The sequence below is a fragment of the Pseudomonas sp. HS-18 genome (assembly GCF_020401845.1).
Lineage (GTDB): Bacteria > Pseudomonadota > Gammaproteobacteria > Pseudomonadales > Pseudomonadaceae > Pseudomonas > Pseudomonas nitroreducens.
This window is the reverse complement of record NZ_CP084413.1, coordinates 3,349,712-3,461,506: the sequence shown is the minus strand read 5'-3', so window position 1 is coordinate 3,461,506 and position 111,795 is coordinate 3,349,712. Positions and strand designations below refer to the sequence as shown.

Sequence of the window (111,795 nt, the reverse complement as noted above, 5' to 3'; positions counted from 1 at the left end):
TACTGGCTCATGTGCTGGCCTAGTAGGCGCGGTGATTCCAGCGGGCTCTGCTGCGCAGGACGCCAATGGCTATATCTATTTCAGCTTGGCGGATGCCACGATTCCTGCCAGTGGCTCTGTGGATGTTGATTTCCAGAACTCCACCATGGGGCCGATTGCCTGTCCGATCGGGAACCTGTCAAAGATCTACACCGCCGTCCCTGGCTGGGATCGCGTGACCAATTCCGCGGCCGGAACCCTTGGAACTGATGTTGAGTCCCGCGCCGACTTCGAATACCGACGCCGTCTGTCTGTTGCTGCCAACGGAGTGAACTCGGTCCAATCCATTCTGGGCCGTCTTCTCTCGGTGGCAGATGTTCTCGACGCCTATGTCATCGACAATCCCAAGGGGGTTGTCGTGAACACTGGGGCGACCAACTACCCGCTTGCTGCGCACTCAATGTATGCCGCCGTCGTCGGAGGCGCAGCAGCAGATGTGGCGGCTGCGATCTGGGGGAAAAAGTCCCTTGGCTGTAACTACAACGGCGATACCAGTTACGTCATCGAGGACTCAGAGGGCTATGAAAAGCCCTATCCGCAGTACACCGTCACTTGGCAAACCCCAGATGCCAAGCCGACATTCTTCAAGATCCAGATTGCCAATGATCCTCTTCTGCCATCGAACATTGTCGACCTGGTGCGCGCCGCCGTATTGAATGCGTTCAATGGTGCAGATGGAGGTAGCCGGGCCCGCATCGGTTCGACGATTTACGCCGGCCGCTACTATGCCGGCGTCGCAGCGGTAAATGGCAACGTCAACATCGAGTCGATCACGATGGGGTTCACGTCTACTGCCGCGGCAGTGTCCCTGGCATTCGGTATTGATCAGAGGCCAACTCTCGACGCCTCCAATATTCAGGTGCTCCTGGTATGAACAACTATCGGGACACCTTGCTGGCGCAGTACGCCAACAGCCCGACGATCACCGCGCTGCTTGATAGCTTCAACGGCGCCATTGATCCATCAGCGGACATTGATGCGTTCTACGAAGTTGTCTGGAACGTGGCCACTGCCCAAGGCTTCGGCCTCGACATTTGGGGGAAGATCGTCAACGTCTCCCGCCTGCTGCAGGTAGACCAGGCTGTCACCTACTTTGGCTTCGACGAGGCCTTCACCAGTCCTACCGCAAACACCGGGGTGCAGCCGTTTGACCAGGCGCCGTTCTACGACGGCCCGTTGCCGACGCAAACCTACGAGCTTTCGGATACGGCCTATCGCCAACTGATCCTGCTCAAGGCGATGTCCAACATCACGGACTGCACTGCGCCGTCCATGAACCGGATGCTCAGGTTCATCTTCGGCAACAAGGGCCGCTGCTACGTCCAGGACACCGGCGGCATGGGCATGCGCTTTGTGTTCGAGTTCGACCTATCAGCAGTGGATGCCGCGATCATCCTGCGCTCTGGCGCCATCGCAAGACCTGCCGGCGTGTCACTCAGCATCATCCTTCAGCTAGACCCATCGACCACCTTCGGCTTCGCAGAGGCCGGCGGCCAACCATTCGACCAAGGCGTTTTCCTCGGAGAGGGCGGAGTCATTTATGCAAGCTAGCAACGCACCCGGAAAGATCCAGAAGCCATTCGCCGATAACGGTGACAAGCAGGCCATCCCCGTTGCCTCCCAGATCGGCGTGGCTGATGGCCGTGCGTCCTATACCGATGGATTCCCTCCGCTAACTCGAACCCCGATTGTGGCGGGTGGCGTGCCTCCGTTCGGAACGGACATGAACGGTGTCCTCAATGCCATCACTGCGATCTTGCAGTGGCAGTCGGCGGGCGGCACGTTCAAATTCGATGCAGCATTTGCTACCGCAATTGGCGGGTATCCAAAAGGTGCAAACCTCCAGAAAGCTGATGGCTCTGGCACCTGGCTGTGTACTGTCGAGAACAACACGGCTAACCCGGATACCGGGGGTGCTGGTTGGCAGGACTTCTCCGCCGGCCGCCTGATCGGCGTTCAGAACTTCGCGGCTTCAGGTTCCTACACTTACACCCCGACTGCAGGAACCAAGTCGGTTGTTGTTGAGGTCCAGGGTGCTGGCGGAAGCGGAGGAGGAACTGCCGCAACGTCTGCTGGGCAGGCGGCTATTGGCGGTGGAGGCGGTGCCGGCGCATATGCCAAGGGGCGGTTCACATCCGGGTTTTCTGGCGTGACCATCACTGTTGGGCTGGGTGGCGCTCAAACGGCAGCCGGCAACAACAACGGCAACGCAGGGGGAACTTCTTCTTTCGGTTCTCTTATCACAGCTGCTGGTGGTGGCGGCGGTCAAGGTGGCGGAGCTGGAAGCTCATTCCCATTTGCCAGTGGCGGCGGATCAGGCGCAGGCAATCCAACAGGTGGAATTATTAATATCGGGGGGGCTAACGGTATTCAGCCGATAGCGCTTGCCGCCAACGTAGTGATTGCTAGCTATGGTGCCCCTAGCACTATTGGAAAGGGAGGCTTGGCATTCCCAACCAGCGGAAACGGCGGGCCAGGATTGAGTGGAGCTGGAGGTGGCGGTGCCTGTGCAGGCGGTGTCCAGCCGGCGTTCTTCGGCGGCAACGGCGGAAGCGGGCAAGTCACTATCTGGGAGTACGCATGATGAAGCAGTGGGCCTACATCGTGGACGGTGTTCTTTACGAGATCATCGACGACATCATTGAAGTGGATGGGCGAGAAGTTCCCATTGAAGAGCGTTATCGCCCTGACTTCGTGGAGCAACTGGTTCCTTATGTTCCGCCAGTCGAGGGTGGCGAGACATGATGCCTCTCACCGAAGCGCAGCTCCTGCGCATCTACCCCAACGCCAGCCAGAGAGCTGGCGTTTTTGTTCCTGCGCTGAACCGGGCGATGCAGCGCTACCAGATCAATTCTCCGGCTCGGCAGGCTGCGTTTCTGGCGCAGATCGGGCATGAGTCTGGCCAGCTGAAATGGGTGCGCGAGATCTGGGGGCCGACGGCGGCGCAATCGCGCTACGAGGGCCGGCGGGACCTGGGCAATACCGAGCCGGGTGACGGCCGTCGATTCTTGGGCCGCGGCCTGATCCAGATCACCGGGCGCGAGAACTACCGCCGTACCGGTGCGGCGCTGGGGATTCCGCTGCTGGATAAACCCGAACTGCTCGAGCAGGCCGAGTGGGCCGCAGCATCGGCCGCCTGGTGGTGGGCAAACCACGGCCTGAATGAGTTGGCTGATGCCGGTGAGTTCGAGCAGATCACCCGACGCATCAATGGCGGTCTGAACGGTCAGGAAGAGCGGGCAGCTTTGTGGGACCGTGCCAAGAAAGTTTTGGCATGAACGAAACCATAGTTTCGTTTCCGGTGCGCTTTGCCGGTCTGCCGAGAAAAACGAAACCAGAGTTTAGATGGAGGCTGATATGAGCAGCTTTATTCCGCTGTCCCCGATCCTTGAGCGCGCCGATGACCAGCTGTTCTTCCTTTGCCCGGGCTGCCAGATGCTCCACGGCGTCAACGTCAACCGGGACAAGCCGGGTCCGGGATGGGATTGGAATGGCGACGTGAACAAGCCGACCTTCAGCCCTTCGATCCTGGTGACGTACTGGTGGGGTGAACAGCGCGAGGACCGCCGCTGCCACTCCTTCGTTCGCGATGGGCGCATCGAGTTCCTCGGCGACTGCACGCACGCCCTGGCCGGCCAGACGGTCGACCTGCCACCGGTGGACGACTACTGATGGCCTGGCTGCTCAGCAACTGGAGGCCCCTGCTGTGTGCTCTTGTGCTGTTCCTGGCCGCTGCAGGTGGCTGGTTAGCCAATGGCTGGCGACTTGGCCAGCAGATCGAGCAGCAGCGGGCCGCCTTTCAGGCTGACCTGAGCACGATCAACCTCGCCGCAGCCAAGGTCCAGCAGGAAGCCAACGAACAGCGCCAGGCGCTCGCCAAGGCCATCCAGCAGCAGAGCGCCGCTCAATATCAGGAGTACACCGATGCCAAGGCTCAGAACGATCAGCTTCGGACTGATCTGCGCGACGCTAATCGTCGGCTGTCAGTCAAGGTCAGTGGTTGCAGTCCCGCCGCCCAAGTGCCCACTGCCGCCAGCACCGGAAGCGTGGGTGATGCAGGCAGTCGAGCCGACATTGACCCGAGATCTGCTGAACGAATTGTCGCCATCGCCAACCGAGGCGACGACGCCATCCGGCAACTGACTGCCTGCCAGGCCTATGTGAAGCGAATCTTTGGGGAGTAGGTTTCCCAGAACTGGCGAGGCGGGGCGGCGACCGATACCAATTTTGATACCAATCGCCGCTTTCGAGTGCGTTTTAACGCTGTCGTGAGAAATATTTCTTCTGCGAAAGCCCAGCAAAATCAATAGGTTAGATTTCTCCGCAAATCTCCGCAGACTGCATGGTGATATTGGCGGTGGAAATCAACTGACTGACCCTTGGCTGGACATGGTGCGCGCCGGGCGCTGACGGCGCGGGCGGGCAGGGAAGGCGCGGTCGTCGAACGAGACCGACAGGCGCCTGGCAAAGCCGCTCATTATGCCATGACCAGGCACGGGCTGCATGCTTTGCCGCTGCAGCGCCCGATTTGCGGGCGTAGGTCGGCATCCGACAGTTGAAACCCCCCATTGTCCTGCATCAGAATTCGGTGTTCAGAATTCTGGTGGGGGCTGTATGAAAATCCTAAACGCTCAACATTCGCTCAAGCAGTACCTGGAGCAGGTCAGCGGCAAGCTGATCACGGTCGTCTCGGCCTCCGCCAGTGAAACCGAGGCATTGATCGAAACCCTGGTGGAGAAGGGCAATCGCCTGGACCTGCTGGTGGGCACCATCAATTCCTTCACCTCGCCGGACTTCATCGACTTCTGCGTCCGCGACGCCGGCAAGAGCGTGACCCTGCACGTGGATTTTCGTGCACAGAACAGCGTGCACTGGAAGCTGGTGCTCATCGAGCCGGACGTGGTGATCCTCGGCAGTGCCAACTTCACCGAGATCGGCCTGAGCCTGACCCGCGATACCTGCACCGTGATCCAGGATGCGGCACTGTATGCCGATTACCTGGCGCGCGTGGCCGAGATCAAGGGCATGGACGGCGTGGTGCTGGGCGAGGACATTCCTGCGTTCGACGAGCAACTGGAAGAGTACCGCCAGAGCCACCGCCGCGTGCAGGCGAGCCTCGCACGCAGCGCGCAGTACCTGGACGGCGAGAGCTGGCTGGGTGACGAGACCAACCAGAGTATCCCGCTGTTCATCTGGTACAGCGACCACTCCGACGAATCCGAGGAGCAGGCCGAAGCCTTCCTGCACGCCAGCAGCGATGGTGTGGACTGGGACGACGTGCGCGAGTTCTTCACCTACGAATGTGCCGAGGGTGTGCTGCCGTACGAAGAGGGCGACATGGTGTTGACTGCGCGCTGCAATGGCACGCATATCGGTTTCTACACCTTCGACCGCATCCTTTACCGCAACGGCACCTACTTCATCTATTCCTATCGCAAGAAGCGCTATACCCAGCCGTTCAAGCTGGAGGACGCCAAGGAGCGCCTGAAGGACGTGATTCCGGAGTGGTACGAGGAAATGCGCACCTCCCTCAATCGCCACGACATCAACAGCGTGGTGCGCTGACGCCCGGCCATTCATCGGCGCGCAGCCGGCCTGTCGATGGGTCGCACCCTGCGCGCCTTGGCATTTCCCGCCGTGCGGACTAGCATCCTGCCAGTATCTCGACGTCGCATGCTGCTGTTGCGTGAGCCCGTCAGAAACCTGTCAGGAGGCAAAGGATCGTGCCGCAACTTCCCCCCGATGAGGTCCCCGTTCGCCGCCGCATGCACTGGCACTGGCGGCTGTTGACGCTGAAGATCTACATCCTTGCGGTATTCCTGCTCGCCTGCATGCTGGGGGGCAGTGCGATGCTGCTGCTCAATGTGCTCAACGACACGCTCGAACCGGCGCAGCGCCTGGGCTCCTTCGTGGCCGGTGGGTTGATCCTCTTGCTGTGCTTCCACATCCTGCGCATGGCGCTGCCGCCGATGCCGTGGCTACCCAGGCGGCGCACTCTGGAGTAGAAGAGGCCGGAATGAAAAACGCCCCGTGGCATCGCTGCCACGGGGCGTTTTCCTTGGAGCGTGATCAGATCATCAGAAGATGTTGACCGGGTACTCGACGAAGACGCGCACTTCGTTGCCGTCGTCGTTGTAGGAGCGGGCGTCGTTGGACACGCGCAGCCAGGAACCGCGCAGCTTGACCGACAGGTCCTTGGCCGGGCCGCTCGGTACGACGTACTTCACCTGGTTGAAGATTTCACGCTCTTTGCCGTTGCTGGTCTCGGCGGTCTTGATGTTGTCGCCGTAGACGTAGGCCACGGTGTAGCTCAGGCCGGGAACGCCGTACTCGGCGAAGTCCAGGCTGTAGCTGCCCTGCCAGGAACGCTCGTCCTCGCCGTTGAAGTCCGACCAGTAGGAGTTGGCCAGCCAGATGGTGGTGCCGCCATCACCCAGGCCACCTTCGTTCTGGTACCAGCCGTACTGGTAGCCGGAGTCGCCGTTGTTGCGCTGGTGCGCGACCATGAAGGTGTGGGCGCCGATGTTGTAGGCGGCCGACAGGCTCCAGATGGTGTTCTTGGTGCCGTCGTAGCCGTGGTCGGCAGCGAAGTCTTCATTCACGCGAGTGCGATAGCCGTTGAAGTCCAGGGTCAGGGACTGCTTGTCGGCTACCGGGATGACGTAGTTCAGGTTCATGTACTGCTTGCGGGCGACGTCTTCGCTCTCATAGCCGTACAGCGAGCCGCTGAAGTTGTCGGTGAACTTGTAGCTGCCGCCGAACACGTCGATGCGCTTCAGGCCGCCGCTGTCACGCCCTTCGGCGCTCTTGCGGGTTTCCGAGGTGAAGCGGCCGACGTTCAGTTCCAGGCCTTCGATCTCCTTGGAGGTGATCAGGGTGCCGGTAAAGCTTTCCGGCAGCAGGCGGGAGTTGTCGTAGCTCAGCACCGGCAGGGCCGGCATCTGGTCGCCGTACTTGATCACGGTGTTGGAGAAGCGGGCTTTTACTGCACCGCCGGCGCGGGCCAGGTCGTTGGCGGCTTCGCCGCTGTCGCCCTGCTTGAAGAAGTCGATGCCGGCAGCGCCGCTCTTACCTTGGCCGCCATCCAGACGCAGGGCGTACATGCCGAAGGCGTCAACGCCGAAGCCCACGGTGCCCTGGGTGAAGCCGGAGGTGAAGGTCGCGGTAGCGGCCTGGCCCCACTCGGCCTTGTCGTCGCGACCGTGCTTGTAGTCACGATTCATGTAGGCATTGCGGAAGAACAGGTCCAGGTGGCTGTCTTCGACGAAGCCCTTGGCAGTGGACTGGTCTTCGGCCATCGCGGCGGTCGACGCGAGGATCCCCAGTGCGAGCAGACTGATCCGGTGGTTCAGCATCTTGATTTCCTTAATGGTGCAGCGCCAGCGAACAGAAAGAAAAAAGCTCTCCGCCCCGAAGTGCGTGAACGGGGTAGGTGGAGTTCTGTGCTGGCATGTTCTTTTGGTTGTATTCGGGGCGTGGTCGCCCCGGCGCCGCCGGATAATAGCAGAGGATCGAACTTTTTCGTCCAGCCTCTGTCATGCGGATGTCATGATGACCTGATCAACGGCGATGGCTCCCGGATCAGGGGCGCTCGAAGGCAATCAGCGCTGTTGCGGTTCTAAAGCTGCGCCGTGTCAATCAGGGCTGCTGATAGGAATGTTGATAGAGCCACAAACTGAGCATCAGCCCGCTGAATGCTGCGAGCGCGGCGCAGAGGAAGATCGAACCAAAGCCGAAACCGTTGGCGACGGCGCCCATCAGCGGCCCGGTAACCCCCAGCGACACGTCGATGAACAGCGAATAGGCGCCCAGCGCGGCGCCGCGATTGGAGGCAGGCACCAGGCCGACGGCTTCCACGCCCAGCGCGGGGAACACCAGGGAGAAGCCGAAGCCGGTCAGCGCCGCGCCGGCGAGGGCGATCCATGGCGTCGGGGCGCTCCACAGCAGGAGCAGGCCGAGGCTTTCCACCGACAGGCAGGCGATGGCTACGCGGAAACCGCCGTGGCGGTTGATGGCGTTGGCGAACAGCAGTCGCGCGCCGATGAAGCAGCCACCGAAAGCGGTCAGGCAGTAGACGGCGTCTTTCCAGCCGAGGCTGGCGTAATAAAGCGTGACGAACGTGGCGATGGTGCCGAATCCGATACCGCCCAGTGCCAGGCCCATGCCGTGGGGGAATACCCGGCCGAGTACGTGGTGGAAGGGCATACGCTCGCCATGCACCAATGCCGCGGCGCGCTTGGGCCAGGCCAGGGCGAAGCCGAGCGCCGCCAACAGGACTACGCTGCTTCCCAGGCTGGCCAGCCCGAGTTGGCCGACCATCAGCACGCCCAACGGCGCGCCAATGGCCAGGGCGCCGTAGCTGGCGATGCCATTCCAGGAAATCACCTTGGCGGTGTTCGCCGCACCGACGCGGTCGATGCCCCAGGCGATCGAGGCACTGCCGACCAGGCTTTCCGAGGTGCCCAGTACCAGGCGTGCAGCCATCAGCAGGCCGAGGCTGAGCCACGGTAGGCCCTGCATCGCCCAGGAACCGAGCATCAGCGCGCCACTGCCGGCGCAGCCGAGCATGCCGTAGAGCACGGCGCGCTTGGGGCCGAGAGTATCGATGACCTTGCCGGCGTAGGGACGAGTCAGCAGGGTGGCCAGGTACTGGATGCTGATGACCAGGCCCGCCATGACCGAGCCGAAACCCAGGTCGGTGTGCACATAGCCGGGGAGCACGGCCAGCGGGATACCGATGGTCAGGTAGGCGATGAAGGTGAACAGGACGACGGACACCACTTGCAGGGTGGACGCGGTGGAGCGGTTCTGGGCAGGCATGTGCAGCAGTTCGGTACGGCAGGTGGGTGCTACATGATGGACCGCAGTGGCCATGTAGGAAAGCTAGCTAACGAACTACCTGGATATGGTTTTGCGTAGGCGCCAGCCAGGGGTGTCATCCGCAGGGGCGAGCCTGTCACACCCGGCGGAAGAGTGTCGGGTAATCGATCACCAGGCCTTCGGCATCCACTGACAGCAACGCCTGAAAGTCCGTGCCCTCCAGGTTTTCGTACAGGTAGTGAGTGGCGTCGATGCGTGTATAGCCCTGGCGCATCCGCACCGGCATGAGCTTCGGCGCTTCCAGATACACCACCGCCAGTTCGCGGCGATCGCCGTCGGCCAGTTGCAGGCGGCGGATCGGGAAGGTGTTGGTGAAGGGCGACGGCCAGAGGTCGATGTCCAGGCATCCTTCCAGCTCGCTCAGCAACTCGCCGCTGCCGCTTCGCCAATGGCCTTCGCCATCGGTCAGCAGGTGAAGCTGATGCGCACCGCGCTCGCTCTCGACGGAGAAATGCGCCTCGCGCAGGCGCCATTGGCTGTCCCACTCCAGTTGATACTCCAACTGATAGGGCGGCCCGCCCGCCTCGTTGATGGCGCGCAGTTGGCTTTCCGCGCGGCCGTCGCCCAATTGCAGGGACTCCCAGCTGGAGGTCGGCGCGTGCCACAGGCCTTCCCAATTCAGCGTGCGCATCAGGGCGCCTCCAGCACGAGGCCCAGGCGCTGCCGCTTGGGCAGGCGGGCGACCACCAGTTGGTGCGAACGGGTCAGGGCTTCGCGCAGTTCGGCATCGCCCATGGGGTAGGGGCGCTGCATGGAAATCCAGAAGGCCCGCGCCAGGTAGGGCGCAGGGCGGATGCCGGGGCGGTCGACATAGCCCAGGAACAGCTCCGGGCCGACCTTGAACGCCAGGCCGCCATTGCCGCTGTCGAGGAAATCGAGGATGGCGAACATCTTGTTGCCCGCCACCGAAAACACTCGGTTGCTGCCCCACTTGATGTCTTCGCGGGCGCCGGGCAGTTCCAGGCAGAAGCGGGCGATCTGTTGCGGCGTCATGACTCGGTTCCCTCAGTCCCGGAAATAGACCTCGACCAGATGGTAGCCGAACTGGCTTTTCACCGGGCCGTGGACCACGCCGACCGGCTTCTTGAAGATTACCTGGTCGATGGACTTCACCATCTGGCCGGGGCGCACCTCGCCCAGATCACCGCCGCGCTTGCCGGAAGCGCAGGTGGAGTGCTTGCGCGCCAGGGCGGCGAAATCCTCGCCCTTGGCCAGGCGCTGCTTGATCTGCTCGGCTTCGGCGACGGTCTTGACCAGGATGTGGCGGGCCATGGCAACGGGCATTGTTTCGTGTCCTTAGATGAAAGCGTCTGGGCGCGATTGTACGGCAGCAGTGATGCAGGTCGCATTTCGCGATGGGTTGCATTGTCTGGTCTGGGGGCGCTCCATAGAGTCAATAAGCAAATTCTTATTTATGGGGCGCCGCTTACAGACGGCGTCCGCCGCCACCTTGCGTACGGATGCAGTTCAATGGATATCCAAGCGATGCTCAAGATCCTGGCCACCCAGGATGGTTCGGATCTTTACCTCTCCACCGGCGCGCCGCCCTGCGCCAAGTTCAACGGGGTGCTCAAACCCCTGTCCAACGAGCCGATGAAGGCAGGCGATGTCGCCCGCATCGGCTATGGGCTGATGGACGAGGAGCAGCGTGCGGAGTTCGACCGCGAGCTGGAGATGAACCTGGCGATTTCAGTTCCCGGTGTAGGGCGTTTCCGGATCAACCTGTTCAAACAGCGCAATGAAGTGTCCATCGTGGCGCGCAACATCAAGCTGGACATTCCGCTGTTCGACGACTTGAAGCTGCCCGACGTGCTGCTCAAGGTGGTCATGGAGAAGCGCGGCCTGGTGCTCTTCGTCGGCGGCACCGGCTCGGGCAAGTCCACTTCCCTGGCGGCGCTGATCGACCACCGCAACCGCAACAGCGGCGGCCACATCATCACCATCGAAGACCCCATCGAATACGTGCACCGGCACCGCAAGTCGATCATCAACCAGCGCGAAGTGGGCGTGGACACCCGCAGCTTCCATGCCGCACTGAAAAACACCCTGCGCCAGGCGCCGGACGTGATTCTGATCGGCGAGATCCGTGACCGCGAGACCATGGAGCACGCCCTGGCCTTCGCCGACACCGGCCACCTGGCGATCTCCACGCTGCACGCGAACAACGCCAACCAGGCGCTGGACCGCATCATCAACTTCTTCCCCGAGGAGCGCCGGCCGCAGCTGCTCAACGACCTGGGCAACAACCTCAAGGCCTTCGTTTCCCAGCGCCTGGTACGCACCCAGGACGGCAAGCGCCGTGCAGCAGTGGAAGTGCTGCTGGGCACGGCGACCATCAGCGACATCATCAAGCGTGGCGACTTCAGTTCGATCAAGGAGATCATGGACAAGTCCCGTGCCCTGGGCATGCAGACCTTCGACCAGGCGCTGTTCGACCTGGCGGTGGAAGGGGCGATCACCGAGGAAGAGGCGGTGAAGAACGCCGACTCGGCGAACAACCTGCGGCTGAAGCTCAAGCTGTACAAGGACAACCCGGGCAGCGTCGGCAGCACTGCCACACCTGCGGCTGCCAAGCCAGCTGCCCCGGCGCCGGTTGCACCGCCGCCGGCCACCCAGCCTGTCGAGGCTTCGAGTTGGGGGCTGGAACTGGCACTGGAAGAGATCGAGGCGGAAGACGCCGAGAAGCCGGCCGGGCAGTAAACCGCCAGTTGAACGAAGGAAAAGCCCCGGCACGCCGGGGCTTTTTCATGGGAGCGGAATCAGCGCGTTCCTTCGCGCGTCGGTGAGTTCGGCGCCCAAAGCGCATCAGAGTAATGACAGCGGATAGCTGATGATCAGCCGATTCTCGTCGAAGCTGTTGGTGCTGCCCCAGTCCCGGCGCATGGTCGAGTTGCGCCACTTCACGTTCAGCGTCCTGAATGTGCCGCTCTGCACTGTGTACGCCAGTTCACTCTCGCGGCCCCATTCGCTGCCGTCGGTGGTGCTGGCGTTGTGCACGTTGTCGCCGTGGATGTAGCGGTTCATCAGGGTCAGGCCGGGAATGCCGAAGGCGGCGAAGTCGTAGTCATGACGCAGTTGCCAGGAGCGCTCCTTCGCGCTCTCGTAGCTGGCGTTGTAGCTGTCGTTGGCGAGGGTGCCACCACTGGTGCCATTGACGCGGAACCATTCGTCATCGCCCATGACCTTCTGCAGGCCGAGGTAGAAGGTGCTTGCACCGTACTTGGCCGAAAACATCCCTGAAAATGTCCGGTTGTCGAGGTCGCCGGCCTTGGCACTGCCATCCTCCTGGCCCCAGAAGTAGCCGATATTCGCACCGAGTACCCAATTGCCCAGCGGCTGGCTGTGCTGCAGCTGCAGGTATTGCTGCTGGTAGATGTCCTTCAGCTGCGCGTTCCACAGGCCGACCAGCGTGCGGTCGCCGTTGAAGCGGTATTCGCCACCGGCGAAGTTGAAGCGGTCCGAGGTGTAGGCGGGGCGGTTGAACAGTGACATGTCTTGCATGCTGGCGTCGTTGCGCGGGCTGTTCTGGCGGAACTGGCCGCCGTAGAGCGTCAGGCCGTCGATTTCCTTCGAGGTGACCTGGGCGCCCTGGAAGGTCTGCGGCAGCGAGCGGCCGTCGTCCGAGCGCAGGATCGGCAACACCACCATCCATTCACCGGCCTTGAATTCGGTGTTCGACACCTTGGCCTTGCCGGCCACCGCCAGGCGGCCGAAATCGTCGGCTGGGCGACCGTCGTCGTGGGTCGGTAGCAACTGGGTGCCGGCCGTGCCCTTGCCGCCATCGAGCTTCAGGCTGTACAGCCCGAGTACGTCCAGGCCGAGCCCGACGGTGCCCTGGGTGTAGCCGGAGCGGGCGTCGAGAATGAAGCTCTGGGTCCATTCCTCCGCCTTGTCCTGGCGGGCTTCGCCGACGTAATTGCGGTTCATGTAGAAGTTGCGCAGCAGCAGGCTGGCCTTGGCGTCATCGAGAAAGCCGCCTTCGTCGGCACTGGCCAGGACGGGCAGGGTAGGTAACAGGCAGACGCTGATGGTGAGATGCGGCAGGTGGCGGAGCATGGGGTATTCCCTCGGCATTCTTGTCATTGTTGAGGCGAGCGGGGACCTCCGCGCGGCCCTTTCGGAGGGCGGCGGATGGAGGACTAAGGCGGTCAGGACGCGGATCAGCCAGGCGCGACAGGAATGTGCGGAGGGGCGGTACGAGCGATGCACGCGCGCAGGCGTGCCAGGGTGAGCATGAGCATGTGAACGGACCTTTCTTATAGTTGTTGGCGCCGCATCGAGGCGGCGGCTGGGTCCATAGTGGTGTTCCGCAGCGGCGGGCCGCAATTCGCCAGAGGCGTAAGCGTTCGCTGTTCGAACATGAATTAACCAAATGGAACATTCTTCCGCCGGCATTGCGCGTAGGATGCCTGGCACAACGCCGAGCAGGACTCGTATCGCCCGGCCTTTCAGCGGACCCGCGAGGTGCTCGGGTAGCGGCGCGGCGGATTCTTTCTGCAGAGCCTCCTGCTAGGCTGTCCTGCTCTCCATGTTGGCCCCCGTGCCGGCCGCATCTGCCTAGTGAATCCGTGAGTCGATGAGTACCAGCCAATCGCCGTTGTCCGGCGTCCACCAGCCCTTCAAGGGCATCCTGCTCATCGTCCTGGCGACCTTCCTGTTCTCCAGCCACGACGCGCTGTCCAAGTACCTGGCGAGCATCTATCCCATCGTCATGGTGGTGTGGGCGCGCTATGTGGTGCACACGCTGCTGATGGCGGGCATCTTCCTGCCGCGCGCCGGCCTCGCCGTGCTGCGCACCCGCCATCCGTTCCTGCAGACGCTACGGGCGCTGTGCCTGCTGGGTACCAGCTTCCTGTTCACCACGGGGCTGCAGTACATACCGCTGGCCGAGGCGACCTCGGTGAACTTCCTCGCGCCGCTGCTGGTGACGGCATTGTCGGTACCGCTGCTGGGCGAGCGGGTCAGTTTCGGCCAGTGGGCCGCAGTGCTGGTGGGATTCGCCGGCGTGCTGGTCATCGTCCACCCCGGCGGTGACCTGTTTACCCCGGCAGTCCTGCTGCCCTTCGGTTCGGCGCTGTGTTTCAGCTTCTACCAGTTGCTGACCCGCAAGCTCAGCCAGGTGGACAGTCCGACCACCAGCAACTTCTTCGCCGGGTTGTGCAACACCCTGATCGTCAGCGCGCTGGTGCCGTTCTTCTGGCAATGGCCGGGACTGGTCCATGGGCTGATGATGCTGGCCCTGGGCACCTGCGGGATGACCGCGCACCTGTTCCTGACCCAGGCTTTCAAGCATGCCGCGCCGGCTCTGCTGGCACCGTTCAGCTATTGCCAGATCGTCTTCGCCGGGCTGCTGGGGTTCGTGATCTTCGGCCATACGCCGGAGCCGTCGGCGCTGCTGGGGATCGCGGTGATCTGCGGCAGCGGGCTGGCGGCGGCCTGGCTGCAGAGTCGCAAGGGGTAGGGCGACACCGTTGCTGTTGGAGCGAGCTTGCTCGCGAACAGCCCAGCGTCGGAGCAACCGGTGAATCCGTTCGCGAGCAAGCTCGCTCCTACAGAAAGCAATAGCGCCGAGCAGGCTTACTCGATCTCGAACAACCCATGGCGGATCGGCCCGACCTGCAGGCGCTGGCGCACGTCATCGTCGATGCGCGGGTCGTCCGGCTGGTACAGCTTCACCTGGCGATAGGCGCTGATGCGGTTGATCTCCGGCCCCAGGTACTCCCAGACCACGCGAGTGCAGGCCGGGGTGCGCCGGTCGCCGCTGGAGACGCCGGTCTTCAGGCCGTTCAGGCGCGTGATGCGGCTCTTGAAGCTGGGGATGAGGATGGTCTGGCTCATCTCGTTGACCGTGAGCGACTCGTAGTCCATCAGGAACACCCGGTCCTGCAACTGGAACGCTGCGCCCAGGTAGCGGCAACGCACCCAGTCCTCGGCCTGCACGTCGGTGCTGCTGGAACGCTCCTGGCGCTCCTGGCGCTCGAAGAGGAAATTGCCGTCCTCTTCGTACAGGTGGACCAGCGAGAGCAGGATCGAGCCGGGGACCGACATGCAGTTGGAATACTCGAAGTAGTAGCCGCAGTAACGCGACAGGTTGCCCGCGTGGTCGCGCAGCGGGCGGAGCATTTCCAGCAATGGATCGTCGCGTTGCACGTTGGCCTGCGAGGTGCCGCGCGCACCAATCAGCCGGGCGAATTGCTCGGGCGGCAATTGCAGCTCGTAGTCTTCGACGCCGAAGAAGTCGCCAATCCGCTTGAGGTTGTACGCGGTGGGCTGGCTCTGCCCGCCGAGATACTTGTTGAACTGTGCGCGGTTGATCGAAAGCTTGCGGCAAACCTCCGAGATAGAGCGGTAGTGCGCGCAGAGCAGCTTGAGATTGGGGCCGAGGTTTTCGGACATTCGTGCCAGGTCCAGGTGATGCGACTGGCGCAATTATAGCGTCAGGTAGCATCAATTCGTAGCAAGCCGCGAAATTGTTTCGGAAGGCTTCGGGCGCAACCATGCGCCCCCAGTGAGCGGACCAGCCCCAGGTCCGTGCTCCCACAATAACAATCGAGGCCCCAGCACATGCTCGACGCGATCAACGATTTCCTCTCCGGGAAAGTCCTCATCGTCCTCATCGTAGGACTCGGCGCGTACTTCACCATCCGCTCCCGTTTCGTCCAGTTCCGCCACTTCGGCCACATGTTCGGCGTGTTCAAGGAGTCGATCCGTGGCCAATCCGGCCAGCTGAGCTCGTTCCAGGCACTGATGCTGAGCCTCGCCGGCCGCGTGGGTGCCGGCAATATCGCGGGTGTCGGCATCGCCGTGACCCTCGGTGGCCCCGGCGCTGTGTTCTGGATGTGGGTCACCGCGCTGGTGGGCATGTCCAGCAGCTTCTTCGAGTGCACCCTGGCCCAGGTCTACAAGCGTAGCGACGGCAACGGCCTGTACCGCGGCGGCCCGGCCTACTACATCCAGCACGGCTTGAAGCTGCGCTGGATGGCCATGACCTTCGCGGTCCTGCTGCTGGTGACCTACGGTTTCGCCTTCAACGGCCTGCAAGCCTTCACCGTGACCCATTCGCTGCAGAATGCCTTCGACATCCCGGTCCTGTACTCGGGCATCGCCCTGGCCGTGCTGCTGGCCATCGTGTTCTTCGGTGGCATCCAGCGCATCGCCGCGGTCTCCGACCTGCTGGTGCCGGTCAAGACCCTGGCCTACATCGCCGTGACCCTGTACGTGATCGTCACCCAGATCGAGCTGGTGCCGGGCATGCTGACCACCATCGTGAAGAGCGCCTTCGGCCTGGAACCGGCCTTCGCCGGCCTGCTGGGCAGCGCCATCGTGATGGGCGTGAAGCGTGGCGTGTTCGCCAACGAAGCGGGCCTGGGCAGTGCGCCGAACGTGGCCGCAGTCGCCGCCGTGCGCCATCCGGCGTCCCAGGGCGTGGTCCAGGCGTTCAGCGTGTTCCTCGACACCTTCGTCATCTGCACCTGCACCGCGCTGCTGATCCTGCTCTCGGGCTTCTACACCCCGGGCTTCGAAGGCGACGGCATCACCCTGACCCAGAACTCGCTGGCCGCCGTGGTCGGTGACTGGGGCCGGATCTTCGTCAGCGTCGCGCTGTCGTTGTTCGTGTTCACCTGCATCACCTACAACTACTACCTCGGCGAGAACGCCCTGCAGTTCATCGTCGGCCGCAGCCGCACCGCGCTGATCGCCTTCCGCGTACTGGTGCTGGGTCTGATCCTCTGGGGCTCGATGCAGAACCTGGGCACCGTGTTCGCCTTCGCCGACATCACCATGACCTGCCTGGCCTTCGTCAACCTGGTGGCCCTGGCGATGCTGATCAAGACCGGCCTGCGCGTGATGCGCGACTACGACGAGCAGCGCCGCTCCGGTATCGAGCGCCCGGTGTTCGACGCCAGCAAGTTCGCCGACCTGGACATCGACCATGACGCCTGGCGCGACGCGCACAAGATCAATTCGACCGCTCCGGCCCACGGCAGCCTGCCCGCCCAGGGCTGATCCGCTGACTTTGGTCTGATACGCAAGGCCGGGACTTCTCCCGGCCTTGCGGTTTATCCTGTGAACTTTCCTACAAGAGCACTGGCATGCGTCGCGTGAAGAACCTCTTCGTCCTCTATACCGGCGGCACCATCGGCATGCTGCAGACTGCCGAAGGCCTGGCGCCGGCTGGCGGTTTCGAAGCGCGCATGCGCGAACAACTGCAAGGCCACGGCGAGATTCACCTCGACTGGTCCTTCAGCGAACTGCAACCGCTGCTCGACAGTGCCAACATGACCCAGGCCAACTGGCTGGCCATGCGCGACGCCATCGTCGGTGCGGTGGAGGAGTGCGACCATGACGGCGTGCTGGTCCTGCACGGCACCGACACCCTGGCTTACAGCGCTGCGGCGCTGTCCTTCCTGCTCCTGGGGCTGGACGTGCCCGTGGTGTTCACCGGCTCCATGCAGCCGATGGGCGCGCCGGGCAGCGATGCGCCGGCGAACCTGCTGGGCGCGCTGAATGCACTGGATGCCGGTGTCGAGCCGGGTGTCTGGTTGTTTTTCAATGGCGAGATGATGCACGGCGCCCGCGTCACCAAGCTGCGCAGCGAGGCGTTCGATGCCTTTGCCGTGTTGCCGCGTGAGCGCAAAGGTGAACGCGCGGAATCGCTTCCTGCCGAACTGAGCTACCGCCAGCCGCGCCAACCGGTGAACCTCGCCGTGCTGCCGCTGTTCCCCGGCCTGCGTGCCGAGCACCTGCGTGCGCTGCTCGGCAGTGGGGTACAGGCGTTGCTGCTGGAGTGCTACGGGAGCGGCACCGGTCCGTCGGATAACGAGGAGCTGCTGGCGGTATTGCGCGAGGCTCATACTCGCGGCGTGGTGTTGGCTGCGATCAGCCAATGCCCGCAGGGGCACGTGGCGTTCGACGTCTATGCCGCGGGCAGTCGCCTGCGCGATGCGGGGCTGGTTTCCGGCGGAGGCATGACCCGCGAAGCGGCGCTGGGCAAGTTGTTCAGCCTGATCGGCAGCGGCTTGGCGCCGGCCGAGACGGAGCGCCTGTTCGCCCTCGACCTGTGCGGCGAGCGCGTCGAAACGAATTAAGGGAGAGCGCCCCGGTCAGGGGCGCGATTCTTCCAGCGGCACGTTGAGCACTTCGCGTACCAGCATGGCGATGCTGTTCACGCCCATCTTTTCCTTGATCTTGGTGCGGTGCACGTCGACGGTCTTGACGCTGATGTTCAGCTCGCGGGCGATGACCTTGCTGGCCTTGCCGTCCACCACCATCATCAGGATTTCCCGTTCCCGCCCGGTCAGCAGGTCGAGCTTGTGCTGCAGGACCTGCTTCTGCTCCTGCCCGGCGTGTACCTGTACCGCGCTTTTCAGTGCGGCCTGGATGCGATCGAGCATCTGCTGCGGGTTGTAGGGCTTCTCGACGAAATCCAGCGCGCCGTTCTTCATCGCCTTCACCGACATGGGGATGTCGCCGTGGGCGGTGACGAAGATGGTCGGCAGGGCGATGCCCTTGTCGTTGAGCATTTCCTGCAACTGGAACCCACTGGTCTCGGGCATGCGCACGTCGAGCACCAGGCAGGCGGGGAGCTTGGGGTCGTATTCGCGCAGGAACTCCTCGGCGCCGCCGTAGCACAGCGATTCGATGCTGACCGATTCGAGCAGCCAGGCGAGGGAGGTGCGCAGGTCCTTGTCGTCGTCGACGATGTAGACCACGGGTTTTCTAGCATCCATCAGGCGTTGCCACTTTCTTTTTTTATCGTTGTAGAGCTGCACGTAGGCCGCGTACGCCGGGCTTTGGCCCGGTCGCCGCAATGGCATGTCCCGGAGCATACCCATAGTCGCCGAGGCTGACGATAAAGAAACCACCTAGATGACTAGCGGCCACCACCCTCTGGGGTGGTAATCGTCTGAATGTTTCGCGCCCTGGCGCTGCCCTACGCTGGCCCCATACAAGAAAGGCCGGGCGTGCCGGCCACTCCAGCACAAGGGGCGAAGACATGGCCAACACCCTCAGCCAGACCCAGATCGATTTCCGCAACGCCATGGCGCAATTGCCGGCGGCGGTGAACATCATCACCACCAACGGCCCGGAAGGCCGCTGCGGCATCACCGCCAGCGCGGTCTGCTCGGTCACCGACTCGCCGCCCACGGTGCTGGTCTGCGTCAACCGCGGCAGCGCCACTCACGATGTATTCCGCAGCAACGGCCACCTGTGCGTCAACGTGCTCTGTGGCGAGCAGGAGGAACTGGCCAAGCACTTCGCCGGGATGACCAAGGTGTCGATGGAAGAGCGCTTCGCCTGGGACCTCTGGGACGACGGCTACGCCGGCCTGCCGGTGCTGCGCCAGGCGCTGGTCAGCCTCGAGGGTCGCATCAGCGACTGCAAGGAAGTCGGCTCGCACACCGTGATGTTCGTCGAGCTGGAAAAGGTCGCCGTGCGCGAGCGCCAGGACAGCCTGGTGTACTTCAATCGCGTCTTCCACCGCGTCGACCGCGAGGCCGTGCGCTGCGCCAGCTGACTCCCTGCTGACCCCGAAAACAACAAGAACGAGGTGATCAACGTGACCCTGAAAATTTCCCAGACTGCCGACATCCGGACCTTCTTCGAAGAGACCAGCGGCGCCCTGAACGAGGCCGGCAACCCGCGGGTGAAGAACCTCGTCCTGCGCATCCTGCAGGACACCGCGAAGCTCATCGAAGACATGAACGTCACCCCCGACGAGTTCTGGAAAGCCGTGGACTACCTCAACCGCCTCGGCGCGCGCCAGGAGGCCGGCCTGGTCGTCGCCGGCCTGGGCATCGAGCACTACCTCGACCTGCTGCTGGACGCCCAGGACGCGGCGGTCGGCATCGAAGGCGGCACCCCGCGCACCATCGAAGGCCCGTTGTACGTAGCGGGTGCGCCTCTGTCCGAAGGCGAGGCGCGGATGGATGACGGAAAAGACGCCGGCACCGTGATGTTCCTCTCCGGCCGCGTGTTCGACCTCGACGGCAAGCCGCTGGCTGGCGCCGTGGTCGACCTCTGGCACGCCAACACCAACGGCACCTACTCGTACTTCGACAGTACCCAGTCCGAGTACAACCTGCGCCGGCGCATCGTCACCGACGCCGAAGGCCGCTACCAGGCGCGCAGCATCGTACCCAGCGGCTACGGCTGCCCGCCGGACGGCCCGACCCAGGAGCTGCTCAATCAACTGGGCCGCCACGGCCAGCGCCCGGCGCACATCCACTTCTTCATCTCCGCGCCGGGCCATCGCCACCTGACCACACAGATCAATCTCGCCGGCGACCAGTACCTGTGGGACGACTTCGCCTATGCCACCCGCGATGGGCTGATCGGCGAGGTGCGTTTCGTCGAGGACGCAGCCGCCGCCAAAGCGCGCGGAGTAGAAGGGCGCTTCGCCGAGATCGAATTCGATTTCCAGCTGCAGCGGGCCGTCGGTGCCGGAGCCGAAGACCGCAGCAATCGTCCTCGCGCTCTGCAAGGGACCTGACCGTAGGGCGGACAACGGTTCGCGGTTGCACGTCCTGCATGACCTTGGGCGTGCTGCGTTCAGCCCCGCCGTTCCCGATGCATCAGCCAGAGGAAGTACGGGCAACCGATGAACGCCGCCAGCAGGCCCGCAGAGACCGGCCAGGGATAGGCGATGTTCCGCCCCAGCCAGTCCGCCACCACCATGATCACGGCTCCGGCCAGCGCGCTCAGGAGTAATTGCGGCGCGGCGCGGCGGACGCCGAGGTGGCGGGCGATGTGCGGGCCGATCAGGCCGACGAAGCTCAGTGGGCCGACGATGATGGTAGCGGTGGCGGTCAACACCGCAGCGGTCAGCAGGATTGCCAGGTGACTCCCGCGCAACCGCAAGCCCAGCGCAGTCGCGGTGCCGTTGCCCAGGGTCAGCAGGTCCAGCGGGCGAGCCAGCAGCAGGCTGATACCGATCATCAACGCTCCGACGACCAGGCCGGTGCTCGCGGACGTCACATCCACCTGATAGGTCGAGCCGGTCATCCAGCTCATCATCGCGGTCATGCGCGGGTCACCGCTGGCCAGCAGCAACGTGCTCAACGAGTGCAACAAGGTGGTCAGGCACACGCCGGTCAACAGCAGCCGCTCGGCGTTGAACGTCTTGCGCCAGGCGAACCACAGCAGCAGGCCGAGCGTCAGCAGCGCGCCGATGCTGGCGGCTGGCACCATGTAGGCCTGCGGTTGCGGCATCACCAGGAACAGCACCAGCACGGCGATGGCCGCGCCGGACGTGGCGCCGAGGACTTCCGGGCTGGCCATGGGGTTACCGGTCAGGCGCTGCACCAGCAGTCCGGCGACGGCCAGCATGGCGCCGGCGGCGAGCGAGCCGAGTACGCGCGGCAGGCGCCATTGCGCGATGGCGTCGCTCAGACCGGCGTCGCCCCAGTGCCAGCCGTTGGCGTCCACCGCGAAGTGGATCGCCGGCAGCGTCAGCAAGGCGAGCAGGATGGCCATGCCGATGATCAGCCGCCACGGATGCTCCCGCTGCGGCCTGGCCGGCGCCGGGCGCGGGATGATCCCGCCGCTGCGCTGGCGGCTGAGCAGCCACAGCAGCAGCGGAACGCTGAAAATGCCGGTGAGGATGCCGGCGGGAATTTCCCCGGCGAAGCGCGACAGCTCGCGGGCGATCTGGTCCACCACGCAGAGGAGCGCAGCGCCCAGCAGTGGCGCCCAGATCAGCCGTTGCTTCAGCGTGCGGGCACCACACAGCCGGGCAATCGCCGGCGCGGCAAGGCCGACGAAGGCGAGCATACCCACGGCACTGGTCACGAAGGCACTCAGCGCCACGGCCACGGCCAGACCCAATACGCGGGTACGGCGCAGGTTGACGCCGACCGCCGCCGCGCCTTCATCTTCCAGGCCCAGGGCTGCCAGCGGGCGCACCATCAACAGGGCGATGGCCATGGCCACCGCCAGGCGCGGGGCGAGGTACAGCACGCCGTCCCAGCCACTCTGGTTCAGCGAGCCGGCCTGCCAGAGCAGCAGGTCGATCAGGTAGTCGTGGTTGAACAGCACCAGCAGCGCGTTGAGCGACACGCAATAAAGGCTGATGACCATGCCGGCGAGGATGAAACGCAGCGGTGACAGCGTGCGGCCCCAGGCAAAGGCGAACAGCAGGGCGGTGGCGAGCGCGGCGCCGGTCAGGGTGACGGCCTCCAGGCCATGCACCAGCAGCGTCGGGGCGAATATGGTGGCGGCCGACAGTGCCAGGTTGGCGCCGGCGGAAACGCCCAGCGTCACCGGCTCGGCCAGCGGGTTACGGAGGATCTGCTGGAACAGCGTGCCGGCCAGGGCCAGCGCGGCGCCAGCCATCAGGCTCACCGCCAGGCGCGGGAAGAAGCTGAAGTGCAGCAGCACCTGGCGCACGTCGTCCAGGTCCGGCGACCACAAGGCCTGCCACCAGAGTTCGCGGGGCAGGGCGCCTTGCAGGCCATGGAATACCAGCAGTGCGGCGAGGAGCGCCAGCAGCAGCGTACAGAGCGCCGGGCCAATCGGTAGGCCGCGGCATGGTGCGGCGAGTCCGAGGGTCGATTCAGGCATGGGCGACCTCCGTGGCATTGTCCAGGTAAGCGGCGATGCGTTCGGCCAGGTCCAGCACCGAGGCAGCGCCGGCGTAGGGATAGAAGCGCTCCAGCGTCAGCGTGTGCCCCTGGCGCACGGCGGGCAGGTTGGCCCAGAGGTCGTTGGGCTGCCGCAGGCTCTGCAGTCGTGCCGAGGTGGTGGGGATGTCGACGTAGACCAGGTGCGCATCCGGGCGCTCGGCCAGGCGTTCGATGCTGACCATGGCCAGCCCCACCGGGCCGACCGGCCCTTGCCAGGCATTCTCGACGCCGAGGCGGTCGAGCACGTCCTGCACCATGCTGTTCCTGCCGTAGACAGCGGCGTGGCGGCCGTCCTGGTTGAGTACGGCGACGCACACCGGCGGCAGGCTGCGCTTGGCCAGTTCTGCGCGCAGCTCGGCCAGGCGCTGTTCGCCGGCGGCGATGTAGTCGGCAGCCACCTGCTCGACGCCGAGTCGCCGCGCCAGGTCGTTCATGAAGTCGGTAGTGGCTTTCCAGGCACCCTCGGCAGCCGGGTAGATAGCGACCTTTTCGGTCGGCGCAATGCCGTTGAGTCGACGCTGCAAGGTCGGCGTCATCGGGTCGCTGAGGATCAGTTGCGGCTGCAACTGCTGGATCAGTTCGAGGTTCGGTTCCCAGTAGGGGCCCACGTCACGCACGCTTTCCGGCAGAGCCATGGTCGGCATGCGCACCCGGTAATAGCGGTCGTCGGAAATCGCCAGCGGCGGTACGCCCAGGGTCAGCAGCGTCTCGGCGGCGACCCAGTTGAGCGCGACGATCCGCGTCAGGCGCTCACCGGCGAAAACCGGCAGGCCGCAGGCGCAGGCCAGGCCGCCCAGGGCGAGGCCCTGCAGCAGGTGGCGACGGGTGAGGGACATGCACTACTCCTCGCGTGAAACAACAGGCTTCTGAAACAGCAGGCTCTTGAAACAACAAAGGGCCCCCTGCGAACAGGGAGCCCGGAAGCAGCAGGCGGAACCGGCGCGGGGCCGCTTCCGCCCGTGCCTTACCAGCTGTACTTCACGCTGGTCATGACGGTGCGGCGCAGGCCCGGGTAGCAGGAGATCGGGCTGTCGCAGGTGGCGGCATATTCCTCGTCCAGCAGGTTCTGGGCGTTCACCGAGAGGGTCACGTTCTTGTTCAGCGGGTAGCTCACGCCGGCGTCGAACAGGGTGTAGTTGTCGACGTGATAGGTGTTGGCGTTGTTGCCGTAGAGCGAACCGGTGTAGCGCACGCCGCCGCCGATGGAGAGACCGTCGACCGCGCCTTCGTGGAAGGTGTAGTTCAGCCAGCCGTTGGCCATGTGCTCGGGCACGTTGGCCGGGCGATTGCCCTCGTTGCCGTCGTTGCTGCTGGTGATCTTGGCCTTGGTGTAGGTGTAGGAGGCCAGCAGGTCCCAGTTCTGATCCAGCTTGGCCTTCAACTCGGCCTCGATGCCGCGCGAACGCTGCTCGCCGGTCGGCTCGCTGAAGCCGGTCGGCACACCGTTGGCGTTGAGCTGGGTGGTAAGGATGTTTTCCTTGGTCAGCTCGTAGGCGGCCAGGGTGATCAGCAGGGTTTCGTCCGGCTGGAACTTCACGCCCGCTTCGTACTGGTGGGCTTCGCTGGCCTTGAAGGCGCCACCGTCGGCGGTGATGCCGGTGTTGGGTACGAAGGACTCCGAGTAGCTGACGTAGGGCGCCAGGCCGAAATCGGTCAGGTAGGTCAGGCCGACGCGGCCGGTGAAGGCGTTGTCCTTCTGCATGGTGTGCGCGCTGGTATGGCTGTCGAGGTCGTTGCGCACGTAGTCGTAGCGGCCGCCGGCGGTGAGGATCCAGTGGTCGTCGAACTTGACCTGGTCCTGGATGTAGCCGCCCACCTGCTGGATGGTCTGGTCGTAGTTGATGGCCTGGCCGGGGAGGGTGGTGTCCTTGGTCGGGCGCTGCACGCTCTGGCCGTACTGCGGGTTGTCCAGGTTCAGCGACGGGCCCAGGGTGCGCCAGCGAGCGATGTCGGCGTCCTGCCAGCTGTAGTCGACGCCCATCAGCAGCGTGTGTTTGAACGCGCCGGTGTCGAAGTTGGCCTGGAACTGGTTATCCAGGTTGAAGGTGTCCATGTGCTGATCGAAACGGTCAGCGGTACGGATGATGTTGCGGCCGACCTGCAGTTGCGGCAGCAGGTTGGCGAACACCAGGTCGACCTGGCCGTAGCGGGCGTTCTGGCGGAATTCCCAGGTGTCGTTCAGGCGGTGGCGAAACTCGTAGCCCAGGGTGTACTGGTCCTGGCTGAAGTGGTTGTAGCTGTGATCGCCGAGCAGGGTGCCGGTGGGGTGGCCGTTGACGCTGTAGTCGAAGATCGAGCCGGAGTTGCGGTCACGCAGGAAGTCAGTGAGCACGGTCAGGCTGGTGTCTTCGTCCGGCGCCCAGGTGAAGGACGGGGCGATGTAGTAGCGGTCGTCCTCGACCTCGTGGCCGTCGTCGTATTCGGCCTGGGTGTTGGCGTCGCGGGCCAGGCCCACCACGCGGTAGAGGAACTGGTTCTGGTCGTCCAACGCGCCGCCCAGGTCGAACTGGCCCTGCTTGCGGTCATGGTTGCCGCCGGTCAGTTCCACTTCGTTGATGTGATTGGCGGTGGGCTTCTTGCTCACGCGGTTGACGATGCCGCCGGCATCACCCATGCCGAACAGGCTGGAAGACGGGCCACGGACAACGTCGATGCGCTCGAAGGCATAGGGCTCGCTGCGAAAGAACGCGTAGCTGTTGTTCTGCTGACGCAGGCCGTTGAGGTAGTCACTGGTGGCCTGGGCATTGAAGCCGCGGATGTACATCCAGTCGAAGCCCTTGGGGTCCAGGCCATAGGCTTCCACCTTGACGCCGGGCACGTAGCGCAACGCCTCGGTGACGGTCTGGGCGCCCTGGGCGTCCATCTGCTTGCGGGTGATCACCGAGATCGACTGGGGGATTTCCAGCAGCGGGGTGTCGGTCTTGCTGCCGCTGTTGGAGGTGCGCGGCACATAGCTGTCTTCACCTTCGATGGCGCCGGTGATGACCTGGGCGGACAGGTTCAGGGTGTCGCCGCTGGCGGCATCGGCGCCCAGCAGGGTCACGCGGCTGCCTTCGACCTGGTACTTGATGCCGGTGCCTTGCAGCAGGCGCTCCAGCGCCGCGGTGGGCTCCATCTCGCCGCGTACACCGGGGGCGCGCAGGTTCTGCACCTGGGTCTGGTTGAAGACGATCTGCAGGTTCGACTGCGCGCCCAGGCTGGTCAGGGCGGAAGCCAGCGACTGGGCCGGGATATCGATGCGGACCGGCGCAGCCTCTACGGCGGTGGCGGTCAGAACCATGCCCAGGGCGGTGGCGCGGACCAGGCGGGCCAGGGGCTTCACCGGGTGCCGGGATTGCAGCGCATTGCGGGTGCGACTCACTTGTTAGCTCCTATGATCTTGTCAGCGTGATCTTGTAATGCAGTTTCTAATAAGAATGATTCAGCTTTATGTGACGCGCCGGTTGGAAAAAACCGGAAAATTCCGTTCGATCTTTTTTGTTGTTCAACGACGACCGGGTGAAAGGGCGGCCGTCCGGGCCGCCCGACGGTCAGTGCAGCGCCACGCCGGAAGGGCCGGGCGGGGTCGCAGTGCGGTGGTCCTCGATCTCCACGATCTGCCCGGCGCGCATGCGCAGCAGGCGGTCGGCGACGTCGAAATAACGGTCATCGTGGGAGATCACGATCAGCGTCTTGCCCTGGGCGCGCAGCTCGGGCAGCAGCTCGGTGTAGAAGATGCGGCGGAATTCCGGGTCCTGGTCCGCGGCCCATTCGTCGAACACCAGCACCGGGCGCTTCTCCAGCCACGCCTGCACCAGCGCCAGGCGCTTGCGTTGGCCGGTGGACAGGTCGGTCGTCGAGAACGCCTGGCCCTGCAGGCTGACCTTGTGGGCGATTTCCAGGCGCTCCAGGTAGCGGCCGGCCTCTGCCGGGATGTCCTGGCTGCCCCTGAGCAGGTCCTCGAAGAGGAAGTAGTCGGCGAAGATGGTAGTGAACAGCTGGCGGTAGTCGTCGCGGCCGCTATCGCCGACCGCTTCGCCATTGAGCAGCAGTTCGCCGTCACGCGGGGCGTAGAGGCCGAGCAGCAGCTTGATCATCGTCGTCTTGCCGCAGCCGTTCTCGCCGGAGATGAAGAGGATTTCCCCGCGATTCACCTTCAGGTTCAGCGGGCCGACGCCGAAGCCACGGGTGCCGTCGTCGGTGGGGTAGTGGTAGGCCAGGTCGCGCAGCTCGATGGACTGGAACTCCAGCGGCTGTCGGCCGTCGTCGGCCAGCAGCAGGTTCGGCTCCGGCGAGGAAAAGCGCACTGACAGTTCGGCGATGCGGCGGAAGGCGACCTGCGCGCGGGTCACCACCGGCAGTTGGCCGATCAGCCCTTCCAGCGGGCCTTTCATATACAGCAGCACGAGAATGAAGCCGGACAGCGTCGCCTGGTCGGTACTCGGCCACAGCGACTGGTACGCCAGCGCCACGCCAATGACGATGAAGAACAGCGTGGAACCGAAGCCCTTGGCGACGTTGAACAGGTTGATCGAGCGCAGCTGGATGTCGCAGATCTCGTCGGCGGTGCCCTGCAGGCGCTCGCTGTAATGCTGGAAGCGGCGCGGGCGGCTGATGCGCAGCTCCTTGGCGCCCTCGGCGATGGCGCGGTAGTGCTTCTGCAGCTCGTCTTCCTTGTCGCGGGCCTCGAAGAAGCCCTTGATGCCCTTGGCCCGCGCGACGTACTGCACGGCGCTGCCGACGACGATGGCGATGGCGGTGGCGAGGAACATCGGCGGCGACAGCCAGGCCAGGTAGCCCAGGCAGCCGAGTGTGGTGGTCAGGGCGACGGCCAGCGGCGCGAAGGCGAAGGCGAAATCGCTGATGGTGTCGATGTCGTGGGTCAGCACCGGAATCAGGCGGTGGCTGCGGTAGCGCTCGATCTGTTCGATGGGCGCGGAAATGATCTTGCTGCCCAGGTCCTTGCGCAGCCGAGCGATCACGTGCTGGCCGACGTAGTTGGTGCCCATGTCGGAAATGATCGAGCCCAGCAGCGCCAGTACGCACAGCCCGGCGAAACCCAGCAGCAGGCCGGCGGGCATGCCGCCCTGGGAGTGCAGGCTGTAGTTGATGGTGGCGAGCAGCGCGGTGATGGCCGAGCCGCCCAGAATCCCCAGCAGGGTGGCGGCAGTCAGCGGCAGCCAGTGCGGCCGCAGCAGTTTGAGCATTTCGCGCAAGGCGCTTGGAGCGGGTGTTGGCATCGTCTTTTCCTGGCCCCGGCCTGCCACAGGGCAGGCCGCACAACGGGACGAGACGGCGCGCGAATCAGGAGATCATCGGCAAATCCGAATCGTTCCTATCAAGACGAATGAGCCAGGAGAAAACTGAAGAGAATTTGCGAAAGTTTCGCAAGTAGGAAGGGCGCGTATGGGTGGGACGCCTGGTCGCGGCCTCTTTCAGGAGCGGGCACCAGGTGTCGGAGTCTGTCGGCAGCTGCGGATTTCGTCGCATTGGAGTTCGCGAGCAAGCTCGCTCCAACAGTCTGGCCTGGGACTTGGGTGCTTTTTGTAGGAGCGAGCTTGCTCGCGATCCCGCACGGCACGCCGCTACCCGGCATGCCCGCATGGCGACTATCAGAGCTGAACGTAGCGGCTGGCGAGAACCGTACGGCCCTGGTTGTCCTTGCGCAGCTCCAGCGGCAGGACCTTGGGCAGCGAATCCACCAGCGCCTGCAGGTCGTCCGTGCGGTAGATGCCGCCGATGCGCATGGCCGCGACCGTGGCGTCGTCGAGGAATACCGGCTGCTTGAGATAGCGATTGATCAGCGGGATGGCGGCCTGAAGCGTCAGATCGTCGATCACCAGCTTGCCTTCGGTCCAGGCGATGGCTCCGGCCGGGGCTACCTGGGCCAGTTCGATGCGCTCGCTGCCCTTCAGGTAGCGGGCCTGCATGCCGGGTGTGAGTTGCGCACTGTTGCCGTCGACGCTGTCGGGAGGGCTGACCACCACCGAGCCTTCGAGCAGGGTGACCAGCATCTGGCGGGAGTCGGTCCAGACGTTGAAGCGGGTGCCAGTGACCCGCACGCTGCCGTTGTCGGTCCACACCGAGAAGGGCTGCAGCGTGTCGTGGGCGACCTGGAAGTAGGCTTCGCCACCGCTTTTCAGCCAGGCGCTGCGGCGGTCGCGGAAGTTGGCGAAGACCAGTTGCGAATTGCTGTTGAGCTCGACGTTCGAGCCGTCGGCCAGTTCGACCATGCGCGGCGCGGGTTGCGCAGCGTAATAGCCGACCCGCGAGGGCAGCAACCCGGCGGACCAGCCCGCCGACCAGACCGCGCCGATGGCGACCAGCAGGCCAGCGGCCACGGCGGCAATACGCCTGCCGTTACGAGGACGACGCTGGCTGCGTGCGCGATGGGGTGCCGGGCTGACGACAAGGTTCGGCTGGATCTGCGGAGTAGGCGGCAGCAGTTCCGAGAGCTGCCAGATCTCCAGCATCGCCTGGTACTCCTCCTCGTGTCGCGGGTCGACTTCGAGCCACTGCGCAAAATCGGCGCGCTCGGCATCGCTGCACTCGGCATCGTGCAGACGCGCGCACCAGTGCGCGGCTTCGGCGCTGATGCGGTCATCGTCGAACGGGGCGGGGGAGCTGGTCATCAGGGATCTCGGTGAGGCCGTTTGCGGCCGATATCACACTTTCTTTTCGTGTTGATGCGAGTGATTATAAATAAGCCTGACTCGGACTGTCAGCAGGCGCCTGCAGCCTCGACTGTTTTTCATAGGATGCCCGACGGGGTGGAAAGCGCGTTCATCCGGTATTACAAGGAACTGGTCCTGTACCTCAATCGCAGCCTCGGCGACCGCCAGGCGGCTGCCGATGTGACGCAGGAGGCGTTCCTGCGCCTGCTCGACCGCAAGGGTGACGAGCATATCGAACAACCTCGCGCATTTCTCTATCGCACGGCGGTGAACCTCAGTATCGACCTGCACCGGCGCGGGCGCGTGCGCCGCACTGAAGAGCTGGAAACCCTCGATCGCGAAGGCTGCCTCGACGAGCGCTGCCCGCAGGAAGAGGCCAGCCGGCAGCAGCAGTTGCAGTTGCTCCAGCGCGCCCTTGGCGAGCTGCCCGAAAACTGTCGCCGCGCATTCCTGCTGCGCAAGGTCGAGGGCTGCAGCCATATCGAGATCGCCGAAACCATGGGCATTTCCCGCGACATGGTGGAGAAGCACATCGTCAACGCGATGAAGCATTGCCGGCTGCGGCTCAGGGCCTGGGGCGTGCAGGGTTAGTCACACCTCATTCCTCCCCGTCATCTCTGGTTTGCGAGCAAGGACTGGGCGTCCCCCTCGGTCCTACAAAGAGCGCGCGAACCCTGCCTGTAGGAGCGAGCTTGCTCGCGAACCGCACCGCACCAATCGCAATTACATACACAGACGTATGGCCCGCGCCGACAATTAATTTCTGCGGGCCCGCACGCAGATTCCAGGTGCCACTCAGCTCTTCGTCATTCTGAAATTCTCATGACTTAGTGAGAATCATTCTAAATTTCCCGAAGCCTGTCTCGTCTCTCCAGATAACGCGCTATCGACAGCGCAAATCATGGGCGACACGCAGGATCGAGTGCCGGCCGCCAAGCGGCGGGGCGCTCCTGGCAGGGCCGAGCAGTAGGCCACCGGTTCCCGCGCCGTCATGCCCCACGGCCATCGCGACACAGGACATTGGCACCATGACTCAGATGATCACCCCGACCTACGACGTGCTCGGCATCGGTTTCGGCCCCTCCAACCTGGCGCTGGCGATCGCGCTGCAGGAGCAGGCGCGACGCGAGGGCCGCCATTACCATGCCCTGTTCCTCGACAAGCAGGCCGACTACCGCTGGCACGGCAACACCCTGGTGGCGCAGAGCGAGCTGCAGATTTCGTTCCTCAAGGACCTGGTGACCCTGCGTAACCCCACCAGCCCGTACAGTTTCGTCAACTACCTGCATGCGATGGGGCGGCTGGTCGACTTCACCAACCTGGGCACCTTCTACCCGTGCCGCATGGAGTACAACGACTACCTGCGCTGGGTCAGCGACCAGTTCGCCGAGCAGCGCGTCTGCGGCGAGACGGTCAGCCGCGTGGAGCCGGTGCAGGGCCCGGACGGCATCGAACTGGTCAAGGTGCTGTCCACCGATGCCCGCGGCCACGAGCGCTTCCGCTTGGCCCGCAGCGTGGTGGTGAGCACCGGCGGCACGCCGCGCTTCCCGTCCGCCTTCAACCACCTGCGTGACGATCCGCGCGTGTTCCACCACGCCCGTTACCTGGAGTGCATGGCCAAGCAGCGTTGCAACCAGAACGAGCCGATGCGCATCGCGGTGATCGGCGGCGGCCAGAGCGCGGCGGAAGCCTTCATCGACCTGAACGACAGCTTCCCCTCGGTGCAGGTCGACATGGTCCTGCGCGCGGCCGTGCTCAAACCGGCCGACGACAGCCCCTTCGTCAACGAAATCTTCGCCCCGCGCTACACCGACCTGGTGTTCAACGAGCCCAAGGCCGAGCGCGAGAAGCTGATCCAGGAATTCCACAACACCAACTACTCGGTGGTCGACCTGGACCTGATCGAGCGCATCTACGGCATCTTCTACCGCCAGAAGGTGGCGGGCGCGGATCGCCACGCCTTCCTTTGCCGCCGCAACGTCGAAGCCGCCAAGGCCGACACCGATGGTATCGAGCTGACCCTGCGCGACAGCGCCACCGGCGCCGTGGAAACCCATCGCTACGACGCGGTGATCCTCGCCACCGGTTACGAGCGCAAATCGCACCGCGAGTTGCTTGCGCCGCTGCAGGATTACCTGGGCGATTTCGAGGTGGGCCGCGACTACCGCGTGCTGGCCGACGAGCGCCTGCACGCCGGTATCTACCTGCAGGGCTTCACCCAGGACAGCCACGGCCTGAGCGACACCTTGCTGTCGGTGCTGCCGATGCGCGCCGAGGAAATCGCCGCGTCGATGTTCGAGCACCTGCCGCCGCAGGAATCGGCACACAAGCCCTCGCGTCCGCTGGCGGCCGAAAGCGCCTGAAGCCAACGGCCCGGAGATTTCTTCCGGGCCGACTAAATTCCTGCCGACCCTGCTCGTCATACGGGCGGGGTCGTTGCATTCACGAAAGGTTATCCATCATGACGCCCACTTTTTCCCTATCGCTGCCCGATGGCCGCCAACTGTCCGCCGATCGCGGTGCCACAGGCCTGACCTTGCTGCTCGGTGGCGAACCGCTGCTGACTGCGCAACGCGAGGGCGAGTGCTGGCAGCTCAACGGTGCCGTCACCCGCGATGCCCTCTGGGCGTTGGCCTATTGGAGCTTTGCCGGCGACGCGCAGTGTGAGCGCGTGCAGTTCGCTGTCGCCAACGTACCCGCCGCGGCCCTGGCGCAAGGCCTGGTGAGCCGCGATGAAGTCGGCGGGCACCTGCAGATCGAGCGTGCGGCCTTCTGGCAGCTGCCTGCTGCCTGGCACAAGGGCATCGCCAGTGCCGATTACCCGCAGGTCTATCGCATCAGCAGCGGCCGCCGTCATCCGCTGCGCGCGCCCAAGCCGCAGGGTGAGGTCTATCGCCGCTTCGATGCAAAGTTGGGGCAATGGATTTCCTTGCGCACCCTGGACATCGCGCTGGACCTGGAGCGCTTCAACCGCTGGCAGAACAGCCCGCGCGTGCTGGAGTTCTGGCAGGAGGGCGGCACCCTCGAACAGCACCGTGCCTACCTGGAAAAAGCCGCTGCCGACCCGCACACCACCACCCTGATCGGCTGCATCGACGACGAGCCCTTCGCCTACTACGAAGCCTACTGGGCCAAGGAAGACCGCATCGCGCCGTTCTACGACGTGGGTGACTACGACCGCGGCATCCACATGCTGGTGGGCGAGGAATCCCATCGCGGGCCGCACAAGGTGGAAAGCTGGATGACCGCCCTGGTGCATTACCTGCTGCTGGACGACCCGCGCACCCAGCGCATCGTCGCCGAACCGCGCGCCGACAACGCGAAGATGATCGGCCACATGCAGCGCCTGGGCTTCTGGCGCGAGAAGGAATTCAACTTCCCGCACAAGCGCGCCGCGCTGATGGTGCAGAGCCGGGAAACCTTCTTCGAGCGGTGCGCCCTGTGCTGACAGCGCTGCTCTGCCGGATCGAGGGCCGCGCGACCGAGGGCTGCCGGTGATCGCAGCCTTGGCGCCGCTGTATTTCGGCGAGTTCGCCAGTTACCGCGAGGTGCTGGTGACTCGCGACGATCCTCGCCCTTCGATACCGGCCCGCACGCTGCTCGAACGCGAGAGGCTTGACAGCGTGCTGCGCCGCTTCGACCCGTCCCACGCCGATGGCGATCGCCGCGCCCTGGCCTCGCAGTGGTCGAAGTGGTACCTGGTGCGGATCATCCCGCCGGCCGTTGCCGCCGCGCTGGTGCTCGGCCGCACGCTGCCGCTGGACTTCGACGACGTGGAAGTGGTGCTGGATGCCCAGGGCATTCCCGAGGCTTTCAAATTGCCGGGGGAGGGTGGGCCGTTCGCGGCGCTGCCGGGCGATCCGTTCCAGCGCTTCGCCCATCTCCTGGAAGGTCACCTGCAACCCTTCGTGCAGCGCCTCGCCGCCGAGGTGCGCCTGTCGCCCAGGGTGCTGTGGAGCAATGCCGGGAATTACTTCGAGTGGTTCATCGGCGAGATGGGCAAGCTAGCGCCGCTGGCTCCGATGCTGGGGCACGGTCGCGAGCTGCTGGAGACCGAGCGCCGGCCGGATGGCACGCGCAATCCACTGTTCAAACCGATCCAGTATGTCGAGGTGTCCTGCGCGCAGCGCCCCGACGGGCTCTGGCGGCAGCGGCGGACCTGCTGCATTCGCTATCGGCTGGGGGAGATGGGCAATTGCGATAATTGCCCGTTGATCGACGAGCCGCCGGCGGAAACCAGCGATCTGTAATCGAACATTCCTGTCGCAGCCGCCCATGCCCGCGGCCGGCGTTTCCGCTCACCCGAGAATCACGCTGGCGCACGGACGCAGGATGGCGTGGAGCGCGGCGATACCCATCGATATCCACGCCCCCGCAGCATGGGTATCGCGGCAGATGCGCTCGCCGGGGAGGCTGGCAGGGGGCGGTTCGCCCCCAATAGGGGCTTAACGCAGATAACTGATCGGCGAGCCATCCACCGGATTGCTCAGCACCCCCATGGGAATGCCGTAGATGTCTTCCAGCGTGTCCCCGCGCATCAGTTCGGCGGGCGAGCCCTGGGCCAGCAGGCGGCCGCCATGCAGGGCGATCAGGTGGTCGCAGTAACGCGCCGCCATGTTGATGTCGTGCAGCACCACCAGCACGCCCAGGCCCAGCTCGCGGCTCAGTTCGTGGACGCGGGAGAGCACTTCGACCTGGTGGGCGATATCCAGCGCCGACGTCGGTTCGTCCAGCAGCAGGTAGCGGCTGTTCTGCGCCAGCAGCATGGCCAGCCAGACGCGTTGGCGTTCGCCGCCCGAAAGCAGGTCCACCGGGCGGTCGGCGAAGGCCTGGGTGTCGGTCAGCTCCAGCGCGCGGTCGATCTGCTTGCGGTCTTCGCCGGTCACGCGGCCCAGGGCGCCATGCCACGGGTACCGGCCGAAGGCGACCAGTTCGCGCACGGTCAGGCCGTCGGTCTGCGGCAGCTGTTGCGGCAGGTAGGCGACCTGCCGCGCGAAGTCGCGGTTGCCCCAGTCCTGCAGCGGCTTGCCGTCCAGGCGGATGCTGCCGCTGCTGGCCTGCTGCTGGCGGGCCAGCAGCTTGAGCAGCGTGGACTTGCCCGAACCGTTGTGGCCGATCAGGCCGATCATGTTGCCGTCGGCCAGTTGCAGGCTCAGCGGTTGCAGAAGGGTGCGACCGGGGACGCTGAAACTGACATTTTCCAGTTCGAACATGGGGTCATCCATCAGGGCGGCAAGGCCGGAAAAAGCGGGAGCCCGACTCTAATCCAATCGCTAATGGTTATCAATTTTCCAAGACCTTGCGGAACCGCCCGATCACTTGCCTGTCACTGTCCGAAAGCGCTTATGATTCAACGCTGTAATTGATCTGGTAGGGCCCATGGAGTCTGCTGTCGAACGCTACAAACGCCTGCTCGCCGAGGCCCTGGCGCGTTATTTCCCCCGCACCACCGAATACCTGCGGGCCGAACGCGAAGCGGCGCAGCCGCAGCCCCGTGGACGTGGCAAGACCAAGGGCAAAGCCAAGGCACCTGCCAAGCGCGCGGCGAAAACCAAGAAGGATGGCGAGGGGCCCGCGCCCAGGCGCCCGCGAACTCCGGCCGCAGCCGGTATCTACGGCACCGCCAAGGTGCCCGATGAACAGCTCGCCCTGGACATGCGCCAGCGAGTGGCCCAGGCCGCCGCCCACGGCGTGATCAGCCAGCCTTCGGACGAACAGTGGGCGATGATCCTCGCGCCCGAACCGCTGACCCGCATCTTCGCCGGCGCCGGTTCCGGCAAGTCGACGACGCTGGTCCTGCGCGTCGTCTACATGCTGTGCCACCTGGGCATCGAGGCCGAGCGAGTGACGGTGATTTCCTTCACCAACGCCTCCTGCGCCCAGCTGCGCGAGCAACTGGTGAAAGTGCTCGGCTACTGGGGCCATCCCTTCGACGCTGCCCAGGCGCGTCAGTGTGTGCGTACCTTCCATTCGGCCATGGGCACGCTGGCGAAAGTCGCGCTGAAGAATCCTCGCTGGTTCGAGCAACTGGACGAGCGCACTCCAGCAGACGAACTGGACAACCCCTTGCTGGCGGGACGCCTGCGCCCGGCGCAACAGCGGCTGCTGAAGCAGGTCTACCAGCAGTGCTATGCCGACCAGCACGAATTCCGTGTCCTGGCGCATCAGCTGCTGGAGCTGCCGCCACCGCCTGAGGCCGGCGAGGACGGCAAGCCGCCGCGCATCGGCAAGGCGCCATTGGATGCCTTCAAGTTATCTGGAGAGTTCACCGCGCTGCCGCTGTTCGAAGCCTTCTATGCCCAGGCCGGGTTCATCGAGAGCATCGGCTTGCGCATCGCCCAGCTGCAGCCGAAGAAGCTCGGCTGTCCGGCGCGCGAACGGCAGTTCGTCGAAGCGCTGCAACGGTTCTGGGTGGCCTTCGAAAACGCGCTGCAGGAACAGGGCCTGCTGACCTTCAACCTGGCCTTCCAGCGCCTCACCGACCAGCTCGGCGACGGCAAGCTGCCGGCCGCAGCCCTGGCGCCGTTCCAACACCTGCTGATCGACGAGTTCCAGGACGTATCGCCGCAGATCGTGCAGTGGCTGCAGGCTCTGCATCGCGACCTCGCCAAGCGCGGCGAAGCCGTCAGCCTGATGGCCATCGGTGACGACTGGCAGTCCATCTACGCCTGGCGTGGCAGCTCGCCGGAGCTGTTCATGGACTTCGATCGCCACTTCCCCAGCAAGGGCCGGCGCAAGAGCCGCGTGCTGCTGCTGGAAACCAACTACCGCAGCATCGACCCGGTGATCCGCGACGGCGAGCGGGTGCTGGTGGGCGTGGCCAACAAGCATGCCAAGACCTGCCGCGCGTTCAAGTCGGCGGAGGCGGGTGATCATGGGGTGAAGCTGGTGCAGCGCTTCGATGCGCGCAGCAGCTTGCCAATCCTGCTGGAGGAGATCCACAAGCAGTGCGAGCACGTTGCCGCACGAGGATCGCGGGAGAAGACCGCCGTGCTGCTGCTCAGCCGGCGCAATGAAACCCTGCAAACGATCCTCGGCGAGCTGGACCGCAAGCTGCCGGTGAAGGGCATGACCATCCACCGTGCCAAGGGCCTGCAGGCGGAAGTGGCGATCATCGTCGACGACTGCGCGCCACCGGAAAAACATCCGCTGCGCAGCGCGTTGTATGCGGCTTCGGGTTTCTTCGCCAGCAGCTATGACCAGGCCCAGCAGGACGAGCAACTGCGCCTGGCCTACGTGGCGATCACCCGCGGCGTGAGCCGGGTGTTCTGGTTCACCCGCAAGGCGCAGGGACCGACGGCGATCCTGGCCATGCGGCGCAATGTAGAAGCCGCGCCCGCCTGAAGATCAATCGTCGCGGGTAAGGACTTCCAGCAGTTCGATCTCGAACAGCAGGTTTGAGTTGGGCTGGATGTGCGCGCCGACCTGCCGCTCGCCGTAGGCCAGGTGCGCCGGGACGAAGAGCTTGCGCTTGCCGCCGACCTTCATGCCCATCAGGCCCTGGTCCCAGCCCTTGATCACCCGGCCGGTGCCGATCACGCACTGGAAGGGGCGGCCCTTGTCGTAGGACGAATCGAAGACGGTGCCATCTTCCAGGGTGCCCTTGTACTGGGTGGTGATCAGGGCGCCCTTGACCACGGCCTTGCCGTCGCCGACGACGATATCTTCGATCTGCAGTTCGTTGCTCATGGCGTTCTCCAGTGATGCGGTGCGGCGTCAGCGCCGCGAGGGCGTGCGTTTTCGCAGGAAAATCCGGCCTTGGCAAGCGGACCGCCAGGATCAGCCGCTGGCCATTTCCCCGAGAATCCATTCGCGGAAGGCTTTGACGCGCGGGTCGTCCGTGCTCGCCTGCGGATACGCCAGGTTGTAGGCGTAATCCTCAGCGACGCGCACGCCCAGCTCGAACGGTTGCACCAGCAGGCCCTGCTCCAGTTCGCGGGCAACCATGGCCTGATCGGCCAGCCCGACCGCGCCGCCTTCCAGCACGGCCTGCACCACGTGGCTGGTGTCCTCGAAGGTCACGCAGTTGCCGGCGTCGAAGTCTTCCACGCCGGCTGCCGCCATCCAGCGCGACCAGTCCGGCCAGGCGGCGCCTTCGGTCTCGCACACCACATGGCACAAGGTATGGGCCTGCAGGTCGCGCGGCTCGCGCAAGGGTGGGCCTTCGCTGAGCAGGCTCGGGCAGCACACCGGCACTATCTGGGTATCGAACAGGCGCTCCGCGACCAGGCCGGGGTAGTGTCCGCTGCCGAAGCGGATGGCCAGATCGATGTCGTCGACGGCGAAATCCCGCAACTCGTCGCTGACGTCGAAACTGAGCTTCAACCCCGGATGCAGTGCGCGGAATTTCGGCAGACGCGGCAGCAGCCAGTGCGTGGCGAACCGGGCTGTCAACGAGACCCGTAGTTGTTCCGACGTCCGCACCAGCCGTCGGGCACGCACGGTGGCGCGGTGCAGCAGACCGAGGGACTCGACTGCCGCTTCGAGCAGCAACGCGCCCGCCGGGGTCAGCTGGATGCTGCGACTGGTACGCACGAAGAGGCCGAGGCCGAGCTGGTCTTCCAGCTCCTTGATCTGGTGGCTGACCGCGGCCGGCGTCAGGCCGACTTCTTCCGCCGCGCGGGTGAAGTTGAGGTGACGGCCAGCCGCCTCGAAGGTGCGCAGGCTGCGGATACCGGGAAAGGGGCGACTCATCGATCTTCAAATCCTTCTTGATGATCCGTCGAGAAATACTCGTTTCTCCTGGCTTCGTCAAAGGCCGATAGTGATCTCACCTGATGTTTAATTTGAAGATAACCGAGCAGAGGAAGCCACGCCATGTCAGCCGCCATCCATCCCTACATCACCCAGCGCAATGCCCAGCCGGCCAGCGCCGACGACCTCGCGCCCCTGGCTTTCGCCGGCTATGCGCATTTCACCGCCATGCAGGTTCGTGGCGGCGGCATTCGCGGCCTGGACCTGCACCTGGAGCGCCTGCGCAACGCTTCGCAGCGGCTGTTCGGCCAGAGCCACTCCGATGAGGAGATTCGTGCCGCCTTACGTACCGCACTGGAGCAGGCGCCAGCAGACGTATCCCTGATGGCGACGGTCTACTCGCCCGCCGGGGAGTTCACCGTTGCCGGCCCTGAGCATCGCCCCGAGCTGCTGGTGCGCACCGCGCCGCCTTCAGATGGCCCGCAGGGACCGCTGGCGCTCGCTATTGCCGGGCACGAACGGGTGCTGCCGGAGATCAAGCACGTTGGCGAGATCGCCAAGACCTGGTATCTGCGCGAAGCGGTGGTCGCCGGCTTCGACGATGCGGTGTTCACCGACCATCGCGGGCGCTTCAGCGAAGCGACCATCTGGAATCTGGCGTTCTGGGACGGTGAAACCGTGGTCTGGCCGCGGGCGAAAATGCTTACCGGCACCACCATGGGCATTCTCCAGCGGCAACTGGAACGGCAGGGCGTGCGCCAGGTCACCCGCGCCATCGACCAGCAGGACCTGCCGCGCCTGACCGGTGCCGTGGTGATGAACTCCTGGACGCCGGCGGTACCGGTGAGCCGCATCGGTGATGTTGAAATCCCGCCGGCGCCGGAGTTCGTCGAGTTGCTGCGCAGCGCCTTCGAGGCAGAGCCGCGTGTTCAGCCATGAGGAGCCTCGCGGCGAAATTAGCTTCAGAGGGGCAGCGGGTCGCTGCGTTGGCGATGCCGTGCCGGCGCTGGCCGGTCGCAGCACAGGAACCGGCCGCGTCCTGGTTCCAGGCGTGGCTCGCCGTCATAGACCACTTCGCCGCGCGAGAGTGTGAGGGCCGGCCAGGCCCTCAGGGGCATGCCTTCATAAGGCGTGTAGTCGACGTTGTGGTGCAGCATCCGATTGTCCAGGCGCAGGTCCAGGCCGTCGTTCCAGATCACCAGGTCGGCGTCGGCACCCACGGCGATAGTGCCCTTGCGTGGCGCAAGCCCATAGAGCTGCGCCGCATTGCTGGAGGTCAGGGCAACGAACTGCTGCGCAGTGATGCGACCTGTCAGGACACCTTCGGACCAGAGCAGCGGCATGCGCGTTTCCACGCCGGGAATGCCGTTGGCGATGCGTTCGAACGAGACGTCCTCGCCGTGGGCTCGCTTGCCGTCCGGGCCGTCGTAGCAGAAGGGCGCATGATCGGAGGAGAACACCTCGAAAGTGCCATTCTGCAAAGCTGTCCAGATCACCGACTGGTTCGCCGCATCGCGCGGTGGCGGGCTGCAGATGCATCTGGCCCCTTCGAAGCTGTCGTCGCAGCCCAGCGCTTTGGCGGTGAGGAACAGATACTGTGGGCAGGTCTCGGCATACACCCGCAGGCCCTGGCCCTGCGCCCAGCGAATCTGCTCGATGGCTTCGCGTCCGGAGACATGGACGATGAGGATGGGAACGTCCACCAGTTCAGCCAGCGCGATGGCACGGTGCGTGGCTTCGCGCTCCACCAGCATCGGCCGCGAAGTCGCATGGTAGCGAGGCGCCGTGCGTCCGGCCGCAAGCAGGCGCTCGGTCAGCCAGCCGATGCAGTCGCTGTTTTCAGCATGCAGCATGACCATTGCGCCGTGCTCACGCGCGACGCTGAGGGTCTCGAGAATCTGTCGGTCGTCGAGCTTGAGCGCGTCATAGGTCATGTAGATCTTGAAAGAGCTGTAGCCTTCTTCGATCAGCGTGGGTAACTCATCGCGCAGCACCGTTGGCGTGGGATCGGTCACGATCAGGTGGAAGGCGTAGTCGATAACTGCCTTTCCGTTGGCGCGGTGGTGGTAGTCCTCCACCGCGGCTCGCAACGACTGGCCCTTCTGCTGGCAGGCGAAGGGGATCACGCAGGTGGTGCCGCCACAGGCTGCCGAACGCGTGCCACTGAGAAAGTCGTCGGCCATTCGCGAGCCGTCGCCGGTGGGCTGGTCGAAATGCACATGGCTGTCGATACCGCCGGGCGTCACGTAGCGCCCGGCGGCGTCGATCTCGGCTGTCCCAGCGGGCAGCTCCAGGCCGAGCGCGACGATGCTGCCGTCGTGCACGGCGATGTCGCAGAAGAACTCGTCGGCGGCGGTCACCGCCCGTGCATTGCGAATGACCAGGTCGAACGGCGTAGTGCTTCCAGCGCCGGAGCCGGGCATGTCAGGAACGCTCCAGCCAGGCTCGGGCGATCTGCTCGCGGGTGGTGAACCAGACGTCGCTGTGCTGTTGTGCGTACTCGATGAAACGCTTGATCGCCATTACCCGGCCCGGGCGGCCGACCATGCGTGGATGCAAGCCGATGGAGAGCATGCGCAGTCCCTGAGCCGATTCCTCGTAGAGCACATCGAAGCTTTCCTTCATGTATTCGAGGAAGTCGGAGGCCTGATTCAGTCCCGGCGTGTTCCAGTAACGGAAATCGTTGACGTCCGAGGTGTAGGGCACCACGAGGTGACGTTTTCCCTCGACTTCGACGAAGTACGGCACATCGTCGTTGTAGGCGTCCGAGTCATAGAGGAACCCGCCTTCTTCGGCGACCAGGCGACGGGTATGCACACTGGCGCCATAGCGGCAGTACCAACCCACTGGGCGCTTGCCGCAGGTACGCTCGAATGACTTGATGGCCAGGCGGATGTGTTCACGCTCCTGGGCTTCGCTCAGGCGGAAGACTTCTTCCCAGCGATACCCGTGGCTGCATATTTCGTGGCCGAGCTCGACGGCGGCGCGAGCAACGTCGGGGTTCTGCTCAAAGGCGAGGGCACAGGCGTGAAACGTGGCAGGTACATCGGCCGCCTGCAGGATATCCAGGATGCGCCAGATGCCCACCCGCGAGCCGTATTCGTACATCGACTCCATGGCAAGGTTGCGCACGCCGGGCGGGCACTGATAGCTGCCCCATTCGGTCATCGACTCCTGGTCCGGGTCGCCCATGGCCAGGGAACGCTCGGAGCCCTCTTCGTAGTTGATCACCAGGCTGATCGCTAGGCGCGCGCCGTTCGGCCAGCGCCCGGTGGGGCGCTGGCGGCCATAGCCGACAAGATTGCGGGCAGGGTTGCTCATCCAGAGTTACTCCTGGCAGCGGCCACAGGGCCGCACCGTGAAAAGTGAGAAAAAGGGAGGTCAGCAGTCGATGTCTTCGAGTACCTGATGATCGATACTGCCGTCCGGAGCCTGGCGGTCCCTGAAGGCCAGGCCCATCGCCAGTGTCTGCGCCACGCAGAACGACGCAGTCAGTGAGCGGAAGCCGAGCAGTTCGGCATCGCTGACTTCAATCAGCACGCAAGCTCCCTGGGCGATCGGGCTGAGCAGGCTGTCAGTGATTGCCAATACCCTGGCACCGGCGGCAAGGGCCTGCTGACAGGCCTCGACGGTGTCGCTGGCATAGGGTGGGAAGCTGACCGCCACCAGCACGTCGTCGCTGCGAATCGCGGCGACCTGCTCGCGCAGCGTTCCGCCGAAACCGCCGATATGCACCGATGGACGGCCACCGCGGCTGATCGCATAGCTCAGATAGCTGGCTACCGGAAGGGAGCGGCGCATCCCGATCACGAAGGCGGTGCGAGAGCTTTGCAGCAGCTCGATGGCCTCTTCGATGGCGGCTTGCTGCGTGCCTTCGGCCAGGTGTTCGAGCGAGACGATATTGGCGCGACTGAACTCGCGCAGGATGCCGCCGACATCGGTTGGATCCTCCAGCAACTGTTCGCCCTTGTGGTGGCGAATGCGCTCGCTGAAGCTGCCTTGGCCAGCTTGCTGCAAAGGCTCCTTGAAGAGCTTCTGCAGCTCGCTGAAGCCATTGAATCCCAGCGCCTTGGCCAGGCGGATGAAGGCCGTCGACGCAATCCCCGACTGCTCGCTGAGCGCCGCAACGGTATTGAGCGCAACGTCATGGGGATGGTCGGTCAGGTAGCGTGCGGCGTCGCGCATGCGCTGGGTGAGGTCGGCCTGCTGGGAGACGATGGCGGCACGCAGTTCCGTGAGATTCTTCGGGGCAGACATAAGAGGCTCGGTCAGGTGGAGGACGTCGATCAGCGCAGGCGACCGAGCGCGCAGTCGAGATGGTCGACCAGTCGGTCGATCTCCTCGACGGTGTTGTAGTGGGCAATGGAAACCCGCACCACTCCGCCATGCTGCGTCAGCCCGAGATGTTCAATCAGGCGACGGGCGTAGAAGTCGCCGAAGCGGATGCCGATGCGGTGCTCGTCGATGGCGCGCACGATGCTTTCCGAGGATAGGCCGTCGGCAACGAAACTGATGGTAGGTACGCGCCCGCGGTCTTTCACCTGCGCCTTGCCGATAATACGCACCCCAGGCTTTTCGCGGAGGAACTGCAGCAGGCGCTCGGCCAGCAGGTCCTCCTGCTGCTCGAACGCGTCGAAGGCCGCCTGCATGATCTGCCGGGGGCTGCCCTGGGCGCCGAGCCGAGCACCGATATCCAGCAGATAGTCGTTGATGCCGGCACAGCCGAACGACAGCTCGTAGTTGAGGTTGCCCGGTTGCAGCTTGTAGGGCAGCACCTCACGGCCGATGAAGAAGTGATTCAGGCTCGGCAACTCGAGCAATGTGTCCCGCTGGCCCCAGAGCACGGCGAAATGAGGGCCGAACACCTTGTAGAAGCTGAAGACGTAGTAGTCCGCCGCGCTGGCCTGGACATCCACCAGACGGTGCGGCGCATAGGCGACGGCGTCGACACACAGCTTTCCGCCGACCGCATGGACACGTCGCGCGACCTCGGCTACCGGATTGACGCTACCCAGGATATTCGACGCATGGGTCATGCTGACGTAGCGGGTACGCGGGCTGAGCAGGCGGTCCAGGTCGGCCAGTTCCAGCTCCTGGCTGGCGCTGTCCACGCTCCAGAACTTCAGTGTTGCGCCGCGCTCCTCGGCCAGTCGCACCCAGGGGCCGATGTTGGCTTCGTGGTCGCTGTTGGTGACGATGATTTCGTCGCCTGGCCCGATGCTCGGGGCCAGTGCGCGGCAGAGAGTCTGCAGCAGATGGGTGGTCGAGCCACCCATGATCACTTCTTCGTGATGACGAGCGTTTATCAGTTGCGCGATGGCCCGGCGTGCTTCCAGGACCCGCTCGCCAGCCAGCGCCGAGCCACTGTAGGAGGCACCCAGTTGCACGCTGTTATTGAGCAGGTAGTCTCGCACCCGGTCGGCCACGCGGCCGAGCACGGCCGAACCACCGGCGTTGTCGAGATAGGCGAAACCATCGGCCAGCATGGGGAACTGGGCGCGCACGTAATCCATGTCGAGCGCGTTATGACGAGGGGCAGAAGGCAGATTCACATCGGTGCTCCATTGTTCGGTGATGCAAGCTTCAGTGGTGCAGAATGGCTTGCAGGAAGGCTTGGGTGCGCGGCTCACGGGGCTGGGTGAAGAACGCTTCGGGCTCGTTCTCTTCGACGATGCGCCCGCTTTCCATGAAGATCACCCGGTCGGCAACACGCCGCGCAAAGCCCATCTCGTGGGTAACCACGATCATGGTTACACCCGTGCGGGCCAGCGCCTGCATGACATCCAGTACCTCGCCGACCATCTCGGGATCGAGTGCAGAGGTGGGCTCGTCGAACAGGATGACCTTCGGTTCCATCGCCATGGTCCGGGCGATTGCTACGCGCTGTTGCTGTCCGCCGGAAAGTTGCCCCGGCAATTTGTGAGCGTGGCTGGCCATGCCGACCTTCTCCAGCAGCACACGGGCGCGGGCGTGGGCGTCGCGGCGCGACATCCTCCGTACGCGGATCGGCGCCAATGCCACGTTGTCCAGTACGCTCAGGTGCGGGTAGAGATTGAACCCCTGGAACACCATGCCGACTTCGCTACGGATGTGCGTGAGGCGCGGGCCTGCCTCGACGCGTTCGCCGGCGACCAGGATGTCGCCCTGCTGATAGTTCTCCAGCAGGTTGATACAGCGGATCAGGGTGGACTTGCCGGAGCCGGAAGGCCCCAGGATCACCACCACTTCGCCTTCGACGACGTCGAGGTCGATGCCGTACAGCGCCTGGAACTCCCCATAGTGCTTGGACATGCGCTTGACCTGGATGATCGGCTTCATGCTGCTTTGCTCCCGCTGTGATTGCGCTGTTCGACCCAGCTAACCAGTTGCACCAGCGGCAACAGCAGCAGCAGGTACATGACGGCCGCACCGACCAGGGGTGTCGGGTTGGCTGCCAGCGCCTGTGCCTGGGTCGCCTGCTTGAGCAGGTCCGGCATCGCTACCACCGAGGCCAGCGCTGTGTCCTTCATCACGTTGATGCAGTTGCTGGTCATCGGTGGCATGACGATGCGCATTGCCTGCGGCAGGATCACGTCGCGCATGGTGTGGAAGAAGCCCATGCCCTGCGATGCAGCGGCCTCGAATTGGCCACGGGGGATGGCCTCGATGCCCGAGCGGAAGATTTCCGCGGCATAGGCGCAGGAAACCATGGACAAGGCTGCAGTGGCCGCGGCGAAGGACGACAGGCGAATCCCCATGAAGGGCAGTGCGTAGTAGATCAGCACCAGCAGCACCAGTAGCGGGATTGAACGCAGCACATCGATATAGACCCGCGCCAGTGCGCGCAGCGGTGTGAGCGCGTAGAGCCGGATCATCGCCAGAGCCAGGCCGCCGGCCAGGCCCAGCACAATGCTGAGGATACCCAGCATGACCGTCACGCCCAGCCCACGCAGCATCACCGGCAGGGCATCGACGAAGACGCCCCAGTTGAAGAAGGTATGTAGCAGTTCCATCGGGACTTCCTGAGCGAAGCGGCGCCGTTGGTTGCCGCCGCATGGCAGGGATGGTTTCAGCGAGGCGCGTCGACCACTTCCAGGGTGCTGGAGCCGGCAGTCGCATCGGCACCGAACCATTTCTTGTGCAGGTCGGCGATGAAACCGTCCTGCTTCATCGTGCTGATGATGTCGTTGAGCTGCGCGGAGGCCGGCCAGTTCTTCGCATGCATGATCGCGTAACGCTCACCGGTAGGGATGTGCGCGACCACGGCATACTGCGGCTTGTCCTTGATGTAGTAGAGGACTGCGGGGATGTCGCTGATATAGCCGTCGATTCGACCAGAGGCGAGATCGAGCATGGCCGGTGACAGACCCTCGTAGCGCGATACATCGCCAAACTTATACTGCGCGCTGTGCTGGCCGACCCACATGTCCCCCGTGGAACCTGTATCGACGCCGACGACTTTGCCGGGGAGGTCGTCCAGGCTCTTGATGGAGGAGGTCTTGAGCACCGACAGGGATTGGTCGCTGTCGTAGTACGGCTGGGCGAATCCAACCGACTCCAGGCGTTTGGGGGTGATGGTGATCGAGGAAATGGCCAGGTCCGCGCGTTGTGATTGAACGGCGCTGAAAAGGCCATTGAAGGGGATGTTGACGAACTCCACGGACTTGCCGGCGCGCTTCGCGGCTTCGCGTACGACGTCCACTTCGAAACCGACGATCTCACCCTTGGCATCCTGGAACTCCCAAGGCACGTTGCCGACGTTGGCGCCAACCGTCCAGTCAGCGGACCAGGCACAGGTGGCTCCGGTCGTGAAGGCTGCCGCCAGGGCGAAACCCGCTACACACTTTGCTTTCATTGCTGCTCCCCTCGTTCTTGTTTTGAAGAAGCCTGCGATCCCGTCTGAAGGAATCTGCAATCGAGGTTAAGCGTGTAAATCAAATAATTCAATAAGTAATTTTTCTGAATTAAATGGTTCCATGGTGGTGCGTTGTGCCTGTTTGCGGGGCAGCCGCCGCAAGCCTTCAGAGTCAGGCAGGACGTGTCCCGGAAGCCTCCCCCCATCGGGGCTGCACTTGAATGCAGCAGGGTTCTGCAAGCAGTCCGTGTGCCCGTGCGCTCTCACTTCAGGTGCGCGTCGAAGCCGTTCGCCTGCGGGGCGATCTCATCGCGCAAGGTCAGCGCCGGGATTTCATAGTCGCCGCCATTCTGCCGGCGGAAGGGGATGGGAGCCGCGGTCTGGAGCGTGTCCAGGCGCTCGCCGAGCTCCTGTTCGATCTGTCTGTAGCGCTCGCCATCCACCCGGCTGGTGCGGTAGACCAGGTATGGCGGCAGCACGTCGAAGCCGGGGTAATACAGCATGCCGTGGTGGATCGGGAAGAGCAGGTCGTCGATCGGGCCGTTGATGCCGCGCGGGCTGTAGTGCGACTCCCAGCCGCCGGTAGTGACCACCAGCATGGCGCGTTTGCCGGCGAGGTTGCCTTCGCCATAGCGGTCGCCCCAGCGGGCGTCGGAGTGCTCGCCGACGCCGTAGGCGAAGCCATAGGCGTAGACCCGCTCGAACCAGCCCTTGAGGATTGCCGGCATGCTGAACCACCAGAGCGGGAACTGCAGGATCACGGTGTCGGCCCAGCGCAGCTTTTCCTGCTCGGCAGCGATATCCGTGCTCTGCCGGCCAGCGGCGTAGGCGCGCTTGGAGTCCTGCGAGGGGTCGAAACGCGCTTCGGGATCGCGGTCGAGGTTGTCGCAAGCGTCGAGCGGGGCCTTCCAGTTCATCGCATACAGGTCCGAGACCTGCACGGCATGGCCGGCCGCCTGCAGGTGGCGCACGGCGAAGTCTTTCAATGAGCCATTGAGCGAACGTGGTTCGGGGTGGGCGTAGACGATCAGTACGTTCATGATGCCTTCCTGTGAGTCATCCGGTGAGAGGGGATGGGCGCAGGATGCGGATTGCCGGGGTATAGTGGAAATGAATATCCGGAATCCCAGGTATATCAATGAATAATCTACGCAGGCTCGATCTGAATCTGCTGGTGACCCTCGACGTGCTGCTGCGCGAGCACAACGTCACACGCGCCGCCGAGCAGCTGAATTTTTCCCAGCCCTCGGTCAGCGTGCACCTGGCCAAGCTGCGCGACATCTTCGACGACCCGCTGCTCCTGCCCGGCCCCCGCGGCATGCGCCCGACAGCGCGGGCAGAATCCCTGCGCGAGCCCCTGCGCATTGCCCTGGAGGCCCTGGAGCAGGCGGTGGCGCCATCAGCACCCTTTGATCCGACCATGGCGGACAACACCTGGCGCATCGCCGCGACGGACTACGGCGAATCCACCATCCTGTTGCCGGCCCTGAGCGCCATTCGCGGCAGCGCACCAAGCACTCGCCTGGCCCTGCTGGAGCTGTCGCCACCGCGCATCGCCCGGCAGGCGGAGCAGGGCGAGATCGACCTGGCGTTCCACACTACCGAGGGCAGCCCGCCGAACATGCGCCGGCGCACGTTGTTCAGCGAGCGCTACGTGCTGGCCGGGCGTGCCGGGCACTCGAAGTTGAAGCGCAAGCCGAGCCTGGCGCAGTTCTGCCAACTGGAGCATGTGATGGTGTCGCCCGATGGCGGCGGCTTCAGCGGCGTGACCGACGAAGTGCTGGCGGCGGTCGGCCTGAGCCGGCGCGTGGCCTTGTCGGTGCCGCATTTCCTCTTCGTCATCTCGGCGCTGTCCAGCAGCGACCTGGTGGCCATGGTGCCGGCGCGGCTGGTGCGCAATAACCCGGCGCTTCGCGTGGTGGAAGCGCCGGTGGAAGTGCCGGGATACGAGATGTCGATGCTCTGGGACGAACGCTCGCACCGCGACCCGGCACACCGGTGGTTGCGGGAGCAGATTGCCGCGGCAGTCTGAGCGTCGATGGCGCTCCTACAACCTGGCACGGTGCCTCAGGTCACTGCCCAAACCGCGTCTGCAGCAGATAGCGCAGCGAAGCCTCCAGCGTTTGCCCATGACTCATGCCGTCGAAGGCGTGGAACCGCGCCTGCATGCTGGGCACTTTGCCCACGCTTTCTACCAGTTGCTGGGCGGCGCGCGGCGCGCTGGGGGTGATGTCCTCGCGTGGCTTGAAGGGCTCCTTGCCGCCGCGCATCAGCAGCAGCTGCGCAGAATGCCCGGCCATGCGTTGGGCAAAGCCTTCCTGCTCCTGGAGGATGGCGCCATCCCCCCACCACAGCGAAGGACTGGCCGGTGCGTAGAAGCTGAACTGCTGCGGGCGCGTGAGCAGCGCGTGGAGTGTCAGCAGGCCGCCGTAGGAGTGGCCCCAGAGCGTCTGCTGCGAACGGTCGATGGGCGCCTGGGCGGCCACCGCCGGGAGCATGCGGTCGCGCATCAGGTCGAGAAAGGCATCGGCGCCGCCGCTGGGGTCGCCGGTGAGCGGGTCCTTCTGCTCGGCCAGTTGCGGGCGCGGCGGGGTGTAGTCGCGGGTGCGGCCGGCGCGGTCAATGCGCAGGGGCGTCTGGTAACCCACGGCAACCAGCAATGGCGCCTTGCCGTTGTTCAGGTCGTTGAGCAGCTTTTCGTCCAGTGCGCCGACGGCGGCGTTGCCATCGAGCATCCACACCACTGGATAACCAGCGGCCGGAGCAGGGTGGTTCGGCCGGGCAATCCACAGCTGGTAGTGACGCTGGCCATCGGCGGAATCGAGCTTCAGCTCGCTGAAGCGGTAGGCCAGGTCGCTGCGTTGCAGCAGGGTCGTGTCCATTTTCTGGTCGGGGGCAGGCGCGGCGTGCGCTGCCAGCCCCGGCACGGCGAATGCCAGTGCCAGGGCCAGGAGGCGAAATCTCATCAGGCTTTTCTCTAATCAAAACGACGCGGTGAGGCTGGTGTACAGCGTGCGGCCCGGTTCGTTGTAGGTGGCCGCGCCGGCGCCCTCGATGCCATTCACGCCCTGGGCGTTGCCCTCGCGGAACAGGCGCTTGTCGAACACGTTGTCCACCCCGGCGGTGAAGCTCAGGTTCTTGGTGAACACGTAGGTGCCGCTCAGCCCGGCGATGGCGTAGGGCGAGAGCTGGTTGTTGGCGCTGCCGGTGACGCGGTCGCCGTGGTAGTCGTACTTCTTCGGCTTCTGCTTGCCGTACCAGGCGACGCTGGCTTGCAGCGACAGGGCGTCGGTGGCTTGCCAGTCGAGCATGGAGTTCAGGGTGTACTTCGGCGTCACCGAGAGCACGTCACCGGTTTCCTTGTTCTTCGATTGCAGCATGTAGGTGAAGTTGTTGCTCCACTTCAGCTGCTCCATCAGCGGGATGGTCAGGGTGCCTTCCAGGCCCTCGACCAGCGCCTTGGGCACGTTTTCCCACTGGTAGATCGCCGCGTTGGCGTAGCTGCCGGTGCCGCCGCTGGCCTGATCGATGGGCGACAGGCCCGACTCGATCTTGTTCTTGTAGTCGTTACGGAAGTAGGTCAGGCCGGCGATCAGGCCGTCCTGGTTGAACTCGATGCCCAGCTCCTTGTTGACGCTGGTTTCCGCCTTGAGGTCCTCGTTGCCCTGCAGGTAGCAGCTGGTGCTCTGGCCGTAGCAGCCCTGGCCGCGGCTGTAGAGCAGGTAGTCGGAGTTGAGCTGGTACAGGTTCGGCGCCTTGTAGGCGCGGGCGATGCCGGCCTTCAGGGTGACGCTGTCGGTGAGCGCGTGGGACAGGTTCAGCGACGGGCTGAAGTTGTCGCCGACGATGTTGTGGTGGTCCCAGCGCAGGCCCGGAGTCAGCATGGTGCCGGGCAACAGTTCGATGTTGTCCTCGGCGAACAGCGAGAAGATCTGTGCCTGCGAGGTGGTGTCACGGTTGCTGCTGGCCAGGCCCGGCACCGAGCCGCCTTCGCTGGTGGTCTGGGTGTTGGCGCTGGGGTCGTCGAGCTTCTGCTGCACCCATTCGCTGCCCAGGGTCAGGGTCTGGTCGCGCCAGGCGTGCAGCGGCAGGTTCACTTCGCCGTGAGCGGTGAGGTCGCGCAGGGTGGCGGTGTAGAAATCGGTGTTGCTGAAGATACCCTCGGTGCCGCCGGCCAGGCCTTCGTTGATGCGGCTGTTGCGGGTCTTCTCGTACTGCAGGTAGGCCATGGAGCTGCCGAAGTCCCACTCGCCGCGATGGGTGATCGAGTAGTTCTCGCGGTACATGCGGTTGGTCTCGTGACCGAGCATGGACTTCACGTTGGCGTTGCTGTTGGTGTTCTGGGTATCGCCGGTGTAGATGTTGCCCTGGCGGCTGAAGCCGGCCTCGAAGTCGAGGGTCTGCTCGGGCGTCAGGTGCCAGCTGAGCAGGCCGTTGACGTCCTTGTTGCGCACGCCTTCGCGGCCGGCCGGCAGGGTGCCGGCCTGGTTGCCGGTGCGGTTGGATTCGTGGCCGGCGTTGATGTCCCAGTCGTCCGAGTCGGTCTTGGCGACGTTGCCGTAGACGCGGTAGCTCAGGGTGTCGGTCAGCGGGCCGTTGAGGCCGAAGGTCATGCGCTGGGTGGCGCCTTCGTCCTTGTGCTGCGGGAAATTGCTGTAGACGGTGACGTCGCCGTGGGTTTCCTTGCCGGCCTGCTTGGTGATGATGTTCACCACGCCGCCCGCCGCGCCATTGCCGTAGCGCGCCGCCGCCGGGCCGCGCAGCACTTCGATGCGCTCCACCTGGTCGGCCGGCACCCAGTTGGTGTCACCGCGCGAGTCGCGCTCGCCGCGCCAGCCGTAGCGCACGGCATTGCGGCTGGCGACTGGCTTGCCGTCTACCAGGATCAGGGTGTTCTCCGGGCCCATGCCGCGGATGTCGATCTGGCGGTTGTTGCCGCGCTGGCCGCTGGTGGAGTTGCCGGTCAGGTTGACGCCCGGCATGGTGCGGATGATCTGCGACAGGTCGCTGGCCGGCGGGCGCTTCTTGATGTCCTCGGCGGTGATGATCGACACGCCCGGCATCTGCTTGGCTTCCTCCGCGGCGGTGGCGACGATGGTTTCGCTGTCGAACTCGACGACATCGGAATCGGCGCTGGCGGCCTGTACGGCGAAGGACAGCAGGCAGCTGGAAAGCAGCAGGAAGGGCGGAAGGAACTGCATCGGACGAGACGACATCGGTGATCTCCAGAGGAGGACGATTACTGAGAGATCACACATGATAATGACTGCTATTTGCCAGTAAAGCGCATTAACTTTCTAAACACTTGCGATGGACTGTTGGCTCGGCGCTGCGGGCAGCAGCAGGTGCAGGCAGAGCCCGGCCTGGCCATTCTTCGCGCCGTTTTCGGCCCACAGGCGGCCGTCCGCTAGCTCGATACCGCGCCGGGCGATGGCCAGGCCAAGGCCGAAACCGCTGGACTCGGACGGCTGTAGCCGCTGGTAGGGCTGGAAGATGCGCTCAAGGTCAGGTTCGGCGACGCCGGGGCCATCGTCGCTGACACATAGATGCCAGAAACCGCCTTCGCGCCAGCCGTCCAGACGCACCTTGCCGTTGCGCGGGGAGTGGCGGATACCGTTGCGCAGCAGGTTCTCGATGGCCTGGGCGAAGCTGTCCAGGTGCACCTGCACCCTGCAGTCGGTGCCCAGCGAGCAGGGCAGGCGTTCGACTTCCCAGCCACTTTCGAAGCAGGCGTCTTCGCGCAGCGCCTCCCACACCGACAGCACCAGCACCGGCTCTCGTTCGAGCTGCGGGCGCTCGGTATCCATCCACGCCAGGTCGAGTGTGTCTTCCAGCAGGCGCTGCATATCGTTGATCTCACGGTCCAGCCGCTCGCGCAGATGCTCCGCCGGCAGGTCACTGTCGTGGGCGATGCGCAGGCGCGCCAGCGGAGTGCGCAGCTCGTGGGACAGGGTGCGCAGCAGCAGTCGCTGCTGGGCAAGGCTGTGACGTAGCCGCTCGGCCATGTGATCGAAGGCCAGTGCCAGCTCGCCCAGTTCATCGCGGCGATTGGTCAGTGGCGTGCCGGGCATGTCGCTGTCCAGATCGTCGGCGCGCAGGGCGTCGGCACGAGCGCGCAGGCGATTGAGCGGCAGCACCAGGTGGCGGTAGATCAGCAGGCCGAGGAAGGCGGCCAGCAGGGTCGGCACCACGCCGTGGCTGAACAGGTGCGTCCAGGGCGTCAGGCCGCCAGGTAGCAGCCGCTCGGGCAGTTGCATGACCAGCCGGCCGCGTTCGGGATGCTTGGGAAACTCGATGCTGACGTAGGGCAGTTCATCCTGCAGGCGTCGGCTCATCGGCCAGTCGAGCTTGCGCATGAACGTCAGGTGGCTGGATTCCGCCGCCGTCAGCGGCGTGGTGCCCAGGCTCTGCAGGTGGTCGCCGATCACCGCCACCCAGGTGTCTTCGGCGGCGGACAGCTCCCGGCGGAAGTGCTCGACACCTTCGGTGCCGTGCTGCTCGAGGACCATTTCCGCCTGCTCGGCATAGCGCGCGAGGTAGTCGCGATCGGCTTCGCCCAGGAAGTAGGTGCTGCGCTCCAGCGACAGGCCCCAGGTCCAGATCAGCCAGGTCAGCAGCAGGCAGAAGCCGACCTGCAGCGCGGCGATCTTCCATAGCAGGGGATGACGGCGCATCAATGGCGCTCCGCGTCCACCAGGATGTAGCCCTGGCCGCGCACCGCCTGGATCTGCACCTGCTGCGCGCCGATGACGGCCAGCTTGCGGCGCAGGTTGCAGACGTGCACGTCCAGCCCACGGTCGAGGCGCGTGTACGCGCGGTGCAGCACGCTCTGGTAGAGGAAACTCTTGCTCAGTGCCTCGCCGGCGTGGGCGTTCAGCGTGGCCAGCAGGCGATACTCGGAATGCGTCAGCCCTGCGTGCTCACCGTTGCGGGAAACGTCCTGCAGCTCATCGTCGAACTCCAGCGAACCCTGCGGGCGAGGCATCTCGCGGGCACGGTCCAGGTTGGCCCGGCGCAGCAGCGCATCGATGCGGGCGTCCAGTTCCGCCAGGCTGAAGGGCTTGGGCAGGTAGTCGTCGGCGCCACGAGTGAAGCCGGTGATGCGGTCCTGCTCCGCGCCAAGGGCGGACATCAGCATGACCGGCGTAGTGCGATGGCTGCGCAGGGTGTCGAGCAGGGAAAGCCCATCGACGCCGGGCAGCATGATGTCCAGCACAACCAGGTCGAAGTCGTTCTGGTGAACGGCGACGAGGCCCTGGTCACCGTTGGCGCAGGTGGTGACGGCAAAACCGCGCTGACAGAAATGGCGTTCGAGGTCCAGGCGAAGACGGGAATCGTCCTCCACCAGCAGAAGCGAAGGGGACACGATAAACCTTGATGAGAATGTTTAGCATTTGCAAATATCTCATCTCTCCCGGTCACAAGGCAATGGCAATCTGCCGCGAGGCCCTCAGACCCAGCGTCGCACCCGACCGCAGAAAGCCTCGAACTCCGCGCCGAACAGCTCGCGCAACGCCCTTTCCTCGGGGCGGATCTGGAATCGGCCGATGTACAGCACGAAGGCTGCGACACCGAGCACCGCCAGTGCGGACCCAAGGAACACGCACCAGCCCAGCAGGATGATGGCGAAGCCCAGGTACATTGGGTTGCGGGTGTGCCGGTAGATGCCGGCGACCACCAGGGACGAGGCGCTCTCCGGTTTCAGCGGATTGACCGTGGTGCGCGCATGGCGGAAAGACGCCACGCCAGCCAGACATACCGCCGCCCCGGCCAGCACCACCAGCAGCGCCAGCCACAGGCGGCCACCCAGGGGCGCAATCGGGCGTACCGCCAGCCACATCAGCAGGCCGCTGATGATCGCCACCAGGGGCGGGGGAATGCGGTGTTCCAGCCAATCCATGCTCGGTCTCCGGGCCAGTGCGGCCAAATCCAGTGAGCTGCCAACACTAGCCCAGATTGCGTTCGCTGGCGCGCCTCAGCGCGGCCGACGCACCGCGCGGACCTTGCCGCTGTTGCCGCCGCCACAGTAGAAACGCTCGGCGCCGTCGGCTTCCAGGCCAGAAACGTGCACGCCCTCGGGCATGTCCAGCTGCTCCAGAACCTCGCCGGACTGCGGGTCGATGCGGCGTAGCTCGCTGTAGGTCGACTCCGGCTCCCAGGTGCCATGCCAGAGTTGTCCCTCGACCCAGGTCACGCCGGTGACGAAACGATTTGAATCAATCGTACGCAGGACTTCACCGGTTTCCGGGTCGATCTGGTGAATCTTCCTGGCGCGGTACTCGCCGACCCAGAGCGAACCCTCCGCCCAGGCCATGCCGGAGTCGCCGCCCTTGCCGGGTGCCGGAATGCTCGCCAGCACCTTGCCGCTGGCCGGGTCGATCTTCTGGATGATGCTTTCGCCGATCTGGTACAGGTACTTGCCGTCAAAGGCCGTACCGGCGTGGGCAGGAACTGCGATCGACGCTTCCAGCTCGCCGCTGGCGGGGTCCAGCCGTTGCAGATGGTCACCGGTGGCGATCCAGACGCGCTCGCCATCCCAGGTCACGCCGGCGACGGTCTCGACGCCGGGGTATGGGCCGTATTCCTGGAGTACTTCTGCGGGAGATTGCTTGTAGCGAGTCATGGTTTGGCCCTGCACGTTGTGTATGGGAGGCTTGAGCCTATTCAGGCGCCGAAGGGCGCGGGGAGTAACAAGGTCGTCGCGAATCCGGGCGCTGGCGGCAGCGTCCAGCGCCGCGCCCGGCCCTGGCCCAACGCCTGTACCCGCCCGGTTCTGGCCAGTGTTTCGAGCGTGCGCTGAACGCTGCGCTGGCTGCTGCCGAGCGCCATGGCCAGGGCCGAACTGGACCAGGCCTCGCCATCGCTCAGCAACGCCAGTACGTCGGCGTGGGAGTCCTCCAGCGGCGGCGCGAGGACAATCAGGCGGGTGGTCTTTTCGGGATACAGCGCGAACCCGCGCGGCGTCGCCGCTATCCGTGCCAGAGGCTGCCGCGCCAGTGGCTGCAGCAGGCGGCGCAAGCGGCCCATCTCCACCCGCAGGCGCGCCCGGTGGGTTTCGTCCGGGTGGCGGGTGCGGAACACCCGGGCGATCAGGTCTGCGCGTGATACATCGCCAGGCCAGGCTTCGGCCAGCGCGCGGGCCAGGGCAAAGAGCACCGGCCGGCTGGCCAGCGCCACAGGGCCGAAGCGGCTGCGGCAGGCATCCACCACCAAAGCGTCCGAGCCCAGCAGACTTTCCACTTCCTCCAGCGACAACAGGCGATCCGCTTGCGGCGAGATCAGTCGTGCGGCCGGTGCATCGAGCAGTCGCCCGGCCTGTTCGACCTCGGCGCACAGCGCCGGTATTCCGGCTTCCCTGGCCGCCAGGGCCGCAGCCCGCAGCGCCGCGCGCGCTTCGCCGGCACGCACCCGGCGCACGGCAAGGCCCGAGACGATGAGCCAGTGCACAGCACGCAATGGTGCCGGGATGGCGCTTGGATCAAGCGCCGCCAGCCGGCTTTCTGCCTCGTCAAGATGGCCGACCAGCAGCGCTCGGCGAATCAGCACATAACGCGCCTGGGCCGCGTTTCCCTCGTCGCCGTGAGCCTCCAGAGTCTTCGCGGCGTTTTCCATCGGCTCGGCCGGCCAATTCAGTTCGCGGCTGGCCAGCGCCACTTCCGCCTCGGCAACCCGGCAGCGCGCTCGCTCCATCGGCTCATGGGCGCCAAACGCGCGGCCGGCACGGCGGAGCAGGGCTCGGGCGCGGGGATAGTCGTTCAGTTGCGCCATGGCAATGCCGCGCAGGGCGAGAGCCGGCGGGTCTTCGCGCAGTGCCACGCGGTTCAACGCGCCCAGCGGATCGCCCGCTGCCAAAGCGCGGGCAGCCGCGGTGATCAGCGAATCCATGTAAATCCCGCCACCTTTGTCACTCCCGTCGACGTCGGCCCGCTGCCTAGTCTAAGCCATGCCCACCGAACCGCCGCTGGCGGAGGAGAACTGCCATGACTGCCCATTCCATCGGCACCCGCGAAGAATGGCTGGCCGCACGCCTGGAGCTGCTGGCCGAGGAAAAGGCGCTGACCCGGCGCAGCGACGAGCTGGCCCGCAAGCGCCAGGCGCTGCCCTGGGTGCTGATCGACAAGGACTACCGCTTCGACACCGAACAGGGCCCTGCAAGCCTTCAGGAGCTGTTTGCCGGCCGCTCGCAGTTGCTGGTCTACCATTTCATGTTCGGTCCGGACTACCGAGCCGGCTGCCCGTCCTGCTCGAACATCGCCGACGGTTTCGACGGCTACGCCAGCCACCTGGCGAACCACGACGTCAGCCTGGTGGCGGTGTCCCGCGCACCGCTGGAAAGGCTGCTGGGGTATCGGCGACGCATGGGCTGGAGCTTCCCCTGGGCGTCATCCCACGGCAGCGGCTTCAACTACGACTTCAACGTATCCTTCACCGAAGCACAGCAGCGCGGCGGGGAAGTCGACTACAACTTCCGCCGCGAAGGCCCGGCCAAGGGGCCGGCACCGGCACCCGTCGTGGAAACCGCCGCCTGCTGCGGCACCGATGTGGCGACTTTTACCCTTGATCTGCCCGGCATGAGCAGCTTCGTTCGCGAAGGCGACCACATCTATCACTGCTACTCCACCTACGCCCGCGGCCTGGATGCCCTCTGGGGCCTGTTCCAGTGGCTCGACCGCGCGCCACGGGGGCGCAACGAACAGGGCATGTGGTGGCGCCGGCACGATGAGTACTGAGGCTCACACGGGCTTGCGATAAGCCGGCCGCAGCCTCGCCACCAACGCCGCCGTCAGGTCCAGCGCCGAGCACAGCAGGAAGTAGAGCAGGGCGACAAAAAGGAACACTTCCGTGGGATGCACCATCACCCGGTTGCTCACCTGGGTGGCGACGAAGGACAGCTCGCCCACGCCGATCACATAGGCCAGCGAAGTGTCCTTGATCAGCGAGACCCATTGGTTGAGAAAGGACGGCAGCATGATCGGCAGCGCCTGCGGCAGGATCACCAGGGTGAGCACCTGCCATGGGCGCAGGCCCAGCGCGCGGGCGGCGTCCCACTGGCCCTTGGGCAGGCTTTCGATACCCGCGTGCACCGAGTGCGCCAGATAGGCCCCGCCGATCAGCGACAGGGCGCAGACCACCGTGCCCAGTGCAGGCACGTCGATGTGCAGAACGATGGGCAGCAGGAAGTAGACCCAGAAGATCAGCATCAGCACCGGGATGGCGCGGAAGAAACCGAGGAACGCCACCAGCAGCAGGCGCGGTTTGCCACTCAGTACCGACAACGCGATGCCCAGTGCCAGGCCGATCACCGCTGAGGCAAGGCCGGAGGCCAGGGCAAGGATCACCGTGAGTGCCGCGCCGCCGAGCGGGCCGTCCGGGTAGGCGCCGATGAGGAAATAGGACAGGTTGTCCGAGATCACCGAGAAATCCATGTCAGGCCCCCTGGCGATAGCGGCGGGTCTGCTGGATCGCCTGGCCCAGCGCCTCGATCAGCGCGATGGCGCCGATGTACAGCAGGGTGGCGATGCCGAACGCCTGGAAGGTCTTGAAGGTCTGCGTCTCCACCTGTCGCGAGGCGTAGGACAGCTCCGCCAGGCCGATGGCCATGGCCAGCGAGGAGTTTTTCAGGGCGTTCATGTACTGGCCCATCAGCGGGGGCAGTGCAGTGCGCAGCGCCTGCGGCAGGATCACCCAGCGCCAAACCTGTATCGGGCGAAGGCCCAGCGCCATGCCGGCTTCACGCTGTTGTGCACTGACCGAGGCAATACCGGCGCGGAACTCCTCGGCAATGAACGCCGTGGTGTAGAGCGTCAGCCCCCACGCGGCGGCGAGAAACTCGAACGACGGCCATGCGAGCCAGCCCAGCTCGTGGGGTGAGTTGAGCCAGAACACCAGCTCCTCCGGGAGCAGGGCGGGCACGCCGAAATACCAAAAGAACAGCTGCACCAGCAGCGGCGTGTTGCGCAACAGCGCGAGATAAGCCCGCGCCGGCCACGACAGCCAGCGCGATTTCGCCTGCCGGGCAATGGCCAGCGGCGCGCCGAGCAGGGTGGCAAGTACGCAGCAGAACAGGGAGATAGCAAGGGTGAGCAGAAAGCCGTCGAGCAACCAGCGCAGGTAGGTCGGGGCGAGCAGTTCGCCGAACATGTCACGAATCCATCAGTGGAAGAAACGGACACGCCCCGGCGAGCCGGGGCGTGGGGTGGTGCGGAAGGTCGGCGCGGATCAGCTCTTGTCGCCGATCTTGTAAAGGCGCGCCAGGGGCGTCTTGGTGGTCGGGCCGAACCAGGTGTCGTAGATGGTCTGGGCTTTACCATCAGCCTCCAGTTCGGTGAGGCTCTGGTTGACGAACTCGGTCAGGGTTTTCTCTCCCTTGGGGATGCCCACACCAATCAGGTCATTGGAGATGGTGAAGGGCGGGACTTCGTACTTGTCCTTGTCCGGCACGTTGGCCAGCAGGCCGATCAGCTTGGGGCCGTCCTGGGTGATGGCCTGGACCTGGCCGTTGCGCAGGGCGGTGAAGGCGAACGGTGTGTCGTCGTAGGCGATGACCTTGGCGCCGGGGAATTTCTCCCGCAGAACGCCTTCGTTCACTGTGCCCTTGTCGACGCCGACGCGCCATTTGTTCAGGTCTTCCGGCGATTTCAGGCTGCCCTTGCGCACGATGAACTGCTGCCCTGAGGAGAAATAGGGGATGCTGAAATCCACCTGCTCGGCGCGCTCGGGGGTGATGGTGAAGTTGGCCAGCACCAGGTCGACCTTGTTCGCGGTCAGCAGCGGAATACGGTTGGCGGGGTTGGTCGGCAGTACCTGCAGCTTGACGCCGAGCTTGTCGGCCAGTGCCTTGGCGTAATCCACGTCGAGGCCTTCGATCTGCTTGCTTCTGGCGTCGACGAAGCCGAACGGCGGGTTGCTGTCGAAGGCGGCTACGCGCAGCACTCCGGCCTTCTTGATGTCTTCCAGGCGGTCGGCGTGAGCCAGCCCCGAGAGGACGGCCAGGGCGAGGGCGGTAACGGCAGTGAGTTTCTTCATGAACATCCAGCTCCTTGTCGGGCCACGCTCGTTTGACGGGGTCCCGGGGTGATCGAGAGCGGGCGCTCGAGGGTGGGAGAAGCCCGCTGTAGAGCGGCGGGGGTCGCCCGCCGGCGAAGCCGAGTGTGGCAGTGCGGCGGGGTGGCGGAGAAGGAATGAATTCGTCTATCTAATAACTGGAAGAAATATAAAGTAACGGGTTAGATAACCATTTACATGAATCTCGCATGTGCGTAGGAGCGGAATTGCACCTGTAGGAGCGAGCTTGCTCGCGAACGGCCAAGCGCCCGAGTCGCCGGGAACTTCGTTCGCGAGCAAGCTCGCTCCTACAAAGGGCGGAAGCTGTCAGGGCTTCCAGCGTGCGGCACTAACGTCGACGGTGCGCGGCAGGATGCTCTCGGCGAGGAACAGGTCGGCGGTGCGTTGCTGTGCGGCAATGTCTGCATCCTCCAGCGGACGGATAGGCGAGGGCGGGCGATGCTTGAAGGTTTCCGCGATCACGTCCGGAGAGAGGCCGGTGACGCGCGCCATGATCGCTACGCTGCCGGTTTCGTCGCTACGGGTCAGGGCTTCGGCCTGGTTGAGGCTGTCCATTACCTGGCGGATGAACTCGGGATTCGCTCCAGCGTACTCACGGCTGGACAGGTAGAACGGCCCGCTCAATCCCACCTCGGAACCATCCGCCAGGAGCCGCGCGTTGCCGCCCAGCAGCAGCGCCGAGTACCACGGGTCCCAGATCGCCCACGCATCAACTTTGCCGCTCTCGAAGGCGGCGCGGGCGTCGGCCGGTGTGAGATACAGCGGCTGGATATCTCTCAGGGTCAGGCCGGCCTGCTGCAACAGGCGCAGCAGCAGGTTGTGCGAGCTGGAGCCTTTCTGGAAGGCCACGCGCTTGCCCTTGAGCTCGGCCACGCTGTGGATCGGGCTGTCCTTGGGTACCACGACGGTTTCCGCCTGCGGCTTGGGCGGTTCGACGCCGACGTAGAGCAGGTCGGCGCCGGCCGCCTGGGCGAAGATCGGCGGGATGTCGCCGCTGGAGCCCAGGTCCAGGCTGCCGACGTTGAGCGCCTCGAGCATCTGCGGGCCGGCGGGGAATTCGATCCACTGGATCTGCGTCTGCGGGAAACGCTGTTCCAGCAGGCCATGCTCCTTGGCCAGCACCAGGCTGACCGAGGCTTTCTGGTAGCCGATGCGCAGTTGCGCCGGGTCCTGCGCCTGGGCGGTGCCGGCCACAAGCAGCAGCCCGGCGAGCAGTCGATGAAGCCGCTTCACAGGCTCATTCCTTCCAGTCGTGGGAAGGCTTTTCCCAGAGGTTGATCCCGCCTTCCACTGCGTAGTGATCGATCTCCGCCAGTTCTTCAGCGCTGAAGGCGAGATTGTCCAGGGCGGCGACGTTCTCGACGATCTGTTCGGGGCGGCTCGCGCCGATCAGCGCGGAGGTCACGCGGGCATCACGCAGTACCCAGGCCAGTGCCAGTTGCGCCAGGCTCTGCCCGCGGCGCTGGGCGATTTCATTCAGCGCGCGGGCGCGGCGCAGGTTGTCCTCGGACAGATGCTCCGGCCGCAGCGACGCGCCGCCCGGTTGATTGACCCGCGCATCGGCCGGCACGCCATTCAGGTAGCGCTCGGTCAGCAGTCCCTGGGCCAGCGGGGTGAAGGCGATGACGCCGGCGCCCAGTTCGTCGGTGGTGGCCAGCAGGTCCTTCTCCACCCAGCGGTTGAACAGGTTGTAGGCCGGCTGGTGGATGAGCAGCGGCACCTTCCATTCCTTCAGTAGCGCGGCCAGTTCGGAGGTCTTGCCCGCGGAATAGGACGAAATACCGACGTACAGCGCCTTGCCCTGCTGCACGGCGCTGGCCAGTGCGCCGGCGGTTTCCTCCAATGGCGTGTCCGGGTCGAAGCGGTGGGAATAGAAGATGTCCACGTAGTCCACGCCCAGGCGTTGCAGGCTTTGGTCCAGGCTGGACAGCAGGTACTTGCGCGAGCTGCCGCCCTGGCCGTAGGGGCCGGGCCACATGTCCCAGCCGGCCTTGGTGGAGATGATCAGCTCATCGCGGTAGGCGGCGAAGTCCTCGCGCAGCAGACGACCGAAGTTGATCTCGGCGCTGCCGTAGGGCGGGCCGTAGTTGTTGGCCAGGTCGAAGTGGTTGATGCCCAGGTCGAAGGCGGTGCGCAGCAGGGCGCGCTGGCGGTCCAGCGGCATGCTGTCGCCGAAGTTGTGCCACAGACCAAGGGAGAGGGCGGGCAGCACCAGGCCGCTGCGGCCGACGCGGCGGTAGGGGACGCGCTGGTAGCGGTCGGGGTGGGCGATATAGGTCATGGAAGCTCCGTGGAAACGAGCCGCCGTGGGGCGGCCCGTGAATCGTCAGATCGTGTAGCGATTGGCCGGGCGCTTGAGCCCGAGGTGATCGCGCAGGGTGCTGCCGCTGTAGTCGCGACGGAACAGCCCGCGCCGCTGTAGCTCAGGCACGACGTGATGGGCCACGTCTTCCAGCCCGCCGGGCAGGTGTGGCACCAGCACGTTGAATCCATCGGCGGCGCCGCCTTCGAACCAGGCCTGCAGCTCATCGGCGATCTGCGCCGGCGTGCCGATCAGGCTGTAATGCCCCCGTCCGCCAGCGATACGCCGGCCGAGCTGGGCGAGGCTCAGGTTCTCGCGCCCGGCCAGTTCGGTGAGCAGCAGCTGGCGGCTACGCTGGCCGCTGTCGGTCAGCGGCAGCTCGGGCAACGGGCCGTCCAGCGGGTAAGCAGAGAGATCGAAGTTGCCGAGCATGCGCGAGAGCAGTGCGACGCCGACATGAGGCTCCACCAGCTCCTGGAATTCCTCGAACTTCTCCTGCGCTTCGCTCTGGCTCTGGCCGACTACCACGAACACGCCCGGCATGATCTTCAGCTCATCCGGCGTACGGCCGAACTTGCCCAGGCGGCCCTTCAGGTCGCAGTAGAAGTCGCGGGCGGCGGCGAGCGAGGTCTGCGCGGTGAACACCACTTCGGCGGTCTGCGCGGCCAGCTCTCGGCCGGTCTCGGAACTGCCGGCCTGGACGATCACCGGGCGGCCCTGGGGCGAGCGCGCGACGTTCAGCGGGCCTTGCACGCGGAAGTGTTCGCCTTCGTGGTTCAGCACGTGCAGCTTGGCCGGGTCGTAGTACTGCCCGCTGGCCTTGTCGCGGGTGAAGGCGTCGTCTTCCCAGCTGTCCCACAGTCCCGTCACCACGTCATGGAATTCCCGCGCGCGGGCATAGCGCTCGGCGTGGCCGAAGTGTTTCTGGCGGTTGAAGTTCAGCGCCTCGGCGGCCGCGTCGGAGGTCACCAGGTTCCAGCCGGCGCGGCCGCCGGAAATATGGTCGAGGGAAGCGAACTTGCGCGCCACGTGGTAGGGCTCGTTGTAGCTGGTGGTGACGGTGCCGATCACGCCAATGCGCTCGGTCACCGCCGCCAGCGCCGAGAGCAGGGTCAGCGGCTCGAAGTGGTCGGAGCGGGCCATCCGGCTGGCAATCTGCGCCGTGGGTGCGGCGACGCTGTCGGCCACGAAGACGGCGTCGAACTTCGCCGCTTCGGCCACCTGCGCCAGGCGTTTGTAAAGTGGAAAGTCGAGGCCGCCGTTGGCCGGCACGTCCGGGTGGCGCCACGCCGAGACGTGGTGACCGGTGGCCATGAGGAAGGCGCCAAGGGAAAGGGTTCGTGTCATGTCGGTATTCCTGTGTGTCCGTCGGGGTGGACGCAAGGCGGCGTGGGGTTCTTGTCGAAGGCGCCGGGGCAAGCCGGCGCCTTGTGCTTAAAAGTCCTTGCGCAGTTCCACACCGAAGTAGCGCCCGTCGTCGCGCGGCACCATGCGGTAGATGTAGCTGCCGCCCGTTGCCAGCAACGGCGAGTAGGATTTGTCGGTGAGGTTCTTGCCCAGCAGGGCGACGCGCCAGCCGTCGTTGTAGTCGGCCAGGGCAATGCTGGCGTTCCACAGGCCGTAGGCGCCCTGGATGGTGTCGGGGTTCTGGCTGAGGTCGTACTGCACCTTGTCCTGCCAGCTGTAGTCGGTGCCCAACTCCAGATCCAGGCCGTTGTCCAGCGGGATGCTGTAGTCGGCGCGCACGTAGCTCTTCCAGTCCGGGGTGAAGGGCAGCGGCTTGCCGTCGACATTGCAGCTGGACGCCGCACCCGGCGGGCAGGCGAAGCTGTCGACACGGGCCTTGGTGTAGGCGAGGGCGCCGGAGAGTTTCAACTGGCGGGTGGCCTGGTAGCTGAAGTCCAGCTCGGCGCCTTCGGTCTTGACCTTGCCGGCGTTGATCAGGCGGGTCACCACCTGGCCGGCGACGGTGTCGTAGAAGTTCGCCTGGTAGTTGTCGTAGACGGTGTGGAACACCGCCACGTTGGCGGTCAGGCGGTTGTCCAGCGCGGTGGCCTTCAGGCCGGCTTCCCAGGAGTTGGAAGTCTCCGGCTTGAGCGCGTCGGTATCGCGCGGCTGCATGTTGAAGAACACGTTGTAGGCCGGGCCCTTGTAGCCTCGCGAGTAGGTCACGTAGCTGGTGAGCTGCTCGCTGAGGTCGTACTGCAGGCCCAGGCGGCCGGACCAGCCGTCTTCGTCGGTTGAACCGGAGCTGGAGGTGGACGGCTGGATACCGGTCACCGCCGTGGCCGAGGTGGAGCGCCGGCGATGATCGTATTCCAGGTCGTCGTGGGTGTAGCGCAGGCCAGCGATGCCACGGAAATCGTCGGTAAAGTTCAGCGTGCTTTCGCCAAACACCGCGTAGGTGTCGCTGCGCGTGCCATAGTCGGCCACGCCGGTGTTCTGCGCGCTCGTGGAGGTCACCACGCGGCGGTAGGTTTCATCGTCCACGGCATGCATGTAGTAGAGGCCGCCGACGTACTCGAGGAATTCGCCCTTGGGCGAGGCCAGGCGCAGTTCCTGGGAGTACTGGTCGTAGTTCAGCTCACCCTTGTCGTGGGAGCTGGGGATGGTCGCGGTGATGTGGGAAAGGCGATCGCCATCCTGCCACTGGGTGTTGTCCCAACCGCGCCAGGCGCTGATGGAGGTCAGGGTGTAGTCGCCCAGGTTCCAGTCCAGCTGCGCGGACAAGCCCTGATTGGTGTCGTCGACGTGGGTGCGGTAATCGCTGTTGATCTTGCGGTTGTCGCTGTCCGGTGTCACCGGTCGCAGGGCGTTGGCGAACGCCGGGCTGGTGGTGCTGGTGATCACTCCGCTGGGGCCATCGTCGCTGGCCTTCATGTAGTCGGCGATCAGCGTTACCTTGAGGTCGTCGTTCGGCGTAAGTTCGAACCTGGTGCGGGCGCCGGCGCGGTTGTAGCCGTTCACTTCGTGACCGTTGTAGACGTTGTCGACGTTGCCGTCGTAGCTGCCCACCAGGGTGGTGACGCTGGCCTTGAGCTTGCCGGGGATCAACGTGCCGCCGATGCCGAAGCGGGTGCGATTCTCGTTGCCGCCACCGAAGTGCGAATAGTCGATGTAGCCGGTGGTTTCGTCCGGCACTTCGCGGGTCACCACGTTGAGCACGCCGGCCGAGGCGTTCTTGCCGAACAGCGTGCCCTGTGGGCCGCGCAGCACTTCGATGCGCTCGACGTCAAGCAGGTCCAGGGTCGCCTGGCCGGGCCGGCCGAGCACTACGCCGTCGATCACCGTCGACACGCTCGGCTCGACGCCGGGGGAGGTGGAAATGGTGCCCACGCCACGCACGAACAGCGAGGTGTCCTTGTTCGAGGCGCCGGTGCGGAAATTCAGGGTCGGCACCTGTTGGACGATGCTCGACACGTTGTTGCGGTTGTCGCGCTCCAGCTGTTCGCCGTCGATCACCGAGACCGCGACGGGGACCTTCTGCAGCGACTCTTCGCGACGGGTCGCGGTGACGGTCACTGCCTTGAGCGTCGGCGCCGAGTCGGCGGACTGGGTGTCGCTGCCCGTGGTTTCGGCTGCCTGCACGCTGCAGGCCAGCGCGCCGATCACACTGGCGATGCCCAGGGCCAGCGCGCTGCGTCGGCCGGTGAATTGCGGACGGCCGAGCGTCCCCCATTGTTGCGATTGCATAGCCACTCCTTCGTGCCCTGGTCCGCCCTCGTTTCTCATTTCGGGGCGCTTTTCTCTACGGGACTGTCACGAGCGCTCGCTCGTGCGAGTGGCTGGAATCGTTGCGGACAGTTTGTGTTGTTAGCGCTAACATTGGCGAGTATCCTGAATCACTAGATAGATCGTCAAATAATTAAAAATTACGTTTATATTCCTGACTTAAAGAAACAGGAGCGCCGAATTGGCCAACCAGATACCGCGCAAACGCCGTGGGGCAGGGCGCGTGACGCTCACCGCCGTGGCGGAGCTGGCGAGGGTTTCCGCCATCAGCGTGTCGCGCTACTTCAACCAGCCGGCGCAGCTGTCGGATGACCTGCACGAGCGCATCGCCGCGGCAGTGGAGGAGCTGGGTTACGTGCCCAACCAGGTTGCCGGCGGGCTGGCCTCGGCGCGGGGCAGGGTAGTGGGGATGGTGGTGCCGAACATTTCCGGGCCGATCTTCGCCGACACCATCCAGGCCTTCAGCGACACCCTGGCCGCGCACGGTTACCAACTGCTGCTGGCGTCCAGCTACTTCTCCGAAGACAGGGAGGAAAACGCCGTACGCGCCTTTCTCGGCTGGAACCCGGCGGCGCTGGTGCTGACCAGCCATTTCCATACGCCGGCCACCGAAAAGCTCATTGCAGCGGAGGACATGCCAGTGGTGGAGGTGTGGGATTACCAGCCTGGGCGCGCGCCGATCCAGGTCGGTTTTTCCCATTACCAGGTCGGCGTGGATGCCTTGAACTACCTGCACGGCAAGGGCTACCGGCGAATCGCCTTCGTGCAGAACAGCGCGCCGGGAGACTTCAGCGCCCTGGACCGCCGCGACGGCTATGCCGATACCTTGCGCGAACTGGGTGGCGAGCCCTGGATGTTCGTACCCACCGAGAGCGCGCCTTTCGAGGCTGGGCGGCAGGCCATGGAAGCTTTGATGGCACGAGGGTCGCAACGTCCCGAGGCGATCGTCTTCGCCAACGACAACCTCGCTGCCGGTGGCCTGCTCGCGGGGCAGCGCGCAGGGCTGAAGATTCCTGATGAGTGCGCGGTGCTGGGGTTCGGTGACTATCCCTTCGCGCCGATGCTGCTGCCCAACCTGTCCACCATCAAGCCGCCAGCCCGCGAGATCGGCGAGGTCGCAGCGCTGCGCGTGCTGCAGTCCATCGGTGTGGTGCCACTGGATGGCGAGGTGGAACGTCTGAACCTGCTCGGCTGCCGGGTGCTGGAGCGCGAAAGCGCCTGAGCCCCGCAGCCGTCCATCCACTGCAGGAGCGAGCCGGCTCGTGAACGAGTATCCCGGCGGCTCCGTAGTCGAGCGGTTCGCGAGCAGACTCGCTCCTGCGAAAAGCTCAAGCGCGCCTACTTGGCCAACAGGTCGATCACTTCCTGGTCACTGAGCGGGTGGAAGTCCCGGTAGTGATCACCCACTGCGCGGAACGGTGACGGCGTGTCCAGGCAGATCAGGGTATCCACCTCGTCACGCAGCTTCTGCACGGTTTCCGCCGGGCCCACCGGAACGGCGAGCACTACCTTGTGCGGGTGCTGCGCACGCAGGCACTTGAGCGCGGCGCGCACACTGCTGCCAGTCGCCAGGCCGTCATCGACGACGATCAGGTCGCGATCCTCGAGTTGCGCTGGCGCCTTCGCGCCGCGGTACAGCAAACGGCGCCGCTCCAGTTCGCGGATCTGCTCCAGCACCTGCTGTTCAAACCATTCCGGCGGCGGATCAAGCTGCTCGAGCATCTGTTCGTCCACCACCCAGTTTGGCTCGGGGCCGTCGACAATGGCGCCCAGGGCGTACTCCTCGTTGCCGGGTGCGCCGATCTTGCGCACCAGCAGTACATCCAGCGGCGCGCCCAGCGCTCGGGCGACCTCCTTGGCCACGGGCACGCCACCGCGGGGCAGAGCGAGGATCAGCGGGTTTTCCAGCGGCATGTCGCGCAGGACCATCGCCAGCGCCACGCCGGCATGGCGACGGTTGGTGTATCGAACTGAGGGCATCTGAACCTCCTTTCGCGAATCACAGCAGCCTGGCCCGTGCCCGGCGCCATTTGCGGGTGCGTTTGCCGGTCCAGGCCAGACGGACCTCGCTGCGACTGCGAGCCGCCGGAAATCGATGGCGCCTGGCAGATTCGTACCGACTGAGCCTGCATGGGGCTGCCGTGAATTGTGAGCGGCAGCCCCATCGAAGGTTCAGGAATTGCGCACGGACGGCCCTATCGGGAGCGTCTGCCACACACCTTGAACGACTGCCGGTCTTGCGACTCCCAGTATCAGGTCCATGCCGAAACGGTACCGATCCCGCTCTTTGCCGGAGCTGTGCCTATAGTTGCTCCTGCGAGTTTCGTCTGCCACCAGCCAACCGAGGAGAGATTGCCATGCACGCGTACCTGATCCGCTACCGCCGCAACGGCCAACCCATGAGCACTGTGCTGGTGCAGGAGAGCCTGAGCCGCCAGCAGGCGCAACAATTCGTCCGCGCATTGCATGGGCCGATCGGGCGCGATTCGCGCTCCGATATCCAGGTCAGCGAGGTGCTCTGCACTCAGTGACCGGGGTTCCGCCGCACCGATGGCGGCCAGCGAAAACGGCGCCCGTCCCTGGGCGCCGTTTTCGTTGAAGAGAGCAGGGTGGATTCATCGTGCCGGCGAGCGCCGGAGACCACCCTCTGCCGGTCAGTGATCAGCGCGGCTGCGCTGGCCTCCCTTGCGACCCGCCTCGGATGCTCGCGCCGGGTCATTCTTGAAATTGCCGCCGCTATGCTGGCCGCCTTTCCTGCCGGCCTCGGATGCCCGCTGGGGGTCTTCCGCAAAGTTGCCTTTACCACCTCTGTGTTCGGCCATGGGGAACTACTCCGTGGGAAGTGAATGGGCGAATGCGGTGCATTCACTTCATCCGAAACAAATCGATCAGCGGTGTTCGACTGATTTTAAGAACGATCAGGCATGAATCGGGCGGCCGCTCGTTATATGGGGGAGCACGGCCGAGCGGAGTTCGCCTGCTGGCACACCGCTCACACCACGCGTTTGCGAAGCCGGCCGATGAGCTTCTGCCGCTGCTCGGCGTCCGCCTCCCAGACCTTGCCATCGAGGGCGTGGCAGATCAGCCAGATTTCTTCGTTGTTGAGCATGACCGCGCCGCCGCCGGATTCCGCGCGGCGCTTGCGGTAGGCGGCCTGCTTTTCGGCGTTGGTCATGGCGCCTTCCTTGCGGGGGCGGCCTTTGCTCGGGGCTTCGAAAGCGTCGCGAGTGGCTCTGTCCTTGGCGTCTTTCATGCGGGCCTCGTCAGGGGGTTGGTAACGCGTTACCGTATTGATCCGCTTTTCATGGTAACGCGTTACCAATAATAGCCGAGCTCGCAAGCCGCGCCAATCGTCGGCCGAGGCGACGCACTAGGTCAAATGGAGCTATTCCTCACAGGCGCACAGGGCCAAGGGAGGCTGACGTGGAACGACTGCGGAAGGTGCTAATGGCCTCGGCTTTCAACGAGACCTGCGTTGTCCAGGTGCTGCGCGAGGCCGCGCTCAAGGCCGGCACTGCCGACACGGCATCGGCGCTGATGGCCGCGGCGCAGTTGCTGGAACACGACGCGGAAACCCTGCTTCACGCCGCCCACCGGATCGATCTCGTGCTGCACCATGCGTCCGGCGAGGGAGGCACCATTTCATGGGTGGTCATGGACTGATCCAGCTCGAACGATCGATTTGAACCGCCGCCACGATCGCCCGGTCAGTGCTTGGGAGAGAGCCAGAATCCGGAGGCACCATGCAGGACGAATCCCTGACCAGGCGTTATCACGTCTGCTTTGTGCGAGACGGGCGGGAATTCGAGTTCGAAGCCGAGGACGAATCCATGAGCGAAGCGCGGGCATGGAGCCACGTGGCGCGCCATCTGCACATCCCGATCCACGATCTGCGCGGCTACCAGAAGCGCTACCACACCATCCGCCGCAATGTGGAGGCCCACAACGTGCAGGACGTTACCTACCGTGTTGCCAGGGCGGGAGACTAGGCCGCCGCCTCAGGTCTGCGCCGAGACCAGGCGGACGTCGCAGATGGTAATGCCGCGGGCGCCCAGCCAGGACTCGACCTCGGCGGAGGAGTGCAGCGGGCGGGGCTGCTCGGGGAATTCACGAACATAGATGGAGAAGGCGATCGCCTTGATATGGGGAATGCTCCGCGCGCGCATGAGCAGGTGGCGGTCCTTGCCGTTGAGTTGATACTCGATCAGCCATTGCATGGTCGTGCGACTTCCCTGGCAGGGTCGATCTGTGGAATGGCTGACAAGAGTAGCCCCTGATCGCTCAGGGGCAATACTGGTCATCGGACCGACACTTGAGCTGACCGATCAGGCGGCAGCGTCCTTGGCCTCCTCGCGCCCGGCGCGTACGTCGAAGGCGCCCCCAGTGAGCACGCCATCCACCGTGACACGCCCCTTGCCAGGCAGCAGCGGGAATACCAGCTCGGCAAATCGGTAGGCTTCCTCCAGGTGCGGGTAGCCCGACAGCACGAAGCTGTCGACTCCCAGCGCGGCATATTCCAGCAGGCGTGCCGCGACGGTTTGCGGGTCGCCTACCAGTGCGGTGCCGGCACCGCCACGGACCAGGCCGACGCCGGCCCAGAGGTTTGGCGCAACCTCCAGCTTGTTGCGGTCGCCACCATGCAGCGCGGCCATGCGCTGCTGGCCGACCGAATCCATCTTCGCGTAGTTCGACTGCGCGGCCGCGATGGTGGCGTCATCCAGGTGGCTGATCAGTTCGTCGGCGGCGGCCCAGGCCTTCTCGTTGGTTTCCCGCACGATCACATGCAAGCGCACGCCGAATCTCACCGTGCGCCCCAGGCGTGCTGCCCGTTCGCGCACGTCGGCAATCTTCTCGGCCACGGCGGCGGGTGGCTCGCCCCAGGTCAGGTAGGCATCCACATGCCTGGCGGCCAGTTCATGGGCGGCAGGGGAGGAGCCACCGAAGTACAGGGGCGGGTAGGGCTTCTGCACGGGAGGGAAGAAGTTCTGCGCACCCTTTACCTTCAGGTGCCGGCCTTCGAAGTCCACCGTCTCGCCCGACAGCAGGCGACGCCAGATGGCGAGGAATTCATCCGAGGCGGCGTAGCGTTCGTCGTGGCCGAGGAAAACGCCATCCGCCTCCAACTCAGTGCTGTCTCCGCCAGGGACTACGTTGAGCAGCAGCCGACCGTCACTGGCCTGGTCCAGGGAGGCGGCCCGGCGCGCGGAGGCTGTCGGGTTGCCCAGCGAGGTGCGCAGCGCCACCAGCAGCTTGATCCGCTGCGTGACCGGCACCAGGCTGGCCGCAGTGACCCAGGGGTCCAGGCAACTGCTGCCCGTGGGAATCAACAGGCCGTCGTAACCGAGTTGGTCGGCGGCGACCGCGATCTGCCGCATGTACTCGTTGGTCGCCGGGCGACCGCTGCCGGAATGGCCCAGGTAGCGGGTGTCGCCGGAAGTCGGCAGGAACCAGAAAATATCCAGACTCATAGGGGTGTCCTCGTTGCCATCATCGAAGTAGGGCGTCGCCCTGTCGGTGCACGCGTGGCAAGTCTTCATTGGAATGCGACCCGGCAGCCGGCACGGTTGGTGCGCTCGATTCAGGCAGGAAGGTACGAGGGCGGCTGCGCTGCGGTCCTGCGGGGCAGCAAGGCTTGTGCCAGCGCTGCGGCCCGCGGATTCCGGGGGATTCGCCGCTGGGTAGGTGTTGCTGCGGCAGCAGTGCTGTTGATCGACTGTTGCTGTGCCAGCACTTGGTGCTGCGAAAAAGGCATTAGGTTATGCCTTCCGGCGATTTGTCCTCGGAGGCGCGACCGATCAGGATAGGCATTCGTGATCGAAGCCTCTGAATACCAAGGAACACAGCAAGCGATGAACGACGCCAATCGACTGAACGAGAATGGCCCGGTGAACTGGCAACTGGCGCAGATCGTCGAGGACCTGCGCGGAGCCCGTAACGAGTGGCGATCCCGCACTGGGCGACATCCGGAACAGGGCGGTCGTGAACTGCCTTCGCGGCACTCCATCGAGGAAGTGGTCGAACGCCTGGCGAGCGCATTGTTTCCCATGCGCCTCGGCCCGAACGACCTGCGCGAGGAAAGCGAAGATTTCTTTGTCGGCCATACGTTGGACGCGGCCCTCAATGCACTGTTGGTGCAGGCCCGCCTGGAGCTGCGCTACAGCGCGCGGCAGCGCGGTGACGTAGTAGATGGTCGGATCGACGAGCATGCCGTGCTGCTGGTACGCGACTTCGCCCGTGCGCTCCCGGAAATGCGCAAATTGCTGGATGCCGACGTGCTCGCCGCCTATCAGGGCGACCCTGCCGCGCGCAGCGTCGACGAGGTTCTGCTGTGCTACCCGGGCGTCGTCGCGATTATCCACCACCGCCTTGCGCATCACCTGTACAACGCCGGCTTGCCATTGCTGGCCCGGATCATCTCGGAGCTGGCGCACTCGGCCACCGGCATCGACATCCATCCCGGCGCGCAGATCGGCAGCAGTTTCTTCATCGACCATGGCACCGGCGTGGTAATCGGAGAAACCGCGATCATCGGCAAACAGGTGCGCATCTACCAGGCGGTAACCCTGGGTGCGAAGCGCTTCACCGCTGACGAAAGCGGCCAGTTGCACAAGGGCGAACCACGCCACCCGATCGTCGAAGACGAAGTGGTCATCTACGCCGGCGCCACCATCCTGGGGCGCGTCACCATCGGCAAGGGCTCGACCATCGGCGGCAACGTCTGGCTGACTCGCAGCGTGCCGCCAGGCAGCCAGGTGAGCCAAGCCAGCCTGCAGCACGACGAGAGTCGCTGCGGCAAGGATTGATGCGATGGAAACGGGGCAGGGGAGTTGACAGCTCCCTCGCTCCTTCAGCAGTATCTGCCAGACATTTAGCGCAACGGCATTTCCATGCTTCCCACTCACGATCATTCGCTTTCCGCTTCGGGCTTCCTTGCCCAGGCTGGCGCGTGCGTCGTCGTTGCGAAGAAATCGAAGAAACAGTCGCTCATTTGACCGGGGCGCTGTCCCGTCAGATGGGCTGACAGGACACAAGGCGCAAGGTCGAACCTCCCTCCCGCTTGATTTCCGCACCCTCCCTGACGGCGACCCGACGGTCAGCCAACAGGAGTTTTTTGCATGTCGAGTTTTCGTGGAATCTGGGTGGCACTGGCCACGCCTTTTCGTGGCGGCGCCGTCGATTTTCCGGCCCTGCAGCGTCTGGTAGCGAAGCTGCTGGAGGAGGGCGTCAGCGGTTTCGTCGTCTGCGGCACCACCGGCGAGGCGGCCGCCTTGAGCCACTCGGAGCAGCTGGAAATCCTCGATGCGGTACTGCAATGGGTGCCGTCGCGGCAGGTGATCATGGGGTTGGCAGGCAACAATCAGCCTGAGCTCCTGGCCTGCCTGGAGGACATCCAGCGCCGCCCGGTGGCTGCTGTACTGGTGCCGGCGCCGTACTACATTCGTCCGTCGCAGGCCGGCCTGGAATCCTTCTTCCATACCATCGCCGACGCAGCCAGCGTGCCCGTTGTGCTCTACGACATTCCGTACCGCACCGGTGTGCGCATCGAGCGCGAAACGCTGCGCCGCATCGTCCGCCATCCCAACATTGCCGCGATCAAGGACTGCGGCGGTGACCCGGAAACCACCATGGCGCTGATCGCCGACGGACACGTCGACGTGCTCACAGGCGAGGACCTGCAGATATTCTCCAGCCTGTGCCTGGGCGGTGCCGGCGCGATCTCGGCGTCGGCCCATGTGGGTGCCGAGCTCTACATGCAGATGTTCCGGCAGATGGAGGAAGGAAATGTCATCGCTGCCCGAGCCATTTTCTACCGCTTGCTGCCCTGGATGCAGGCCGCTTTCGCTGAGCCCAATCCGTCAGCCGTCAAGGGCGCGCTGGCACTGCAAGGATTGATTGCCAACGAGGTACGCGAGCCGATGCAGGCGTGCACGCCGGCGACGCTGGAAAGGCTGCGCGGGGTTTTGGCGGCGCTGGCTGGATAGGCTCTGCAAAAGGACAAGTAACGCGTTACCAGAATGAGCAAGGAGATTCGGTAACGCGTTACTGAAGACTGGCAAGACGAAGTCGGCTGCAGTGGAATGGTTGGCGCCTGACTCGTGCGGCATGATCATGAGGCGGCTTTAATACTCGCATCAGGCTTTTCGCTGCCTGAGCGTCTGCTCGAATGATTTGCAAACCCTGAACGGATACCTGTGCATTGAAATCAGATGCGGCTTGGCAAGAGGCAGCATGAGCATCGACATCAGTGTCACGCGAAGCGCAGGAACAAGAGAATCGAGTCGCATCGGCGTGAACCGACATGGATTGATCCGGAATCGAAAGAAAGGCAGCAGAACTGTCCAGGTGGGGGATTTTGCAGATTGAAATTCGTGACACTCGAGCCCGGTAGCGCCATAGGAAACTTCGCATAATGTATATTATGTTAAATTAGATATGTGGATACCCGCAGTACTCCAGGCGTTCTCTCTGTCTGCTCAATCAGAACGCCAACCCCACTCTTAGGCTGACCACGGTATCGGCTGCCATGTCTTCACAACGGTTCATGGCGTTGACCCAGGTCTGAGCAGACTTGAGGTGATCTGCCGAAGCGCCGCTCCGCCATCTATTGACTCACAAAGCAAATGACGACGACAAGGCGACTCACCAGCTTCAAGGAGTGGCCGGCCCACGCTGATCCTCTTCCTCATGCTCGGCCACCCTCTGTGGCGAACCGTCCTGCACATTCTCCTCACCGATCTCCTCGTAGGTCTTGCGCAGCTTCTGCAATTCCTCGCTGCCTAAGTCGTCCAACCCCATCAGCACGCGGTGAGCGTGGTGGGTGGTGCGCAGCAACTCGTCGATCTTGATGTGCAGCGCGTCGGTGTCTCGGTTCTGGGTGCTCTGGATAAGGAAGACCATGAGGAAGGTGATGATGGTGGTCGAGGTATTGATGACCAGCTGCCACGTATCGTTGAAGTGAAAGAACGGCCCGCTGAGTGCCCAGGCCACCAGCAGCACGCAGGCCAGGGCGAAGGTCAGTGGGCGGCCGGCCCATTGCGAAAGGGCTTGGGCAAAGCGTGAAAAGCCCGCCCCGCCCTTCTTCCCTGCTGCTGGTTGCGTGGGGTCGTGCGAAGGGGGAATTGCTTTCCGTTGACCCGCCGCTGAGGGGGCGCCCCGCTGGGGCTGAGCGTGGGCAGGCAAATCACCGCGCGATCCTGGTCCGATCATGGCATGCACTCCGCTGAAGTGGGGCCTGACCGGTAGAGACGTGGCAGCCTGGGGAGTTCAGAAATCTGCTCTGAGCCCGCACTGCCAGTGGTGTAGCGATCGGTATTGAAGCTCTGCGTTGCCATTGTTCCCGGCCGATGCGAAACACCGCGCATCGGCCAGGCGACCAACGTCAGAAACGCGGGTCGTCGGTGGGTTTGGTGCCGTAATAGTCGTGGATCTGCTGGCTCCAGGTCGGGTCCTGCATATCCGGCCAGTCGTGTTTATCGAACCCTGGTGCACTGGACAGGCGTTCCTTGTCGACGTCCAGGACGAAGCGCTTGTTGACGGTGTCCAGGCGCAGCGCGCTCCAGGGCACCGCAAAGAGTTTCTCGCCCATGCCGAGGAACCCGCCGTAGGACAGCACCGCATAGGCGACACGGCCACTCTGCGTATCCAGCATGATTTCCTTGATGTCGCCCAGGTCTTCGTCGCGGGTGTTGTAGACATCGTTGCCGATCAGGGTGTCGGCGCCCATCAGGCGCGGGCCCGGCCCACGACTGGAGTCGGCCTCGACGGCGACGGGGCGATTCTTGTACATGCCATAGGTATCGCGATCTTCGTAGTTCATGGAGTGCTCCTGGCCATTGGCCACGGAAGGCTGGAGCAGCTTCGCACCGGGGCGGTCGACTCTGCTCCAGGTGCGCACGGAACGATTTGGGCCGTGCGCATCCAGCGCGGGACCGGGGGTGGCCCGGTTCCGGCAGCTTCGGGTGAAGTGCCAGACTGATTCAGCAAGTTCCACGCCCGGTTCGTCCCTGAGCGTAGGAGGACGCGATAGAGCGGCTGGGCCAGGAATTGATCGCACGGTGCAATCAGCAGAACGCCCGATCCGCCCTTGCGGCCTGTGCAAAACACCCGAGCGGTACGGATTGCTGGGCGCGTTTTGGCAGCCATCGCTATACCGGCCGCGCGCCGCCGAATTGGCCGCAAAGCACAGGACAAATCGGTTTGAACCGCAAACCGCAACGCGAGGTCGGCATGGCATAGAGGCTCCGAAAGGGGGAATGCCATGAAACACGACCGCTCGCACGCCCTGTCTCGTCTGCTGCGCGACTTCGAACTGCCGCAGGATGCTTCTCAGCAGGTGCCCTTTGTCGGCGCCGCGCTGCGCCAGTTGATCGACGACGGACTTGATCGTTTGCCCTTGCCCGCCAGTGGCGCAACCCTCGAGCGGTGGCAAGCCCTGGCGGCTGTGGCGGGCAGCGATCTATCCCTGCTCAAGCTCTACGAGGGACACACCGACGCCCTGGCCATTCTGGCAGAGCTGGATGGCGAGCCCCAGTGCGGAATCTGGGCCGTCTGGGCGGCAGATCCGCCCACTCCCTGTGTCGAGGTGGTGGCTCGCGAGGCGGGCCATGTACGCATCAGCGGGAGCAAACCCTGGTGTTCCGGCGCAGCCGTGGCGGAGCACGCATTGGTCACGGTGAAAGATGAGCAGCAGCGTACCCAGCTGGTCGCCGTCCCCCTCGCCCAGCCCGGCGTAAGCGTCGGAAGCAGCGGTTGGAACGCCGTGGGAATGGCAGCCACGGGCAGTGTGGCGGTGACCTTCGACCAGGCGCTGGCCCGCTGCGTCGGCGGCCCGCAGGAGTACCTGGAACGTCCAGGCTTCTGGCATGGCGGCGCAGGCATCGCCGCTTGCTGGTATGGCGCCGCGGGTCGCCTGGCGGATTATCTTCGCCAGGGCCGTAGCGAGGATCCCCATGCCATGGCGCACCTGGGAGCGGTCGATGCAGCCCTGGCCGGGGCCGCCGGGGCACTTCGCGAATGCGCCGGCTGGATCGACGAGAACCCCGCCGCCCCCTCGGAGCTGGCCGCCCGCCGGGTTCGCGCCCAGGTCGAAGGCGCTGTCGAAGCCGTGCAATGGCATGTCGGCCGGGCACTCGGGGCAACGCCGTTCTGCCGCGACCGACGCTTCGCTCGGTTGGCCGCAGACCTGCCGGTCTTCCTCCGGCAGAGCCACGGAGAGCGCGACCTGGCCCACCTGGGCAGGCACCTGAAGCGTCTCGAAATCGAGTCCTGGGCACTATGAGCCAGGCGCAGAACCTCATAGCCGGAACCCAGGGCACACCGCCTTCGCTGTGGCGCTCATGCATCCAGCTCGAACGACTGCCGCGCCTCCGCCGCGAAGAACTGGTGCCGCCGGGGCGCCGATTGGTCGTCGTCGCCCCGCATCCTGACGATGAAGTACTGGGCTGCGGAGGGCTTCTTGCCAGCCTGGCGGCACAGGACTGCGCGGGCCTGCTGGTTTCCGTGACGGATGGCGAAGCCAGCCATCCCGGTTCCACACACTGGACAGCAGACACGCTGCGGCAGACACGAATCGTCGAAAGCCGCAGCGCCCTCACCCGCCTCGGCATCGATCTCGGCCAATGGCAGTGGCGACGCTTGCGATTGCCCGATGGCGGCGTCACCGCAGCAGCGCTTCGCGACCCGTTGCGCGCCCTGCTGCGCCCGGGTGATCGACTGGTCAGTACCTGGCGAGAGGACGGCCATTGCGATCACGAACAGGTCGGGCTCGCCTGTGCGCAATTGGCGGCAGAGTGCGGCGCCCGGCATTTCGAGACTCCGATCTGGGCGTGGCACTGGGCCTTTCCCGGTGACCCGCGCCTGCCCTGGAGCCGCGCACGGCGCCTGGACCTTGACGACGAAGCGCTGCGACGCAAGCGCCAGGCTCTCGAAGCCCACGCCAGCCAACTGCAAGGCAGCACGCCGATCCTCAGCGCCCGGTTGCTGGAGACCCTGCTGCAGCCCTTCGAGGTGTATTTCCTGTGAACGCCGAGAAACGAGCCCTGCCGCCCGAGCATTTCGACCGGCTGTACCGCGATGACCCGGACCCCTGGTCATTCCGAACCTCCTGGTACGAGAAGCGCAAGCGCGACCTGCTGCTCGCCTGTCTCCCCCGCATGCGATTTCGCAGCGGCTACGAACCGGCCTGTGCCAACGGCGAAACCAGTGTCGAGCTGGCCCGGCGGGTCGACCATCTGCTGTGCGCCGATTACAGCGGGGAGGCTGTCGCGCTGGCTCGCCAGCGCCTTGCTGGACTAGGCAATGTGCGCGTGGTGCGGCAGGCACTGCCCGAGCAATGGCCGCAGGCGAGGTTCGAACTCATCGTGCTGGGTGAGCTGGGCTACTACCTGGGAGGGCAAGCCTGGCAGCGGACTTGCCGGAAAGCGGCGGCGAGCCTGGCGGAGGGCGGCGTACTGCTGGCCTGTCACTGGCGGCACCCGATCGAAGGCTGCACGCTGATCGGCGACGAGGTCCATGAGGCGATCACCCTGGCGATGGGGTTTGCGCCCAGTGTGCAGCATCTGGAGGCCGACTTCCGCCTGGAACTCTGGGCCAACGAGGCTCCCGGATGATTGGCATTCTCGTACCGGCGCACAACGAGGCCGCGCTGCTGGGAACCTGCCTGCGCTCCCTGCAGCAGGCAGCCTTGCATCCCGGCCTGAAGGGCGAGCCGGTGTGCATCCTCGCGGTGCTGGACGCCTGTTCCGACGATAGCGAATCCGTCGCCGCCTCGCTGGGCGTCGCCGTGCTGCAAGTCCACGAGCGCAATGTCGGTCATGCGCGCAGGGCCGGCGCCGCGTGGCTGCTCGCCCAGGGAGCACGCTGGCTCGCCTGCACCGATGCCGACACCTGCGTCAGCGATGACTGGCTGGTTCGCCAGCTGGCCTTCGGCGCCGAGGCCGTCTGCGGCACGGTGCAGGTATCGGATTGGTCGGGCCACGACGAACAGGTGCGCCTTCGCCATGAAGAGCATTACCAGTGCCGCGAGGACCATCGCCACATCCACGGAGCCAACCTCGGGATCTGCGCCCGGGCTTATCAGCGGGCCGGGGGATTCCGTCCCCTGCCCTGCAACGAGGATGTCTGCCTGGTTCGTGACCTGGAGCGAAGCGGCGCGCGGATCGTCTGGACCCATCAGACCTGCGTCACTACCAGCGCGCGCGCCGATTACCGGGCCTCCGGCGGCTTCGGCGAGTTCCTCGCGAATCTCTCGGCGCGCTGAACGGACGAGTTCACCCGATGATCCGTCGATCAGAGCCAACACAACCCACCCCGCGAAGCGCAGCGGCAAGGCGTATTGCAACCGGCTGAAAGCCGGGTCGTGCATTCTGCTGGTTGCACATAGCCAGCCGCATTTGAGTTTTCTCTTTTCTTTCAGTTACTTGGCTTCAAGCCGGCGACTGGTACGGACCCTGCTTACGGCTTTAAGTGACCATCGGGGGCTTTCCATTGGGCTTCTTGACCGGCGGGGCCTTTCCCCCTGCCTGAGTGACCGCAGTAACAGCAGTTCCGGAGCCACCCCAGACATTTCGGTAGCTGGCGCCTGTCTGTACAGAAGGAGCAACCGGCCGCGGCCGACCACCGGGCCTGTTGGCGGAAAGACGAAACTTCGCCCTCCGCCCCCCTGTCACCCGAAGTACGGCACCCACCCACGGAGACCCGCAGGGCCGGCAGATAAAGCCACGGCCCGGCTGACACAGAGAGGAACGAACGATGCGCAACCAGCTGGCCGATGTGCGTCTGGAAGACGCCACAATCAACCTCAGCGCGATACCCTCGGCCGATGGTGCGCCGCCGCAGCGACGCAAACGGATTCTCTTCGTCTCTTCGGAGTTTTCAGATTTCGTCAAGGCCGGCGGCCTGGGCGATGTCTCCTCTGCCCTGCCCCGTGCCCTGCTGGGTGACCACGATATCCGCGTGCTGATTCCCGGCTACCCACAGGTACTCAAGGGCGCCGTGGCGTGCAAGATGGTTGGCCGCCTGCCCGGCCTCGCGGCCTTGCCCGCCTGTGATATCGGCGAGCTGCGGCTCGCCGACGGGCTGGTGGTGTACGCGGTGATCTGCCCGGAACTCTACGACCGCCCCGGCACCCCGTATGTAGACCAGAACGGCCATGAATGGGCCGACAACCACATCCGTTTTGCACGGTTGAGCCTCGCCGCCGCAGACCTGGCTGCCGGCATGAGCGAACTCGCATGGAGCCCGGACCTGCTGCACGTGAACGACTGGCCCACGGCTCTTGCTCCGGCCTATATGGCCTGGCGCGGACAATCGACGCCCAGCGTACTGACCATCCATAACCTCGGTTACCAGGGCGCCTGCCCGCTGGGCTGCTGCGCCGAACTGGGCCTGCCGGAAACAGCCGGCTTGCCGGAAAGCATGGAATTCTACGGCAAGCTGTCCTTCCTCAAGGCCGGTATCAGCCACTCCAGCCACATCACAACGGTGAGCGAAACCTACGCACGCGAGATCACCGGAGAAGAATTCGGTTGCGGCATGCAGGGCATACTCTCCCAGCGCCGCGACCGTGGCCAGCTCAGCGGCATTACGCATGGCATCGATGCGGGCTGGGACCCGTCCTGTGACCCGCATCTGATCGAGGGCTTCGACGTCACCCGGCTGGCCGGCAAGCGACGCAACGCCGAATACGTGGAGAAGCACTTCGGCCTGCTGCCAGGCCGCGGCCCGCTATTCGCCGTGGTGTCGCGACTGGTGCACCAGAAAGGCATCGATCTGACCCTGGCGATTGCCGACGAGATGGTCGCGGCCGGCGGACGACTGGTGTCCATCGGCTGTGGCGAACCGGAGCTGGAACTGGCCATGTGCGAGCTGGCTGAGCGCTATCCCGGTCGGGTCGGTGTGCAGATCGCCTTCGACGAAACCCTCGCCCGGCGCATCTATGCCGCCAGCGATTTCCTGCTCATGCCCTCGCGTTACGAGCCCTGCGGCCTCAGCCAGATGTATGCCCAGCGTTTCGGCTCGTTGCCGATCGCGCGGCACACCGGCGGCCTGGCCGACACCATCGTCGATGGCGTCACCGGCCTGCTGTTCCGCGAAGAGACCCCGGCCAGCTACTACGACGCTGTGCGCCGGGCGCTGAATATCTACCGCTATCCGGAGCTGATGCACGCCATGCGCTGCAAGGCCATGGACTCGCCGCTGACCTGGGGCGACGCCGTTCGCCCCTACAGCGCTCTTTACCAGCGCCTGCTCCAGGCGCCCGCGCAGGCCGCACGATGACGTCACGTCATGGAGCCCAGGTCCTGCCCGGCGGCAAGGTGAGGTTCGCGCTGTGGGCCCCGGATGCCCACTGGGTGGAGGTCGAGTTGGGCGGCGATCGCCGATATCCGCTGGAGGCGACGCGGGACGGCTGGTTCAGCGCCGAACTGGCAGCTGTTGCCGGCCAAACCTATCGGTACCGCATCGATCACCAACTGAGCGTGGCGGACCCGGCCTCCCGCCACCAGGCCGGCGGTGTCGAGGGCGAAAGCCGCGTGGTCGACCCCACCGCATTCCGCTGGCGCTACCCGCAATGGCGTGGCCGGTCCTGGCATGAAACGGTGCTTTACGAGGCCCATGTCGGCCTGTTCGGCGGCTATGCCGCGTTCCAGGGACGGCTGGCGGAGCTGGCAGAACTGGGCGTGACCGCCATCGAGCTGATGCCGCTGAATGCCTTTCCCGGCCGGCGCAACTGGGGTTACGACGGCGTGCTGCCCTACGCCCCCTCCTGTGCCTACGGCGATCCGGACCGTTTGCGCCAGTTCATCGACGAGGCGCACGGCCTTGGGATCATGGTCTTCGTCGATGTGGTCTACAACCACTTCGGCCCGCAGGGTAATTATCTGGGGCGCTACGCCAGCGCCTTCTTCCGCCGCGACCAGCAGACTCCCTGGGGCCCGGCCATCGACTTCCACCATCCGGCGGTGCGCGAGTTCTTCATCGGCAATGCCGAGATGTGGGTGCGTGAATACCGCGTCGACGGACTGCGCCTGGATGCCGTGCACGCCATTGCCGACAAGGACTTCCTCCGCGATCTCGCCACCCGTGCCCGCCACGCCGCCGAAGGCCGCCAACTGCACCTGGTGCTGGAGAACGAACACAACGAGGCAAGCCTGCTGCGCCGCAGCACTGAGGCAAACAACGACAGCTTCGACGCGCAATGGAACGACGACCTGCACCATTGCCTGCACGTGTTGCTCACCGGCGAGGATGAAGGCTACTACGCCGACTTTGCCCACGACCCCATCGGCCGCCTGTGCCGCTGCCTGAGCCAAGGCTTCGCCTTCCAGGGCGAGACCGACTACCGCGGCATCGCCCGTGGCGAACCCAGCGGTGCGCTGCCGCCGCAGGCGTTCGTGGCCTTCACCCAGAACCACGACCAGGTCGGCAACCGCGCCCTGGGCGAGCGCCTGACCAGCCTGGCGCACACCGACGCGCTGCGCGCCGCCACCGCGCTGGTGCTGCTCAGCCCGATGATCCCGATGCTGTTCATGGGCGAGGAATGGGGCGAGAGGCAGCCCTTCCTGTTCTTCACCGACTACCAGGGCGACCTCGCCCGCGCCGTCACCGAGGGCCGCCGCGAGGAGTTCAAACGCTTCAGCCGGTTCGCCTCGCCCGGTGCCGCGGCCTGGATTCCCGACCCCAACGACTACCAGACCTTCATCGCCTCGCGTCCGCGCCCGGACCAGGGCGATGACGCCTGGCGCGAGCACTACCGGCAATTGCTGCAAGTACGCCAGCGCTGGCTGGTGCCACACCTGCCCGGCAGCCGCGCGCTGGAGGCGAAGCCACTGGGCGGGCGCGCCCTGAGCGCGCGCTGGCAACTGGGCGACGGCAGCCAGTGGCGCCTGGACCTCAACCTGGGAACGGACGACGTCGCCGTCGAGCCGCCGGCCGAAAGCGCCCAGCTGCTGTTCTGCTGCGGGCAGAGTGCGGCGCATTACCGACATGGCTGGCTCGGCGCGGCGTCGCTGGTCGCCAGCCTGGAGGCGCGCCGATGAGCGATGCACAGCTGGAGCGCCTGGCGGCTGAAGCCGGGCTGATGATCGACTGGGTCGACGCCGATAATCGTCCCCAGCGACTCAGCGCCGACGTGCAGCGCAGTGTGCTGCAGGCCCTGGGCTTCGCGGCGCAGAGCCCGGAGCAGATCCGCCAGAGCCTGAACGAGCTGGAACAGCGGCGCGCCCAGGTACCGCCGCTGCTGACCGCCGACTGCGGTCGGCCGGTCAGCGTGCCGGTCGCCCCAGGCACCCGCTACAAGCTGTTCAACGAGGACGACAGCGGCCACAGCGAAGGCCATGTCGACGAGCATGGGCAGATTCCAGCCCTCGAACACGGCGGCTACTACCCGCTGCACCTGGGCACGCATGAACTGATCCTCGCCGTGGCGCCGCCGCGCTGCCCTTCGGTTGCGCAGTTTTGCGGCGGACGGCGGCACGTATGGGGCCTGGCGGCACAGCTGTACTCGTTGCGCAGCGAGGCGGACGGCGGCGCCGGCGACCTCCGCGCACTCGCCCAACTGGTTCGCGCTGCCGCCGGGCAAGGCGCCGACGCCGTGGCGATCAGCCCGGTGCATGCCATGTTCCCTGCGGCGCGGGAAATCTACAGCCCCTACTCGCCCTCCAGCCGACTGCTGTTCAACGAGCTCTATGCCGCTCCCGCCCTGGTGCTGGGCGACGAGCCGGTACGTCGGGCATTCGTTGCCGCCGGCCTGGAGGCCGAGCGGGAGCGCCTGGAACACTTGCCGCTGATCGACTGGCAGGCCGTCGCCCACCTGCGCGATCGCTTGCTGGCACAGCTCTATGGGCAGTTCCAGCACCACAGCGGCGCCCTGCAGGAGGACTTTCTCGCCTTCCGCAACCAGGGTGGCGCCGAGCTGCTTCAGCACTGCTGCTTCCAGGTCCTGCAGTTGCGTCGCGTCGCGGCCGGCGATGGGCTCGACTGGCGCTCCTGGCCTGAGCCCTATCGCAATGCGGCAAGCGCCGAGGTCGGCCACTTCATGGTGGAGGAGGAACAGGCGATCAGCCAGCAGGCATTCGGCCAATGGCTGGTCGCCCGCGGCCTGCAGCAGGTGCAGCGACAGGCGCGTGAGGCCGGCATGGGCATCGGCCTGATCGCCGACCTCGCGGTAGGCGCCGAACCTTCCGGCAGCCAGGCCTGGATGCGCCAGGACGAGCTGCTCACCGGCGTCAGCGTCGGCTGCCCGCCGGACATCCTCAATCGTAGCGGGCAGAACTGGGGGATCTGCGCCTTTTCCCCGGACGGCCTGCGGCGCAACGGCTACCGCGCCTTCATCGAGATGTTGCGGGCCAACCTGCGCTACGTCGGTGGTCTGCGTATCGACCATATCCTCGGCCTGCGCCGGCTCTGGGTGATCCCGGCGGAAGCCGCGCCGCAGGACGGCGCCTACCTGGACTACCCCATCCAGGATCTGCTGCGGCTGGTCTGCCTGGAAGCAGAGCGGGCTCGGGCCATCATCATCGGCGAGGACCTCGGTACGGTACCGCCGGGGCTGCGCGAGGCGCTGGCCGAACGTGGCATCCTGGGCATGCGTGTCCTGCTGTTCGAGCAGCAGCACGGCCACTTCATCGCCCCGCGACACTGGCCGGAGGGTGCGCTGGCCACCAGCAGCACCCACGACCTGCCGACCCTGGAGGGATGGCAGAGAGGACGTGACATCGACTGGCGCGAAAAGCTCGGCCAGCGCAGCCGCGAAAGTGCCGCCGAAGAACGCAACACCCGCCAGTACGAAACCTTCGCCCTGCGACAGGCTCTTGCAGAAAGCGCTATTCAGACCGATGCGATGCTCGACGGCGCCATCGAGTTCCTCGGCGCCACACCCGCGCCCCTGGTGCTGCTGCCGCTGGAAGATGCTCTGGCCTGCGTCGAGCAGCCGAACCTGCCTGGGCCGGGCGACAGACACCCGAACTGGCGGCGCCGCTTCGAGGAAAACGCGGCCCGGTTGCTTGATTCCCCACCGGTACGCGCCCGCCTGGAGCGCCTGCGTCGTGCCCGCAGCGAGGGCCGCGAGCATGAGTGAAATCCGCGCCACCCTGCGCCTGCAATTCAATCGCGAGTTCACCCTCGACGACGCCCTCCCCTGGCTGGGCTACTTCGCCCGCCTGGGGATCAGCCACCTCTACGCCTCGCCCTTGCTGGCCGCGCAACCGGGCTCGATGCATGGCTACGACGCCGTGGACCCGAGCCGCATCAGCGATGAACTGGGCGGCGAGCCGGCGCTGCGGCGGCTGGTGGACGGGCTGCGGCAGCACGGCATGGGCCTGATCGTGGATACCGTGGCCAACCACATGCGTATCGGCGACGCCAATCCCTGGTGGCAGGACGTGCTCGAATGGGGGCTGGACAGCCCTTACGCGCAGTTCTTCGACATCCGCTGGCACAGCGACGACCCGCTGCTCGACCAGCAGGTGCTGTTGCCCTGCCTTGGCGAGGACTATGTCGATGAAGTCAGCGGCGGGGGCATCCGCCTGGATTACGACGCTGCCAGCGCGCGCTTCCTGCTGCGCTATGGCGAACAGCGTTTCCCGGTCTGCCCCTCCAGCTACGGCATGATCCTCTGCCACACCGACAGCTTCGAGCTGCTGGCCCTGGCACCACGTTTCGTCGAACTGCACCACCACCCCATGGCCCGCCACCTCGCCCACGACATATGCCGCCAAGCCGCGGTCGCGCTGGCCGACAGTGGCCGGCTGGAGCGCCTGCTGGACTCCTACCGCGCCGACTGGCACAGCCTGCACCGGCTCATCGAACAACAGCACTATCGCCTGGCCAACTGGCGCGTGGCGGCGGACGACATCAACTGGCGGCGCTTCTTCGACATCAACGAACTGGTCGGCCTGCGCGCCGAACGCCCCGACGTTTTCGAGGCCAGCCACGCCTACCTGCTGAAACTGATGACCGAAGGGCTGATCGATGGCCTGCGCATCGACCACGTGGATGGCCTCGCCGACCCGCGCGGCTATTGCCGGCGCCTGTGGCGCGCCACCCACGGCGCGCCGGTCTTCGTGGAGAAGATCCTCGCCCCCGGCGAGACCCTCCCAGCCGACTGGAAGGTCCGGGGCAGCACCGGCTATGACTTCATGAATCAGCTTTCGCTGCTGCAGCACGAAGCGCGCGGCGAGCCGGTGCTTCGCCATCTGTGGCTGGAATTCAGCGGTCGCCAGGACGGCTTCGCCGAGGAAGTCCGCCAGGCGCGCGAGCGCGTGCTGAACTCGCTGTTCGCCGGCGACGTCGAAGGCCTCGCCCTGCAGCTCTGGCAGATCGCCCGCTTCGAGCTGGCCAGCCGCGACATTCCGCTGGGTTCGATCAGGCGCGCGCTGTTCCAGCTGCTCGTCGCCTTCCCGGTCTACCGCACCTATACCCATGCCCTGGGTCGCTCGACGCAGGACCAGCGCTTCTTCACCCAGGCCCTGGAACAGGCCCGGCAGCAATTGGAACCGATGGACCAGCGCACCCTCGGCTGGCTCGACCGCATCCTGGGCGGCGAGCCCCTGCGCAGCCTGCCGCCGGGGCCATTGCGGCAGCTGCGCAAGCGGGCTCTGGACCGTTTCCAGCAGCTCACCCCGCCCATCGCCGCCAAGTCCCTGGAAGACACCGCCTGTTATCGCTCGGCGGCGGCGCTGGGGCGCAACGACGTCGGCTTCGATCCGCAGCAGATGGGAGGCGATGTCGAGGCTTTCCACCGCGCCTGCCAGGAACGCCTGCGCGACTTCCCCGGCGCCCTGCTCGCCACCGCCACCCACGACCACAAGCGCGGCGAAGACTGCCGCGCCCGCCTGGCGGTGCTCAGCGAGCGCGCCGAATGGTTTGCCGAGCAAGCCTGGAGCTGGTGGAAACTGGCCGCTCCACTGCGCCGGCAGACTGCCCGCGGCCCCGCGCCCAGTGGCGGCGACGAGCTGATTCTGTACCAGTGCCTGCTCGGCAGTTGGCCGCTGGAGCTGGCCGCCGATGACGAAGCAGGCCTGCGCGATTACCACCAGCGCATCGAGCAGTGGCAGCTCAAGGCCATTCGCGAGGCCAAGCTGGACAGCGACTGGAGCTCGCCCAACGAAGCCTACGAGCAGGGCTGCAGCGAATTCCTCGAAGCACTGCTGCTCGGTGCGCCCGCTTTGCCGCTGCGCCAGGCCATCGCCAGGGCGGCGTCCAGCCTCATGCCCGCCGGCGCACTGAACGCCCTGGTGCAGTGCGTGTTGCGCACTACCGTGCCGGGTGTGCCCGACCTCTACCAGGGCTGCGAATTCTGGGACTTCAGCCTGGTCGACCCGGACAACCGACGCATCCCCGACTTCCCGGCCCGCGAAGCGGCTCTGGATGGCCCGCCGGACTGGCCCGCGCTGTTGCGCGACTGGCGCAATGGCCAGATCAAGCAGGCCCTGCTGGCCTGCGCACTCGGTCTGCGCCGACGCTGGCCGACGCTGTTCGCTGCCGGCGACTACCTGCCGCTGGAGGTGCGCGGCGAATTCGCCGCGCAGGTGGTGGCCTTCGTCCGCAGCCATGCCGGCCAGCATCTGCTGGTGGTGGTACCGCGCTGCGCCGCCGCGTTGCTGGGCCAATCTCGCCTGCCCCTGGTCGATGCGCAAGGTTGGCGGGACACCCGCCTGCACCTGCCTTCTTCCCTGGCCGCCATCCGCTGGAGCGGGCTGGCCGGCCCCCTCGAACCGCACGACGGGGAGCCGCTGCTGGCCGAGCTGCTGGCCGAGGTCCCGGTCAACCTGCTGATATCCGGAGGTGAAGGATGAAAATCGACGAGCGAAGAGTCCGGGACCTGGCCTACCAGATCTGGGAGTCCGAAGGACGCCCCGACGGCCAGCACGAACGCCACTGGCGCATGGCCCTCAGCCTTGCCGCCGCCGAAGCGGGCGAGGCCGTCCCCGAAAACGAAGAGCCCGTGCAGCCACGCTTCGAGGGCGAGCAGGAGCCGGAAAAGCCGGCAATCCTGCAGGAGCCGCCACGACGCAAGGGCCGACTGCCCAAGGCAACCCCCGAAACCCCCGACGCACCGCAAACCTCCAGTGAAGCCGTGGCACCGCCGCCGCCCGCCGAGCGCAACTCACCGCCCAAAGCCAGGCCGGCCAGGAGCGCGCCGACCGACAAGCAGCGCAAGAGCAAGCCTTCCGCGGCCGCGAAAGCCACGTCCAAACCCTCGGGCGTGCGGCCGCCGACATCGAAGCCATCCCCATCCGACTGATCCCTGGAGCCCGCCATGACACGACGTGCACAGTCCCGCGTTACCGAAGGGCGCCCTTTCCCCCTGGGCGCCACCTGGGACGGCCTGGGCGTCAATTTCGCGCTGTTCTCCGCCCATGCCACCAAGGTCGAGCTGTGCCTGTTCGATGCGCAGGGCAAGCGCGAACTGGAACGCATCGAGCTGCCCGAATATAGCGACGAGATCTGGCACGGTTACCTGCCTGACGCCCATCCCGGGCAGATCTACGGCTATCGCGTGCATGGCCCCTACGAGCCGGACGCCGGCCACCGTTTCAACCCCAACAAGCTGCTGATCGACCCCTACACGCGGCAACTGGTTGGCGAGCTGCACTGGTCCGAAGCGCTGTTCGGCTACACCATCGGCTCGGCGGATGCGGACCTGAGCTTCGACGAGCGCGACAGCGCCGCCTACGTGCCCAAGTGCAAGGTCATCGACCCGGCCTTCACCTGGGGCGAGCAGCAGCCGGTGCGCGTGCCCTGGGATGAAACGGTGATCTACGAGGCCCACCTGCGCGGCCTGAGCATGCGCCACCCTGAGGTGCCCGACCGCCTGCGCGGCACCTGCGCCGGGCTGATGAACAGCAGTCTGCTGGGTCACCTGCGGCAACTGGGCGTCACCAGCCTCGAACTGCTGCCGGTGCATGGCTTTCTCGATGACAAGCACCTGCTGGAAAAGGGCATGAGCAACTACTGGGGCTACAACAGCATCGCCTTCTTCGCGCCCCAGGCCCGCTACCTCGCCAGCGGGCATATCAACGAGTTCAAGGAAATGGTCGCGCACCTGCACGACGCCGGCATCGAGCTGATCCTCGACGTGGTCTACAACCACACCGCCGAGGGCAACGAGCTCGGCCCGACCCTGTGCATGCGCGGCATCGACAACATTTCCTACTACCGTCTGCAGGCCGACAATCGCCGCTACTACGTCAACGATTCCGGCACCGGCAACACCCTCGACCTGAGCCACCCTTGCGTGCTGCAGATGGTCACCGACTCGCTGCGCTACTGGGCCACCGAAATGCGCGTGGACGGCTTCCGCTTCGACCTCGCCTCGATCCTCGGCCGCTACGCCGACGGTTTCGAAGAGCGCCACAGCTTCCTCGTCGCTTGCCGCCAGGACCCGGTACTGAGCCATCGCAAGCTGATCGCCGAACCCTGGGATTGCGGCCCCGGCGGCTATCAGGTCGGCGGGTTCCCGCCGGGCTGGGTGGAATGGAACGACCGTTTCCGCGACACCGTGCGCAGCTTCTGGCGCGGCGACGAGGGCCAATTGCCCGACCTCGCCCGGCGGCTCACCGCCTCCGGCGACCTGTACGACCAGCGCGGGCGGCGTCCCTATGCCTCGGTCAACTTCATCACCGCCCATGACGGCTTCACCCTGCGCGACGTAGTCAGCTACAACCACAAGCACAACCAGGCCAACGGCGAGGACAACCGCGACGGCCACGACGACAACCGCTCCTGGAACCACGGTGTCGAAGGCCCCACCGACGATGCCGGAATTCGCCGCCTGCGCGTGCAGCAGATGAAGAATCTGCTGGCCACCCTGCTGCTCTCCCAGGGCACGCCGATGCTGCTGGCCGGCGATGAGTTCAGCCGCACCCAGCAGGGCAACAACAACGTCTACTGCCAGGACAACGAACTGGGCTGGGTGGACTGGAACCTCGACGACGAGGGCCGTGAACTGCTGGCCTTCACCCACCGCCTGATCCGCCTGCGCCAGGCCTATCCGATCCTGCGGCGCGGGCGCTTCCTGGTCGGCGAATACAACGAGGAGCTGGGTGTACGCGATGTCACCTGGCTTGCGCCCGAAGGCGAGGAAATGACCGAGGACCATTGGCACGACCCGCAGCGCCGCAGCCTGGGCATGCTCATGGATGGCCGCGCCCAGCCCACCGGCATCCGCCGCAGCGGTGGCGACGCCACCTTGCTGCTGCTGGTCAATGCCGGGCACGAAGGCCTGGACTTCATCCTCCCGAAAACCGCACAAGGCCGCGACTGGCAGTTCCTGCTGGACACCGCCGAGCTGCCGCGGGAACACGAGCACAGCTGGGCGTTCGGTGCCGCCTACCCGCTGGGTGCGCGCGCCCTGGCGCTGTTCACCCTGCGTCGCAGCGAGGACTGACCGCTGGGCGATCCCACGGAACGCTGCCCAGCGAACCCCGGTCGGACGTTCAGGAACCGGGCGTCAGCGAGCCGGAAAAACAACCACCGCCGAAGGAGAACCCGATGCCACCAGCCGCCTCCCGCCCAAGCCTCCGCCACCTGGCGGGCTGAGCCGATGAAGGCCCTGCACATCGGCATTTCCGGCTGGCGCTATGCGCCCTGGCGCGGCGACTTCTACCCGCAGGGACTGCGCCAGAAGGACGAGCTGCGCTACGCCTCCCGCGCCTTCAACAGCATCGAGTTGAACGGCTCCTTCTACTCGCTGCAGAAGCCCGAGTATTACCGCCGGTGGGCGCAGGACACGCCCGAAGGTTTCGTCTTCAGCCTCAAGGGCCCGCGCTACATCACCCACATCAGGCGCCTGCGCGATGCCGAGGAAGGACTCGCCAACTTCTTCGCCTCCGGCCCCCTGGAGCTGGGCGAGAAGCTCGGGCCGCTGCTCTGGCAACTGCCGCCCAGCCTGCAGTACGACGAGGACGTGGTGGAAAGCTTTCTGGCGCTGCTGCCGCGCACCAGCGAGGCCGCGCTGGACCTGGCGAAGGCCTCCGCCAGCCGTCGGCCGCCGCACTGGCCCCGGTCGCTGAAGCGGCGCCCGCTGCGTCATGCCATGGAAGTTCGCCATGCCAGCTTCGCCTGCGCACAATTCGCCCGGCAGTTGCGTCAGCACGGCGTCGCCCTGGTCTTCGCCGACGCACCGCGCAAGTGGCCTTACGGCGAGGACCTCACCGCCAGGGACTTCGTCTACCTGCGCCTGCACGGCGACAAGGAACTCTACGCCAGCGGCTATGGCGACGCCGCCCTCCAGCGCTGGAGCGAGCGCGTAGCCCGCTGGCGGCGCGGGCTGCAACCCGCCGACGCGGAGCTGTTCGACGGCGCCACCCGCGGCGATCGCCGGCAGCGCGAGGTGTTCTGCTATTTCGACAACGACATCAAGGTCCGCGCGCCCTACGACGCCAGCAAGCTGATGAGGTTGCTCGATCTGCAGCTCAAGGGGCGACAGGAACCCGGCCAACCGGCGGGAGACTGGGCATGAGCCAGGCCGAACGCGCCCCTCTGGTGCCCGCCGCTGAGCAGGGCAATACGCGGCTGCGGATGCTTACGGTGAACACCCACAAGGGTTTCAACGCCTTCAACCGCCGCTTCATCCTCCACGAACTGCGCGATGCGGTGCGCGCCACCTCGGCGGACCTGGTGTTTCTCCAGGAAGTCCACGGCGAACACCAGTTGCACGCCGAACGCCATCCGAACTGGCCGAGCGGACCACAGTACGAGTTCCTCGCCGACAGCATGTGGCCGGCCTTCGCCTACGGACGCAACGCCGTCTATCCCGAAGGCCACCACGGCAACGCCCTGCTCTCGCGCCTGCCGATCCGCAGCTGGGACAATCGCGACGTCTCCGAGGCCGGCACCGAGGAGCGCGGCCTGCTCCACGCACAGATCGACCTGCCCGGCGAGCGCGCCCTGCACGCGGTGTGCGTGCACCTGGGCCTGCATGAAGCACAGCGGCAACGGCAACTGCAGCTGCTCTGCGCCCTGATAGGCGAACTGCCGGCCAACGACCCGGTCATCGTCGCGGGCGACTTCAATGACTGGCGCTGCCGCGCCACCGGCGTTCTGGCCGGCTGCGGCCTGCAGCCGGCATTCCTGGCCAGTGGCGGCGAGCCGCGCAGCTTTCCGGCGCGCTGGCCCCTGCTGCGGCTGGACCGCATCTATGTGCGGCACCTGCGGGTCACCCTGAGCGAGGTGCTCAACCGCAAGCCCTGGCCGCATCTGTCCGATCACCTGCCGCTGCTCGCCGAGGTTTCGCTATGAACGAGGTATGGCGCGACGGCAACCGGGTCGAACTGCTGATCAATGGCGAGGATTTCTTCCCCAGCGTCTTTCGCGCCATCGAGCAGGCGCGGCACGAGGTGCTGCTGGAAACCTTCATCCTGCGCGACGACAAGGTGGGCCGTGGTCTGCGCCAGGTACTGATCGATGCAGCCGGGCGCGGCGTGCGTGTCGAAGTGATCGCGGACGGTTACGGCACGCCGGACCTGGACGCGAGCTACCTGGGCGGCCTGCTGGACGCCGGCGTACGCCTGCACCTGTTCGACCCGCAGCCGCCGCTGCTGGGCATGCGTACCAACTTGTTCCGCCGCCTGCATCGCAAGCACGTGGTAGTCGATGGCGCGCAGGCCTTCGTCGGCGGGATCAATTTCAGCGCCGACCACCTGGCCGACTTCGGCCCCATGGCCAAGCAGGACTACGCAGTGCGGATCGAGGGCCCCGGCGTGGGAGACGTCCGCCGCGCCTGCCTGGAACTGCTCAGCCAGTATGGTGACATTCCCGCCGCCGACGCCGTGCATCCCGGCGGCGTGGCCGGCCCATGCCGAACCTGCCTGGCAATCCGCGACAACCTCTACCGCCGCACCGAGATCGAGCAGCATTACCTGCGCGCCATCGGCCAGGCGAAGGAGCGGCTGCTGATCGCCAACGCCTACTTCTTCCCCGGCTATCGCCTGCTGCGCGCCCTGCGCGATGCAGCCAGGCGCGGGGTCAGGGTGCGGCTGATCCTCCAGGGCCTGCCGGACATGCCGCTGGTGCGGCTGTGCAGCAAGCTGCTCTACGACACCCTGCTGCGCGATGGCGTGGAAATCCACGAATACTGCGACCGCCCGCTGCACGGCAAGGTCGCGGTGGCGGACCGGCGCTGGGCGACGGTGGGCTCGAGCAACCTCGACCCGCTGAGCCTGTCGCTGAACCTGGAAGGCAACCTGATGATCGAGGACGGCGACTTCTGCGCCGGGCTGGACGACCACCTGGAGCAACTGGCCAACCAGAGTTGCCGCCGCGTGACCCGCCAGTATGCGCGGCGTGGCTACTGGTGGCGGGCGCCGCTGGTATTCGCCAGCTTCCACTTCCTGCGCCACTTCCCGGCGATCGCCGGGCAATTGCCGGCGCACCGGCAGATTCTCAGCCCAGCCAGCCTCGACGAAGAGCCCGGCCAGTCGCAGGTGCAGCCATGAACCGCAAGCGCTTCTGGAGGCGCGCCAACCGCGTTTTCAACATTGCCCTGCTGATCGCCCTGCCGGTGCTGCTGTTCCTGCTGCTGCGCGCCACCGACTGGGACGAGGTGTTCCGCCTGCTGCGCGAGTACAGACCGAGCACCCTGGCGCTGGGCATGCTGATAGCCCTTTGCAGCTACGCCATCTTCAGCAGCTTCGACGTGCTCAGCCGCTTCTATATCGGCCATCCGCTGCCGGTGCGGCGGGTGTTCACCGTGGCCTTCGTCTGCAATGCCTTCAACCTTAACCTCAGCTCCTGGGTCGGCGCCATCGCCCTGCGCTACCGCCTCTACGGGCGACTGGGCATGAGTACCGGGGACATCACGCGCATCCTCACCTTCAGCCTGATCACCAACTGGTACGGCTATCTGCTGCTGGCCGGCGGGCTGTTCGTCTGCGGCTTCCCCGACCTGCCGCAGAGCTGGTCCCTCGGCCAGGGTGGCTTGCGGGCCATCGGCGTTCTGCTGCTGGTGCTGGGCGCGGCCTACCTGCTGGCCTGCCGCTTTGCCCGCCGCCGCGCCTGGGGCTGGAAACGCTACCGGCTCAAGCTGCCGAGCTGGCGGCTGGCCGCCCTGCAGGGCCTTTTCGGGGCGAGCAACTGGTCGATGATGGCGCTGCTGATCTATAGCCTGCTGCCCGCTTCGGCGAGCTACCCGGAAGTGCTGGCGACCCTGATGATCAGCAGCATCGCCGGTGTCGTCCTGCACGTGCCGGCCGGGCTGGGGGTGATTGAGACCGTGTTCATCACCGTGCTGCGCGACCACTTCTCCCGCGGCGAACTGGTGGCGGCACTGATCGGCTATCGGCTGCTGTATTTTCTCATACCACTGCTGCTGGCCTGCGCGGTCTACCTGTGGCTGGAGCGCCACGCGAAGAAGCTCAAGCGCCGGGATGAGCGACGGGAGGCGGCGCGCGCTTCGTGACGCCGGTGCGATTCGACGATACGCAGCCGCCCCAAGGGAGCAGGCCCCGCCGGCTGTCGCCGAAGAGTCATCCTGCCCCACACGAGCCCCTCTCCCGCTTGCGGGAGAGGGGCTCCTGAGCGAACGCTGTCCGCGATCGTTTTGACGCCGCGCTAGGGCTGACCCTGCCCTTCGGGCCGGAGGATCAGGCAGCCCAGCGGCGGCAGGTCCAGCGCCAGGGACTGGGCCTGCCCATGGGATTTCTGCGGATCGCTTTCCACCATCCCGCGACTGCCCGCGCCGGAGCCGCCGAAGGAGTCGGCGTCGCTGTTGAGCAGCACCTCCCAGCGCCCTGGCAGCGGCACGCCAACGAGATAGTGCGGGCGCGGCACCGGCGTGAAGTTGTGCACGACCAGTACCGGCGCGCCGTCGCCGGCCAGGCGCAGCCATGCGTAGACACTGTTGCGCTGGTCGTCGCCGATCAGCCAGTGGAAGCCCTCGGCCCGGTCGTCGAAGGCGTGCAGCGCGGGCTCTTCGCGCAGCAGCCGGTTGAGCTCGCGGATCAGCGCCTGCGCGCCGAAGTGCTCGGCGTAGCGCAGCAGGTACCAGTCCAGTTGGCCGTCGTGGTCCCACTCGCGCCACTGGCCGAACTCGCAGCCCATGAACAGCAACTTCTTGCCCGGATGGGTCCACATCAAGGCCAGGTACAAGCGCAGGTTGGCGAACTGTTGCCAGCGGTCGCCTGGCATCTTGCCCAGCAGCGAACCCTTGCCGTGCACCACCTCGTCATGGGAGATCGGCAGGATGAAGTGCTCGGAGAAGGCGTAGTGCAGGCCGAACGTCAGCTTCTGGTGGTGGTAGCCGCGGTTGATCGGGTCCTCGCGGATGTACGCCAGGCTGTCGTGCATCCAGCCCATGTTCCACTTGTAGGCAAAGCCCAGGCCGCCCTCCTCGGTGGAGCGGCTGACGCCCGGCCAGGCGGTGGATTCCTCGGCGATCACCAGGGCGCCCGGCGCCTCGGCCTGTACCACGCTGTTGAGGTGACGGAGGAATTCGATGGCCTCGAGGTTCTCGCGGCCACCGTGCTGGTTGGGGATCCATTCGCCGTCCTTGCGCGAGTAATCGCGATAGAGCATCGACGCCACGGCATCCACCCGCAGCCCGTCGATGTGGTACTCGCGCAGCCAATGCAGCGCCGAGGCCAACATGAAACCGTGCACCTCGTTGCGGCCGAGGTTGTAGATGTAGGTATCCCAGTCCGGGTGGAAGCCCTCGAAGGGATGTGCGTATTCGTACAGCGCGGTGCCGTCGAAGTGCGCCAGGCCGTGGGCGTCGGTGGGGAAATGCGCCGGTACCCAGTCGAGGATCACGCCGACTCCGGCCTGGTGGCAGCGGTCGACGAAGCGCGCGAAGTCCGCCGGGCTGCCGTAGCGTGCGGTGGGCGCGAACAGCGAAAGCGGCTGGTAGCCCCAGGAGCCGCCGAAGGGGTGCTCCATGATCGGCATGAGTTCGATGTGGGTGAAGCCCAGGTCGCTGATGTAGGGGATCAGCCGGTCGGCCAGCTCATCCCAGGTCGGCGCGCGGTTCTCCACCCATTGCCAGGAGCCGGCGTGCAGTTCGTAGATCGACAGCGGCCGGTCCATGCCCTGGCACTCGCGGCGTTGCTGCATCCACGACTGGTCCTGCCAGGGGAACGGCGTCGGGTCCGGCACGCGCGAGCCGGTGGCAGGCGGCATTTCGGTGGCCAGCGCCACGGGGTCGGCCTTGAGCGGCAGCAGGCCATCCGGACCGAGCAGTTCGTACTTGTAGACCTCGCCCGGTTGCAGGCGCGGGATGAACAGCTCCCAGACGCCAGCGGGATAGCGCAGGCGCATCAGGTGGCGGCGGCCGTCCCAGCCATTGAAATCGCCGACCACCGACACCCGCCGTGCATTCGGCGCCCAGACGGCGAAGCGCACGCCTGGCACGCCGTCGATCTGCATCGCCTGGGCGCCCAGGCATTTGCCCAGTTGGCGGTGGTTGCCCTCGGCGAACAGGTAGAGGTCCAGTTCGCTGATCGATGGCCCGAACGCGTAGGGGTCTTCACTCACCTGCTCGTGCTCCGGCCAGTGGATCCGCAGGCGGTACGGTGCCTTGGCCGGCAGGCGGGCGACGAACAGCCCGCTGGCGTCCACTGCGTCCATGGCGGCGAGGATTTCGTCCTGCGGCGACAGCAATTCCACTGCCAGCGCACCCGGCAGCCAGGCGCGCACCTGCTCGCCGCCTTCGTCGCGGTGCGGGCCGAGGAAGGCAAAGGGATCGGCGTGATCGCCACGCTGCAGGTGGTCCAGGTCGCTGCGCAGGGTCATGTGCGTCCTCCGAGTAAGTGTCGTGCCAGTTCGAACAGCCCTTGCAGGGGGACTTCCAGCCAGTCGGGGCGGTGGCCGGCTTCGTAGAGCACTTCGTAGGCGGCCTTTTCCAGGCTGAACAGCGCCAGGGCGGCGCCCTCCCCCTCACGGCCGTGCCATTCATGGGGCAGGCCGGCGGCGGCCGCCCGGTAGGCTTCGAGGAAGGCGTCGCGGGCGTCGCGACGGTAGCGCAGGGCCAGTTCCGCCCTGGCCGCCTGGACCTCGGCCGGCGCCTCGGTGCCCTGGGCGCTGCGCAGGGCCATGGCGGCGGCGTAGTCGAAGGAGCGCAGTACGCCGGTGACGTCCTTCAGCGGGCTGTGGCGCTGGCGGCGTTCGACCAGCGGGCGATTCGGCTCGCCTTCGAAATCGATCAGGAAGGCATCGCCCGGCACCACCAGGACCTGGCCCAGGTGCAGGTCGCCATGGACGCGGATCATCACGCCACCCTCCGCCAGCCGCGCCAGGTTGCCGATAGCCTGCAGCAGTTCCCCGCGCTGTTCCAGCAGCCAGTCGGCCATCGCGCCGCCCTGCTCGTCCAGGCTCGCGCGGGCGTGGCGCAGGGTCTCCAGCGCCTGTTCGAGCTGCGCGCCGATGCTGTTGCTCCAGGCCCCGCTGTCGACAGCACCGCTGCGGTGCAGGCCGAACTCCGGCTCGTCGGTGGCTTCGGCCAGCAGCTGGTGCATTTCACCCAGGCGCTGGCCAAGCCGTCCGGCGAACAGGCGCAGTTCCTCCATGACATCGAACTCCGGCCCGGGTGTTTCCACTGCCGGCGACAGGCCGTCGCGCATGGCGCGCTCCAGCTGGTTCAGGGTCCAGCTCCAGGCATCGCCCTGGTTGCTCAGGTAACCCTGCAGCAGCAACAGGGTATGCGGCTGGCCCAGGGCGTCGATGCGGCGCACCTCGCCCAGCAGCGGCGCAATGTTGGAAAAGCCGCGGCGGCTCAGGTAACCGCCCATCTCGGCTTCCGGGTGCACGCCGGGGAACACCCGGCGCAGCAGCTTGAGCAGCAGCTTGTTGCCGATCAGCGCAGAGCTGTTGGACTGATCGACGCCGAGCACGCGGATTTCCGCTTCATCGTCGATGTCGCCGTACTGCAGCAGCCCCGGCTGTGGCAGGAACTGCAGCTCGCCCGCAGGGCCCTGCATCGTCGAGGTCTCGCGCAACAGGCGCAGCACCAGACGGCTGAACGCCGGCAAGGCGAAGGCATCGGTGAGCAGGCCGACCTTGCGCCCACGGCGCAGCCGGGCCAGGGCCAGTTGCTGGGGCAGATCGTTGCCGGCGGCGCCCTTCTCCGGCACGGCGGCCAGCGGCAATTGGTAATGCTCGGCGCCGTCCGCGCCATTGACTTCCACTTCCGCCAGCATTGGTGCGGCATCGGCCTCGCCCAGCGGCATGGCGTAGAGCAGACGGGCGCTGCCGGCCTCCAGCCGCCCCCTGGCGAACCAGCGGCGCTTGGGCAGGTAGCGTGGCAGCGAGTCGCTCTCCAGCAGCTCGCGCGGCGCACCGCTGGCGATCTCCGCCAGGCGCTGGGCCAGTACCAGGGTCGGCAGTTCGGGCATGCGCTCCACCGGCTTCACGTGCCACGCCGGCATCTGTTGGCTGTCGGCCAGGTAGAACCAGTAGAAGCCATAGGGCGGCAGGGTCAGCAGGTAGGTCATCCGCCCGATCGGCGGGAAGGACGAGCCACCGAGCATTTCCACCGGGACACGGCCGTCAAAGGCCGACAGGTCCAGCTCGACCGCCTGGGCGGCACTGGACAGGTTGGCGACACAGAGGATGCTCTCCTCGCTGGAGCCCTCGCCCTCCGGGCGGTACTGGCGCAGGTACGCAAGAATGCGCCGGTTGGGCGGCGACAGCATGCTGATGCTGCCGCGGCCGAAGGCCTTCTGCTGCTTGCGGACACCCAGCATGCGGCGCATCCAGTTGAGCAGCGAGTGCGGGTCGCGCGCCTGGGCCTCGACATTGACGCTCTGGTAACCGTAGAGCGAGTCGAGTATCGGCGGCAGCACGAGGCTGGCGGGGTCTGCGCGGGAGAAGCCGCCATTGCGGTCCACCGACCACTGCATCGGTGTGCGCACGCCGTCGCGGTCGCCCAGGTAGATGTTGTCGCCCATGCCGATCTCGTCGCCGTAGTACAGGGTCGGCGTGCCGGGCATCGACAGCAGCAGGCTGTGGAGCAGTTCGATGCGTCGGCGATCGCGCTCCACCAGCGGGGCGAGACGGCGGCGAATACCCAGGTTGATGCGCGCGCGGCGGTCGGCAGCGTAGTAGTTCCAGAGATAGTCGCGCTCGTCGTCGGTGACCATCTCCAGGGTCAGCTCATCGTGGTTGCGCAGGAAGATCGCCCATTGGCAATTGTCCGGAATCGACGGCGTCTGGCGCAGGATGTCGGTGATCGGGAAGCGGTCTTCCTGGGCGATGGCCATGTACATGCGCGGCATCAGCGGGAAGTGGAAGGCCATGTGGCATTCATCGCCGGTGCTGCCCTCGGTGGCACCGTCCATTGCGCCGAAATACGGCCTCGTATCCTCCGGCCACTGGTTGGCCTCGGCCAGCAGCATGCGGTCCGGGTAGTGCGCATCCAGCTCGGCGCGGATGCGCTTGAGCACCACGTGGGTCTCGGGAAGGTTCTCGTTGTTGGTGCCGTCGCGTTCGATCAGGTACGGGATGGCGTCCAGGCGCAGCCCGTCGACGCCCATGTCCAGCCAGTAGCGCATGACCCCGAGTACCGCGCGCAGCACCTGGGGATTGTCGAAATTGAGGTCCGGCTGGTGCGAGTAGAAGCGGTGCCAGAAGTACTGCTCGGCCACCGGGTCCCAGGTCCAGTTGGACTGCTCGCTGTCGATGAAGATGATCCGCGTCTGCGCGTACTTGCTGTCATCGTCGGACCAGACGTACCAGTTGCGCGCCTGCGAGCCCTTCTTCGCCCGCCGCGCGCGCTGGAACCAGGGGTGCTGGTCGGAGGTGTGGTTGATCACCAGTTCGGTGATCACCCGCAGGCCGCGCTGGTGCGCCGCGTCGATGAAGCGGCGGGCGTCGGCCAGGGTCCCGTAGTCCGGGTGGACGCCCTTGTACATGGCGATGTCGTAGCCATCGTCACGCCGTGGCGAGGGGTAGAACGGCAACAGCCAGAGGGTGTTCACGCCCAGCTCGGCGATATAGTCGAGCTTCTCCATCAGGCCGCGGAAATCGCCGATGCCGTCGTTGTTGGCATCGAAGAAGGACTTTACGTGCAACTGGTAGATGACCGCGTCCTTGTACCAGAGCGGGTCATCGAGAAAGGGGCGGGTCTTGCGCTTGGCCATGGTCGCGCTCCTGGAAGTCATTGCTCGGGATGCAGGCGCCAGATGCCGAACGGCAGGTGCCAGGGCTCGATGCGCATCCACTGGCGCTTGCCGTGCCAGGTCCAGCGGTGACCATTCATCAGATCTTCGCCGCCCATGGGCGCGTCATCGGGCAGGCCGAATTCCCACAGCGGCAGCTCGAAGTCCGCCTCCTGGGCGTTCTCCGGATCGAGGCTGACCGCCACCAGGATGAAGTTGGACAGGTCGGCGCTGCGCTTGCCGAACAGCAGGATGTTGTCGTTGAAGACGGCGTAGGCCTTGAAGCCCAGGTGGCTGTGCAGCGCCGGGTTCTCGCGGCGGATGCGATTGAGCCGGGTGATCTCGCCGACGATGTTGCCGGGCGCGTGGTAGTCGCGCTGGCGCAGCTGGTACTTCTCGGAGTCGAAGTACTCCTCCTTGCCCGGCACCGGGTCGGCCTCGCACAGCTCGTAGCCCGAATACATCCCCCACAGCCCCGAGCCCATGGTTGCCAGGGCGGCGCGGATGAGGAAGCCCGCGCGGCCGGAGCGTTGCAGGAAGTAGGGGTTGATATCCGGCGTGTTGACGAAGAAGTTCGGCCGGTAGCAGTCGCGCAGCGGCGGCTCATTCAGTTCGGTGAGGTACTCCTCCAGCTCCGCCTTGGTGTTGCGCCAGGTGAAGTAGGTGTAGCTCTGGCTGAAGCCGACCTTGCCCAGGCGCGCCATCATCGCCGGGCGGGTGAAGGCCTCGGCGAGGAAAATCACCTGCGGGTGCTCGCGGCGCACTTCGGCGATCAGCCATTCCCAGAACGGCAGCGGCTTGGTGTGCGGGTTGTCGACGCGGAACAGGTTGACGCCCTGCTCCACCCAGCCCTGCACCACACCCAGCAGGCCGAGCCAGAGATCGGGAATGGCGTCGGCGGCGTAGAAATCGACGTTGACGATGTCCTCGTACTTCTTCGGCGGATTCTCCGCGTGGCGGATGCTGCCGTCCGCGCGCCAGCTGAACCAGCCGGGGTGCTCGCGCAGCCAGGGGTGGTCCGGCGAGCACTGGATGGCGAAATCCAGGGCGATCTCCAGGCCGTGCCCGCGGGCGGCGTCCACCAGAGCACGGAAGTCGTCCAGGCTGCCCAGCTCGGGGTGCACGGCGTCATGGCCGCCCTCCTCGCTGCCGATGGCGTAGGGGCTGCCAGGGTCGTCGGGGCCGGCCTGCAGGCTGTTGTTGCGGCCCTTGCGGTGGGTGCGGCCGATGGGATGGATCGGGGGGAAGTACAGCACGTCGAAGCCCATAGCGGCGATCTCCGGCAGCCGCCGGTGAACGTCGGCAAAGGTGCCGTGCTGGCCGGGTGTCGGGCTTTCCGAGCGCGGGAACAGCTCGTACCAGCTGGCGAACCCGGCCAGCGGGCGCTCCACGTCCAGCTCGAAGGTAAGGCTGCGGGTCAGGTGCGGACGGTGTTCGGCGCGCTGCATCAGTTCCAGGGTCCGCGGGGCCATGAACAGGCCGAAGCGCGCCTCCCGCTCGGTGGTGTCCTGCAGGCTGCGGAGGATTTCGCCCAGCTCCGCCGCGCCATCCTGTGGCGCGTGGTGCAGTACCTCCTGGAACAGGTCGAGGCCCTCGCGGAACTCCAGGTCCAGCAACTGACCGGCGGCGTATTTCTTCTCCAGTTCGTAGCGGAAGCTGGCGTAGCTGTCGATCCAGGCCAGGACGATGAATTCCGTGCGGCCAATTCGGGTCGGCGTGATATCGGCCTCCCAGTGATCGTTGCCCAGGTGCTGCAGGGGTGTTTTCTGCCAGGGCTGGCCCTTGCCTTCGCGCCAGGCGACCTCGGCGGCCAGCTTGTCGTGGCCATCGGCAAAGATCCGCGCATGGATGCGCGAGGCCCGGTGGGCGATGGCCTTGGCGGCGAAGCGCCCACCTTCCAGGCGCGGCGCTACCTCTTCGATGACGATGCGCGCCTCGTTGGCGGCAACCTCGGCCCGGTCGGCCGGATTCTCCAGTTCCATCGCGGCGCCCTCCTCGCTGCGGTGCGCGCCGGATGCGCGCTCGTGGGTGGATTGCTCGCTACAGGCATTGGGAACGGCAGGGCTTCGGCAAGTTCAGGCTAATTGCGCCAGTGGTCGTTTCAGGAGCTCTTGCGCCTGGGCGCGGCCTTGCTCGTGGCACTCTTCTTCGCCGGCGTAGCGGTCGTTTTCTTCGCGGCGCTGGCGGCGCTGCGCGGTTTTGCTGCGCCCTTGAGGCTGCGCTTGAGCAATTCGGTGAGGTCGATGATGTCGGCGCCTTCGCTGGCTTTCGCTTGGGCCTGCGGCACGTTCTCCAGCTGGCCCCTGGCGGCCTTCTGCTCCACCAGGCGGTGGATTTCGGCGCTGAACTCGTCCTGGTAATCCGCGGGCGACCAGCGGCCGCTCATGTCCTTGACCAGGCGTTCGGCCATTTCGGTTTCGCGCTTGTCCAGCTTGACCTTGTCCAGCGCCAGGCCCAGTTCGTCTACCTCGCGCACGTCCGCCGGCCAGCGCAGGGTCATCAGCAGGATGGCATCCCCGTCGTCGCGCAGCATCGCCAGGTGCTGACGGCTGTGCATCACCAATTGGCAGACCGCCGCCTTGCCGGTCTTCCGCAGGGTATCGCGCAGCAGCACGTAGACCTTCTCGCCGCGCTTCTCGGGCGTCAGGTAATACGGGGAGTCGTAGAACGCCACGGGAATCTCGGCGATCTCGATGAAACCGAGGATGTCGATGGTCTGGGTCGCCTCGGGCCGCGCGGCGCGAATCTCCTCTTCGCTGATCACCACGTAGCGGCCCTTCTCCAGCTCCACGCCCTTGACGATGTGTTCCCTGGGCACCTCCTTGCCGGTGATCTTGTTCACCCGTTTGTAGCCCACCGGTTCCAGGCTGCGCTCGTCCAGCCAGTCGAAGTCGGTGGCGCTGGAACGCGCGGCGCTGTTGAGCGCCACCGGGATGTGTACGAGGCCGAAGCTGATGGCGCCTTTCCAGATCACACGGGTCATGGGTAACTCTCCTGCAGGATGATGCCGTCGTCGAAATGCACGCGGCCGGCGCTATCGATGTCGCTGATCCGCTCGAGCATGCGCTGCGCCTGCCACTCCGCCTCCGACACGTTGCGGCTGCCGGGTGCGTAGACCCAGAGCACCTCGACCGGTGCGCCCTGGCGGGTCACCTGGTACTCGATCAGGCCGGTGTAGCAGCCGTTCTCCAGCATCGCATCGGTCCAGGCGCAGGCCTGGGCGAATTCACGGAACATCGCGGTCCTCTCTCGCCGCCTGCTCGGCAGGCGGTCGGTTGCGTTCCAGCCAGCGTGGCAGAACATGCAGCACCAGCAGCGCGAGCAGCGTACCCAGCACTGCCGTGGCGGAGTGCCCGAGCCCGACGCTGATCCCGATGGCCGTGCTCAGCCACAGCCCGGCGGCGGTGGTCAGCCCCTTCACCTCGGACACCTGGCTGCCCTTGAGGATGGTGCCGGCGCAAAGGAAGCCGATACCGGCGGCGATCCCCTGGATCACCCGGCTGACCGCATCGGCCTGCGCACCGCCCTCATGGATCGCCATCACGAACAGCGCAGCGCCCAGGGTGACCAGCATGTGGGTGCGCAAGCCGGCGGCCTTGCCCTGGCTTTCCCGCTCGTAGCCGACCACGCCGCCCAGCACCACGGCGAGCGTCAGGCGCAGCGAGGCGCGGGTGATCTGCTCGACTTCGCTCAGGTCGGAGAATTCGGCGACCAGCGTCACCCAGATGCGATCCAACGTGTCCATGACAGGCTCCGCAGTCCCTCTTAAGGGTGCAGACCCACCGACCGCGCAATTGGTTTGCTGAAAATTCGCCGGCGATTCCACCGCCCGGCGGAAAATCCGTGCAGCTCGCCACCGGCGCGGTCCATCGCTCATACCCGGCGCAGCACTGCCGGCCAACGCACCCTCAGCACCGGAGACCGGAATGAGCATCGACCCCAAGCGTTTCGCCAACGACTACCAGAAGGCCCTCGTGGAGGTCGCCCTGCCGGCCTTCGCCCGAGCCGGCGAGTTCGCCCGCGACCACGGCCTGGAGTGCAGCGTCGAGCTGCGAGAGGGTCGGCGCCACCTGCCCGAACTGGTGTTGTCCGTGCGCAATGCGTGCCAGGCAGCCGACTGCGTCTGTCGCATCAGCGCCGACCCGAGCACACAGCGGCTGTGCCATGAGAACCGCTGCGGCGAGACCGATGCCGACGTGCAGCGGGTGGTCGGCTCCATCGCTTCGCTCAACGAGAGGGTGCTCGACACCCGCCTGCTGGAATTCTTCCAGGCGGCTTTCGCGCTGCATTTGGACTACGCCTCCCGCCGGCATGCCGGCGGTTTCTGGTGACGGCTCAGTCCTCCGCGGCCTGCACCTTCCAGATATCCCTGGCGTACTCGCGGATGGTCCGGTCAGAGGAGAACCAGCCGACCCTGGCGGTATTGAGCATGGAGGCCTTCCACCAGCGCGCCGGTTTGCGCCAAAGCTCCTCGACCTTTTCCTGGGCGTCCCAGTAGGCGTCGAAATCGGCGCAGACCAGGAAGCGGTCGTCGCTGACCAGCGCATCGACCAGGCCGGTATAGCGCTGCGGATCGTCCGGTGAGAACACCCCGGAGCTGATCGCCCGCAGCGCCTCCTCCAGCCGCGGCGAGGCGGCGATCTCGGCATGCATCGACAAGTCGCCAGCGCGCTTGCGTGCCTCCACCTGCTTGGCCTTGAGGCCGAAGATGAACATGTTTTCCGCGCCGATGCGCTCGCACATCTCGACGTTGGCGCCGTCCAGCGTGCCGATGGTCAGCGCGCCGTTGAGGGCGAACTTCATGTTGCTGGTGCCGGAGGCCTCCAGCCCCGCCGTGGAAATCTGCTCGGACAGGTCCGCCGCCGGGATGATCGATTCCGCCAGGCTGACGTTGTAGTTGGGGATGAATACCACCTTGAGCCGACCGCGCACCGTGGGATCGCCGTTGACCATCCGGCTGATGTCGTTGGCCAGCTTGATGATCAGCTTGGCCACGGTGTAGCTGGGCGCGGCCTTGCCGGCGAAGATCTTCACCCGTGGCACGCGGTCGGTGGTCGGGTCGTTGCGGATGTCCTGGTAGAGCGCCACGGTATGCAGCAGGTTGAGCAACTGGCGCTTGTATTCGTGAATGCGCTTGACGTGGACGTCGAACAGCGCATCCGGGTCGATGCGCACGCCCAAGCGCTCCTCGACCAGCGCCGCCAGGCGTTCCTTGGCATTGCGCCGCTGCTGGGCGAAGCGCTGGCGCACCGAGGACTTCTCCACCAGCTCGGCCAGCGCCGGCAGGTGCTTCTCGGGCTCGTCGAGTACCTCGTCGCCGAGGTTTTCCATCAGCAGCCGGGTCAGTTCCGGGTTGGTCTGGAACAGCCAGCGGCGGAAGGTCACGCCGTTGGTCTTGTTGCTGATGCGCTCCGGGTAGAGCCGGTGCAGGTCGCGGAACACCGTCTCGCGCATCAGGTCGGTGTGCAGCGCCGACACGCCGTTGACGCTGTGCGAGCCGAGGAACGCCAGGTTGCCCATGCGCACGCGGCGGCCGTGGTCCTCCTCGATCAGCGAGGCCGAGCGCAGCAGGGCGAAATCGTGGATGTCCTTGGCACGTAGCGCGTCGATATGGAAGGCATTGATCAGGTAGATGATCTGCATGTGCCGCGGCAGCAGGCGCTCCATCAGGCTCACCGGCCAGGATTCCAGCGCCTCGGGCAGCAGCGTGTGGTTGGTATAGGACAGGGTCGCTACCGTCAGCGCCCAGGCGTCGTCCCAGTCCAGGCTGCGCTCGTCCAGCAGCAGGCGCATCAGCTCGGCGACGGCGATGGCCGGGTGGGTGTCGTTGAGCTGGATGGCCACCCGCTCGGGCAGGCCGAAGACGTCCTCGCCCTGCCCCAGGTGCCGTTGCATCAGGTCCTGCAGCGAGGCGCTGACGAAGAAGAATTCCTGGCGCAGGCGCAGTTCCTGGCCCGCCTCGGTGCTGTCCGCCGGGTAGAGCACCCGCGAGATGCTTTCCGCACGCACCGTATCCGCCACCGCCCCCAGGTGGTCGCCGGCATTGAAGCGGTCCAGCCGCAGGGTTTCCTCGGCACGGGCGCGCCACAGGCGCAGGGTGTTCACGCTGGCGGTGCGCCAGCCCACCACCGGCATGTCGTAGGCCACCGAGCGCACGCGCTCGGCCGGCTCCCAGCGTTGCCGCTCGACGCCGCGGGCGTCGCGCTCGCTGTGGACGCTGCCGCCGAAGCCGACGCTGAAGCTGCACTCGGGCCGTTCGAATTCCCAGGGGTTGCCGAAGTCGAGCCAGGTTTCGGTGTGCTCCTGCTGCCAGCCGTCGCCGATCACCTGCTTGAACAGGCCGTGCTCGTAGCGGATGCCGTAACCGTGGGCGGGGATGTCCAGCGTCGCCATGCTCTCCATGAAGCAGGCGGCGAGCCGCCCCAGGCCGCCGTTGCCCAGCGCGGCGTCGGGCTCCAGCAGGCGTACGCGGTCGAGGTCCACGCCCAGCTCCGAAAGGGCCTGGCGCGCCACCTCCAGCAACCCCAGGTTGCTCAGGTTGTCGATCAGCAGGCGGCCGATGAGGAACTCCAGCGACAGGTAGTAGACGTGCTTGCGGGCGCTGCGGTCGATGGCGCGGGTGGTTTCCTCCCAGTTGTCGACCTGGTATTTGCGTGCGGCCAGGGCCACCGCCTCGAACCAGTCGTGGTCGAAAGCGTCGGCCGGGTCCTTGCCGACTGCGTAGCGCAGGCGGGTGAGCACCGCATGCTTGAAGGTCTCGACTTCCGACTGATCGGGAATGCTGTCCAGGGCCATTGCCGTCTCCTCTGGTTGCCGGTGGCTGCGGGTACGCGAGGTGCCCAGTGCATCAGTCCCCAGTGAAATCCATGAGTTCAGACCTTTTCGCCGACCGGCACGGCCCGTTCATCAGAAACGCCGAACCATCGGCGACGAGCGGTTTCTCCCCTCATGTGGCCCTTGGCAAAGGGCTGCCAGCTAATCAGAGACAGGAGAACCGCCATGCCCCGCGGCGACAAAAGCAAGTACACCGAGAAGCAGAAGCGCAAGGCCGAGCACATCGAGGAAAGCTACGAAGAGCGCGGCGTACCCAGGGCGGAAGCCGAGGCGCGAGCCTGGGCGACCGTGAACAAGCAGTCCGGCGGCGGCGAGCGCAAGGGCGGCTCGGGCCAGCAGAAAAGCGCCACCGCCAAGGCCGCTGCGCGCAAGAGCTCGGCCCGTCGCGCCGTTGCCAGCAAACACGGCGTGCCGCGGCCCGACCAGCCGCTGGAATCCATGACCAAGGCCGAGCTGCTCAATCGTGCGCGCACCCGGCACATCGCCGGGCGCTCCGGCATGCGCAAGCAGCAACTGATCGACGCCTTGCGAAAAGCCACCTGAGCCGGGAGGTGTCGTTTTAGCTTCCTCAGCCGTCCAGTTTGCCGCGCATCCTTGCGCTCAACCGTTGCCGGGTCTTCGCCCAGTCGGCCCAGGGGTCGGCGCCTGCCAGACGCTCGTCGACATTCGCGAGGGTCCATTGGTGTGCCGACTTGAGCCTGGCAAGCTCAAGGCGACTGATCGGCACCGAGACCGGCAGCCCGTCCCGTGCACGTACCGACCACACGCACACCGTGCTGGCGCCCCGGCTGTTGCGCAGGTAATCGATGAAAATCTTCCCGACGCGATTCTTCGGCCCCGATACGGCGCTGAAGCGGTCCGGCATCAGCCGGGCCATGTGTCGGCTGATCGCATGGGCGAAGTCCTTCACTTCATCCCAGCCATGGTGCCGCTGCAGCGGCACGAGGATGTGCATGCCCTTGCCGCCGCTGGTCTTGAGGAAGGCTGTCAGGCCGAGTTCGTCCAGCAGCGTGAGGGTCAACTGGGTCGCCTCGATCATCCGCTGCCAGGGCAGCGCCGGATCGGGGTCGAGGTCCAGGACGAAGCGGTCGGGTTTCTCCAGGTCATCGAGCGCGGCGTTCCAGGTATGCAGCTCCAGCGCACCCATCTGCGCGGCGCCCACCAGCGCCTTGGCCGAGGCGATGCGCAGCAGCGGTGCGTGACCGGGGTCAAGCTGCGGGTCCAGTTGTTCGGCGCCGGGGATCCCGGTACGCGAGGCATGGCGCTGGAAGAACTGCTCGCCCGCCACACCATCGGGCGCCCGCACCAGGGACACCGGACGGTCGGCCAGCCAGGGCAGCAGGGATTCCGCGGCTTTGTCGTAGTAGCGCACCACATCGATCTTGCGCAGCTTGCTGGTGGGATCGACCACTCGCTCGGGATGGGTGATGGTCACGCCCTCCAGGACATTGCCGCTGTTCGAGCGCGACGGTCTGGCAGCGCCGGCACGGGCAGCCCTCTTCGGTTTTTCCTCGACTATCGCCTCAGCCGGCTTGTCACTGCGCAGACCGTGGAACACCGCCTGGCGCACCCTGCCTTCACGGGTGATCTCGGCGAAGGCAACTTCGCCCAGCAACTCCGGACGCAGCCAGGTCACGCCCTTGGCCTCGGCTCCCTTGGGCGGCTCCCGCAGCGGGCAGGTCTTGCGCTGCAGCGGCTGGAACTGCCGATGCAGTCTCTTCAGGCTGGCCGCGCTGAAACCGGTGCCCACCTTGCCGGCGTAGCGCAGCTCGCCATTCTCGTCGTGCAGCCCGAGCAGCAAGGCGCCGAAAGACGAGCGCGAGCCCTTGGGTGCGCTGTAGCCGACGATCACGAACTCCTGCCGGCGCTTGCATTTGAGCTTGATCCAGTCGGAGGAGCGTTTCCCCGTATAGAGGCTGCCCACACGCTTGCCGATCAGCCCTTCCAGGCCGAGCCGGCAGGCGCTGTCGAGGATGCTGCGCGGGTCGTCGGTGAAGTCCTCGGAATAGCGCAGGCGATCATCGCCATTGCCGCGCAGGACCTGTGCCAGCGCCTGGCGCCGCTGCTCCAGGGGCTTGTTGCGGTAATCCTCGCCATCCAGCCAGAGCAGGTCGAACAACGTGTAGTGGATGGGCGCCGAGACCGCGGCATCGAAGGCATTCTGCAGGCGCTGGAAGTCCGGTCGGCCCTCCTCGTCCATCACCAGTATCTCGCCGTCCAGCCAGGCGGACGTCACCGGCAGTGCCGCCAGCGCCGCGCACAGTTCGGGCAGCTTCTTCGACCAGTCGTGGCCGTTGCGGGTCAGCAACTTGATCTGGCCGCCGTCGAGCCGGGCAAGCAGGCGGTAGCCATCGAGCTTGATCTCGTAGCGCCAGTCGCCTGCCGGTGGCGCGTCCACCAGAGTGGCGAGTTCGGGAGAAATGGCCGCCGGCAGGCTGGCCTTGCCCGCCGCTCTTTTCTTCGCAGGCTGCACCGGCCTGGCGCGCTTTGCCGAAGCCTGCTTGCGCTGCGCGACCTCGCCGGGCAATGCCTTTCCGGTGACGACGCTCAGCGGCTGCTCGGCGAGGATGTCGTAACGCGGGTAGTCCCGTGCCTGGTCATCCCGCCCCTTGATCAGGAACCACTGCGGCTGCCGCCCGGCCATGCGGGTGCGGATCAGGTTCCAGCTGCCGGTCAGCTTGCTGCCCGCCAGGCGGAACTTGAGATGGCCGTTGCCGAGGCCTTCGTGGGGATCGCCGATGGGCATCCAGCGGCCCTCGTCCCAGACGATCACGTCGCCGGCACCGTAATGACCTTCCGGGATATGCCCTTCGAAGCCCGCGTAGTCCAGCGGATGATCCTCCACCTCGATGGCCAGGCGCTTCACGCTGGGATCGAGGCAGGGGCCCTTGGGCACCGCCCAGCTCTTGAGTACGCCATCGAGTTCGAGGCGGAAGTCGTAATGCAGGTGGCTCGCGTCGTGCTTCTGCACGACGAAGGCAGCCTCCCCTTCCCGGTCCGCCGGCGTTCCGCCCCGTGGCTCGGGAGTGCCGCTGAAGTCGCGTTTGCGCGCGTATTCCTTCAGGGTGCTGTCCTTGACGGCTTTGGCCCCGGCCATGGATCACTGTTCCTCGTCGGGGTCGGAGGCGTCCCAGGGTTTGCCGTCCAGCGGGTGCACACGGCCTTCCTCGGCCTCGTCCAGCCCGCTGCCCGCGCCGATCTCGTTGCCGCGGACGATGCGCAGGTCGCGGTCTGCCGGCTTGCCGGACGGCGGATCGAGCGGGGATTCGGACCCGTCCTCGTCGATCAGGGTTTCCGGTGCCAGGTCATCCATGCTGACGCCATCCTCGACGGCGCTGTCGCCCAGCGTCTCGCCGCCGGTCATGCCCATCTCGCGACGGCGCTGCGGCGGGAATTCGCGCTCCACCTCCTGCGGCGAGCGCTCGTCGCCTATGCGGCCTTCCGGCTGTTTCTCGAAGTCGAGTTCGCGCACGCTGCCCATGCGGTCCTCGGTATCGTCGATCTCGATGTGTTGCTGGCGTCGTTCAGTCATGGCGACTCTCCTGCGGTTCTCGGACAAAGGCTGTCGGCCGGTTGAGCCGAACCAGCGGCTGGAGTTCAGGTTGACTGCCCGGTGGGCACGGGGCGGCAGCATCGGCCGCCGCCCCTCCGCTCAGGCAGGGATCTTCCCGGCATGGGCCTCGCGGCCCCAGATGCGGTGCTGCAGCAAGGCCTCCTGCAACTTGCCGAATACTTCCCTGGCGGACTTGCCGTCGATCACCCCTTCATCCGCGGGCAGGCCGAGCTGCGCCGGCAGCTTCCCGGCGTCGCCGGCGAATGCCAGCGGCTTGAGGTGCTTGTACGCCTCCAGCAGGTAGTGCAGCGCGCGGCCATCGCTACCGATGGCCTGCACGGATTTCGCGCCGCCGGGCACGAACACCGCGTCGAAAGCCACCGACGGCAGGCCGTCCCAGCTGGCATCGGGCACCAGCGCCGAACCCGTTTCGGACTTCACCGGGGCGGCACTGGGGCCGATCAGCTTGGCGCTCGCCCCCGCCTTTTTCAGCGCATCCTGCAAGCCCTTGACGTCGCTTTCCTTGACGCCATCGGCGACCAGGATCGCCACCTTGCGGGAGCGGATATCGCCGGGCAGCAGGTTGGCCTGGCTCAAGGCCGGCGATGGCTTGGGCTGCGGAACCTTGGCCTTCCTGTTGGTGAGTTTCACCCCGATACGCTGGGCCACGCGCTCGGCAAGTTTCGGGCAGATATTGGCGAGAATCTGGTTGACCTCGCGCTCGCGAATCGCCATTCGCTCGACCTTCGACAGCTCGAACGCATAGGCCGAAACCACATGGCCCTGCTCCGCCTCGCTGAGGCTGTGGTAGAACAGCGCGGCCTGGGTGAAATGGTCGGCGAAGGAATCGGCCCGTACGCGGACCTTGGTGCCGGTCATGGTTTCCGGATAGCTGGTGAAACCGCCGTGGCGCGCGGCGGGCGGGGTTTCCTTGGGCCAGCCGTTGTCGATGGAATTGGGTTCGTAGGCGGCGCGGCCCTTGTGCAGCATGTGCTGGTGCAGGCCGTCGCGCTGGTTGTTGTGGAACGGGCACAGCGGCTGGTTGATCGGAATCTGGTTGAAGTTCGGCCCGCCAAGGCGCGACAGCTGGGTGTCGGTATAGGAGAACAGCCGCCCCTGCAGCAGCGGGTCATTGCTGAAATCGATGCCCGGCACCACATGGCCGGGGTGGAACGCCGCCTGCTCGGTTTCGGCGAAGAAGTTGTCCGGGTTGCGGTTCAGCACCATGCGGCCCAGCAGCTTCACGGGAACAAGCTCCTCGGGCACCAGTTTGGTGGGATCGAGCAGGTCGAAGTCGAACTTGTCCTGGTCGGCTTCGGCGATCACCTGCACGCCCAGCTCCCATTCGGGGTAGTCGCCGCTTTCGATGTCGTCCCATAGGGTGCGGCGATGGAAGTCCGCATCCTTGCCGGCCAGCTTCTGCGCTTCGTCCCAGACCAGCGAGCAGACACCGGACTTCGGCCGCCAGTGGAACTTGACGAACACACTGTCGCCCGCCGCATTAATCAGACGGAAGGTATGCACGCCAAAGCCCTGGATATGCCGCAGGGAAATCGGAATGGCGCGGTCCGACATGGCCCACATGACCATGTGCGCGGACTCGGGCGTCAGCGAGACGAAGTCCCAGAAGGTGTCATGGGCCGAACCGCCGGTAGGAATCTCGTTGTGCGGCTCGGGCTTCACCGCGTGGACGAAGTCGGGAAACTTGATCGCATCCTGGATGAAGAACACCGGCATGTTGTTGCCAACCAGGTCGTAGTTGCCCTCCTCGGTATAGAACTTCACCGCGAAGCCGCGAACGTCGCGCACCGTGTCCGCCGACCCGCGCGGCCCCTGCACGGTGGAGAAGCGCACGAACACCGGCGTACGCAGGCCCGCCTTGCCGAGAAACGCCGCCTTGGTCAGCTGGCTCCAGTCCTCGTAGCATTCGAAATAGCCATGGGCCGCTGCGCCCCGCGCATGCACGATGCGCTCGGGAATCCGCTCATGGTCGAAGTGGGTGATCTTCTCCCGCAGGATGAAGTCTTCCAGCAGCGAAGGTCCGCGCTCCCCTGCGCGCAGGCTGTTCTGGTTATCGGCGATGCGCACGTTGGTATTGGTGGTGAGCGCCTCCCCCGTGGCGTCCTCGCGGTAAGGCTCCAGTTGCTCGATCTTCTCGTTGCGGTTACTGCGGTCGGTGGTGTCGGTGCCAGCCAGATCGCTTCGCTTGATGGTGGGCTTCTTGGCCACGGTAGGGTCCTCCTCATCAGGATGCAGAATGGCGCCCTGTTGGGATGGACGTCGGCGCCGGGTTCTACCTGTTGGGACAGACCTCTGGCGCAGAGTTCAGATATTTGGCGAAGCAGGCCCGGCGACGCCCTGATCGTTCCGGATGATTTCTTCGCCCTGTGTCGACGCGATACGCAGCTATCCTGAGTCACAAATGCCCGCCGACAGGTCGACGGGCGACAAGGAGACGCTTCTTGAATTGGACTCGGCTATTCATCGCATCCTGCC

General features: G+C 65.6%; 101 protein-coding genes (2 of these 101 only partly in view). 46 read left to right on the top strand and 55 right to left on the bottom strand.

Features of this window, described 5'->3' with window-relative positions:
* From LDJ84_RS16040 to LDJ84_RS16000, 9 genes are all read left to right on the top strand, one after another.
* Positions 1–913, top strand: partial view of a baseplate J/gp47 family protein gene (locus LDJ84_RS16040; RefSeq protein ID WP_226044997.1) — the 3' portion only. Its footprint begins 302 nt before the window's first position; 913 of the gene's 1,215 nt are visible here — the last part of the coding sequence; the start codon falls outside the window, past its left edge; its stop codon occupies positions 911–913.
* Positions 910–1,590, top strand: coding sequence for a DUF2612 domain-containing protein (locus LDJ84_RS16035; protein WP_226044996.1), 681 nt, complete (start codon positions 910–912; stop codon positions 1,588–1,590). The genes LDJ84_RS16040 and LDJ84_RS16035 overlap by 4 nt, the downstream gene beginning before the upstream one ends.
* Positions 1,580–2,623: a hypothetical protein gene (locus tag LDJ84_RS30715; protein WP_263987015.1), complete on the top strand. Its 1,044-nt coding sequence runs from the start codon at positions 1,580–1,582 to the stop codon at positions 2,621–2,623. Before LDJ84_RS16035 ends, LDJ84_RS30715 begins: the two co-directional genes overlap by 11 nt.
* Positions 2,620–2,784: a hypothetical protein gene (locus tag LDJ84_RS16025; protein ID WP_226044995.1), complete on the top strand. Its 165-nt coding sequence runs from the start codon at positions 2,620–2,622 to the stop codon at positions 2,782–2,784. Before LDJ84_RS30715 ends, LDJ84_RS16025 begins: the two co-directional genes overlap by 4 nt.
* On the top strand, positions 2,784–3,317 hold the full coding sequence (locus LDJ84_RS16020) for a glycoside hydrolase family 19 protein (protein ID WP_226046593.1): 534 nt from the start codon (positions 2,784–2,786) through the stop codon (positions 3,315–3,317). The genes LDJ84_RS16025 and LDJ84_RS16020 overlap by 1 nt, the downstream gene beginning before the upstream one ends.
* A gap of 79 nt (positions 3,318–3,396) precedes the next feature.
* Complete coding sequence (locus LDJ84_RS16015; protein WP_226044994.1) at positions 3,397–3,711, top strand: DUF6527 family protein; 315 nt, start codon at positions 3,397–3,399, stop codon at positions 3,709–3,711.
* Entirely contained in the window at positions 3,711–4,223 is a 513-nt protein-coding gene (locus LDJ84_RS16010; protein WP_226044993.1) for a lysis system i-spanin subunit Rz, read from the top strand. The genes LDJ84_RS16015 and LDJ84_RS16010 overlap by 1 nt, the downstream gene beginning before the upstream one ends.
* 430 nt (positions 4,224–4,653) lie before the next feature.
* Positions 4,654–5,604: a phospholipase D family protein gene (locus LDJ84_RS16005; protein WP_024764474.1), complete on the top strand. Its 951-nt coding sequence runs from the start codon at positions 4,654–4,656 to the stop codon at positions 5,602–5,604.
* 158 nt (positions 5,605–5,762) lie between these two features.
* Complete coding sequence (locus tag LDJ84_RS16000) at positions 5,763–6,044, top strand: hypothetical protein (protein ID WP_226044992.1); 282 nt, start codon at positions 5,763–5,765, stop codon at positions 6,042–6,044.
* 72 nt (positions 6,045–6,116) lie between these two features.
* Here LDJ84_RS16000 and LDJ84_RS15995 read toward each other — a convergent pair whose 3' ends face one another.
* The 5 genes from LDJ84_RS15995 to LDJ84_RS15975 all read right to left on the bottom strand — a co-directional run bounded on the left by LDJ84_RS15995 (position 6,117) and on the right by LDJ84_RS15975 (position 10,203).
* Positions 6,117–7,394, bottom strand: coding sequence for an OprD family porin (locus LDJ84_RS15995; RefSeq protein ID WP_226044991.1), 1,278 nt, complete (start codon positions 7,392–7,394; stop codon positions 6,117–6,119).
* A gap of 283 nt (positions 7,395–7,677) precedes the next feature.
* Entirely contained in the window at positions 7,678–8,859 is a 1,182-nt protein-coding gene (locus tag LDJ84_RS15990; protein ID WP_084359307.1) for an MFS transporter, read from the bottom strand.
* A 136-nt stretch (positions 8,860–8,995) separates the two neighbouring features.
* Positions 8,996–9,550, bottom strand: a complete 555-nt coding sequence (locus LDJ84_RS15985) for a putative glycolipid-binding domain-containing protein (protein ID WP_226044990.1) — start codon at positions 9,548–9,550, stop codon at positions 8,996–8,998.
* Positions 9,550–9,912 (bottom strand): MmcQ/YjbR family DNA-binding protein, encoded by a 363-nt coding sequence (locus LDJ84_RS15980; protein WP_084359312.1) that lies wholly within the window; start codon positions 9,910–9,912, stop codon positions 9,550–9,552. The genes LDJ84_RS15985 and LDJ84_RS15980 overlap by 1 nt, the downstream gene beginning before the upstream one ends.
* Positions 9,913–9,924: 12 nt before the next feature.
* Positions 9,925–10,203, bottom strand: a complete 279-nt coding sequence (locus tag LDJ84_RS15975) for a peptidylprolyl isomerase (RefSeq protein ID WP_226044989.1) — start codon at positions 10,201–10,203, stop codon at positions 9,925–9,927.
* Between the two features lie 186 nt (positions 10,204–10,389).
* Here LDJ84_RS15975 and LDJ84_RS15970 point away from each other — a divergent pair, with 186 nt between their 5' ends.
* Positions 10,390–11,619 (top strand): PilT/PilU family type 4a pilus ATPase, encoded by a 1,230-nt coding sequence (locus tag LDJ84_RS15970; protein WP_024767267.1) that lies wholly within the window; start codon positions 10,390–10,392, stop codon positions 11,617–11,619.
* 105 nt (positions 11,620–11,724) lie between these two features.
* On the opposite strand, the gene LDJ84_RS15965 is transcribed toward LDJ84_RS15970, so the two are convergent.
* On the bottom strand, positions 11,725–12,975 hold the full coding sequence (locus tag LDJ84_RS15965; protein WP_226044988.1) for an OprD family porin: 1,251 nt from the start codon (positions 12,973–12,975) through the stop codon (positions 11,725–11,727).
* Positions 12,976–13,495: 520 nt separating this feature from the next.
* On the opposite strand from LDJ84_RS15965, the gene LDJ84_RS15960 reads away from it, so the two are divergent.
* Positions 13,496–14,380, top strand: a complete 885-nt coding sequence (locus LDJ84_RS15960; protein ID WP_024767266.1) for a DMT family transporter — start codon at positions 13,496–13,498, stop codon at positions 14,378–14,380.
* Between the two features lie 116 nt (positions 14,381–14,496).
* Here LDJ84_RS15960 and LDJ84_RS15955 read toward each other — a convergent pair whose 3' ends face one another.
* Complete coding sequence (locus LDJ84_RS15955) at positions 14,497–15,315, bottom strand: helix-turn-helix domain-containing protein (protein ID WP_024767265.1); 819 nt, start codon at positions 15,313–15,315, stop codon at positions 14,497–14,499.
* A gap of 168 nt (positions 15,316–15,483) precedes the next feature.
* Between LDJ84_RS15955 and LDJ84_RS15950 the strand changes: the two genes are divergently transcribed.
* Together LDJ84_RS15950 and LDJ84_RS15945 are read left to right on the top strand one after the other, a co-directional pair.
* Positions 15,484–16,926, top strand: coding sequence for an alanine/glycine:cation symporter family protein (locus LDJ84_RS15950; RefSeq protein ID WP_024767264.1), 1,443 nt, complete (start codon positions 15,484–15,486; stop codon positions 16,924–16,926).
* A gap of 86 nt (positions 16,927–17,012) precedes the next feature.
* A complete protein-coding gene (locus LDJ84_RS15945; protein WP_226044987.1) occupies positions 17,013–18,008 on the top strand; it encodes an asparaginase in 996 nt (331 codons plus the stop codon).
* Between the two features lie 15 nt (positions 18,009–18,023).
* On the opposite strand, the gene LDJ84_RS15940 is transcribed toward LDJ84_RS15945, so the two are convergent.
* Positions 18,024–18,650 (bottom strand): response regulator transcription factor, encoded by a 627-nt coding sequence (locus tag LDJ84_RS15940; RefSeq protein ID WP_226044986.1) that lies wholly within the window; start codon positions 18,648–18,650, stop codon positions 18,024–18,026.
* A gap of 266 nt (positions 18,651–18,916) precedes the next feature.
* On the opposite strand from LDJ84_RS15940, the gene hpaC reads away from it, so the two are divergent.
* Both hpaC and catA read left to right on the top strand, forming a co-directional pair.
* Positions 18,917–19,438 carry a 4-hydroxyphenylacetate 3-monooxygenase, reductase component gene (hpaC, locus tag LDJ84_RS15935; protein ID WP_024767261.1) on the top strand — a complete coding sequence of 174 codons (522 nt, stop codon included), beginning with the start codon at positions 18,917–18,919 and terminating at the stop codon, positions 19,436–19,438.
* Between the two features lie 42 nt (positions 19,439–19,480).
* A complete protein-coding gene (gene catA, locus LDJ84_RS15930; protein WP_226044985.1) occupies positions 19,481–20,413 on the top strand; it encodes a catechol 1,2-dioxygenase in 933 nt (310 codons plus the stop codon).
* A gap of 59 nt (positions 20,414–20,472) precedes the next feature.
* Here the strand turns inward: catA and fhuB are convergent, their stop codons facing one another.
* The 5 genes from fhuB to LDJ84_RS15905 form a co-directional block, all read right to left on the bottom strand.
* On the bottom strand, positions 20,473–22,482 hold the full coding sequence (gene fhuB, locus LDJ84_RS15925; RefSeq protein WP_226044984.1) for a Fe(3+)-hydroxamate ABC transporter permease FhuB: 2,010 nt from the start codon (positions 22,480–22,482) through the stop codon (positions 20,473–20,475).
* Positions 22,475–23,380, bottom strand: a complete 906-nt coding sequence (locus LDJ84_RS15920; RefSeq protein WP_193452611.1) for an ABC transporter substrate-binding protein — start codon at positions 23,378–23,380, stop codon at positions 22,475–22,477. The genes fhuB and LDJ84_RS15920 overlap by 8 nt, the downstream gene beginning before the upstream one ends.
* Positions 23,381–23,508: 128 nt before the next feature.
* Positions 23,509–25,905: a TonB-dependent siderophore receptor gene (locus LDJ84_RS15915; RefSeq protein WP_051445703.1), complete on the bottom strand. Its 2,397-nt coding sequence runs from the start codon at positions 25,903–25,905 to the stop codon at positions 23,509–23,511.
* Positions 25,906–26,074: 169 nt separating this feature from the next.
* Complete coding sequence (locus LDJ84_RS15910) at positions 26,075–27,763, bottom strand: cyclic peptide export ABC transporter (protein ID WP_024766472.1); 1,689 nt, start codon at positions 27,761–27,763, stop codon at positions 26,075–26,077.
* Between the two features lie 372 nt (positions 27,764–28,135).
* Positions 28,136–29,155 (bottom strand): FecR family protein, encoded by a 1,020-nt coding sequence (locus LDJ84_RS15905; RefSeq protein ID WP_024766473.1) that lies wholly within the window; start codon positions 29,153–29,155, stop codon positions 28,136–28,138.
* Positions 29,156–29,281: 126 nt separating this feature from the next.
* Here LDJ84_RS15905 and LDJ84_RS15900 point away from each other — a divergent pair, with 126 nt between their 5' ends.
* From LDJ84_RS15900 to fhuF, 4 genes are all read left to right on the top strand, one after another.
* Complete coding sequence (locus tag LDJ84_RS15900) at positions 29,282–29,788, top strand: sigma-70 family RNA polymerase sigma factor (RefSeq protein ID WP_037007564.1); 507 nt, start codon at positions 29,282–29,284, stop codon at positions 29,786–29,788.
* A 437-nt stretch (positions 29,789–30,225) separates the two neighbouring features.
* Positions 30,226–31,560 carry a lysine N(6)-hydroxylase/L-ornithine N(5)-oxygenase family protein gene (locus LDJ84_RS15895; RefSeq protein WP_226044982.1) on the top strand — a complete coding sequence of 445 codons (1,335 nt, stop codon included), beginning with the start codon at positions 30,226–30,228 and terminating at the stop codon, positions 31,558–31,560.
* Positions 31,561–31,658: 98 nt separating this feature from the next.
* The gene (locus LDJ84_RS15890; protein ID WP_226044981.1) at positions 31,659–32,645 is read left to right on the top strand and encodes a GNAT family N-acetyltransferase; all 987 of its coding nucleotides are present in this window, start codon (positions 31,659–31,661) and stop codon (positions 32,643–32,645) included.
* Between the two features lie 46 nt (positions 32,646–32,691).
* Positions 32,692–33,447 (top strand): siderophore-iron reductase FhuF, encoded by a 756-nt coding sequence (gene fhuF, locus LDJ84_RS15885; RefSeq protein ID WP_226044980.1) that lies wholly within the window; start codon positions 32,692–32,694, stop codon positions 33,445–33,447.
* Positions 33,448–33,642: 195 nt separating this feature from the next.
* On the opposite strand, the gene LDJ84_RS15880 is transcribed toward fhuF, so the two are convergent.
* Complete coding sequence (locus tag LDJ84_RS15880; protein WP_024766478.1) at positions 33,643–34,410, bottom strand: ATP-binding cassette domain-containing protein; 768 nt, start codon at positions 34,408–34,410, stop codon at positions 33,643–33,645.
* A 166-nt stretch (positions 34,411–34,576) separates the two neighbouring features.
* On the opposite strand from LDJ84_RS15880, the gene LDJ84_RS15875 reads away from it, so the two are divergent.
* The gene (locus LDJ84_RS15875) at positions 34,577–36,541 is read left to right on the top strand and encodes a DEAD/DEAH box helicase (protein WP_226044979.1); all 1,965 of its coding nucleotides are present in this window, start codon (positions 34,577–34,579) and stop codon (positions 36,539–36,541) included.
* A 3-nt stretch (positions 36,542–36,544) separates the two neighbouring features.
* On the opposite strand, the gene LDJ84_RS15870 is transcribed toward LDJ84_RS15875, so the two are convergent.
* Together LDJ84_RS15870 and LDJ84_RS15865 are read right to left on the bottom strand one after the other, a co-directional pair.
* Positions 36,545–36,886 (bottom strand): FKBP-type peptidyl-prolyl cis-trans isomerase, encoded by a 342-nt coding sequence (locus tag LDJ84_RS15870; protein ID WP_024766480.1) that lies wholly within the window; start codon positions 36,884–36,886, stop codon positions 36,545–36,547.
* 90 nt (positions 36,887–36,976) lie between these two features.
* Positions 36,977–37,891, bottom strand: coding sequence for a LysR substrate-binding domain-containing protein (locus tag LDJ84_RS15865; protein WP_226044978.1), 915 nt, complete (start codon positions 37,889–37,891; stop codon positions 36,977–36,979).
* A gap of 123 nt (positions 37,892–38,014) precedes the next feature.
* Here LDJ84_RS15865 and LDJ84_RS15860 point away from each other — a divergent pair, with 123 nt between their 5' ends.
* Entirely contained in the window at positions 38,015–38,830 is an 816-nt protein-coding gene (locus LDJ84_RS15860) for an aminotransferase class IV family protein (RefSeq protein WP_193452609.1), read from the top strand.
* Between the two features lie 23 nt (positions 38,831–38,853).
* Here the strand turns inward: LDJ84_RS15860 and hydA are convergent, their stop codons facing one another.
* The 8 genes from hydA to LDJ84_RS15820 all read right to left on the bottom strand — a co-directional run bounded on the left by hydA (position 38,854) and on the right by LDJ84_RS15820 (position 46,765).
* Positions 38,854–40,314 (bottom strand): dihydropyrimidinase, encoded by a 1,461-nt coding sequence (gene hydA, locus LDJ84_RS15855; RefSeq protein ID WP_226044977.1) that lies wholly within the window; start codon positions 40,312–40,314, stop codon positions 38,854–38,856.
* Position 40,315: 1 nt separating this feature from the next.
* Positions 40,316–41,212: an allantoinase PuuE gene (locus tag LDJ84_RS15850; RefSeq protein WP_024766484.1), complete on the bottom strand. Its 897-nt coding sequence runs from the start codon at positions 41,210–41,212 to the stop codon at positions 40,316–40,318.
* A gap of 60 nt (positions 41,213–41,272) precedes the next feature.
* On the bottom strand, positions 41,273–42,148 hold the full coding sequence (locus LDJ84_RS15845) for a MurR/RpiR family transcriptional regulator (protein ID WP_024766485.1): 876 nt from the start codon (positions 42,146–42,148) through the stop codon (positions 41,273–41,275).
* Between the two features lie 29 nt (positions 42,149–42,177).
* Positions 42,178–43,443, bottom strand: coding sequence for a cysteine desulfurase-like protein (locus LDJ84_RS15840; protein ID WP_226044976.1), 1,266 nt, complete (start codon positions 43,441–43,443; stop codon positions 42,178–42,180).
* 31 nt (positions 43,444–43,474) lie between these two features.
* A complete protein-coding gene (locus LDJ84_RS15835) occupies positions 43,475–44,209 on the bottom strand; it encodes an amino acid ABC transporter ATP-binding protein (protein WP_024766487.1) in 735 nt (244 codons plus the stop codon).
* Positions 44,206–44,883, bottom strand: a complete 678-nt coding sequence (locus LDJ84_RS15830) for an amino acid ABC transporter permease (protein WP_084357909.1) — start codon at positions 44,881–44,883, stop codon at positions 44,206–44,208. Before LDJ84_RS15830 ends, LDJ84_RS15835 begins: the two co-directional genes overlap by 4 nt.
* Before the next feature lie 56 nt (positions 44,884–44,939).
* A complete protein-coding gene (locus tag LDJ84_RS15825; protein ID WP_024766489.1) occupies positions 44,940–45,725 on the bottom strand; it encodes a transporter substrate-binding domain-containing protein in 786 nt (261 codons plus the stop codon).
* Between the two features lie 263 nt (positions 45,726–45,988).
* Positions 45,989–46,765: an NAD(P)H-dependent oxidoreductase gene (locus LDJ84_RS15820; protein WP_024766490.1), complete on the bottom strand. Its 777-nt coding sequence runs from the start codon at positions 46,763–46,765 to the stop codon at positions 45,989–45,991.
* Positions 46,766–46,863: 98 nt separating this feature from the next.
* Here LDJ84_RS15820 and LDJ84_RS15815 point away from each other — a divergent pair, with 98 nt between their 5' ends.
* Positions 46,864–47,757, top strand: coding sequence for a LysR family transcriptional regulator (locus tag LDJ84_RS15815; RefSeq protein WP_226044975.1), 894 nt, complete (start codon positions 46,864–46,866; stop codon positions 47,755–47,757).
* A 40-nt stretch (positions 47,758–47,797) separates the two neighbouring features.
* Here LDJ84_RS15815 and LDJ84_RS15810 read toward each other — a convergent pair whose 3' ends face one another.
* The 7 genes from LDJ84_RS15810 to LDJ84_RS15780 all read right to left on the bottom strand — a co-directional run bounded on the left by LDJ84_RS15810 (position 47,798) and on the right by LDJ84_RS15780 (position 55,610).
* Positions 47,798–48,691 carry an alpha/beta hydrolase gene (locus tag LDJ84_RS15810; RefSeq protein WP_065085267.1) on the bottom strand — a complete coding sequence of 298 codons (894 nt, stop codon included), beginning with the start codon at positions 48,689–48,691 and terminating at the stop codon, positions 47,798–47,800.
* Positions 48,692–48,706: 15 nt separating this feature from the next.
* Positions 48,707–50,926 (bottom strand): TonB-dependent siderophore receptor, encoded by a 2,220-nt coding sequence (locus tag LDJ84_RS15805; protein WP_413247462.1) that lies wholly within the window; start codon positions 50,924–50,926, stop codon positions 48,707–48,709.
* A gap of 96 nt (positions 50,927–51,022) precedes the next feature.
* Positions 51,023–52,399 carry a sensor histidine kinase gene (locus LDJ84_RS15800; RefSeq protein WP_226044974.1) on the bottom strand — a complete coding sequence of 459 codons (1,377 nt, stop codon included), beginning with the start codon at positions 52,397–52,399 and terminating at the stop codon, positions 51,023–51,025.
* Positions 52,399–53,091 carry a response regulator transcription factor gene (locus tag LDJ84_RS15795; protein WP_226044973.1) on the bottom strand — a complete coding sequence of 231 codons (693 nt, stop codon included), beginning with the start codon at positions 53,089–53,091 and terminating at the stop codon, positions 52,399–52,401. The genes LDJ84_RS15800 and LDJ84_RS15795 overlap by 1 nt, the downstream gene beginning before the upstream one ends.
* Positions 53,092–53,175: 84 nt before the next feature.
* Positions 53,176–53,625 carry a methyltransferase family protein gene (locus LDJ84_RS15790; RefSeq protein ID WP_226044972.1) on the bottom strand — a complete coding sequence of 150 codons (450 nt, stop codon included), beginning with the start codon at positions 53,623–53,625 and terminating at the stop codon, positions 53,176–53,178.
* Between the two features lie 75 nt (positions 53,626–53,700).
* A complete protein-coding gene (locus LDJ84_RS15785; protein WP_084357896.1) occupies positions 53,701–54,348 on the bottom strand; it encodes a DUF5074 domain-containing protein in 648 nt (215 codons plus the stop codon).
* A gap of 41 nt (positions 54,349–54,389) precedes the next feature.
* Positions 54,390–55,610, bottom strand: coding sequence for a helix-turn-helix domain-containing protein (locus tag LDJ84_RS15780; protein WP_084357894.1), 1,221 nt, complete (start codon positions 55,608–55,610; stop codon positions 54,390–54,392).
* Between the two features lie 95 nt (positions 55,611–55,705).
* Between LDJ84_RS15780 and LDJ84_RS15775 the strand changes: the two genes are divergently transcribed.
* The gene (locus LDJ84_RS15775; protein WP_024767203.1) at positions 55,706–56,455 is read left to right on the top strand and encodes a DUF899 domain-containing protein; all 750 of its coding nucleotides are present in this window, start codon (positions 55,706–55,708) and stop codon (positions 56,453–56,455) included.
* A gap of 3 nt (positions 56,456–56,458) precedes the next feature.
* Here LDJ84_RS15775 and LDJ84_RS15770 read toward each other — a convergent pair whose 3' ends face one another.
* The 7 genes from LDJ84_RS15770 to LDJ84_RS15740 form a co-directional block, all read right to left on the bottom strand.
* Positions 56,459–57,151 carry an amino acid ABC transporter permease gene (locus tag LDJ84_RS15770; RefSeq protein WP_038803658.1) on the bottom strand — a complete coding sequence of 231 codons (693 nt, stop codon included), beginning with the start codon at positions 57,149–57,151 and terminating at the stop codon, positions 56,459–56,461.
* 1 nt (position 57,152) lies between these two features.
* Entirely contained in the window at positions 57,153–57,866 is a 714-nt protein-coding gene (locus LDJ84_RS15765) for an amino acid ABC transporter permease (RefSeq protein WP_024767202.1), read from the bottom strand.
* Positions 57,867–57,944: 78 nt separating this feature from the next.
* Positions 57,945–58,751 (bottom strand): ABC transporter substrate-binding protein, encoded by an 807-nt coding sequence (locus LDJ84_RS15760; protein WP_024767201.1) that lies wholly within the window; start codon positions 58,749–58,751, stop codon positions 57,945–57,947.
* A 345-nt stretch (positions 58,752–59,096) separates the two neighbouring features.
* On the bottom strand, positions 59,097–60,023 hold the full coding sequence (locus tag LDJ84_RS15755; protein WP_226044971.1) for an aliphatic sulfonate ABC transporter substrate-binding protein: 927 nt from the start codon (positions 60,021–60,023) through the stop codon (positions 59,097–59,099).
* Between the two features lie 4 nt (positions 60,024–60,027).
* Positions 60,028–61,071 carry an L-glyceraldehyde 3-phosphate reductase gene (mgrA, locus tag LDJ84_RS15750; protein WP_170858737.1) on the bottom strand — a complete coding sequence of 348 codons (1,044 nt, stop codon included), beginning with the start codon at positions 61,069–61,071 and terminating at the stop codon, positions 60,028–60,030.
* 45 nt (positions 61,072–61,116) lie between these two features.
* Complete coding sequence (locus LDJ84_RS15745; RefSeq protein WP_226044970.1) at positions 61,117–62,439, bottom strand: LLM class flavin-dependent oxidoreductase; 1,323 nt, start codon at positions 62,437–62,439, stop codon at positions 61,117–61,119.
* A gap of 87 nt (positions 62,440–62,526) precedes the next feature.
* Positions 62,527–64,785: a TonB-dependent receptor gene (locus LDJ84_RS15740; RefSeq protein ID WP_226044969.1), complete on the bottom strand. Its 2,259-nt coding sequence runs from the start codon at positions 64,783–64,785 to the stop codon at positions 62,527–62,529.
* 220 nt (positions 64,786–65,005) lie between these two features.
* Here LDJ84_RS15740 and LDJ84_RS15735 point away from each other — a divergent pair, with 220 nt between their 5' ends.
* On the top strand, positions 65,006–66,046 hold the full coding sequence (locus tag LDJ84_RS15735; protein ID WP_226044968.1) for a LacI family DNA-binding transcriptional regulator: 1,041 nt from the start codon (positions 65,006–65,008) through the stop codon (positions 66,044–66,046).
* A 116-nt stretch (positions 66,047–66,162) separates the two neighbouring features.
* Here LDJ84_RS15735 and LDJ84_RS15730 read toward each other — a convergent pair whose 3' ends face one another.
* Entirely contained in the window at positions 66,163–66,804 is a 642-nt protein-coding gene (locus tag LDJ84_RS15730) for a phosphoribosyltransferase (protein ID WP_037010488.1), read from the bottom strand.
* Between the two features lie 377 nt (positions 66,805–67,181).
* On the opposite strand from LDJ84_RS15730, the gene LDJ84_RS15725 reads away from it, so the two are divergent.
* Positions 67,182–67,355, top strand: coding sequence for a hypothetical protein (locus tag LDJ84_RS15725; RefSeq protein ID WP_099051252.1), 174 nt, complete (start codon positions 67,182–67,184; stop codon positions 67,353–67,355).
* A 123-nt stretch (positions 67,356–67,478) separates the two neighbouring features.
* On the opposite strand, the gene LDJ84_RS15720 is transcribed toward LDJ84_RS15725, so the two are convergent.
* Positions 67,479–67,646, bottom strand: coding sequence for a general stress protein (locus LDJ84_RS15720; protein ID WP_081754103.1), 168 nt, complete (start codon positions 67,644–67,646; stop codon positions 67,479–67,481).
* 170 nt (positions 67,647–67,816) lie between these two features.
* Positions 67,817–68,077, bottom strand: a complete 261-nt coding sequence (locus LDJ84_RS15715; protein ID WP_084357885.1) for a hypothetical protein — start codon at positions 68,075–68,077, stop codon at positions 67,817–67,819.
* 170 nt (positions 68,078–68,247) lie between these two features.
* Between LDJ84_RS15715 and LDJ84_RS15710 the strand changes: the two genes are divergently transcribed.
* Together LDJ84_RS15710 and LDJ84_RS15705 are read left to right on the top strand one after the other, a co-directional pair.
* Complete coding sequence (locus LDJ84_RS15710) at positions 68,248–68,487, top strand: hypothetical protein (RefSeq protein WP_141678459.1); 240 nt, start codon at positions 68,248–68,250, stop codon at positions 68,485–68,487.
* 80 nt (positions 68,488–68,567) lie between these two features.
* Positions 68,568–68,813, top strand: a complete 246-nt coding sequence (locus tag LDJ84_RS15705; RefSeq protein ID WP_024767195.1) for a hypothetical protein — start codon at positions 68,568–68,570, stop codon at positions 68,811–68,813.
* 9 nt (positions 68,814–68,822) lie between these two features.
* Here LDJ84_RS15705 and LDJ84_RS15700 read toward each other — a convergent pair whose 3' ends face one another.
* Together LDJ84_RS15700 and ssuD are read right to left on the bottom strand one after the other, a co-directional pair.
* The gene (locus LDJ84_RS15700; protein ID WP_024767194.1) at positions 68,823–69,041 is read right to left on the bottom strand and encodes a hypothetical protein; all 219 of its coding nucleotides are present in this window, start codon (positions 69,039–69,041) and stop codon (positions 68,823–68,825) included.
* A gap of 108 nt (positions 69,042–69,149) precedes the next feature.
* A complete protein-coding gene (gene ssuD, locus LDJ84_RS15695) occupies positions 69,150–70,292 on the bottom strand; it encodes an FMNH2-dependent alkanesulfonate monooxygenase (RefSeq protein WP_226044967.1) in 1,143 nt (380 codons plus the stop codon).
* 381 nt (positions 70,293–70,673) lie between these two features.
* Between ssuD and epsC the strand changes: the two genes are divergently transcribed.
* Entirely contained in the window at positions 70,674–71,627 is a 954-nt protein-coding gene (epsC, locus tag LDJ84_RS15690; RefSeq protein WP_089285771.1) for a serine O-acetyltransferase EpsC, read from the top strand.
* A gap of 312 nt (positions 71,628–71,939) precedes the next feature.
* Positions 71,940–72,806 (top strand): 4-hydroxy-tetrahydrodipicolinate synthase, encoded by an 867-nt coding sequence (gene dapA, locus LDJ84_RS15685; RefSeq protein ID WP_226044966.1) that lies wholly within the window; start codon positions 71,940–71,942, stop codon positions 72,804–72,806.
* Between the two features lie 667 nt (positions 72,807–73,473).
* On the opposite strand, the gene LDJ84_RS15680 is transcribed toward dapA, so the two are convergent.
* Together LDJ84_RS15680 and LDJ84_RS15675 are read right to left on the bottom strand one after the other, a co-directional pair.
* On the bottom strand, positions 73,474–73,944 hold the full coding sequence (locus LDJ84_RS15680) for a low affinity iron permease family protein (protein ID WP_226046592.1): 471 nt from the start codon (positions 73,942–73,944) through the stop codon (positions 73,474–73,476).
* Positions 73,945–74,203: 259 nt separating this feature from the next.
* Positions 74,204–74,641 (bottom strand): PRC-barrel domain-containing protein, encoded by a 438-nt coding sequence (locus LDJ84_RS15675; RefSeq protein WP_024762568.1) that lies wholly within the window; start codon positions 74,639–74,641, stop codon positions 74,204–74,206.
* 441 nt (positions 74,642–75,082) lie between these two features.
* On the opposite strand from LDJ84_RS15675, the gene LDJ84_RS15670 reads away from it, so the two are divergent.
* The 14 genes from LDJ84_RS15670 to LDJ84_RS15605 all read left to right on the top strand — a co-directional run bounded on the left by LDJ84_RS15670 (position 75,083) and on the right by LDJ84_RS15605 (position 93,223).
* Positions 75,083–76,102 carry an acyl-CoA dehydrogenase family protein gene (locus LDJ84_RS15670; RefSeq protein ID WP_226044965.1) on the top strand — a complete coding sequence of 340 codons (1,020 nt, stop codon included), beginning with the start codon at positions 75,083–75,085 and terminating at the stop codon, positions 76,100–76,102.
* Positions 76,099–76,845, top strand: a complete 747-nt coding sequence (locus LDJ84_RS15665; RefSeq protein WP_226044964.1) for a PIG-L deacetylase family protein — start codon at positions 76,099–76,101, stop codon at positions 76,843–76,845. The genes LDJ84_RS15670 and LDJ84_RS15665 overlap by 4 nt, the downstream gene beginning before the upstream one ends.
* The gene (locus LDJ84_RS15660; protein ID WP_226044963.1) at positions 76,842–77,432 is read left to right on the top strand and encodes a class I SAM-dependent methyltransferase; all 591 of its coding nucleotides are present in this window, start codon (positions 76,842–76,844) and stop codon (positions 77,430–77,432) included. Before LDJ84_RS15665 ends, LDJ84_RS15660 begins: the two co-directional genes overlap by 4 nt.
* Positions 77,429–78,082: a glycosyltransferase gene (locus LDJ84_RS15655; RefSeq protein WP_037009847.1), complete on the top strand. Its 654-nt coding sequence runs from the start codon at positions 77,429–77,431 to the stop codon at positions 78,080–78,082. Before LDJ84_RS15660 ends, LDJ84_RS15655 begins: the two co-directional genes overlap by 4 nt.
* A 491-nt stretch (positions 78,083–78,573) precedes the next feature.
* Entirely contained in the window at positions 78,574–80,100 is a 1,527-nt protein-coding gene (gene glgA / locus LDJ84_RS15650; protein ID WP_038803216.1) for a glycogen synthase GlgA, read from the top strand.
* Positions 80,097–81,860 carry a malto-oligosyltrehalose trehalohydrolase gene (treZ, locus tag LDJ84_RS15645; protein WP_226044962.1) on the top strand — a complete coding sequence of 588 codons (1,764 nt, stop codon included), beginning with the start codon at positions 80,097–80,099 and terminating at the stop codon, positions 81,858–81,860. The genes glgA and treZ overlap by 4 nt, the downstream gene beginning before the upstream one ends.
* On the top strand, positions 81,857–83,899 hold the full coding sequence (gene malQ, locus LDJ84_RS15640) for a 4-alpha-glucanotransferase (RefSeq protein WP_226044961.1): 2,043 nt from the start codon (positions 81,857–81,859) through the stop codon (positions 83,897–83,899). The genes treZ and malQ overlap by 4 nt, the downstream gene beginning before the upstream one ends.
* Positions 83,892–86,618 carry a malto-oligosyltrehalose synthase gene (gene treY, locus LDJ84_RS15635; protein ID WP_226044960.1) on the top strand — a complete coding sequence of 909 codons (2,727 nt, stop codon included), beginning with the start codon at positions 83,892–83,894 and terminating at the stop codon, positions 86,616–86,618. Before malQ ends, treY begins: the two co-directional genes overlap by 8 nt.
* Positions 86,615–87,067: a DUF2934 domain-containing protein gene (locus LDJ84_RS15630; RefSeq protein ID WP_226044959.1), complete on the top strand. Its 453-nt coding sequence runs from the start codon at positions 86,615–86,617 to the stop codon at positions 87,065–87,067. The genes treY and LDJ84_RS15630 overlap by 4 nt, the downstream gene beginning before the upstream one ends.
* Positions 87,068–87,082: 15 nt before the next feature.
* Positions 87,083–89,212: a glycogen debranching protein GlgX gene (gene glgX / locus LDJ84_RS15625; protein ID WP_024762560.1), complete on the top strand. Its 2,130-nt coding sequence runs from the start codon at positions 87,083–87,085 to the stop codon at positions 89,210–89,212.
* A gap of 156 nt (positions 89,213–89,368) precedes the next feature.
* Entirely contained in the window at positions 89,369–90,286 is a 918-nt protein-coding gene (locus tag LDJ84_RS15620) for a DUF72 domain-containing protein (protein ID WP_065085288.1), read from the top strand.
* Positions 90,283–91,065: an endonuclease/exonuclease/phosphatase family protein gene (locus LDJ84_RS15615; RefSeq protein ID WP_065085289.1), complete on the top strand. Its 783-nt coding sequence runs from the start codon at positions 90,283–90,285 to the stop codon at positions 91,063–91,065. Before LDJ84_RS15620 ends, LDJ84_RS15615 begins: the two co-directional genes overlap by 4 nt.
* Positions 91,062–92,261: a cardiolipin synthase ClsB gene (gene clsB / locus LDJ84_RS15610; RefSeq protein ID WP_024762557.1), complete on the top strand. Its 1,200-nt coding sequence runs from the start codon at positions 91,062–91,064 to the stop codon at positions 92,259–92,261. Before LDJ84_RS15615 ends, clsB begins: the two co-directional genes overlap by 4 nt.
* Positions 92,258–93,223, top strand: a complete 966-nt coding sequence (locus LDJ84_RS15605) for a lysylphosphatidylglycerol synthase domain-containing protein (protein WP_065085290.1) — start codon at positions 92,258–92,260, stop codon at positions 93,221–93,223. The genes clsB and LDJ84_RS15605 overlap by 4 nt, the downstream gene beginning before the upstream one ends.
* A gap of 152 nt (positions 93,224–93,375) precedes the next feature.
* Here LDJ84_RS15605 and glgB read toward each other — a convergent pair whose 3' ends face one another.
* From glgB to LDJ84_RS15575, 6 genes are all read right to left on the bottom strand, one after another.
* Entirely contained in the window at positions 93,376–95,550 is a 2,175-nt protein-coding gene (gene glgB / locus LDJ84_RS15600) for a 1,4-alpha-glucan branching protein GlgB (RefSeq protein ID WP_226044958.1), read from the bottom strand.
* Positions 95,547–98,894, bottom strand: coding sequence for a maltose alpha-D-glucosyltransferase (gene treS / locus LDJ84_RS15595; protein ID WP_226044957.1), 3,348 nt, complete (start codon positions 98,892–98,894; stop codon positions 95,547–95,549). The genes glgB and treS overlap by 4 nt, the downstream gene beginning before the upstream one ends.
* Before the next feature lie 17 nt (positions 98,895–98,911).
* Complete coding sequence (locus tag LDJ84_RS15590; protein WP_226044956.1) at positions 98,912–100,894, bottom strand: alpha-1,4-glucan--maltose-1-phosphate maltosyltransferase; 1,983 nt, start codon at positions 100,892–100,894, stop codon at positions 98,912–98,914.
* A gap of 119 nt (positions 100,895–101,013) precedes the next feature.
* Complete coding sequence (locus LDJ84_RS15585; RefSeq protein ID WP_226044955.1) at positions 101,014–101,895, bottom strand: Ku protein; 882 nt, start codon at positions 101,893–101,895, stop codon at positions 101,014–101,016.
* On the bottom strand, positions 101,892–102,149 hold the full coding sequence (locus LDJ84_RS15580) for a hypothetical protein (protein WP_226044954.1): 258 nt from the start codon (positions 102,147–102,149) through the stop codon (positions 101,892–101,894). The genes LDJ84_RS15585 and LDJ84_RS15580 overlap by 4 nt, the downstream gene beginning before the upstream one ends.
* The gene (locus LDJ84_RS15575) at positions 102,139–102,657 is read right to left on the bottom strand and encodes an MgtC/SapB family protein (RefSeq protein ID WP_024762551.1); all 519 of its coding nucleotides are present in this window, start codon (positions 102,655–102,657) and stop codon (positions 102,139–102,141) included. Before LDJ84_RS15575 ends, LDJ84_RS15580 begins: the two co-directional genes overlap by 11 nt.
* A gap of 181 nt (positions 102,658–102,838) precedes the next feature.
* On the opposite strand from LDJ84_RS15575, the gene LDJ84_RS15570 reads away from it, so the two are divergent.
* Positions 102,839–103,243, top strand: coding sequence for a hypothetical protein (locus tag LDJ84_RS15570; RefSeq protein WP_226044953.1), 405 nt, complete (start codon positions 102,839–102,841; stop codon positions 103,241–103,243).
* A 4-nt stretch (positions 103,244–103,247) separates the two neighbouring features.
* Here LDJ84_RS15570 and LDJ84_RS15565 read toward each other — a convergent pair whose 3' ends face one another.
* Entirely contained in the window at positions 103,248–105,707 is a 2,460-nt protein-coding gene (locus LDJ84_RS15565) for a glycogen/starch/alpha-glucan phosphorylase (protein WP_169887499.1), read from the bottom strand.
* Between the two features lie 204 nt (positions 105,708–105,911).
* Here LDJ84_RS15565 and LDJ84_RS15560 point away from each other — a divergent pair, with 204 nt between their 5' ends.
* A complete protein-coding gene (locus LDJ84_RS15560; RefSeq protein ID WP_169887500.1) occupies positions 105,912–106,289 on the top strand; it encodes a Rho termination factor N-terminal domain-containing protein in 378 nt (125 codons plus the stop codon).
* A 25-nt stretch (positions 106,290–106,314) separates the two neighbouring features.
* Here the strand turns inward: LDJ84_RS15560 and ligD are convergent, their stop codons facing one another.
* The 3 genes from ligD to katE form a co-directional block, all read right to left on the bottom strand.
* A complete protein-coding gene (gene ligD / locus LDJ84_RS15555) occupies positions 106,315–108,843 on the bottom strand; it encodes a DNA ligase D (protein WP_226044952.1) in 2,529 nt (842 codons plus the stop codon).
* A gap of 3 nt (positions 108,844–108,846) precedes the next feature.
* Complete coding sequence (locus LDJ84_RS15550) at positions 108,847–109,278, bottom strand: hypothetical protein (protein WP_038803212.1); 432 nt, start codon at positions 109,276–109,278, stop codon at positions 108,847–108,849.
* Between the two features lie 120 nt (positions 109,279–109,398).
* Positions 109,399–111,555 carry a catalase HPII gene (gene katE / locus LDJ84_RS15545; protein WP_235376355.1) on the bottom strand — a complete coding sequence of 719 codons (2,157 nt, stop codon included), beginning with the start codon at positions 111,553–111,555 and terminating at the stop codon, positions 109,399–109,401.
* Between the two features lie 206 nt (positions 111,556–111,761).
* Here katE and LDJ84_RS15540 point away from each other — a divergent pair, with 206 nt between their 5' ends.
* Positions 111,762–111,795, top strand: partial view of a hypothetical protein gene (locus LDJ84_RS15540; RefSeq protein WP_024762547.1) — the beginning only. It continues 707 nt past the right edge of the window; 34 of the gene's 741 nt are visible here — the first part of the coding sequence; it begins with the start codon at positions 111,762–111,764; its stop codon lies beyond the right edge, outside the window.

Bases quoted from the DNA above. Each gene is read 5' to 3' on its own strand.
- LDJ84_RS16035 (WP_226044996.1), top strand. From the start codon at position 910: ATGAACAACTATCGGGACACCTTGCTGGCGCAGTACGCCAACAGCCCG.
- LDJ84_RS30715 (WP_263987015.1), top strand. From the start codon at position 1,580: ATGCAAGCTAGCAACGCACCCGGAAAGATCCAGAAGCCATTCGCCGAT.
- LDJ84_RS16025 (WP_226044995.1), top strand. From the start codon at position 2,620: ATGATGAAGCAGTGGGCCTACATCGTGGACGGTGTTCTTTACGAGATC.
- LDJ84_RS16020 (WP_226046593.1), top strand. From the start codon at position 2,784: ATGCCTCTCACCGAAGCGCAGCTCCTGCGCATCTACCCCAACGCCAGC.
- LDJ84_RS16015 (WP_226044994.1), top strand. From the start codon at position 3,397: ATGAGCAGCTTTATTCCGCTGTCCCCGATCCTTGAGCGCGCCGATGAC.
- LDJ84_RS16010 (WP_226044993.1), top strand. From the start codon at position 3,711: ATGGCCTGGCTGCTCAGCAACTGGAGGCCCCTGCTGTGTGCTCTTGTG.
- LDJ84_RS16005 (WP_024764474.1), top strand. From the start codon at position 4,654: ATGAAAATCCTAAACGCTCAACATTCGCTCAAGCAGTACCTGGAGCAG.
- LDJ84_RS15995 (WP_226044991.1), bottom strand. From the start codon at position 7,394: ATGCTGAACCACCGGATCAGTCTGCTCGCACTGGGGATCCTCGCGTCG.
- LDJ84_RS15990 (WP_084359307.1), bottom strand. From the start codon at position 8,859: ATGCCTGCCCAGAACCGCTCCACCGCGTCCACCCTGCAAGTGGTGTCC.
- LDJ84_RS15985 (WP_226044990.1), bottom strand. From the start codon at position 9,550: ATGCGCACGCTGAATTGGGAAGGCCTGTGGCACGCGCCGACCTCCAGC.
- LDJ84_RS15980 (WP_084359312.1), bottom strand. From the start codon at position 9,912: ATGACGCCGCAACAGATCGCCCGCTTCTGCCTGGAACTGCCCGGCGCC.
- LDJ84_RS15975 (WP_226044989.1), bottom strand. From the start codon at position 10,203: ATGCCCGTTGCCATGGCCCGCCACATCCTGGTCAAGACCGTCGCCGAA.
- LDJ84_RS15970 (WP_024767267.1), top strand. From the start codon at position 10,390: ATGGATATCCAAGCGATGCTCAAGATCCTGGCCACCCAGGATGGTTCG.
- LDJ84_RS15965 (WP_226044988.1), bottom strand. From the start codon at position 12,975: ATGCTCCGCCACCTGCCGCATCTCACCATCAGCGTCTGCCTGTTACCT.
- LDJ84_RS15960 (WP_024767266.1), top strand. From the start codon at position 13,496: ATGAGTACCAGCCAATCGCCGTTGTCCGGCGTCCACCAGCCCTTCAAG.
- LDJ84_RS15955 (WP_024767265.1), bottom strand. From the start codon at position 15,315: ATGTCCGAAAACCTCGGCCCCAATCTCAAGCTGCTCTGCGCGCACTAC.
- LDJ84_RS15950 (WP_024767264.1), top strand. From the start codon at position 15,484: ATGCTCGACGCGATCAACGATTTCCTCTCCGGGAAAGTCCTCATCGTC.
- LDJ84_RS15945 (WP_226044987.1), top strand. From the start codon at position 17,013: ATGCGTCGCGTGAAGAACCTCTTCGTCCTCTATACCGGCGGCACCATC.
- LDJ84_RS15940 (WP_226044986.1), bottom strand. From the start codon at position 18,650: ATGGATGCTAGAAAACCCGTGGTCTACATCGTCGACGACGACAAGGAC.
- hpaC (WP_024767261.1), top strand. From the start codon at position 18,917: ATGGCCAACACCCTCAGCCAGACCCAGATCGATTTCCGCAACGCCATG.
- fhuB (WP_226044984.1), bottom strand. From the start codon at position 22,482: ATGCCTGAATCGACCCTCGGACTCGCCGCACCATGCCGCGGCCTACCG.
- LDJ84_RS15920 (WP_193452611.1), bottom strand. From the start codon at position 23,380: ATGTCCCTCACCCGTCGCCACCTGCTGCAGGGCCTCGCCCTGGGCGGC.
- LDJ84_RS15910 (WP_024766472.1), bottom strand. From the start codon at position 27,763: ATGCCAACACCCGCTCCAAGCGCCTTGCGCGAAATGCTCAAACTGCTG.
- LDJ84_RS15905 (WP_024766473.1), bottom strand. From the start codon at position 29,155: ATGACCAGCTCCCCCGCCCCGTTCGACGATGACCGCATCAGCGCCGAA.
- LDJ84_RS15900 (WP_037007564.1), top strand. From the start codon at position 29,282: ATGCCCGACGGGGTGGAAAGCGCGTTCATCCGGTATTACAAGGAACTG.
- LDJ84_RS15895 (WP_226044982.1), top strand. From the start codon at position 30,226: ATGACTCAGATGATCACCCCGACCTACGACGTGCTCGGCATCGGTTTC.
- LDJ84_RS15890 (WP_226044981.1), top strand. From the start codon at position 31,659: ATGACGCCCACTTTTTCCCTATCGCTGCCCGATGGCCGCCAACTGTCC.
- LDJ84_RS15880 (WP_024766478.1), bottom strand. From the start codon at position 34,410: ATGTTCGAACTGGAAAATGTCAGTTTCAGCGTCCCCGGTCGCACCCTT.
- LDJ84_RS15875 (WP_226044979.1), top strand. From the start codon at position 34,577: ATGGAGTCTGCTGTCGAACGCTACAAACGCCTGCTCGCCGAGGCCCTG.
- LDJ84_RS15870 (WP_024766480.1), bottom strand. From the start codon at position 36,886: ATGAGCAACGAACTGCAGATCGAAGATATCGTCGTCGGCGACGGCAAG.
- LDJ84_RS15865 (WP_226044978.1), bottom strand. From the start codon at position 37,891: ATGAGTCGCCCCTTTCCCGGTATCCGCAGCCTGCGCACCTTCGAGGCG.
- LDJ84_RS15860 (WP_193452609.1), top strand. From the start codon at position 38,015: ATGTCAGCCGCCATCCATCCCTACATCACCCAGCGCAATGCCCAGCCG.
- hydA (WP_226044977.1), bottom strand. From the start codon at position 40,314: ATGCCCGGCTCCGGCGCTGGAAGCACTACGCCGTTCGACCTGGTCATT.
- LDJ84_RS15850 (WP_024766484.1), bottom strand. From the start codon at position 41,212: ATGAGCAACCCTGCCCGCAATCTTGTCGGCTATGGCCGCCAGCGCCCC.
- LDJ84_RS15845 (WP_024766485.1), bottom strand. From the start codon at position 42,148: ATGTCTGCCCCGAAGAATCTCACGGAACTGCGTGCCGCCATCGTCTCC.
- LDJ84_RS15835 (WP_024766487.1), bottom strand. From the start codon at position 44,209: ATGAAGCCGATCATCCAGGTCAAGCGCATGTCCAAGCACTATGGGGAG.
- LDJ84_RS15830 (WP_084357909.1), bottom strand. From the start codon at position 44,883: ATGGAACTGCTACATACCTTCTTCAACTGGGGCGTCTTCGTCGATGCC.
- LDJ84_RS15825 (WP_024766489.1), bottom strand. From the start codon at position 45,725: ATGAAAGCAAAGTGTGTAGCGGGTTTCGCCCTGGCGGCAGCCTTCACG.
- LDJ84_RS15820 (WP_024766490.1), bottom strand. From the start codon at position 46,765: ATGAACGTACTGATCGTCTACGCCCACCCCGAACCACGTTCGCTCAAT.
- LDJ84_RS15815 (WP_226044975.1), top strand. From the start codon at position 46,864: ATGAATAATCTACGCAGGCTCGATCTGAATCTGCTGGTGACCCTCGAC.
- LDJ84_RS15810 (WP_065085267.1), bottom strand. From the start codon at position 48,691: ATGAGATTTCGCCTCCTGGCCCTGGCACTGGCATTCGCCGTGCCGGGG.
- LDJ84_RS15805 (WP_413247462.1), bottom strand. From the start codon at position 50,926: ATGCAGTTCCTTCCGCCCTTCCTGCTGCTTTCCAGCTGCCTGCTGTCC.
- LDJ84_RS15800 (WP_226044974.1), bottom strand. From the start codon at position 52,399: ATGCGCCGTCATCCCCTGCTATGGAAGATCGCCGCGCTGCAGGTCGGC.
- LDJ84_RS15790 (WP_226044972.1), bottom strand. From the start codon at position 53,625: ATGGATTGGCTGGAACACCGCATTCCCCCGCCCCTGGTGGCGATCATC.
- LDJ84_RS15785 (WP_084357896.1), bottom strand. From the start codon at position 54,348: ATGACTCGCTACAAGCAATCTCCCGCAGAAGTACTCCAGGAATACGGC.
- LDJ84_RS15780 (WP_084357894.1), bottom strand. From the start codon at position 55,610: ATGGATTCGCTGATCACCGCGGCTGCCCGCGCTTTGGCAGCGGGCGAT.
- LDJ84_RS15775 (WP_024767203.1), top strand. From the start codon at position 55,706: ATGACTGCCCATTCCATCGGCACCCGCGAAGAATGGCTGGCCGCACGC.
- LDJ84_RS15770 (WP_038803658.1), bottom strand. From the start codon at position 57,151: ATGGATTTCTCGGTGATCTCGGACAACCTGTCCTATTTCCTCATCGGC.
- LDJ84_RS15765 (WP_024767202.1), bottom strand. From the start codon at position 57,866: ATGTTCGGCGAACTGCTCGCCCCGACCTACCTGCGCTGGTTGCTCGAC.
- LDJ84_RS15760 (WP_024767201.1), bottom strand. From the start codon at position 58,751: ATGAAGAAACTCACTGCCGTTACCGCCCTCGCCCTGGCCGTCCTCTCG.
- mgrA (WP_170858737.1), bottom strand. From the start codon at position 61,071: ATGACCTATATCGCCCACCCCGACCGCTACCAGCGCGTCCCCTACCGC.
- LDJ84_RS15745 (WP_226044970.1), bottom strand. From the start codon at position 62,439: ATGACACGAACCCTTTCCCTTGGCGCCTTCCTCATGGCCACCGGTCAC.
- LDJ84_RS15740 (WP_226044969.1), bottom strand. From the start codon at position 64,785: ATGCAATCGCAACAATGGGGGACGCTCGGCCGTCCGCAATTCACCGGC.
- LDJ84_RS15730 (WP_037010488.1), bottom strand. From the start codon at position 66,804: ATGCCCTCAGTTCGATACACCAACCGTCGCCATGCCGGCGTGGCGCTG.
- LDJ84_RS15725 (WP_099051252.1), top strand. From the start codon at position 67,182: ATGCACGCGTACCTGATCCGCTACCGCCGCAACGGCCAACCCATGAGC.
- LDJ84_RS15720 (WP_081754103.1), bottom strand. From the start codon at position 67,646: ATGGCCGAACACAGAGGTGGTAAAGGCAACTTTGCGGAAGACCCCCAG.
- LDJ84_RS15715 (WP_084357885.1), bottom strand. From the start codon at position 68,077: ATGAAAGACGCCAAGGACAGAGCCACTCGCGACGCTTTCGAAGCCCCG.
- LDJ84_RS15705 (WP_024767195.1), top strand. From the start codon at position 68,568: ATGCAGGACGAATCCCTGACCAGGCGTTATCACGTCTGCTTTGTGCGA.
- LDJ84_RS15700 (WP_024767194.1), bottom strand. From the start codon at position 69,041: ATGCAATGGCTGATCGAGTATCAACTCAACGGCAAGGACCGCCACCTG.
- ssuD (WP_226044967.1), bottom strand. From the start codon at position 70,292: ATGAGTCTGGATATTTTCTGGTTCCTGCCGACTTCCGGCGACACCCGC.
- epsC (WP_089285771.1), top strand. From the start codon at position 70,674: ATGAACGACGCCAATCGACTGAACGAGAATGGCCCGGTGAACTGGCAA.
- dapA (WP_226044966.1), top strand. From the start codon at position 71,940: ATGTCGAGTTTTCGTGGAATCTGGGTGGCACTGGCCACGCCTTTTCGT.
- LDJ84_RS15675 (WP_024762568.1), bottom strand. From the start codon at position 74,641: ATGAACTACGAAGATCGCGATACCTATGGCATGTACAAGAATCGCCCC.
- LDJ84_RS15670 (WP_226044965.1), top strand. From the start codon at position 75,083: ATGAAACACGACCGCTCGCACGCCCTGTCTCGTCTGCTGCGCGACTTC.
- LDJ84_RS15665 (WP_226044964.1), top strand. From the start codon at position 76,099: ATGAGCCAGGCGCAGAACCTCATAGCCGGAACCCAGGGCACACCGCCT.
- LDJ84_RS15655 (WP_037009847.1), top strand. From the start codon at position 77,429: ATGATTGGCATTCTCGTACCGGCGCACAACGAGGCCGCGCTGCTGGGA.
- glgA (WP_038803216.1), top strand. From the start codon at position 78,574: ATGCGCAACCAGCTGGCCGATGTGCGTCTGGAAGACGCCACAATCAAC.
- treZ (WP_226044962.1), top strand. From the start codon at position 80,097: ATGACGTCACGTCATGGAGCCCAGGTCCTGCCCGGCGGCAAGGTGAGG.
- malQ (WP_226044961.1), top strand. From the start codon at position 81,857: ATGAGCGATGCACAGCTGGAGCGCCTGGCGGCTGAAGCCGGGCTGATG.
- treY (WP_226044960.1), top strand. From the start codon at position 83,892: ATGAGTGAAATCCGCGCCACCCTGCGCCTGCAATTCAATCGCGAGTTC.
- LDJ84_RS15630 (WP_226044959.1), top strand. From the start codon at position 86,615: ATGAAAATCGACGAGCGAAGAGTCCGGGACCTGGCCTACCAGATCTGG.
- glgX (WP_024762560.1), top strand. From the start codon at position 87,083: ATGACACGACGTGCACAGTCCCGCGTTACCGAAGGGCGCCCTTTCCCC.
- LDJ84_RS15620 (WP_065085288.1), top strand. From the start codon at position 89,369: ATGAAGGCCCTGCACATCGGCATTTCCGGCTGGCGCTATGCGCCCTGG.
- LDJ84_RS15615 (WP_065085289.1), top strand. From the start codon at position 90,283: ATGAGCCAGGCCGAACGCGCCCCTCTGGTGCCCGCCGCTGAGCAGGGC.
- clsB (WP_024762557.1), top strand. From the start codon at position 91,062: ATGAACGAGGTATGGCGCGACGGCAACCGGGTCGAACTGCTGATCAAT.
- LDJ84_RS15605 (WP_065085290.1), top strand. From the start codon at position 92,258: ATGAACCGCAAGCGCTTCTGGAGGCGCGCCAACCGCGTTTTCAACATT.
- glgB (WP_226044958.1), bottom strand. From the start codon at position 95,550: ATGACCCTGCGCAGCGACCTGGACCACCTGCAGCGTGGCGATCACGCC.
- treS (WP_226044957.1), bottom strand. From the start codon at position 98,894: ATGGCCAAGCGCAAGACCCGCCCCTTTCTCGATGACCCGCTCTGGTAC.
- LDJ84_RS15590 (WP_226044956.1), bottom strand. From the start codon at position 100,894: ATGGAACTGGAGAATCCGGCCGACCGGGCCGAGGTTGCCGCCAACGAG.
- LDJ84_RS15585 (WP_226044955.1), bottom strand. From the start codon at position 101,895: ATGACCCGTGTGATCTGGAAAGGCGCCATCAGCTTCGGCCTCGTACAC.
- LDJ84_RS15580 (WP_226044954.1), bottom strand. From the start codon at position 102,149: ATGTTCCGTGAATTCGCCCAGGCCTGCGCCTGGACCGATGCGATGCTG.
- LDJ84_RS15575 (WP_024762551.1), bottom strand. From the start codon at position 102,657: ATGGACACGTTGGATCGCATCTGGGTGACGCTGGTCGCCGAATTCTCC.
- LDJ84_RS15570 (WP_226044953.1), top strand. From the start codon at position 102,839: ATGAGCATCGACCCCAAGCGTTTCGCCAACGACTACCAGAAGGCCCTC.
- LDJ84_RS15565 (WP_169887499.1), bottom strand. From the start codon at position 105,707: ATGGCCCTGGACAGCATTCCCGATCAGTCGGAAGTCGAGACCTTCAAG.
- LDJ84_RS15560 (WP_169887500.1), top strand. From the start codon at position 105,912: ATGCCCCGCGGCGACAAAAGCAAGTACACCGAGAAGCAGAAGCGCAAG.
- ligD (WP_226044952.1), bottom strand. From the start codon at position 108,843: ATGGCCGGGGCCAAAGCCGTCAAGGACAGCACCCTGAAGGAATACGCG.
- LDJ84_RS15550 (WP_038803212.1), bottom strand. From the start codon at position 109,278: ATGACTGAACGACGCCAGCAACACATCGAGATCGACGATACCGAGGAC.